Source organism: Haloferax mediterranei ATCC 33500 (assembly GCF_000306765.2).
In the GTDB taxonomy this organism is placed as follows: Archaea; Halobacteriota; Halobacteria; order Halobacteriales; family Haloferacaceae; genus Haloferax; species Haloferax mediterranei.
The window spans coordinates 334,562-444,750 of sequence record NC_017941.2; the positions used below are offsets into that span (position 1 = coordinate 334,562).

Genomic DNA, 110,189 nt, shown 5'->3' on the forward strand with positions numbered 1-110,189 from the left:
TCGACGACCTTCGACAGGTCGCGCACGAGGTCGACGGCGACATCGTCCAGAAGGGCGACGACCAGATTATCATCACGCCGTCCGGCGTCTCTGTCTCGCGCCGCAAACTCACCACCTAATTTTCCCCGTTCGCTGCGGGTGGGAGGCCCGCAACTTGCGGTTCGGATAGCCCGAACCGATGCCTATTCGGTCCCCTCGTCCCTAGAGTCGTCCGAATGAGCAAGGACCACATCGAGGTTCGTGGTGCCGAAGAGCACAACCTCAAGGACCTCGACGTCCGCATCCCTCGCGAGACGTTCACCGTCGTTACCGGCCTGTCGGGGTCGGGCAAGTCCTCCCTCGCGTTCGATACGGTTTACGCGGAGGGACAACGCCGCTACATCGAGTCGCTGTCGGCGTACGCACGGAACTTCCTCGGCCAGATGGACAAGCCGAAAGTTGAGGCCGTCGAGGGTCTCTCCCCCGCTATCTCCATCGACCAGAAAAACGGGGCGAACAATCCGCGGTCGACCGTCGGAACTGTCACGGAACTCCACGACTATCTCCGTCTCCTGTACGCCCGCGTCGGCACACAGTACGACCCCATCACGGGCGAGGAAGTCGGCGAGCAGTCCGCACAGGACATGGTCGACCAGATTCTCGAACTCCCCGAGGGAACCCGCGCGAAAATCGTCGCGCCGGTCGTCCGTGACCAGAAAGGCGAGTTCAAGGACCTCTTTTCGGACCTCGTCTCCGAGGGCTACGCCCGCGTCGAAGTCGACGGCGAGGAGTTCGACCTCTCCTTCGAGACGCCCGAACTCGACAAGAACTACGACCATACCATCGACGTGGTCGTCGACCGCGTGAAGGTCGCGCCCGACGCGCGCTCCCGCATCGCTGACTCCGTCGAAACCGCACTGGAGGAGGCAAACGGCGTCCTCAAACTCATCGTTCCGGACCCGCCGGAAGACCTCCCCTTCGCGTCCAACACGCGCTCGACGGGGTCGCTCGCGGGCGACGGCGACGACCGACTCGTCGTGGAGTTCTCCGAAGAACTCGGTAACCCGAACTCCTCGTTCCGATTTTCCGAAATCGAGACGCGCTCCTTTTCGTTCAACAGCCCCCACGGGGCCTGTCCGGAGTGTGAGGGTCTCGGCAAGGCGAAGGAAGTCGACCCCGACCTCGTCGTCACCGACCCGTCGAAACCGCTCAAGCACGTCTTCGAACCGTGGAGCTACAACCGGACCTATTATCGAAGACAACTCGACAACGTCGCCGACCACTTCGGCGTCAGCGTGAACACGCCGTTCGAGGACCTCGACGAAGAGATACAGGACGCCTTCCTCTTCGGAACGTCCGAAGACGTAGTCTTCGAGTGGACGACGAAAAACGGCACTCGACACAAAGAACACCCCTTCGAGGGCGTCGTCGGCAACCTCGAACGCCGCCACGTCGAGACGGACTCCGAGCGGACGCGCGACCACATCGAGGAGTTCATGGCCGTCACGACCTGCCCCGAGTGCAACGGGTCGCGCCTCAAAGAGCAGTCTCGCCACGTCCGCGTCGGCGGGACGACGCTTCCCGAAGTCAACCGCATGACCATCGCGGGCGCACTCGAACACTTCGAAGGCCTCGAAACCGACCTCTCGGAGCGCGAACGCACCATCGCACAGGAGATTCTCAAGGAGATTCGTGCCCGCCTCGGCTTCATGACCGAAGTCGGTCTGGAGTACCTGACGCTGGACCGCGAAGCCGCGACACTCTCCGGCGGCGAATCACAGCGTATCCGCCTCGCCACGCAGGTCGGGTCGGGTCTCGTCGGCGTCCTCTACGTCCTTGACGAGCCGTCTATCGGGCTTCACCAGCGCGACAACGACAAACTACTGAACACGCTCGAAGGCCTCCGCGACCTCGGAAACACGCTCATCGTCGTCGAACACGACGAGGAGACGATGCGCCGGGCCGACGAAATCATCGACATGGGTCCCGGCCCGGGCAAGCGCGGCGGCGAAGTCGTCGCACAGGGCGACTTCGACGACATCGTCGCGGCCGACAACTCCATCACGGCCGACTATCTCTCGGGCCGCAAAGACATCGACGTACCCGAAACCCGGCGCGAGGGAGACGGTGAACTCGTCGTCCGCGGCGCGCGACAGCACAACCTCAAGGACCTCGACGTGCCCATCCCGCTCGGGACGTTCACCGCCATCACCGGCGTTTCCGGGTCGGGCAAGTCCACCTTGATGCACGAAATCCTCTACAAGGGTCTCGCCCGCCGGATGAACGACAACACCTCCGTCGACCCCGGCGAGCACGACGCCATCGAGGGGTACGACCAAATCGAGACGGTGCGACTCATCGACCAGTCGCCCATCGGGCGCACTCCGCGGTCGAACCCCGCGACCTACACCGGCGTCTTCGACTACGTCCGCGAACTGTTCGCCCAGACGAAACTCTCCAAACAGCGCGGCTACGAGAAGGGTCGGTTCTCCTTCAACGTCAAAGGCGGCCGCTGTGAGGCCTGTAAGGGTCAGGGGAACGTCAAAATCGAGATGAACTTCCTCTCGGACGTGTACGTCCCCTGTGAGGAGTGTCACGGCGACCGGTACAACGCCGAAACGCTCGACGTTCGCTACAAGGGCAAGACCATCGCCGACGTGCTCCAGATGGAAGTGGACGAAGCCCTCGACTTCTTCGAGGCCAACTCGCAGATTCGCCGTCGCCTCCAACTGCTCCACGACGTCGGTCTCGGCTACATGCAACTCGGCCAGCCGTCGACCACGCTCTCCGGCGGGGAAGCCCAGCGCGTGAAACTCGCCGAAGAACTCGGCAAGAAGCAGACCGGCGACACGCTCTACCTGCTCGACGAACCGACGACGGGGCTTCACAAAGAAGACGAGCGGAAACTCATCGACGTGCTCCAGCGACTCGCGGACAACGGCAACACCGTCCTCGTGGTCGAGCACGAACTCGACCTCGTGAAGAACGCGGACAACATCATCGACCTCGGTCCCGAAGGCGGCGACGGCGGCGGGACCATCGTCGCCAGCGGCACGCCCGAAGCAGTCGCCCGGAACCCCGATTCCCACACCGGCCGGTACCTCCGCGACTATCTCCCAGACGTGGACAAAGAAGGGCCACGCTCCGACCGCCGCAAGCCCGCGAAGGTTCCGAACGACGACTGAACTCCGCACGCTCACATTCCGCTCGTGAATCTCGTTTTGATACTCACCGTCGCCGATACCACCAGTAGCTGACGCCCGCGAGTACGAGTATCGAGACACCTGCGGGAAGCATTGGGAACGTCGCTGTCGGTTCCACCACGTCGACGGCGACCTGTTGGGTTCCGGTCGAGAGTTGTCGCCCGGCGTCGTCCTCGTAGCTCACGTCTACGCCGACGACCTGCGTTTTCGCTACTGCGTCTCCACTGACTTCGAGGTCGAAGACGACGAGTCTCGTCTCGCCCGCTTCCAGTCGTGGGATGAAGGCGACGGCGTCCTCGCTGGAGAGCGGCTCTTCCGCAACGAGGCGAACCGTCACGTCGGTTTTCGGCGTGTCCTCGGTGTTCGTCACCGCGAGGACGAGCCGTCCGGAAGCGTCCACTTCGAACGTCGCGTTTTGCGGTTCGACCGCGACGGCGGGGTCACGCGTGCTCACCGACGCGAGTACGTCGGTCCGGTCGACCGCTCGCATTTCATTGCCCGGCGACCGGTATTCGACGGCGAACGGGAGGCGGTGTACGCCGGGTGTCGACCCCTCGGAAAGTCCGATTGCATATTCGAACTCGGTGGATTCGCCCGGTTCAAGCGTCCCGACGGCGACTTCTGGGTCGGTCGGCGTCAGTGCCGTGCCCTCGGATTCGAGGCGAAGCACCACGTCACGCGCTTCCGCTTCACCCACATTTTCGATGGTCCCGGTGACGCGTCCGACGCCGCCGGCTCTGAGGGTGCTCTCGGTGACGGTGACGGCGAATGCCGGACCAGCACCGGGGTCGAGTCCAGCGACGAGCGACTCGGTCTTCCGGTTGCCGCCGGGATTACGGAAGTTCACAGTCACATCTAGCGAGTATGGGCGGTCGAGGGCGTCGTCGGCGACGCGGGTTCTGAAGCTCACACGCTTTGTTTCTCCCGGTTCCCACGCGCCAACGTAGGCTTCTGCTGTGGACGCGCCAGCACCGAAGGTCACCTCGGAGTCGGTCGACTGGACGCCGACTGTCGTATCTCTCGCGGTCGAATCGCCCACGTTCACGAGTTCGAGCGTCAGCGTTCCGGTGTCACCGACGGCGACGGTAGAGTCGACATCTTCGAGTTCGAAAGCGGCACCGCGGGTCGGTCGCACTCCGGCAACCAGTTGCCGCGAGGTTCGTTCTTGGCCGTTTCCGTCGCGGTAGGTCACGGCGAGGTTGACCGCGTAGTTCCGCACGATGGCATCGTCGGCGACGCGGGTACGGAACTCGACGAACTCGGTCTCGCCCGAATTCCACTCACCAACGTAGCTCTCCGCAGCGGTGCCGCCGTTCCCGAAGGTCACCTCGGAGTCTGCTGAGGTGATAGTCACGGTGGCCTCGTGGGCATCGACAGGCCCGACGTTCTCTATCTCGACGGTGACCGTTCCGCTGTCGCCAACCGCGAGGTCGGTGTCTACGTCCTGAATCTCGAATGCGGGCCGCCGTTCCACGACGACCGTAAGGGCCCGCGTGACGTTTCTGGTCTGGTGTGTGGTTTGGACTGTCTCGCCGTCGATGGTCACCGACGAGGTGTATTCGTAGGAGAACTCGACCGGAATCTCGTAGGTTCCGGGCGGTGCCTCCTCTGCGACGCGGAGTCGAAGCGACGCCGGCTCAGAGACGCCTTCAGGAACGGTCCCGACCGGGACCTCGCCACTCACGACGGTAATCGGTCCCTTCGACTTGCCACGGAACGTCAGCGCGCGCGCCGTCTGGACGAGTGCTTCGTACTCCTCGGGACCGTCGTCCGTGACGGTTCCCGAGTTCACGACGAACACGTCGATGGTATTCTCACTCCCCGGCGCGAGCCGGTTTTCCGGTGCGATAATAGAGAGGCCGGGGCTTCCGGCGACACGAGTTTCGGCCCCGACGGTGCCAGTTGCTCCAGCAAGGACAGACAGGGCGATGAATATGGCGAGGACTCCCGCGCTCGCTCGCCGTCCGCGTCGAACCATGATTGTGCCGACCGGCGGGATAGAACCGTCGTTCAGACACGTCAAATACGCTCGTGACGCTATTAACAGCAACTCTACGCTCTCACGAAGCAGAACGTCGCACAAGGAATAGGTTCGCGGCAGACCTACGTAGGACTATGTCCGTCCCCGCCATCGACATCGACGGCCTCACCAAGTTCTACGGGGATGTCCGCGGCGTCGAGGACCTCAGCCTCTCGGTTCCCGAGGGCGAACTGTTCGGGTTTCTGGGTCCCAACGGCGCGGGAAAATCGACGACGATTCGACTTCTTCTCGGATTGCTCAAACCGACCGACGGAACCGCGAGTATCCTCGGGACCCCGGTTGACGACCGGGCGGGCTTCCTCAACGTGCTCGAACACGTCGGTCACATTCCTAGTGACCCGCAGTTCTACGACGAGGTTTCCGGGCGAAAGACGCTCGATTACTTCGCGCGCCTCTCCGGCGACACTCGGCGCGACAAACTCCTCGACCGCTTTCCGGTCCCACTCGACCGCCCGGTCCGCGCGTACTCGCGGGGGAATCGTCAGAAACTCGCCATCGTGCAGGCGTTCATGCACGAACCGCGGATGGTCATCATGGACGAACCGACCGCCGGGTTGGACCCACTCGTCCAACAGGAGTTCTACGACTTCCTCCATGAGGAGCGCAGTCGCGGCGTGACGGTGTTTTTCTCCACCCACATTCTCAGCGAAGTCCGACAGGTCTGCGATCAGGTCGCCATCATTCGGGAGGGGAAACTCGCCGCCGTCGAACACATCGACGACCTCCTCGAACGAAGCGGGAAGGTTGTCACGCTCCAGTCGACGGAGCCGATCGACCTCACGGATTTCGAATTTGACGAGACCATCGACGCCCGTCTCGAACCCGATGGGTCGCTCCGACTCGTCATCTCGGGGAACTACGACGCTCTCGTAGACGCCCTCGACGACTACCGCGTCGATGACCTCGAAGTCCGCGAGACGGCCATCGAAGACGTGTTCATGCACTTCTACGATACCGAGGAAGACAGCGAGGCGGGCGGCGACACCGCACCCGAGGAGTCTGGAGCGGGTCCCGATGCGTGAACTCGACATCGCATCGTTCGAGTTCTCGCGGCGGCGACGCGGTATCGTCATCGTCAGCGCGCTGCTCGTCGCGACGGTCGGGCTCACCATCGCGGTCTTTCCGTCGTTCGGGCAGTCGGATATCGACTTCACCGAACTACTAGAGTCGTATCCGGAGGAATTTCGGACGGCCTTCGTCGGGAGCGTCACGGACCTCTCTTCTCTGGAGGGATATCTCGTCGTCGAACTCTACCAACTCGTCTGGTTGCTCATCGTCGGGAGCTACTTCGCCTACGCGGCGGGGTCGCTCATCGCGGGCGAGGTCGAGCGCCAGTCGGCTGAACTCGTCCTCGTTCGCCCGGTCTCGCGCACCCGGTTCGTCGTGGGAAAGTTCCTCGCGATGCTTCCCGCAGTCGCATTCGTCGATTTCGTCGTCTTCGCGGCCGTCGTCTTCGGTGCTGGCCTCATCGACGAGGAGATTCACCTCACCCAACTCCTCATGGTCCACGGGGTCGGTGGTCTCTACCTCGTCGCGTGCGTCGCCATCGGTCTCCTCGCTTCGGCGTTCTTCCAGCGGGTTCGCCGGGCGCAAGGGACCGCCATCGGCGTCGTCTTCGGGTCGTTTCTCCTCGACTCGTTGACGCTCGATACCGATTACGAGTTCCTCGGGTCGCTCTCGCTCACCCGCTACATCGACCCGGGCGAACTCCTCGTCGCCGGTGACGTAGATTGGGGTGGCGTCGCTATCCTTCTCACTGCGACGTGCGTGCTCGTGGTCCTCGCGGCCGAGGTGTTCGAACGCCACGACTTGTCGTAGCCGGGGTCGAACCGGTTCGTAAACAGATGTGTCGCCTCGCCCCCGACCTTTTACTCTGCAGACACGTATCCTCTCCATGCATCTCTACGCAGCAGCAAATGGTGCGGTCCTCTCGGTCACCGGGACCCTAGATAACCCGCAAACCAACTCGCTGGACGACCTGCAGACCACTCGACGTCTCGACGAACACCGTATCGAGTGCATCGCCGCCGACCCACGAGAACCGCATCGGGCCTTCTGCGGCACCTTCGATGCAGGACTATTCCGGACGAGAGACGGTGGTGATACGTGGCACTCAGTGGGGGAAGACACCGTTCTGGAGTCGGTGACGAGCCTCGCTATCTCCCCCACCGACCCCGACGTGGTCTACACCGGAAGCGAACCATCGGCTGTGTTCAGGTCGGTTGACGGGGGTGAGACGTGGACTGAACTTCCTCCACTCTCGGACCTCGAATCATCGTCAATGTGGGCGTTCCCGCCGCGGCCACACACCCACCATGCGCGTTGGATCGAAATGGACCCGACGGACCCCGATAGGCTCTTCGTTGCAATCGAAGCGGGCGCGCTCGTCCGGTCGCTTGATGGCGGCGAGACGTGGCAGGACCGCGTGCCGTCGAGTAAGCGAGACGTTCACTCGATGACGACACATCCCGACAAGCCGGGACACGTCTGGGTTGCCGCGGGCGACGGCTACGCCGAGAGTAACGATGGCGGGAAAACGTGGACGACGCCGACAGAAGGACTCGGCCATGGCTACTGCTGGAGCGTCGTCGTCGACTCGGGGGACCCCGATTCGGCCCTCGTGACTGCCGCGAGCAGCGCGATGCGCGCCCACTCGGTCGAGACTGCTGAGACCTTCCTCTACCGCCGCCACGACGACGAGCCGTGGGAACGCCTCGACGAGACTGGCCTTCCGACCGGCACCGGCGTCACGCGCGCCGTCTTGGCTGCCGGACAGGCCGCGGGCGAGTGTTACGCCGTGAACGACCGCGGCCTCTACCGAACGACCGATTTCGGCGATTCGTGGAGCCGACTCGATATTCCGTGGCCGGGGGAGCGACAGACTGCGTCGGGACTTGCGGTTGTCGAGTAGGCCAGATGTGGTCGATTGCCGAGTCGGTTCGTTCGCCGTCCGAAGCGAGAAGATTCATGAGTCGTCGCGCCAACGCCCGATTATGTACGATTTCGCCGTCGTCGGCGTCGGTCCCGCCGGTGCGCGGTTCGCTCGCCGCGCGGCCGAGGCGGGTTACGACGTGCTCGCACTGGAGAAAGGCGAGGTCGGGACGCCCCTCGCGTGCTCCGGCCACGTTAGCACCGATATCTGGGACTACGTCCCCGACGAGGCGCGTGACCACCTCTTTCAGAATCGCATCTACGGGGCCGACTTCCACGTCGGCGGCCCGAACTCGAAGGCCTACCCGTTCTACAAACAGTCCGAAGTCTCGAACGTCATCGACCGCGTCGAACTCGACCGGACGCTCGCCGACTGCGCCCGCGAGGCCGGTGCGGACGTTCGTGAGGGCTACACCGTCACCGCAATCGACGAACTCGATGACCGGGTTCGGCTGACAGTCAGCGTGGCCGGCGAGGCCGGGACCGTCTCCTTCGAGGCGAAGATGGTCGCGGGTTGTGACGGCCCGACCTCTCGGGTCCGCCGGTCGCTCGACCTTCCCGAACCGACAGAGACGCTCCACGGCGTCCTCGCCTTCGACCCCGAACCGGACGATGGCGACTTCGTTGACGTTCACCTCACGGTCCCGCGCTTTTTCGCGTGGCGCATCCCGCGCGGTGATGCGGGCGTCGAGTACGGTCTCGCCGCTCCGCCGGGTGCGGAAGTCAACGAGATGTTCGACGTGCTCACGAACACCTACGACGTGGAGACGGAGCACTTCTGTTCCGGCGCAATTCCTATCGGCCCTCCGGACCGAACGACGACCCGACGGGCGTTCCTCATCGGCGACGCCGCCGCACAGACAAAGCCCTTTACCGGCGGCGGCATCCTCTATGGGATGACGTCCGCGGACCACGCAGCCGCGGTCATCGACCCCGACGACCCGGAGACACTCGCCGACTACGAGGAGGCGTGGCGCGACACGCTCTCCAGAGAGATTCGACTCGGCCACCTCGTGCGCAAGTGCTACTCGTTCCCCGAGTGGCTCCAGCACGTCGGACTCCGGGGGCTGTCGGGTGAAATCGGCGTTCACATGGACAAACCGAGTTCGTTCTTCTCGCGTGAACACCTGAAGAAGTTGTTCTGAGGACGAGACGGGGGCGTTTCCCCTCGTCGGTTCCTATTCCTCCGATTCCAGATACGCCGGAATCCGCGCCGAGCGGGCGCTCCCCTCGACAAACGGCAGCGTCGCGCGAGTCACTGGAACCTGCTCACCATCGACGACGACTGCGAGTTCGTCGGTGTCGAGGTCGTAACCGACGAGCGCGAACCCGATGGTCGACCCGACGACCGGGGCGTCGACGGCACGAGTGACGGTCCCGACCGAGTCGCCGTCGGCGAGCACGTCAGCCCCCGTTTCTGGGAGCACACCCTCCGGGAGCGAACCAGTTCCCGCTTCCGGACGTTCGTCGGCGCGGAAGCCGACGAGACGGCGCGAGGGCTGGCCGCGGTTTTCGACCTTCGAGACGACCTCTTGGCCGACGAAACAGCCCTTATCGAAGTCGATTGCGTGACGGAGACCGACGACGTTCGGCACGTTTCCGCGCAGTTCCGTCTCGAAAAGTGGCGTTCCGGCCTCAGCGGTGAGACTGTCCCACGTCTGGTAGCCGAGAGGAATCGCCGGGTTGCCGTAGAGCAGCAGCGCCTCGAACACGTCTTCGGCATCCTGTGCCCGGCAGATGAGGTCGTAGCCCTCCTCACCGGTGGGGTTGTCGGAGGCGACGACAGTCACACCGAGTTCACCGCCGATAGAGCCGCGGACGAAGGACAATTCGGGTTCGGGCGCACCCGCGCCGGAGAGGATGCTCGCGACTTTCTCGGTCGACTGCGGGCCGTGGACGCCGAAGACGCCGAACTCGTCGGAGGCGTCGCGGATGCGGACGCGCTGGAGGAACGTCTTCGAGCGCCATTCCTCGACGAGCGGCTCCGCGCGGTCCCGCGGCGTAAAGAGCAGCAGTCGCTCGCCGGCGTTGTAGATGTACAACTCTGTCTCGATTCGGCCGTCAGGGTCGAGCAGAAGCGCGTAGACGCCCTCTCCATCTTCTGCCGGAACGGTGTTCGTCACGGCGTTGTCGACGTACTCGATTCGGTCTTCGCCCTCGACGACGACGACGCCGTAGCCGTGTTCGATGACCCCGACACCGTTGCGGACGGCGCGATGTGTCCGCTCGGGACGACCGTAGTTGCTTACGACTTCGACTCCGCCGCGCGTCTCGAACGTCGCACCGTGGGCCTCGTGAATATCGGCGACGAGTGTCATTACTCCCCGTTTTGATTTCAGCGCGTAAAACCCTCCCACTCGCGGTCGAGACACCCGGTTTCGCGCGGGCGTCTCGCGAGTGGTGTCGAACCCGGCTCAGAGTGTTACAGTCCGAGTCGGCCGCGGAGTCGGTCGAACAGCGACTCATCGTCTTCGATGTCTTCGCTGGGGTCCGGAACGACGCGCTCGTCCGGGTGGATGAGCACCCGCGTTTGTGACTCTTCGACCACGATGAGGTTCTCTCCTTTGAGCGCCGACAGCGCCTCTTCGATGGTGTCGATGTCGGCGTCGACGGCAGCCCGGAGTTCGAATACCGTCATTCCCTCGTCGTGGCGGTCGACGAGCGCGTCGAGCACCGCGACCTCGATGTCGCGGCGATTCCGAAACTCCCGCCTCGCTCTCATAGCCGACATATCGTTCGCCTCCTGTTTACCTGTACCGACCGTCTGACGGGCGTCCGACAGGCAGGGGGTACCTTTTTGTTCCCGAATCCCGGAATCCTCGCGTAATGGGACTTACTTGCCGTCTTCTCGGGCACTCCTACGGAGATTCCGAGACGGAACGGGAGCGCGAGGAACGCGGCGACGAGGTGGTCGTGTCGATTCGAGAACTACAAGTCTGCACGCGGTGCGGACAAGAACAGGTAATCAGCGAGAACAAGGAGGTGACCGCTATTCGGACCCCCGAAGAACTCGGGATGACGGAAGGTGAAGCCGAAACAGCGGCAGCGGGATTCGAACCTGCAAACCCGATGCCGGGCACTGACGAGGCCGACAGCCCGGATATCGAGACAGCGCCGGACCCGGAGACGGAGACCGGAGCAGGAGCGGGTACCGAAGCAGAAGCCGAAGTACAGTCGACGGGGGACCACCCGACAGCCGACGAGACGCCCGACGCTGAGGAGGCGGACGCCGTCGACGCGCCGCCGGTCACCGACGACGCCATCATCCTCGGCGAGGACGAGGAAGAGTCGGTCCAGCGCGACCGGACGCAGTGGCCCGACGAGGTCGACGAGGTCGAAACCGACGACCCGATGCCCGAGACGCCCGTTGAGGGCGACGACGCAGAGTTCATCGACGCGGACGCCGAAGTGGACGAGACCGACGCAGCACCTGAACAGACCCGCAAGCGCGGCGCGTGGCCGGACCCGCCGGGCGAAGACGAAGGATGGGACGCGGAACCGGACGACGGCGAGCCTGTCTCCGTCTCTTTCGGCGGCGGTCTGGCGCCGGAGGGCAACGGGTCCACAGCACCCGAGTCGAACGGCCAGTACATCGACGCCGAAAGCGAAGACGACTTCGTCCGCGCTGACGAGACGAACGTCGCGAGCGAAGCGCCCGACGAAGCAATCGAGTACTACTGCCCGAACTGCGGGCATGCTCGCGGCGCGTCAGCCTCATCGATGCGCGCGGGCGACATCTGCCCCGAGTGTAAAAAAGGGTACATCGCAGAGCGGGAATCCTGACCGCGCCACGCCGTCGCAGGCGTTGCAGAGTCACGAAACAGGTAAACCATCCCCTGTCGAAAAGGCGTCCATGAAGGAGTACAAGATGCGTCGTGGGGAGACGCTCGAAGAACGAATCCCCGACATGGAAGCGACCGTCGAGGACTACTTCGGTTCGATTACGGGAACTGAAGAGTACAAAGGAAGCGAACTGTACGTCATCGACGAACCCGAAAACCCCGTGTTCAAGCGCGTCGTCGCCGGGGCCGTCGAGTACAGCGGAAAGAAGGACAAACTCGCAGTCAACTTCGAAGAAGCTGACCCGGCGGATCTGGCTCCTGAGGACCTCGAAGCCGCTGGCGAAGCCGTCAGCGCGAAAAACGACTTCCTGCTCGAAGCGACGGGTCGCGATGCGAAGTCGCGCCGCAACTCGATGAAACGCGCAGTCGAAGACGACTCACCTGACTTCTGAGTCACCTGTAGCGCGATTCGGTTTTCTTGCAGGCTGTTCTCTGAGTAGCCACACCACCGATTCGAATGGGATGACTGATTCGGACCTGTTTGCCAGCTATCGGATGACGCCCTCTACCCAGCGGAAACTACATGATGCTACCATTCGACACACCGCCTGTGAGCGACTGCAAACCGTAGCAAGACGAATTTTTATTTCGAATTTGAGTAAAAACTCCCGGCACGGTTAAGTGATGCCGGTTCGAACCCTGTGGTATGGCTATCGAAACTATCTTGCTCGCCGTTGGCGCGAGCGATGCGGACCGACTCGACAGACTCGCCGAAGAGAGTATCGACGTTGCGGGCCCGACCGGTGCGACGGTCGTCATCGGTCACGTCTTCACGAAAGCGGAGTACAACGACGCGCTCGACAACCTCGACTTCGACGTTACTGCCGAGGAAGTCTCGGGAGATGACGTCGCGCGGCGACACGCGACCGTCCGCGACCTCGTCCGTCGATTCGACGACGCAGGCGTCAGCTACGAGATTCGCGGTCCAGTCGGCGACCACGGTGAGAAACTCATCGAACTCGCAGGCGAAGTCGACGCTGACCGGCTCATCGTCGGTGGTCGAAAGCGCTCACCAGCCGGTAAGGCTGTTTTCGGGAGTCTCGCACAGGAAGTCATGCTCAAATCTCCGTGCCCCGTCACGTTCGTCCGCGCGGACACGAAATAGACACCGTCTAAATGTTCTCTCGCGGGTAGCGATATCCCTTCGTCCGTTGTTACCGGATTCACGGTTGTCCATAGGCCATTCTACCCCACATCTCCAGCGAATCCTATCGAATAGGTAACTAATAATCTGTTACCAACTCACGAGTAAATCTGTGTAAAATCCCGCTTAGTTAAGTGGAGGGCGCATCCCTATGGGAATAATGGCGTACTACGTGGGCGTCGACCTGGGGGCGACAAACGTCCGTTCGGTGGTTGCCGACGACGAGGGAACAGTCCTCGGGCAGTCCCGTGATAGAACTCCACGCGGGCCGACAGGTATCGCAGTTACCGAGGCAGTGCTCGGCGTCGTCCGTGAGGCATGTGACGAAGCGGGTATCGACCCGAGCGAGGCAGTTGCCGCCGGTATCGGCGCGATTGGTCCGCTCGACTTGGCTGAGGGTGCAGTCGAGAACCCGGCGAACCTCCCGGACACCATCGACCGGATTCCGTTGACCGGTCCGATTTCGGTGCTCCTCGATACGGACGAAGTGTACCTCCACAACGACACCAACGCCGGCGTCATCGGCGAGCGGTTCCACTCGGACCGGAACCCCGACGATATGGTGTATCTCACTATCTCCTCCGGTATCGGTGCGGGTGTCTGTGTGGACGGGCACATCATCGATGGGTGGGACGGCAACGCCGGTGAAGTCGGTCACATGACGCTCGACCCCCATGGCTTCATGACGTGTGGGTGTGGTCACGACGGACACTGGGAGGGCTACTGTTCGGGGAACAACATCCCGAAATACGCCCGCGAACTTCACGAAGAAGACCCCGTCGAAACCGCGTTGCCGGTAGAAAACCCGACGTTCTCCGCAGTGGACGTGTTCGAACACGCTGGCAAGGACGACTTCGCCGACCACGTCATCAGCCAACTGGGCCACTGGAACGCGATGGGCGTCGCCAATATCGTTCACGCGTACGCCCCGCTTATCATCTACGTCGGCGGCGCAGTCGCACTCAACAACCCCGACTTGGTGTTGGACCCAATCCGAGAACAGATGAGCAACATGGTTATGTCGAACATTCCTGAGATTCAACTCACGACGCTCGGCGACGAAGTGGTCGTCGAGGGTGCACTCGCAAGTGCGATGACCGCTGGGACCGGAGACCGCTCACGGCTGTAAGGCCGTGAGAACGCAACGGTCGCAGCGTTGGTGGGACCGGAGACCGTTCGCGGTTGTAAGGCCGTGAGAACGCAACGGTCGCAGCGTTGGTGGGACCGGAGACCGTTCGCGGTTGTAAGGCCGTGAGAACGCAACGGTCGCAGCGTTGGTGGGACCGGAGACCGTTCGCGGTTGTAAGGCCGTGAGAACGCAACAGTTGTAGCGTTGGTGGAATTGGCGACCAGTCTCGAATCTGATGCTTACGAATGCTTCCGGTGAGAGCATTGCCGAGGCTAGGAACTACTTACGACTACGGCATTCGCGTAGTGATTCCCTTAGCCGCCGACTGGTCGGTCAAAATCCACCACTTAGTTATCTAATCTGATATTCGGTGGCGCAGTCTTATAACCTCCCTCGAAAAATGCGATGATGTGCACCCGACGACGCCGAACAACTCGGCGCGCCGGTCGGCGTTTCCCCGTTCCCGCCGAACCACATGGTGCACGGGCGTTCCACCGGAAGCCTAGAACGGGACGGTCGGCATCCCCACCACCACTGCCGACCATTCGACGCCGATGGGGCCACCCACACCCACCCACCCACCCACACCCCTCGGCGTCGTTCCAATTCTCAGTGACTCTACAGCCCAGCAAGTATGCCCCTGTCCTGACAGTCGCCGTCCTATTTTTCCCCTCAGGCCCCAGAGACTAGCTGTGGACCGCCGCCAGTTCCTTCACGTGACCGGTGCGGCCCTCCTCGCAGGCGTCACCGGCACGTCTCACACCGCAGTCGCCCATCCCGGCCCGTTCGAACCGCTCGGCCGCATCGATATCGACGGCGCGAAGGAAGCCGTCCTCTCGCCCGACGGGAAAACGGCCTTCGTCGCCGCAACGACCGGCTACGTGATAGTCGACATCTCGACTCCCGACCGGCCGCGCATCATCGCCGAGCGGCGCAACCTGCTTGCAGACCGCGACGATGGTCCGCTGCGTGGCATCTTCGACGTGAAACTGGACGACGACACACTCCTCGTCGTCGGTCCGGCGAACCCGCTTCCGGGTGCGCCAACTGGCGTCCTCGTTGTCGATGTCTCCGACCCACACGCTCCCGAGAAACACGGCTTCTACGAGACGGAATTCCCCATCCACAACTGCTTCGCTGCCGACGGACGAGCGTATCTCACCGCCAACGACGGCGACGAAAACCCGCTTGTCGTCCTCGACATCGAGACCGGTGACGAACTCGGTCGCTGGTCCGTCGTCTCGGCGGACGAGCGCTGGGCCACCGTTCCATCGGGGGTTCGGGCCGTCCACGACGTGTGGGTCCAAGACGAGATTGCGCACATCGCACTCTGGGACGCTGGTACGTGGCTTGTCGACCTTTCGGACCCCGATGACCCCTCGGTACTCGGGTCTGTCTCACCTGGTGACCCAGACACGATTGCGGACCTTCCGATTCGCCAGCGCCAACTTGCGGGCCGAACACCGCCCGGAAACCATCATTACGTCGCAACCGACGATTCCGGCGACCTGCTCGGCGTCGGCATCGAGTCGTGGGGCGTCGAAATCGAACGTGACGACGAGACGACGGACCTCGTCGGCGGGCCGAGCGGAGTCGAACTCTGGGATATCTCCGACCCGTCGAATCCGACGCGACTATCGACAATCGACCCCCCGACCAGCCCGGACCCGACGTTCGGCGGCGTCTGGACCACCGCACACAACTTCGATTTCCACGACGGCCACCTCTACACTTCGTGGTACCGTGGTGGTGTGAAGCTCCACGACGTATCGGACCCGACCGACCCGGTGGAACTCGCGTGGTGGCGCGACCCCACTCGTGCGAGTTTCTGGACCGCGCAGTACGCCTACCCCTTCGCCGACGAGGGCGTCTTCGCCGCGTCGAGTTGGGGCGGCCGAGACGGGTTGGGTGCGCTCTACACGTTTCCCGACCACGCCGGCGAGCAACGCGACCCACCGCCGCTCGGTGCTGAACCGTCGACTAACTCATCACACAACACACACAACTCCGCGGGGACGGCGACTTTCGGAGCAGAATCGACGCCGACGGCATCGGCGACCGAGACAACTCCGACATCCACTACGACCGACGCGACGGGGTTCGGGCTTGGCGTTGGAACCGCCGCGCTCGTGGCTGCTAGCTGGTGGTCTCGGCATCGTCGCCGTAGTGAGTGACGTGGTGCGTCGACCGACCACACGAATCTATCACGAACAACCGGGACAGCCTTTCTCTCGTCTGTTCGTGAGTGGTGAGAACCGTTTCATTCTCATACGTGGGCTACGAAGCTTCTGAACATGAGCGACGAGTCGGAGAGTCTCAAAGAGCGCGTCGAGACGTGGATGGTCGGCCAGATGCCCATCATCCAGATGCACGGCGGCAACAGCGTCGTGCGCAAGGCCGATGCCGAGTCCGGGGAGGTCGTCGTCGAACTCGGCGGTGCCTGCGCCGGATGCGGCATCTCCAACATCACCGCCCAGAACATTCAGTCGGACCTCATCATGACGTTCGACGAGATAACGGACGTACAGGTCAAAGTCCCCAGTTCGGGCGACCACGGGAGCAGTACCGTCGAAGGCGGTCGCGGCGGGGAACTGCAGTACGGCGACGAAGGCCCTGGACATTTCTAACCACCTTTTTTAACAGGGTCCTCGGCGACTTCATCGCCTCGAACCCTGCCAAAAAATCTGGACCACCGCCAGAAGTCGTCGACTTCTGGCTGTTCAGCCAGAACGTACCGTGTTCTGGCGACAAAAATCCGAACCTCGCTTCGCTCGGTTTGGTTCAGAGTCAGACCGCGGTAGTTACATGAGTTCACCGATGAGCCGCGGTAATTCGTCGAGATTGTCGATTTCGCAATCCGATTCTCGTTCAGGTCCCCGCGATATGGGCGACTCTCTCGATACGTGAACGGTCGTCATGCCGACTTCTGCGGCCCACATATCCTCGTCTAGTCGGTCTCCAACCATGACGCAGTCCGTCCCGTCGAGTCCGGTTTCGTCTAAGAAAATTTCGAACGGTTCGACGGTCGACTTCTCCGCTTGAATCGCCGTCGAATACAGCACTACGTCGAACTTGTCCGCGATATCAGCGGACCCAAGGCGGGTCTCGGTCATCATCCGATTCCCGTTCGAGATGACCCCTGTGACGAAGCCCTGACGGCGACAGAATCGAAGTACGGATTCGGCGTGCTCGTCCAGATGCTGGTGTTGCAAGCGCGTCTCCCAGAACAGTCGGTCTAAGGACGCTTTCTCCTCCACCGAGACGTCTTCCCCCCACACGTCGAAAAAGACCTCCGAGAACGTCCCGAAGTGGAACCGGCGATAGTCTCTGTGGTACTGCTCTGCGAACCGAGCGCTGGCGTCCCTCAAAATCGACTCGAACGCCGACGCTTCGAGTTCGTATCCACTCTCACACAGGCATTCGTACAGGGCCGCCGTCGCCTTCGAAACGTCGTTCTCTCCGTGAAATAACGTCCCACCCAAATCGAATGCCACAGCGTCAACCATTCGTTGGGAAGCACATCCTCACCCCGTGAAATCACTTCGTATTGACAGACGAGGCGATGTTATCCCGACAGCGCCGACTCCAGACTCGACGCCACCGACCGCGCTTTCTCCGCGAGTTCCGCCGAGATATGTCCGGCTTCGACCGCCTCTTCTAACTCGTCGTCGTCGACACGCTCGACGGTACCGTCGGCGTGTTTCACCACGTCGACGTGGAGGTCGGTGTAGCGAATCCGGTCCGGGAAGCACTCCACCGGAGTACAGATGTTGACGTAAGTCCCCTTCACCCCGCCTTCCGAACTTCGGTAGACGGTTGGGTACCACCAGCGTCCTTCGCGGAACTTCGTTATCGCCACGTCGCCCGACTCGCGGTCGACGCCGAGGGCGTCGTAGGTTCCGCCGCCGGTCATCTGGCGGCGGAGTTCGAGGGTTCCTTCGGGGTCGTATTCCGAAACCTCTCCGGAGCCGAGAGTGATGAGTCGGCCGTCGGGCTTCCCGTGGCCGATTTCCACGTCGTCGCCCTCGCGTGGGCCGAACTGCGCAGTAACCACGCCGAACGGGAATTCGCCGTCGCCGACCGATGCGCAGAGTGCTTCGGCGAGGTCGACACCCGCGGAGGCCTTCGGCGACGCGGCCTTCGTCCGGTGATGGCCGGGCATCGTCGTCTCGACGGCTCGACGATGCTTGTCGAGTTCGAAACGGGTCTCGCGGCCGAACCAGACCCAGTTCGTCGCCGTCGGTGCGGCGACCGTGCGGGGTGCATCGACCGGTTCGTCGAGAGCTGCGTCGAGTTCGCTGGCGACCTCGGCGGCCCGGTCGAGCGCGTCGTCGAGCGCGCTCATGTCGGCATCGACGGCGTCTCTGTGCCAGCGGATTCCCCACCCCTCCGGCGGGTCACCGCCGAGCAGGTCGGTCATCCCGGCGAGTTCGCGGGCCGCGGCTTCGTCTCGCGTGTCGACGCGGACGCCATCCGTATCCGGGTCGAGCGTGGCGAGACCGGCGATAGCGCGGATGTCGCCCGTCAGTTCTGCGCGACGACTCGCCCACGGCGGAGCCGACTCGGAAATCTGGACACGGACCTCGTCGCCGACCTCGACACGGCCGTCGAAGTCGCCGTAGGAAAGATACCCTTCCGTCTCGCCGAGGTCGCAGATGGCACCGCCGCCGAGCGTCTCGGTTACGCGGGCGTCGAACACCGCACCGGTCGGGGCCGGGTCGTCCCACGCGAAGGTGTCGATGCCGAGGTCGCACAACTGCTCGGTAGCGGTGGCGACTGCGTCGGGCGTTCCCATCGCGCCGACACCCTGTCGGTTTCGCGTGGTTTCGACCGACACGTCGTGGTCCGTAGACTCGAACTCGGTGTCGAACCGCTCTCGAATCGGCGCGGAGGCCTGGACTATGTTGTGGCCGGCGTCGAGGAACAACCGAGTCAGCGCCGTGGTGTAGATGCCCCGAACGCGGACCTTCATAGGTCGTCTGGGTCGTGAGCGAACTTCACGCGCCCTTCGACGGTCGGTCCGAGCGTGAGTTCGACTACGTCCTCCGAGAGGATGCGTCCGCCCTCGATGGGGACGCCCCACGAATCGAACTTGAGGTAGCCACGGAGTTCAGCCCCGTGCGTGTAGGTGTCGACGTGGTCGACGGTGTGTTCCTGTACGTCGCTGGCGCTGTGGGCCATCTCCATGTCGGAGTAGAACGTGCCGCCGTCGCCGAAGAACTGTTCGATGCTTTCGGCATCCGATTCGACTGCGTCACTCACGAGGTCCGACGCGGCCCGGAGGTCGTCGGTATCGAGGCCGACCTCGCGGAGCGCCGCCTGTTCGCGGGGGTCGAAGTGCATATCCGCCCTTTGGGTTGAAGGTTTTAACTTCGCTCGGTCGGGCGCGGCGTCGCCTCAGGGCGAAGCTATTACCCAAATGAATCCCTCTTTTTCACCTAATGGAAGGGAGACAGGACCCGGTCGAACGCGCCGCCGACGGGGAGACGGACCTCTATGATATCGCAACGTGGGAGGAGCGAACCTCTGTCGATGGCCTCGTGGTGGCGTTCCACTGGCTGTTGCACGTCTCGTCTCGCGCCGTTATCGTACTCACAGCGTTCACTATCCTCGCCTTAATCGGTGGCCTCTCCGCCATTACCGACCCGCAGGTTGGGTTTCTCACGCTGCTTTCGGCCCTCCCGGCGCTCGGGCTCGCGGGGTACGTCTACTACACTGATGTGACGGATAACGAGCCGCTGTGGTTACTCGTGGTGACGTTCCTCCTCGGCGTCCTCACGGCGACGTTCGCGGCCGTCCTCAACTCGCTTTTGAGCAACGCTGGCCAGCAGATTGCGAGCGAACTCTCGCTGTCGGTCGGCTTCATCGGCTCCGTCATCTTCTTCTATCTCGTCGTCGGCCCGGTCGAGGAGGTCGTAAAACTGCTCGCAGTCAGGCTCTACGCCTACTCGCATGACAGTTTCAACGCCGTCATCGACGGAGCGGTCTACGGTGCGATGGCAGGACTCGGGTTTGCGACCATCGAGAACGCGCTGTACATCACGCGTAACCTCCAAGCCTCCGGACTCGACCTCGGTGTCACAAGCGGCGTCGGAATCATCGGTGCTGGCGGGACGATTACGGCGGTTCGCGCACTCGCCGGTCCGGGCCACGTCATCTACTCGGCCATCGCTGGCTACTACCTCGGCCTCGCCAAATTCAACCGAGAGAACGCCGGCCCAATCGTCATCAAGGGACTGCTCCTCGCGGCGCTCGTCCACGCGACGTACAACTCTACGGTCGGTCTCGGCGCAACCGCCGTCTCGGCGATAACGGGACTCGGCGAACTTCCGTCGTTCCTCGTGTACGTCATCATCTACGACGGCGTCTTCGGTCTCTACCTTATCGGGAAACTCCACCGCTACAGTAACGCGTACCACGACGCCCACGACAACGGCCCGAGTGCAGCGGCGTTCACGTCAGAGCGGACGGAGTTCGAAGACTGAACCGCGAAAACGTCGTTAGTCGACGATTTTCGAGTAGCCGTCTACTCGACCAGTAACCGCTCTGTGTACCCCTCGAGCATCGACTCGACGTACTTCGCTATCACGTCGACTTCGACGTGAATCGGGTCGCCAACGTCCTTCTCGGAGAGCGTCGTCAGGTCGTAGGTTGTTGGGATGATAGCTACAGTAAAGGAGTCCTCGCGCCGGTCGGCCACGGTGAGGCTGATGCCGTCGAGACAGACGGACCCCTTTTGAACGACGTAGTTCGACAGCGACTCGGGGAGGTCGAACTCGAAGAACCAGTCGTCACCGACTCGTTCGACGTTCGTGACCGTCGTCGTCCCGTCGACGTGGCCCTGAACGATGTGCCCATCGAACCGGTCGTCGGCCGCAAGTGCGCGTTCGAGGTTGACTCGGTCGCCCTCCGAAACCTCGCCGAGGTACGTCTTCTCGACGGTTTCTGTGGCGAGGAAGACTTCGAACCAGTCGTCGCCGAACTCCTCGACGGTCAGACAGACGCCGGAGACGGCAATGGACTGGCCGTGATGGAGGTCGTCGAACGCGAGGTCGGTCCGGATGCGGAGGCGGCGACCACCCTCGGTGTCAGTTACGCCGACGATTTCGCCCGAGCCTTCCACAATGCCTGTGAACATACTGACTGCTTTGGGAGGTGAGACTTAACCATTCTCATTTCTGTTTTCTATCACGTTTCTGTGATGGATGCCGTTTGTTTCGCAGTCCGCGTTTTCTGTCCGGGAGGAATGTGCCATGCTAACTCGACCATACAATTTTACTCTTATCGGTCGCAGTCCCCGTATGACCGTTCTCTCACGGCTCCGAAGCAGTTTCGTGACTGGGCTAATCCTCGTCTCGCCCCTCGCCGTGACCGTGTTCGTCCTCCAGTTCACGTTCAACCGTATCACCACGACGCTACGGCCACTCGTTCGACAGGTCACGCCGTTTCTCGCCACGGTGCTCAACTACTCGGGAGATATCGTCCTAATCTCGCAGGTGCTGTCGGCGTTCATCATCGCGATAGCTATCTCACTCATTGGATACCTCGCGTCGATAAGCCTCGGCCAGCGACTCTTCGGTAGTTTCGAACGCGGTGTCAAACTCCTCCCGCTCGTCCGCACCATCTACTTCGGCGTCCGGCAAGTTTCGGAGTCGCTTACCGAACCGACCGCGGGCTACGACCGGGTCGTCCTCGTCGAGTACCCGCGAGAGGGGGTCTATTCGATTGGGTTCGTCACCAACGAGGCACCGTCGCCGGTGGTGAATGCGCTCGAAACGGACCTCTACACGGTGTTTCTTCCCCACAGTCCGAACCCGACCGCTGGCGCGCTCATCATGGTCTCGGACGACGAAATCCGCGAACTCGACATGCCGGTCCGCCGTGGACTGCGTCTGCTCGTCACTACGGGATTGAGCATCGACGACCCCGAGACGCTCCCATCGGGTCCGGCAGCCTACTCGCCGTCGAACTCGGACGGCAGAGACGGTTCACACTCGGATAGCAGAGACGGTTCGAACTTAGACAGCACGAGCGAGACCTCTTCTGAACAAACACAGGCTGAATGAAGTCAGATTCCCCACAGGAGGACGATGCCGACCGTCGTCACCACCGTCAGCAGTAATTGCAGCGGCGCACCGACGCGGAGGTAGTCGGTAAAGCGGTATCCGCCGGGTCCGTAGACCATGAGATTCGTCTGGTAGCCGATGGGAGTCATAAACGCGGTGCTCCCGCCGAACGTGACGGCGATGGCAAAGCCGAATGGGTCCGCGCCGAGCCTGAACGCCGTGTCGATGGCGACGGGTACAACGAGCACGACGCTCGCGACGGGCGTGATGACGTTCGCCAAAAGCCCCGTGAGCAAGTAGAACGCGGCGAGAATGGCGACCGCGGGGAGGTACGCCGTGGCGATGCCGAGGAAGTCGGCGATGAGCGTGACCCCACCGGTCAATTGGAGTGCGCGACCGAGCGGAATCACCCCGGCGAGGAGGAAGATAACGTTCCAACTCACCGCTTCGTAGGCCTCACTCGTCGAGAGACATCCCGTCGAGACCATCGCCGCGACGCCACCGAGCGCGGCAATCGCGATGGGAACGACGCCGAGTGCTGCCAGTCCGATGACCGCCGCGACGATGGCAAACGCCCGACCTGTCGTCGGTGACAGCCCTCCGTTTTGTTCCATCACTTTCTCAGACACCTCGCTCGTCACGACGAAATCACTGCTCTCGCGAAGGTATCGTGCCGCCTCGTTCGTCGTCTGGAGGAGCAGTGAGTCACCGGTGCGGAGTTCGACATCCCGAAAGTGTTTGCGAATGAGGTCGCCACCGCGCCGGCGCACGGCAAGCACCGTCGCGTCGTATCGCTCGCGGAGGCGCGCTTCCCCGATAGTTTCGCCGATGAGTCCTGATTCCCGCGGGACGACCAGTTCGACGAGCGTCACGCGTTCGGGGTGGTCGAGTTCGGCATCGGTCACGGATGCCCGCGGAAGAAATCGGAGGTCGGCGAGGGTACAGAATCGACGAATCGTCGCGGGGTCGCCGCGGACGGTGAGAATATCCCGTGCCGTCACCTCCCGGTCGGAGTCGGCGGCGATGAAGTGTTCGCCGCCGCGGAGCACGTCGAGGACGTCGACGTTGAGGTCGCGGTGGGTGTCGTCGGCGACTTCCCTCACGGGCGCGCCGACAAGCGGGGACCGAGACGGGACCAGCACCCGGGCGAGAAACGGCTCGACGCCGTAGTTCGCCGTTCTGTTACCCGGTTCGATTCGCTCGGGAAGGAGCCGCGGGGCGACGGTCAAGAGATACACGGAACCGACGACGAACACGAGCGCACCAAGGGGCGTAAAAACGAACATCGAAAACGGCGGGTTCCCGGTCGTGACGGCGTACGCCTCACTGGCGACGAGGTTCGTTGCAGTGCCGATGAGCGTCAGCGTCCCGCCGAGCATCGAGGCGTACGAAAGCGGTATGAGCAGTTTCGACGGCGACACCTGCGCTTGGTCGGCGAGGTCGGAGACCATCGGGATGAACACCGCCACGACCGGCGTGTTGTTGACGATGCCCGCGATTGGCCCGGTTAGCCCGACGACCGCACCGAGTAATCTGTTCTCGTTGCCATGGGTGAACTGCGAGATCGCATCACCGAGCAGTCGAATCGCCCCCGTCTGCCGAACCCCCTCGCTGAGGGCGAACATCGAGAGAATCGTAATCGTCGCCGTGCTCGAAAAGCCCGAAAGGCCGGTCTGGAGGTCGACTCGCGTCCACGGTTCGAGAACGACGAGCGCCACGATAACGCCGATGGCGGTCATATCCGGCGGTACCACTTCGGTCATGAAGAGGACCATCGTCACGACCACAAGTGCGAACACCACGAGCATCCCGGCCGTGACGGCGACCATGTACGTTATCGACCCGGAGACGGCTTAATGGTGTCTCGGATGAGATTAGCGAGAGCTAACAAGAGGCTCGATTAACTCGGGCCGCGACGTTTTTGTCCGCACGTAGACTATCGGCGTTCGATGGGACTCGGAATCTTGGACATGGTCGGTCTCGGTGCGACCCTCATCTTCGCCCTGCCCGTCGGCATCTTCGGGCTGAACCTCCTCACCGACGGCCAGACGGTCTTCGGCGGCGGGATGGTGTTCCTGGCCGTACTCATGGTCGCACTCCCGCAGTACCTCACCATGCCGCAGGACCTTCCAGCGATTGCCGCCGAAAAGGTCGTTGGCGGCGTCGCGAAGGACCCGGACGACGAGAAGTAGGGACGACGAGCAGTAGTCTCGATTTCGGACGTGAGGTGACGCAGGTCGTCACCACCGACTCGGGTCGAGACCGGTCGGCGCGTCGACGAGCATCCGTGGGCCGTCTTCTTCGACGACGAGCACGTCCGTTAGTTCGACGTGACCGTGTTCCGAGTGTGTGACCGCAGCGCGGACCCTGAGAACGTTTCCGGCAGCGAGTTCTCTATCACCGTCGAGCGGCGGGTCTTCCCGTGCCGAGAGACCGATGCCGCCGCCAACGTCTCGTGTCACTTCCTCGTCCATCGAGAACCCGAACGCGGCCGTCTCCGCGCGAATCTCGCTTCCGAGGAATCCGGCACTCGCACCGGGGTCGGCTTCGACGAGCGTGACGTCGCGGGCGGCGTCGCAAGCGACGTGCGCCCGGCGCTCCCACCCGCCGTCGGGGTCGACGACGAAGGTTCGCGCGAGCGCCCCGCGATACCCGGCGGAGCCTCGCGGAGCCACCGAGACGACGATTGGCTCGTCGGCGACGAGTTCGACTGCTGACCCGCGTCCGGCACGGCCATCGCGTTCGTCGCTGTCGCCGTCGTCGCTGTCGCCGTCGTCGCCGTCAGTGCTTTCCCCACGTCCGTCGCTTCCACCGCGGTTTCCGGCGCGAACCGTCGTCGCACCCGCGGCATCGACGCCCTCGATTGCGAGTATCGCGTTCACCTGTCGGCGAAGTCGTTCTGTCGACAGCGGCGCGCCGTCCCAGACGAGCACGTCGTCGGAACCGGTCTCGTCACTCTCGGCAGACACAATCGATTTGGCGAGTATCTCGGCGGCGCGGCCGATACCCCGCTTGGCGGCTCGTTGCGTCGATTCGATGGCCTCGCGTTCGTCTTCGTCTTTCACCGCGCGTGCATCTCGAAGCACTGTCGTCGAGGCGAGGTCGTAGCCCGCCGATTCGAGATGGAGCGCGGCATCGTACGGAATGGTTTGTGACGCGAGGACAGTTCCTTCGGCCGCGTGTTCGCCGAGAACGGCCGCCGCGGCTTTTCCGGCGGGTCTGTCGTCGACACGGACGGAGACCGCATCGTCGAGTTCGGGACGGTCGACAGTCGACGGAACGCGAAGATGTGTCTCGCCGGGGATGCGAACGAACACGAAGTCGGTGTCGAGCCTGCGGCCGGTGAGGTAGCGACCCGTCGGGCCGTCACCGCGACAGACGGCGACGAAGCCGACGGCATCGCGTTCGCTGATGGCCGCATCGATAGCGGCACCGCCTCGGGAATCGGACGGCACGGGTGGATTACGCCTCGGGTTCGGGTGCGGGCGGTTCTTGTGCCTCGTCGACGAGTTCCTGGGCGTCTCCCTCGCGAATCTCGTTGTGCAGGAGGACGCTGATAGGCAGCGTCGGTGCGCCGCTGACGAGGTTTTCGAGGAGGATGAGGCGCTCGCGTGCGCGAGACATGCCGACGTAGAAAACACGGCGTTCGTTGTCGGTCACGAGCGGAACAGGACTCGTCGTCGCGGTGAACTCCTCGATACCGCGGGCTTCGAGTTCTTCGTCGGAGACGGACGCGGCCATCTGCTCGACGACCTTCTCGGTCAGGTCGGTCGCCATGAATACGTGGTCAGCTTCGCGACCCTTCGCGGAGTGGATGGTACCGACGCGGACGCGGTTCGGGTCCATCTCCTGATACTCGCCGGTGAAGTACGCGTCGATGGATTTTCGCTGGAAGCTCGTCACCTTGCGGACCATGTCGCTCGCGGAGGTTCCGTCGGGGGCAAACGGTGCGAAGTTCTTGATTTCCTTCGGCGTGAACTCGATGTTCGTGATGTCCTCGACACCTTCGGACTCTTGGCGCTCGTCGATGGCGTCGAACAGGTCGTCGCGGTCGTTCGTACCGAACGCGGAGTCCTGCAGCATGTCGGCGAGGCGACGTGCCTCCAATCCGTCGACCGGTTCCTCGGCCTCCATAGCTTCGACAGCGCGGACGTACTGGGTGAGGCGGTCGGTCCACATGCGCTGGTCGGTAAGCGTCGAGAAGGGGATGCCCGACGGGAGGAACTCATCGATGAACTGGAACATCTGGTAGCGAGCGCGGAACAGGACCATGACGGTTCCTTCGTCCTGTTCGACGGTGTACCGGACGTTCCGGGCGAGTTCGAGCATCGAGGGACTCTCGACGGCTTCGACTGCGCCACCTTCCTTGCGGGGTTTGAGGTCCTTCTCTTGGCGCTTGTCGATGTGCCGAATCTCGTGGTTGACGACGTTGAGAACGTTCGACGGAAGTCGATAGGAGTTCGGGAGTACTTCGTCTTCGTCGCGTTGCGCGTCGAGAAGTAGGTTCGGGTCTGCACCCTGCCACGCGTAGACGACCTGGTCGTCGTCGCCCGCGATGAGGACACCCCTCATGTGGGGTTTCCACTCCTCGTACACGTCGTACTGGAGTGTGGTGATGTCCTGGAACTCGTCGATAACGAGGTAGTCGACGTTCGGGACGAGCGCGCGCTGCTTGACCCGTTCAAGCATGTCCGCGAAGCCGACGAGGTCGTTTTCGCCCTTGTAGGAGCGCCACGCCCGGATTGCTTCCGGAATGTCGATGCGGTCGTCGTCGGACGGCCACGTCGGCGTGTATTTGTTTCCTTCCTGCGCGTTGGGGTCTACCTCCGGCGGGAGACGAACCTCTTCGACGTTCCACTGGAAGGGTACGTCGTACCAGTCGGCTACGTCGCGGCGGGTGCGCTGGAGCCACTGACTCGTTGCAATAACTTTGTTGCCGATGGTGGTCGACCGGGCGGTCCGACGGCCGGCACCGCCGTACTCGTCTTCGAACTCGATACCGTACTCCTCGCAGAACTCCTTTTTGGCCTTCTCGCCAACGACGTCGTTGCGCGAGAGACTCAGTAGTTCGTACGCCTTCGCGTGCATCGTGGAGACGTTCCCCTTCAGCGAACGCGGGTTGATATCGAGTCGTTCGGCGAGTCGCTCACGGACCTCGGCCGCTGCGGCCCGGGTGTACGAGACGACGAGAATGTCGCGGATGGTGACGCCGTCTTGTTCGAGAATTGCCTCGACCTTGTCGAGCAAGGCCGTGGTCTTCCCGCTACCCGGTCCTCCGAACAGGCGGGTGACGGTCACGTCGGAATCGCTCATTGTACACGTTCACGGTCTTATCTGTGATAAGCGACGTGCTTCGGACGAGGGCGAACGCGCCCGGTGTGGAATATCTCGCCGGGCGTTCGCAGACGCATCACCAAACAGGATTTGGGAGCGTCGAGAACAGGTGCTGTGGCTTGGTCAGTTCGGACGCGTTAGACCTCCGGCACCCACCCACACACGGAGCAGGTTGCCGCGCCCATGTCGTGCAACGCCCCACAATCGGGGCACTGCAATTTGTTATAGGATCGGTCCCAGCGTACCGGTTCTATCTCGTGACCGCGGTCGGTCAAGAACTGGTCGAACAAGTCGTCACTGGGTGCTGAGGCCATACACGACATGATATGGCATACCACTATTTAGTTCCTGCGACGAGACTGATTCTCCGGGAATCGGCGTGATAGCGTCTCTCGACGCCCTACAGGTCGTAGAGTTCGCCGTACTTCGATTCGACGTAGTCGATGAACTCGTCTGCGGTGAAGTCGTCGCCGGTCGCCCGCTTTACGAGGTCGTTGGTCTCGTAGCGGCGGCCGTGCTGGTGGATGTTCTCGCGAAGCCACTCACGCAGGTCGTCGAACTCGCCGTCGGCGATTTTCTCGTCGAGGTTCTCGATATCCTCCTCCGCGGCGGCGAACAGTTGAGCAGCCATGATGGACCCGAGCGAGTACGTCGGGAAGTATCCGAAGTTACCGTAGGCCCAGTGGATGTCCTGCAGACAGCCTTCCGAGTCGGTCTCCGGGCGGATACCGAGGTACGATTCGTATTTGTCGTTCCACGCTTCCGGCACGTCCTCGACCGAGAGGTCGCCCGAGACGAGTTCGCGTTCGAGTTCGAACCGGATGACGATATGCAGGTGGTAGGTCAGTTCGTCGGCCTCGACGCGGATGAGGTTGTCCTCGTACACCTGATTCGCCGCCTCGTAGGCGTCTTCGACCGTCGCGTCGGTCTCGGGGAAGTGCTCCTCGAACGTCGGCAGGAAGTGCTGCCAGAAGGCGCGGGAGCGTCCGACGTGGTTTTCCCAGAGGCGCGACTGCGATTCGTGGACCGAAAGGTCGCGGTCCTCACCGAGGGGCGTCGCGTAGTGTTCGTCCGGCAGGCCGAGCGTGTAGAGCGCGTGGCCGAACTCGTGGATGGTCGAAAACAGCGACCCGAGCGGGTCCGACTCGTCGTAGCGAGTGGTCACGCGGGCGTCGAACTGCGTCCCCGACGAGAACGGGTGCGGCGCGGTGTCGAGACGGCCGCGCTCCCACGGGTACCCGAGCGTCGTGAGCGCGTCGCGGGCGAGTTCTTCCTGTTTTCCGGCCGGGAACTCGCCTTCGAAGGCGTCGACGGCGAGTTCTTCGTCGGACTCGCGGATATCCTCGATCATCGAGACGAGGACTTCGCGCACTTCGGCGAGAATCTCTTCGGCCTGTTCGAGCGGCAGGCAGGGTTCGTAGTCCTCGAAGAGCACCTCGTAGGGGTCGCGGTCGGGGTCGATGTGTTCTGCGTACTTGCGCTTCAGTTCGACGTGTTTCTCTAGATACGGCGCGAACGTCTCGAAATCGTCTTCGGCTTTTGCCTCCTTCCACGCTGTAATCGCTTCGGAAGACGTCGCCGAAATCTCCTCGACGAGGTCGTTCGGGACGCGAACGGCGCGTTCGTAATCACGGCGAATCTCACGGAGTACGTCGGCCTGCTCGTCTGTCGGGTCGTCGGCCTCCGCTGCTTCGAGGAGTTCGCCGAACTCCTCGTCGGTCATGAGTTCGTGACTAAGCGCGGAGAGCGTGGACATCTGCTGGGAGCGCGCGGGCGTCCCCTCGTCGGGCATGATGACCTGCTGGTCCCACGACAGCAGGCCGCCCGCCTTCTCGACGTTGGCGATTCGTTTGTACTTCGTGAGCAGTCGCTCGTACGCCGATTTCGCTTCGGTGGAGGATTGTGCCATGTCGTGTCTGGTCGGGCTCGGGGCGTATTAAATCGAAGGAGACGGCTATTCGGGTTGGGTTTCTTACTATTATCAGCAGTCGTTGCGTGTGGTTTCGGTGTTGCACACGTTTTCGTCGACGTTGTAGCGGTTCACAACATCCCGAAAGCCCCCGCGTCCGCGACTCGGTGGACTCGCTGTGGTCCTCGGTGCTCGCTTCGCTCGCACCTGCGGTCCTTGCATCGTCCGCCTTCGTCCCGGACGCGGCCCCTTTCAGTCCCTCCCTGTGAGCTGTCCAGCTGTCGCCGCCCGTGGGTAGTCAAATAATCGCCGCTCGTGTATTGGTCGGTCGTCGTCGCCGAAGTGTTCTCCGACGCCACTCACCACCCTTCCACAAGCGCCCGGTACGTCTCGTAACACCGCCCCAGTACGTCCAACGACACGCTCTCGTCTTTCGTGTGCGCCTCGCCGGGTTCCGAGGGGCCGTAGACGACGCAGGTCGTCCCCTCCTGCGCCAACCACCCGGCGTCGGTGGCGTGGGGCTTCGTCACCTGCTGTGGGTCCTCGTCGCCGCGCGCTTCGTGAACCTGACGGGCCGCGTCGAGGACGTGGTCGGCGAACTCGGCGTCGTCACACGCCATCGGGGGCAAGTCCTGTTCGACGACCCACTCCACGCCTTCGACGGATTCGACTTCAGAGAAGTCGGCGTATCCGCCGGGGACGGTTCGTTCGTCGATGGTGATTTCGCAGCGGTCCGGAATGACGTTCCACGCGCTTCCGCCGTCGATTCCGGTCACTGTGGCGCTCCCCGAGACGGCGTGTCCGAGAACTTCGGCAGCAGGAACGCTCAGGTCGCGGACCACGTCGACGGCGTCGCAGGCACGGTAGACGGCGTTTTCGCCCTGTTCGGGTTCGCTTGCGTGGCAGGCGGTGCCGGTTGCGACGAGCGTACTCGCCCGACGGCCGCGGTGGGCGACGGCCACGTCGGTTCGGTCCGCACCGGAGTAGTTCGTCGAGCCTTCGGCGACGACGGCGTAGTCGAGTTCGAGACCGCTGTCGAGGGCCGCACGGACACCCGTGCCGCCGACTTCCTCGCCGACGAACGAGGCGAAGACGACTTCGCTCGTGGCCGAATCGACGGCGTCTCGGAACGCGAGCATCGCCGCAGCGACGGCTCCTTTCATGTCCGCTGCGCCGCGGCCGTAGAGGCGACCGTCGCGTCTCTCGACTACATAATCACCGGTGTCTCTTACTTGCCGGTCGGCTGGCGGCACCACGTCGTGATGGCCGACGAGTGCGAGCGACTCACCGACGCCCGAGTTCGTTCGGGCGACGACGTTCCCATTCTCATCTCTGATTACGCTTGAATCCGTCTCGTCGCGGAGCCACGTCTCGATAAAATCGCCAACGGCCGTCTCGTCTTGATGGCTCGGAACTGAGACGAGGTCCGACGTGAGGGCAGTAAGTTCGTCCATGCTACCTCATCGCGCGGTTGACAGAAAAGCGTACGGCGCCCCGACGGAGCACGGTAAATTATCAATATGTGAGAACGGGTAAATCGACTTATTACATATCATCGGAACGTCAGTCTATGGCCCTCATTTCGGCGTACGAACGGATACTGTGGGGGACGATGGACGTCCTCAGGGTATCTGATTCGGTCGAACGAAAAGTCGTCGCGGCGGTCGGTATTCAGTTCACGGTCTCGCTCGCGCAGGCAGCGCTGCCGTGGATTGCAACCGGTACGACGCGACTCGTACTCACTGGGCTACTGTTGACGGGAGCAACGCTCGCCTTCGTCAACACGGTTCTCATCACCCGCAAAGATATCGTCTCACCAATCGAAGCGATTTCGTCGTCCGCGGCCGGCGTCGCCGCGGGTGACCTGTCGGCGAACCCTCCACACGTCGACGGGAAAGACGAAGTCGCCGCCCTCGCCGACGACTTCGGAGCGATGCACGAACACGTCTGTATCGTCGCCTCACAAGCGAGCGCGCTGGCCGACCAGCAGTTCGACGACCCGGCGCTCGACGAAGATTTACCGGGCGAGTTCGGTGACGCTCTCGACCGGATGCACCGCAATCTCGCAGACTACACGCGCAACCTCCAGCACCTCGTCGAGGCCTTTGCCGAAGCGACTTCGCGCGCCCAGTCGGGCGACCTCACGGCGACCATCGACACGGCCAACTGGGGGGTCGACGACGACCGCTACGAGGCGGTCGCGGAGACCTACAACGACCTCGTCTACACGCTTTCGACGACTATCGGCGAGGTGCAGTCGTTCGCACAGGAGGTCTCGCAGATGAGCGCCACCGCACAGAACCACGTCGAGCGAGCGAACGCTGCGAGCGAGGAAGTCGCCGCCTCGGTCACCGAGATTTCCGACGGGGCGACCACACAGACGGACCACCTTCAGACGGTCGCCGACGAACTCAACACGCTCTCGGCGACGGTTGAGGAGATTGCCGCCTCCGCCGACGAGGTCGCCGAGACCGCCGAGACGGCCTCCGAGCGCGGTGAGGCCGGTCGAGACGCTGCGACCACGGCGATGAAGGAGTTAGACGCTGTCGAAGCACGCATCGACCACACCGCCGACGCGGTGGCCGAACTCGCCGAGGGTATCGAGGAAATCGACGAAATCGCCGCGTTCATCGACCACGTCGGGTCACAGACCGACTTACTCGCTATCAATGCCGCAATCGAGGCGGCTCATGCCGGCGAGGCGGGCGACGGCTTCGGCGTCGTCGCGGAGGAGGTCAAGTCGCTCGCCGAGGAGACTCGCGACTCGGCCGACGAGGTTTCGGCACTCATCGCGGATATTACTGACCACTCCGAGGAGACGCTCACGGACGTCCGGGAGATGAACAAGCAGGTCTCCGACAGCCTCGAAACCGTCAGTGAGGCAATCGGCGAGTTCGAAACCATCGTGGACATGGTCACCGACATCGACGCCAGCGTGGCCGAGATGAGCGCCGCGACCGACCAACAGGCTCAGTCTGCACAGGATATCGCAACCCGCGTCGACGACGTGGCGAACATCTCCGAGGAGACGGCCGGACAGTCCCAGACGGTCGTCGAAACGGCGAACGAACAGTCCGAATCTATCGGGGACCTCGCAGAGCAGGCGGCTATTCTCTCGTCGCGGGCGGCGGACCTCGATGGACTCGTCGGCTCGTTCGAGGTTGTCGAGGAGACGCAATCTGCCGCTTCGCCTGCGGACGACTGACTGACCCACGAGTACGCGCCTGTCCGGCGATTACTCACCTACTTTATCTATATCCTTATCCGTCCCCCGCTCAAAATCTCGCGCATGAAGATAGTGCCGGACACGAGCGCGGTCATTGACGGTCGCGTGTCCGAGCGAGTCGACGACGGCACCTACGAGGGTGCCGACGTTCTCGTCCCCGAAGCAGTCGTCAGCGAACTCGAATCGCAGGCCAACGACGGCCGCGACACGGGGTGGGAAGGGCTCTCCGAGCTTCAACGCCTCGCAGAACTCGCCGACGACGGCGTCATCGACCTCCAGTACGTCGGTCGTCGTCCGAGTACTGGCGAGACGAAGGGTGCCCACGAGGGCGACATCGACGCGCTCATCCGCGACATCGCCACGGACCGCTCGGCGACGCTGCTGACGAGCGACGTGGTACAGGCTGAAGTTGCGAAGGCGAAGGGACTGAGTGTCGAGTTCGTCGAAGCCGAGGTCCGCGGTTCTGGCGGGCTTATCATCGAGCGGTTCTTCGACGACGATACCATGTCGGTCCACCTCAAGACCGACACCAAGCCGAAGGCCAAACGCGGTGCCATCGGCGAGATGCACTACCAGACCATCGCCGACGAGGTGACCGACGAGGCGACGATGAAAGAGTGGGCAGACGACATCGTCAACTCCGCTCGCGCGTCGCCCGACGGATTCATCGAACTCTCCGAACCGGGGATGGATATCGTCCAGTTCCGCGATTACCGTATCGCCGTCGCCCGCCCGCCGTTCGCCGACGGAATCGAAATCACGGCCGTTCGTCCCATCGTCAAGACCGAACTCGACGACTACGAGTTCGCCGACGAACTCCGCGACCGACTCGCCGAGCGCCAGCGCGGCGTCCTCATCTCCGGGTCGCCCGGTGCCGGGAAGTCTACCTTCGCGCAGGCTGTCGCCGAGTTCCTCAACGACAACGACTACGCGGTCAAGACGATGGAGAAACCGCGCGACCTGCAGGTTGGCTCCGACATCACCCAGTACACCGCACTCGGCGGCGATATGGCGAAGACGGCCGACTCGCTGCTTCTCGTCCGTCCCGACTACACCATCTACGACGAGGTCAGAAAGACCGAGGACTTCTCGGTTTTCTCCGACATGCGTCTCGCCGGCGTCGGCATGGTCGGCGTCGTCCACGCAACCCGCGCCATCGATGCGCTCCAGCGCCTCGTCGGCCGTGTCGAACTCGGCATGATTCCGCAGGTGGTCGACACCGTCGTCTACATCGAAGACGGTGAGGTCCACACGGTCTACGACGTGAGCACCGAAGTGAAGGTGCCCGAGGGTCTCTTCGCGGAGGACCTCGCGCGTCCGGTCATCCAGATTCGGGACTTCGAAACCGGCCGCCCGCAGTACGAGATTTACACGTTCAACCGGCAGGTCGTCACGGTCCCGCTGGGCGAGAAGGACGACGAGAAGGAAAGCGGCGTCTCTCGCCTCGCAAAGCAGGAAATCGAGCGGGAGATTCGCTCTATCGCCCGCGGACACGTCGAAGTCGACCTCAAGGGCCAGAACCGCGCGGTCGTCTACGTCGAAGAAGACGACATCTCCTACGTTATCGGCAAGGGCGGCGGCCGAATTTCGGACGTCGAGGACCGCCTCGGCATCGATATCGACGTCCGGACGCACGACGAGAAACCCTCGGGTAACGAGTCGGCAGCGAGCGGTCAATCCGCAGCAGGCGGCGCATCGGGCGGCGGTCAGGCTGACGAGGCCATCGTCGTCACGCCGGAGGTCACCTCTCGCCACGTCGTCATCCGGATGGACGGCCACGTCGGCGAGACGGTCGAAGTCCGTGCCGATAACCAGTACCTGTTTACGGCGACTGTCAGCCGCGGCGGGGGACATTCAGGTTTCTCGCGGCAGCGCCATCGCTGAGGAACTCGAGAACGCAATCGACAAGAAACAACAGATTTCAGTCGTTCCGGCCTGACAGCGGGGACAACCACTCGTCGGCCGATTTCGACTACTTCGGCACGTCGCAACTGGTTTCTCGTGATACCGACTGCGAAGTGTGGGTGTGATTCTGGTTATTCAGCGCAGCAGGCTTTTTCCTTTCCGCCGTCTGCTTTCGCCTGCGCTTGCTTCGGTGCGAGGTCGGTTAGCTGATAGAGATTCTGACGAGCGTCGGCGAAGTAGACATCCTCGTCGACGATGCCGATTCCTTCCAGTCGTTCGAGTGCGTAGCGAACAGTTCGGGCCGAGAGCATCGATTCCTGCACGATGCCCTTCTGGGTGAGCGGACCGTTGTATTCGAGTACCTTGAAAACAAGCTTCGCACTCGGTGGGAGGTCGTCGAGACTCTCCTCTTCTGTTCCAGTCATCGTTACGAATCGAAACGCGCAACCAGCATAAACCTTGTTGGCCGGGATTGGCCGACAACGCTTTATCGCCGGATGCGACGGAAGGAACGAACGCCTTTTGATGCCGGATACCGGACGAGGACACATGGCCACGGAAACGCAGACCGGTCTCTCCAGTCATATTCGTGGAGTGACGGTCACGACACTCGCCTGCCTCTCCGGCATCGCCGCAGCGGTGCTTTCCGGGGTTCTGGTGGGGACGACCGCCGAGGCCGCGACCAATCAGTTGGCCGTGGGTATTCTCGGTGCGTTCGTTCTCGCACAGTTCCCGGTGCTCCGCGTCATCGGTGTCGATGTCAACGGGTTCGGGGCGAAGGACTACATCTACGTCGTGTTCATGACCTTCGCGCTCTGGTTCATCTCGTTCGCCATCCTGCTGACCTCAGGTGTTCAGCTCTAACAATGGCTGACGATAGTATCGCCGTCGTCGACTTGGACCGGTGTTCCCCGGACCGCTGTAGCTACGAGTGCTCGAACTTCTGTCCGCCCAACCGGACGGGCAAAGAGTGCATCACGCTTCGCGGCGAGGACGCCGAACAGGGCGGTCCCGACCAGGTCCGCATCTCCGAGGAAATCTGTCTCGGTGAGACCTGTGGTATCTGTGTCGAGAAGTGTCCCTTCGACGCTATCGAAATCATCAACCTCCCGTCCGAACTGGACGAGGACCCGACCCATCGGTACGGCGAGAACGCCTTCTCGCTGTACGGACTGCCCGTCCCCGAATCGGGGTCTGTCACGGGTATCCTCGGCCCGAACGGTATCGGGAAGACGACCGCCGTCCGCGCCCTCGCCGGCGAGATGGTGCCGAACCTCGGCAACTACGACGACGAACCGTCGTGGGAGGCCGTCCTCGACCGCTTCCGCGGTACCGAACTCCAGAATTACGTCGAGCAAGTCCGCGACGGCGAGGTCACCATCGCCCGCAAGCCGCAGTACGTCGACCAGATTCCCAAGCAGTTCGACGGGAAAGCCCGCGAACTCTTGGAGGCGACCGACGAACGCGGCGCGCTCGATTCTTACATCGACCGCCTCGACATCGGCCCGGTCGTCGACAACCACATCGACACGCTCTCCGGCGGGGAACTCCAGCGCGTCGCGCTCGCAGCGACCCTCGCCCGCGACCGCGACTTCTACTTCCTCGACGAGATTTCGCCGTACCTCGACATCGGCCAGCGCGTCACTGCGGCGCGTCTCATCCGAGAACTCGCCGAGGATGAAGACCGCGCAGTGCTCGTGGTCGAACACGACCTCGCCATCCTCGACCTCCTCGCCGACACGCTCCACGTCGCGTACGGTGAACCCGGCGCGTACGGTGTCGTCACGGACCCCAAATCGGTCCGGAACGGCATCAACGAGTATCTGAAAGGATACCTCACGAACGAGAACATGCGTATCCGCCCGGAGGCAATCACCTTCGAGGAACACGCGCCGCGCGAGACCACGAAGGCCGAACCCCTCATCGAGTACCCCGAACTGAGCAAGTCCTACGGCGACGGAGAGTTCTCCCTCGACGTCGATTCGGGGACCATCTACAACGGCGAAGTCCTCGGTATCGTCGGCCCGAACGGGATTGGTAAATCCACGCTCGCTCAACTGTTCACGGGCGACCTGACGCCCGACATGGGCGAACTCGACTTCGCGCTCGACATCTCGTACAAGCCGCAGTACATCGAAATCGACCAGCCGATGCGCGTGGACGCCTTCCTGTCGTCCATCACCGACCAGTTCGGCTCGTCGTACTGGAACACGGAAATTGCGAACCCGTTGCAACTCAACCGCATCATGGAGCGCAACCTCACCGACCTCTCCGGCGGTGAGCGCCAGCGCGTCGCTATCGCCGCGTGTCTCTCGCAGAACGCCGACCTCTACCTGCTCGACGAACCGTCGGCCCACCTCGACGTCGAACAGCGCGTGCAGGCCACGTCGGCCATTCGCCGCTACGCCGAGAACCACGACGCGACGGTCATGGTCATCGACCACGACATCTACATGATGGACCTGCTGGCGGACCGCCTGATGGTCTTCGACGGCGAACCGTCTATCGAGGGGCACGCTTCGAAGCCACAGGAGATGCGAAACGGCATGAACGACTTCCTGTCGGACCTCGACATCACGTTCCGCCGCGACGAGCGCACTTCGCGCCCGCGCATCAACAAGCCCGAATCACAACTCGACCGCGAGCAGAAGCGCTCCGGCGAGTACTACTACGCCGAATAGTCGGACTCGTCGTCCGCGATGCGGACGACCCAGCGTTTCCGTTTTCCGGTCCACCGCTCTCGTCAGTTACGTTCACAGACACCTCTTCGTCAGTTACGTCCCCGACGGCCATCGCGTCGGTCACACCCGTGTCACTGGCATGCCTTTGGCGCTCACGCACCAAGGGTCGGTCATGACTGACACCGCTACCGAGACGCCGGCACTCACGGATGCGACTCACCCCGGCCGGGTCGCACTCCGTGTCGGGTCACTTGACCGCGTTGTCCCGTTTTACCGGGACGTGGTTGGCCTCGCAGTCGAACGCTATGGGTCCCGCGCCGTGCTCTCGGCCGGAAACACACCCCTTGTCGTCCTGAACGAAGCTCCGGACGCACCGCCCCGCGCCGGAGACCAGGCCGGGTTGTTCCACCTCGCTATCCGTGTTCCCGACCGGGGTGCACTCGGCGATGTACTCGACCGCATCCGCGACGGTGCGACCCTCTCGGGTGCGTCAGACCACCTCGTGAGCGAGGCGCTCTACCTCCGCGACCCCGAAGGCAACGGGGTCGAAATCTACCGCGACCGTCCGCGCGAGGAGTGGCCGACGAAAGACGACGGCCGCGTGAAGATGGACACGCTTCCGCTCGACCTCGATTCGGTGCTGGCGGACGCACACGGCGACGACCGTGCTCCCGTCGGAACCGACCTCGGACACGTCCACCTCGAAGTAACCGACCTTGGCCGCGCCCTCGACTTCTACGTCGATGCGCTCGGGATGAACCTCCGCGATGACGGGTACCCGAATGCCGCGTTCGTCGCTGCCGGCGGATACCACCACCACGTCGGCTTGAACCGGTGGAACGACCGGCGCGCACCCGCGGGTGAGAGTCACGGTATCCAGTGGTTCGAAGTCGTCGTTCCCGACGCCGAGACACTCACCGCGGTCCGCGATTCGTTGGAAGAACACGGGTACGCAGTCGAGGGTGACGGCGACTCGCTTTCCGTCTCTGACCCGGACGGGATTGGTGTCCGCGTGGCACTCGAACCGTAATCCGTCGTTATCACGGAAGGAACCATTTTGTCACTGGTCCACCAAGTGTGTGGCATGATACCTGATGGCTCAGGTGATCGCCGGAACGGCCTCAAACTCCGAAGCCCGGCGTTTGACAAGGGGAGTTCGATTCCCCGGAAATACGGCTACACGAACCAGAACGTAAGTCCTCCGCTCCAAATCAGCGGCGTCCCGTCGGATACAGCGTCACTGGCGCTCGTGATGGACGACCCCGACGCGGTGAAGCCGGCGGGGAAGGTGTGGGACCACTGGGTCGTCTGGAATATCGACCCCGAGACTACCGACATCGCCGAGGGAGAGTCACCAACGGGTGCGACCGAAGGGAAAAACAGCTACGGTGAACGCGGATACGGCGGTCCCAACCCGCCGGACGGAGAACACACCTACCGGTTCCTCCTGTACGCGCTCGATACCACGCTTGACCTCAGCGCGGGTGCGACGAAAGCGGACCTGAAGACGGCGATTTCGGGGCACGTGCTCGCCGAGACGCAGTTGACCGGAACGTACGCGCCGTGAGTCGGTCGCACGAGCGAGCACGAACTATTCGACTCGTTCGACGACCGCGCTCTCACCTTCGTCTCGCACATCGACCTCGTAGCCGAAGGCTCGAATCACGTCGAGATTCGTCCGGACGTGTTCGGTTACTTCGGGAATCCGAACGCGTCCACCCACGAGGGCGACCCAGACGAGCAGTTGGTCGGCCATATGATGGTCGACGGGTGCGTCGCCGCGGTACCAGTCGAGAAACGATTCGGCCGCTTTTTCTCCGACCGCCTCGGCCGGGACGCCGCGTTCGCCGTAAGCGTCAAAGCCAGCTACGATGTCGCCAGACCGCGCAACGACGACCACTGCCGTTCCGGGTGACGTACTTTCGACGGCGGAGACGGACGACCGAACCGGGGCTTCGATGTCCGCCCCGGCCAGTGCGTCTCGGACGCCTTCGACCTGCCGCTCCCCGACAGATGCGTCGGAAAGTGCCTCGCTGGCGACCGAGTAGACGTGTATCTCATCGAGTTGCGGGCAGTGGAGCAGGTCCAGCGACTTCGGCTTCGCCGGGTTAATTCGAACGGCGAGTTTGCCGCCGCCAGCAGGGTAGAACCCGCGTCGAGAGACGTTCACATCGAAGTCGACGCCGAACGTCGAACACAGCGGACGCTTCACGTGTCGAAGGTAGTCCGTCGGCGGCGACCACCGAACGTCGGTCCCGCCGGTGACAGTGAGAGAAAGTGGGTCGTCGAGTGCGACAGCGACGGGCAGCAGTGTCTCACAGACGAGCGTCGTACTCCCCGCAGTTCCGACCGACGCTTCGACCGGGTCGGCGCGAATCCCGTCGGGCGAAAATTGGAGCCTCGAAGACCCCTCGTATTCCCCGTCAACGTCGGCGTTGGCGACGGAACCGGCGACAGAGACGCACGCGACGTGTTGTGGCCTGAGTCCGGGTGTCGAGCGATTCCCACGGATGTTGTCCATCTCGAACGACTCGCCAGTGACGAGCGAGAGCGAAAGCGCCGTTCGGAGCAGTTGGCCGCCGCCTGCGGCACCGTCGAGCCGGTGCATTCAGCGGACGACGGTAACCGGACAGGGTGAGCGTTCGACCAACTCCTTGGCGACGCTGCCGACGAGACCTTCGTACTGTTTCGAGAGGCCGCGATGGCCGACGAAGATTCCGTCAGCGTCCACGTCGTCGACGTAGGATGGAAGCGCCTCGACGGGGTCGCCGTAGAGGAGTTCAGTGGTCGTCTCGACGCCCGCCTCGGTGGCGTGCGCTTCGGCCTCTTCGAGAACGCTTCCGGCCCGCGTTTCGGCGTCTTCGAGACTTTCGGCGACGATTCGGTCGCCGGTGCCTGCGACACCCACAACTGGCTCTTCGCCCCCTTCGACGAGGACGCGCGGTTCGACCGAATGGACGATTGTGACCGCCGCACCTTGCGGTTCGGCCATGGTGAGCGCGTAGTCGAGCGCCCGGTCTGCGGCCTCGGACCCGTCTACTGCAACGACGAAGTGCATGTTCGAATACACGTGCTCCGACGAGAAAAAGGGGGGAGGAAGCTATCGTGCCCGGAGAATTAGTGGACGAGTCGACTGCAGGTCCCACAGAGGTTCTCTTCTTTTACGTCCACTTCGCGGACGGTCGGTGAGAACGACATGACGCACTTGTTGTTGTCGCAGTGTTCGAGACCGAGGGTGTGTCCAATTTCGTGGACGACCTCTTTGCGGATTCGGTCCGAGAGAACCTCTTCGGCGGGCTTGTTCGTGATGCCGCCATCAGTAGAGGTCTGTAGGCGGTGCGTGGAGATGACAGAACCATTACCATTGAGATAGGCGAGACCGAAGACGTAGTTTCGGCGACGGTAGTAGAGGTCCTTCGCCGTGATGCCGATGTTTTTCTCGCCGCGACCGACGCGACTCGCGAGTTCGATAAACTGCTCTGCACGGTACTGATTCCGGCTTCTATCGAACGCACCTTCCGGAATTGCCTGGTTCGACTGTACGGTCACATCACAATCGTAGACGGACCGAAGCCCGGCAGAGGCCTCCCGCTTCACCGAAGCAGAAATATCCCCGATAGGCACGATATCGACAAGCATGCGAGGGATTAAGCGGGGGCGCGCCATAAATATCCCGACGTGAGAGACTCGTTGCGTGACGCTCTCGTAACACGATTGATGGGTTACGAGCGGGTGGTCGAAGTCGGCATCGGACGCAAACCAGCAGTGGCGGCCGAACTCGCCGAACACGGCGTCGAAGTCGTCGCCGTCGACGTTCACGACTTCCCCGTCCCTGAGGACGTCCAATTCGTCCACGACGACGTGTTTGCCCGTGTAGATTCGAGCGAACCCGGCCCCTACGAAGCTGTGGACGCTATTTATGCGCTCAATATCCCCGTCGAGTTGCACCGACCGACCGCCCGTATCGCCCGCCGCGTCGGTGCCGACTTCCTCTTTACGACGCTCGGGTACGACGAACCGTCGATTCCCGTCTCCCGCGAGTCACTGCCCGGTGATACTTTGTTCGTCGCCGACGACAGCGCACGGGATCGAGGTCGGGGTCGGGGTCTCGACCGTAGCCAAGAGTAAGGCACTTCCCTTCTCGTTACACGGTTCCAGTATGCACGCGGACGTTGTCGTTCTCGATATCGACGGAGTGCTCGTGGATGTCGCCGACTCCTACCGGCGCGCCATCGTCGAGTCGGTGGAGCGACACTACGGCACGACCATCTCCCGAGACGACGTTCAACTGTTCAAGGACGCCGGCGGGTTCAACAACGACTGGGAACTGACCTACGCGGCGGCCCTGTACGTACTCACGGCCCGCGAGACGGGCCACTCGCTCGCCGAGTTCACCGACGAAATCGCCACCCGCGGCGGCGGCCTCGACGCTGCGGAGGCTGTCGTCGAATCGGCTCTCGACGACCCTTCTGTCGTCTTCGACGAGTGGGACACCGAAGCGCTCCGAGAGACGTTTCAGGCGCTCTACCTTGGCGGGGACCTCTACCGTGACCTCGAAGGCGGTGAGCCACCATTCGAGGCGTCCGGCTACATCCACGACGAGCCCGTGATTCTCCGCCAAGAGACGCTGAACGCCTTCGGCGACCGGGAAATCGGCGTCGTCACCGGTCGTCCCTCGGCCGAGGCCGATATTGCGCTCGACCGCGTCGACCTCGATGTGGACGATGACCACCGATTCACGATGGACGACTGGGAGGAAGGAAAGCCCCACCCGGCCGCCCTCGTGACTGTCGCCGAACGACTCGGCGCGGAGTCAGTCGTCTTCGTCGGCGACACCCTCGACGACGTAAAGACGGCGCTGAACGCCGACGCAGCAGACCCCGAACGCGTCTACTACGGCGTCGGCGTTCTCTCCGGCGGTCTGAGCGGCGACGAGGGACGACAGAAGTTCTCCGAAATCGGCGCGTCGGCGGTCGTCGAGGACGTAAACGAGGTTCCGGGACTTCTCGACTGATGAGGTTGCTCTGATGGCTTACTTGATGGAGGACTACTGATGGGCCACTTCCGCGCGTTCCTCGTCACACTCCTCGCGCTCGACGCCGTCGTGTTCGTCGTCGGGTCGTTCCTGCTCCCGCCGGACCCGTTCACGCAACTGCTGATGGTCGGTCCGGCGCTGTTGTTGGCACCGGCCGTCGCGTGGTGGCTCGTCTACCGCGACGGCTTCGCTCGGGTGCAGGGACTCATCGAACCTGACGAGTGAATTTCAGAAACGAGGCAGAACCCACCGGTCGCGCAACCCTTTACTTTGCCTCGGTTCGCACGTGTGTGTATGCGAATTGCACTCCTCGGTGGGACTGGCGACATTGGTGAGGGACTCGCCCTTCGTTGGGCCTACCACACGGACCACGAGGTCATCATCGGGTCGCGTGACCCCGACAAGGCGCGAGCGAAGGCAGACGAGTACGAAACTGAACTCTCCAGTCGCGGCCTCGACGTGAAGGTAAACGGCTTCACGAACGCGATGGCTGCCGACCGCGCCACAGTGGTCGTCCTCGCTGTACCACCGTACCACGTTTCTGACACCATCGAGGCCGTCTCCGACTCACTTTCCGAAGACGACGTACTTGTCACGCCCGCAACGGGTATCAAGCGCGAGGAAGACGGGTTCCACTACCATCCACCGAAAGCCGGTAGTGTGACGGCGCTCGTCGCCGATGCGGTCCCCGACAACGTGCCTGTCGTCGGCGCATTCCACAACCTCGCGGCCGGCCGCCTCGCCGACCTCGACGCCGACCTCGGTATCGACACGCTCCTCGTCGCCGACGACCCCGACGCGAAAGAGACGGTTCGACTCCTTGCCGAAGGTATCGAGGGTCTCCGCGCGCTCGACGGCGGTGGTCTCGCCAATGCCGCAGAAATCGAGGCGCTCACGCCGCTTCTCATCAACATCGCACAGCACAACGACGGGCTTCACGACCTCGGCGTTCGGTTCCGGTAGCTGCCGTTTTACCCCTGCTGTCGCCGCCTGCGGTCTCTACTGCCACGGCCAACTGCGCGGCCACCGCGGTCGACCGTTCAGAACCGACTTTTCAATTCTTCGCGCAGGTCGTCGAGCGATGCGTCTTTCATCGACAGGAGGACGAGGAGGTGATAGACGAGGTCCGAACTCTCGTAGAGGAGTTCCTCTCGGTCGTCGTCTTTTGCCGCGAGGATGGTTTCTGTCATCTCCTCGCCGAGCTTTTCGAGCACGTAATTTTCGCCTTTCTCGTGGGTAAAAAGCGTCGTCGTATAGGAATCCTCGGGAAGGTCTGCCTTCCGGGACTCGATGGTCGAAAAGAGTTCATCGAGAACCTCGTCGGTTGGGGTGTCCGCGTCCATGGTCGCACGACGGGCGGGGGCGGAAAAAGACCCTCTGGTTCCGGTAGCCCTCACTCGGACCGACAGTCGTGGATATGCCGCCTCAGGCTTCGACTTCGACTTCCAATTCGTCGAAGAAGGCGAGGTCGTGGATGCGACTGTCGGCAGTCAGTTCGGGGTGGAACGAGGTACCGACGACGGGTCCGTCGCGAACTGCGACCGGGTTGCCGTCCCACTCGGCGAGGACTTCTACGTCGTCGTCTCCCTCGTCGATGAGGGGTGCGCGGATGAACACCGCGGGGAACGGCGAGTCGAGACCCGCCACGTCGAGCGGTGCTTCGAAACTGTCGACCTGTCGGCCGAAGGCGTTGCGGTCGACGGTCACGTCGAGAATGTCGAGCGTCTGCACGCGGTCGTCTTTCGCGTCTTGAGAGGCAACGATAAGACCGGCGCAGGTTGCGAGGACGGGCTTTTCGGCCGCGACGTGGGCCTGAATTTCTCCGTCGATTCCCTCTCGTTCGAGGAGTCGGGAGATGGTCGTCGATTCGCCGCCCGGCATCAGGAGAACGTCGCAGTCGGGAACGAGTCCGGCGCTTCGAATTTCGACGATATCCGCATCGACGCCGTGAGCATCGGCGGCCCGCTCGATGGCGTCGGCGTGTTCAGTGACATCGCCCTGAACGGCGATGACACCGGCGCGTAGCGTATCCATAGACGTGTCTCGGGAACGCGAGGACAAAAAGCGTCCGTTCGTTCGTCGGCGGTTCGTGGGGCGACGTATCGGTTAGAACGCGAGCGCGTTCAGCACCAGAATACCGATGCCGAACAGTGCTCCCGTGGCGACGACAGTCTTCGGGTCGACTCGAATCGCGTTACGGTCCTCCGCGTCGAAATAGCGGACGAGACCCGCGCTCGACATCAGACCACCGCTGTTCTGGCCCTTGCTCATGTCCCACCGTCTGTTCGTCCACCGCCTAAACGTTTCGGCTCGGAAGCGTCACTCGTCCACATTCGAGGACTGAAACCGGCAGTCGACCGGGCATGAGTAATCCTTATGCGCGGGGGCAGGCAAGTTGCGCCGGGATACGATGACTGTTCGACTCTTGGACTTTTACGCGGACTGGTGCGGCCCTTGCAAGACGCAGGACCCGATTCTCGACGACCTCGAAGGCGACTACGAGGATGTCGAGTTCGTCAAGGTTGACGTCGACGAAGAGCAAGACGTGGCTAACCAGTATCAGGTGCGCTCGCTTCCAACCCTCATCGTCGAGAACGACGACGGTATCGTCGACCGTTTTGTGGGTGTAACTCAGCGTGACGACCTCGAGTCGGCCCTGAGCGAAGCCGGCGCGTAACCGAACCAAACGCGCGTAAGCGCAGGCAGCGCGCGAGCGCCAACCGCGTTTTTGACGCTCCAATTCGACCGTGAGCGCCGGCGGTACGTCTCGCAAACGTTATACGACCGGCCGAGGGACTCGTATGCATGGCTAGTGACGCTGCGACGAAGCGGACGCTCGAGAAGCAGATTTGTATGCGCTGCAACGCACGAAACCCCAAAAAAGCGAAGCAGTGCCGCAAGTGCGGCTACAAGCACCTTCGTCCGAAGTCGAAGGAACGCCGCGCCGCATAAGACTGTCTGCTTTCTCTTACGACTCTCTCCGGTACAACACGAAGAGCACTGCAATCAGTGCGAGTTGTACCACTTTGTCGACGACGCCGCCGATACTAATGATATCGGGCCAATTGAACACCACGTAGAGGACGATTTGCCCGGCCGTAAACGGGATGCCGAGCAGAATCACCCACGTACGAAGGGTCTTGTCACCGCGGAGAACACCGATAATCCCGCCTGCGAATCCCGCTGCGGCCCCGACGAAGGCGATACCGAGCGGGTTTGTGGGGTCTGAAGACAGCGTGCCCACGCCGAGTCCGAGGTGAATTACCCCGGTTATCGCCGCGAGGACGACGCCGATGTAGTGCAGTTGCGTCAGTTCCGCCTGTTCGGTCTGTTTGGGTGTCGTTGCCGTCTGTTCTGTTGTGGTTGACATATCATGTCACCGGATATTTGGGTTCGCGTCGTTCAGCTCGTTCGAGTGCGCGCTCGATTACGTCGTGGATGGTATCGCCGCCTGTTCCGCGTTTGAACACGTCGCCGTGTCCAGCGTACATCGTCTCGACCGTCGTCGGGAGTCTGTCGCGGAGCGTCCGGAGGCTGGAGATAACTCGCTCGCGCGACTGTCCCGGCAAGTCGGTCTTTCCGAAACTGCCGTCGTCGAACGCGTTGTCGTTGTACACTACCACGTCACCGGAGAAAAGCGACCGCCCGCTCACGAGTGAGACGTGGTCGTCGGCGTGTCCCGGCGTGTAGATGACCTCGAACGTCTCGTCACCCATCACGATTTCGTCGCCGTCTTCGAGTTCGTGGGTTCGAAGCGGATGGTCACCGAAAGCGTACACGTCCGGCTCGAATCGCTCGACGACGGCGTCTAACTCGCCGATGTGGTCCGCGTGCTGGTGGGTGAGAACGACGGCGTCGAGGTCGTCTGTGTGTTCTGCGACGGCGGTCTCGACACCTGCCATCGTCCCGGCATCGACGAGGACGGTTCGGTCGCCGAGGACGAGGTACGCATTGCAGGTGAAGACCTCGGCGTCGGCGGTGACAGGGATGACTTCCATACGCCTGCGTACGTGCTCAACCGAAAAAAGTCGGTGGGAAGAGGGCGCTAATTCCCGTTATGGGGGAGGGTAACGACTCGCGAAACCTGGAATTCGTTCGACAAACCATTTTTCAAGCTCGGTCGTGTACAACTGAATGTATGGGATTTGGGAGCTACGACGAGTCCGAACAAGGAGACCAGAACGTCGACTTCGACGAGGAAGACGGCGTAACGACGAGCGAAGAGAATCACGAGGGTAAGGTCGACTTCGAAATCGGCGCATCGAACGACGAACTGCTCGACCGGCTACAGGAGATCAAGGACAATTGAAACCGGGGACTCGCGCGCTGGGGGTCGCCGAGTCGTACCCCGGAACAGCGCGCGTGCCCACAGTAGACCACACTGACGACGCTGATTTTTCGACAGACCCGTCTGAAGCCGGAGATAGCGACGCACGCCCGGAGAGCGTGCTCTGCGGCGCTGTCGTTCGTGCCGACCGCGTGGTCGATGGTCTCGCCTTCGAGACGTGTACCGTCGGCGGCGATGACGCCACCGACGCCATCGACTCGCTGTACTCGTCGCTCGGTCGCGAGGACGTCCGATACCTCCTCGTCTCCGGTATCGCCCCGGCGTGGTTCAACCTCGTCGACGTGAATCGCCTCGCTTCCGACCTCGACCGTCCGGTACTTTCGGTCTCGTTCGAAGACAGTGAGGGCCTCGAAACCGCGCTCTCGACGCACTTCTCGGGCGATGCACTGGACCGACGCCTCCAAATCTATCGGGACGCCCCACCCCGGACCGCCGTCGAAGTGAACGACGAACGAGTGTTCGTGCGCGCCGCCGGATGCGACGAAGCCGAAGCGAAGCAGGTAGTCCGGGCGTTCACACCGACCGGCGGGCGTCCCGAACCACTTCGAGTGGCGCGGATGGCCGCCCGCGCGGGGCGACAGTTCGTTGGGGATTAAGCCGTCGCCCTCCTCGACACGAACATGGAACACATGGAGGGCCTCTGCGTGACCGACTGCGAGCGGTGTCCCGAACTCGTAGACTCGCGGAGTCGCATCGTCAACGGGGTCGGTCCCGAGGACGCCGACCTGCTCTTCCTCGGCGAAGCGCCGGGTGCGAAAGAAGACGAAGGCGGCGAACCGTTCGTCGGCCGCTCCGGGTCCGTACTGGACGACGCGCTCCGCGAGGCCGGACTCGCCCGCGCCGACGTTCGAATCACGAACTGCATCCGCTGCCGTCCGCCGGAAAACCGTGACCCGAGGAGTGAAGAACTGTCGAACTGCCGGGGCTATCTCGCCCGCGAGTTCGAACTCGTCGACCCCGAACTCATCGTCACACTCGGGAAGGTCCCCTCACAGCACCTTCTCGACCGGGGAGTCGCCATCACGAACGAATCTGGGTCGGTCTTGGACGCTCGCGTCGGCGACGATTCGTACCGCGTCCTGCTGTCTGTGCACCCTGCGGCGACGCTCTACGACCGCAGTCAACGCGAGGGCTTCTTCGAGACTATCTCGCGCGCGGCCGACCTCTCCGGTCTCTCCGAGTCGAACAACGGACAGGCGAGCCTCGGCGACTTCTAAGGACTAAGGGCGACGTGTGGCCGCTCGACTGGCCACGTCACTTCGAGTTGCCCGTCCCGAGCCACTTCCCGGTGTCCGCGAGGTCGGCGAGTACGTCGACGATGCCCTTGGACTCCGACTCGCCCGGACGGAGGCGCGCGCGGAGGCGCGAGGACGTGAGTTCGACCGAGAGGACGATAACGATAATCATCGCGATACCGGCGGCCGCCTGGTCGTACGCGAGGAGGCTGAGTCTGCCCTTCACGTACTGTCCGATGCCGCCAGCACCGACGACGCCGAGCGAGACGGCGATGCGGACGTTTATTTCGAGGATGTAGAGTGTCCACGCGACGAACGACGAGGACACCTGACTCAGCATACCGAAGACGACGGTCTGCGAGGATGCTGCCCCAGTCGAAGAGATGGCTTCGATGGGGCCGTCGGACACCTCTTCGAGTTCGTCGGTGAACAGGCGTCCGAGGTTACCGACGGTGTCGGTTCCGATAGCCAGCATCGCCCCGACGGGGGTGATACCTACGAGCGGGATATAGATGAGCACCCACACGAGCGCCGGCACGGCGCGGATGACGGACATCGTGCCACGGAAGAGGAAGTTAAACGGGAACGGCGTCACGCGCTCGGACCCGAGTACACCGAAGACGAGGGCGAGCGGGAAGCCGATGACCGTTCCGGTGAACCCGATGACGATGGTCGCGACTGCACCGCCGACGATGCTCAGCCCTTGGTCGCGGTTGAACACGGCGTCGAGGAGCGATGCGGGGTTGAGGAGGCTCTCGAAGAGGGCGGCGAACCCGTGTAGGCCGTTTTCGATGGCGAAGAGCGTGAAGTAGTGGAAGTCCGGCGAAAGGAACTCGGCGACGTTGTGCAGAAACTGCGGGAGTTGACGGTAGATTTGGGCGACGGTGAATCCGAGATACGTCATGCCGAGACCCGTCATCGCCAAGAGCGCGACGACCCCGACAAAGATGAGTGCTCGTCGGATGAACTGCGCGCGCTCGATGGTCGTGAGCGCGTCTTGGATGTGTCGCGGTGCCGACGTTCTCTCGCCGCCATCGGCACGGAGGTCGTCGTTCATCCCATCGCCGCCGCCGTCGGCGCGGAGGTCGTCGTTCATCCCATCGCCTCCACCATGCCGGCTTCGCTGTCTTCGTAGTAGATGTCGTCGACGACATCCATCGTCAGGTCGTCTCGCTGGCCGTCAAAGACGACTTCGCCGTCTCGCAGGCCGATATAGCGCTCGCCGAATTCGCGGGCGAGATTGACCTGGTGAAGACTCGCGATAGTCGTCAGGTTTCGCTCGTGGGCGGCCGTCTTCATGTAGCCCATGACCTCCTCGGCAGCCTTCGGGTCGAGACTCGCAACTGGTTCGTCGGCGAGCAGGAGGTTCGGTTGCTGGACCAGTGCGCGGGCGATACCGACGCGTTGTTTCTGACCTCCGGACATCGACCCGGCACGCTGCCGCGCTTCGTCGAGGAGACCGACCGTGTCGAGCGCTTCGAGTGCGGCTAGTTTGTCTTCTTCACCGTACTGCGAAGTGAGGCTCTCGGCGAGCGAGACACGCGAGAGGGCACCGGTGAGGGCGTTGCGGTAGGCGCTCATCGTCTCGACGAGGTAGTGCATCTGGAAGACCATCCCGACGTCCGACCGGTGGCCAGTGACGGCCCGGTCGTTGATGTGGACCGTTCCTTCCGTCGGCTGGGTGAGACCGTTCAGGATTCGAAGGAGTGTCGACTTCCCCGCTCCGGAGGGTCCGAGGAGGACGACGAACTCCCCTTCGGGTATCTCGAAGGAGATGTTCTCTAAGGCGACCGTGTCGCCGAACCGCTTCGTGACGTTCTGTACCGAAACTGCGGGCATTGATTTGTTGTCTGAAATATTGTAGTTGGTTGTCCCGACCTGCGGCGCTTCGAAGAGGCGTTCAGCCCTGGTTCAGGAGGTCGGTCGAGAGTTCGAGTTCGTTGGCGACTTTGATGACCGGTTCGTACGTTTTGAGGTCCGCCGTGCGGACGTCGTCGAACCAGAGGTCGTCGTCGGTGTCGCTCTCACCATCTGCACCATAGTACACCTTCTCTGGGGCGGCCTGTAGGGCGTTGATGACGTCGTTTTTCCCCTCTTCGGAGAGGTTCGGGCTGACCACCATCGGCGCGCGGGGGATTCCCTCGTACGTCTTCACGTACTTGTACCCGTCGGCGAGTTCGCCGTCGTCAGCTTGGGTGATGAACTTCCCGACACCAGCGGCGGCGACCTGGTCGTTTTCCAGAGCGGCGAACGCCTCGGCGTGGCCCGACCACGTACCGGTGAAGTCCGCGCCGGAGTCGCTGACCGGTGCCTCACCGATGCTGAGGCCCGCCTTCTGCAGCATGTACAGCGGGTACAGCGACCCGGAGGCGGAGGTCATGTCGGCGAAGCCAACCTTCTCGCCTTCGAGGTCGGACAGCGAGTCGATGCCGGAGTCTTTCTTCGTCACGATGACGCTCGTGTAGTCCCACGAGCCGTAGGCGTGACGCTGGAGGGCGATATTCGCCTTGTCGGCTTTCACACCGAGAGCGGCGGCGAAGGGACCGGTCTCCGCGATGTCGGCCGTCCCCGACCCGAGACCCTGAAGGACCGCGGAGTAGTCGGCGGCGTACTTCAGAGAGACCGTCGTGCCGGTCTGTTCTTGGAGGTGGTCCGCATACGGCTTGTACTGCGACCGCATGTAGTCTTGCGGCTCGGACGGCGACATCATGAAGTTGATTTCACCGTTCCCGTAGGATTGCTCGCCGAAGCTGCCGATACATCCACTGACACCTGTGATACCGAGTGCACCGACCGCACCGGTCTTTTTGAGTAAATTGCGTCGGGAATACATGTGGGCTGAGAAGAAACTATGATAGGTCGGGATTAAACTTTCATATTTTTTATCATATAACTAAATAGATATAAATTGCTATTGCGTACTCCGTGAGTAAACATAGAACAATCGACCAATTTTCGCACATCTACGATGGTCGCCGCGACGGAAACTCACTTGCCCCCTGCTCTCTCACGTAAGTGTATGAGCACGACACAGGCCACAGCGGAGACCCTCGCCGACGTGGTGATGGTCGACTACGGGCTTGGGAACCTCCGGAGCGCCAGACGCGGTCTCGAACGCGCCGGTGCGAACGTCGTCGTCTCCGACGACCCGACCGACTTCGAAGACGCGGACGGTATCGTTCTCCCCGGCGTCGGCGCATTCTCGGAAGGAATGGACAACGCGGGACCGTTCCGCGAACCGCTCGCCGAGGCCGCAGCAGCCGGCACGCCGATATTCGGTATCTGCCTCGGGATGCAGATGCTTCTCACCTCTTCTGAGGAGGCGGACCACGCGGGCGAGGGCGAAGTCGAAGGCCTCGATTTCATCCCCGGTCGAAACGTCCGCTTCGACGAGGGCCAGAAGGTGCCCCACATGGGCTGGAACGAACTGCACGCCCAGCGCGACCACCCAATCGTCGAAGGTGTTGATGGTGAGTACGCCTACTTCGTCCACTCGTACTACGCCGACCCCGACGACGAGAACGCCGTCGTCGCCACGACCGATTACGGCGTCGAGTTCCCTGCAATCGTCGCCAACGAGGAGGGGACCGTCTTCGGCACGCAGTTCCACCCCGAGAAATCCGGCGAGACCGGTCTCACTATTCTCCGCAACTTCGTCGAGTTCTGCGCGAACCAGTAGGCCGAATCTGCCACCCCCGACGGCCTTTTGTCGGTACTGCGTCAAGGGGGGTTTATGCAGGCAGTCACGCTCGGCCCGGCGGGCACCTATTCGCATCGCGCCGCCCGCGCGGTCGCCGACGACGTCGCCTTCCGAGAATCGGTTACGTCCATCGTCAAAGCAGTCGCCGATGGGTCGTTCGAGCGAGGTGTCGTCCCTATCGAGAACAGTATCGAAGGCAGCGTCTCCGAGAGTCTCGACGCCGTGGCCGACTCCGACGTGAGCGTCGTCCAAGAAATCGTCACGCCAATTCGCCACGCGCTCTTGGCGCAAAGCGAGGACTTCGACACCGTCGCCAGCCATTCGCAGGCGCTCGCGCAGTGTCGAACCTATCTAGACGAGAACTACCCCGACGTAAAACTCGAAGCGGTCGCCAGCACCGCCCGCGGCGTCGAGCGCGCCCGCGACGACCCGTCGGTCGCAGGTATCGGCCACCCGGACAACAGTGGCGACGACCTCCAGATTATCGCCGCGGACATCCAGGACCGCTCGTCGAACGCGACCCGGTTCCTCGTCGTCGCGCCCGCCTCGGCCCGGTCCGACGCCGGTGGTAAGAGTTCCCTCGTCGTCTACCCGAACGCGAACTACCCCGGTCTCCTCCTCGAACTGCTCGAAGCGTTCGCCGAACGCGACATCAACCTCTCGCGTATCGAGTCGCGCCCGAGCGGCAACCGTCTCGGCGACTACCTCTTCCACATCGACGCCGACGCCGGGCTCTACGAAGAACGGATGCAGGAGGCGCTCGACGAAGTCGAGGGCATCGCCCGCAATGGCTGGGTCCGCGTCCTCGGGTCGTACGACACGCGGCACGTGTTGTACTGAGTGCTGGAACGTTTCCCCCACCGCGTGCTAGAGCGGTCCACACTGGACTGAGAACACCCTCAATGTGTGAGGACAGGCACATCTTTCTTTGTCGTCGCTGACGTAGGTTGACCCGTATGCAGCGAAACCCATTCGACGAGATAGAAGACCTGTTCGACCGGATGGGCCGGTCGTTCGAAGAGTCCGGACTCGCTCGTTTCCAAGACATCTCGCTCGATGTCGTCGACCACGACGACGAGATCGAGGTCATCGCCGACCTTCCCGGATTCGAGAAGGACGACCTGGATGTGAGCGTTCAGGGTCGACAACTCACCATCGCCGCCGAACACGAGGAGTCGTCCGATGTCGACACCGAGCAGTACGTCCGGCGGGAACGGAGCCACAGGTCCGTCTCCCGGTCGCTCACACTTCCCACAGACGTACTTCGCGAAGAGATAACCGCGGCGTACCAAAACGGCGTCCTCACCGTCACGCTCCCCAAGGCGGAACCGGGAGCCGACTCGACCGAAATCGACATCGAGTGAGCGGCTTATATCTCGATTATTGGGGTTCAAAGCACCGTACCGTGCGAATTGCTATTCTGGTTCTGGAAATCGTTATCTCCTCAGACGGCGTCTTTACCTCTCGGTGAAACACCGATGATGCCACGCACGAACCCATTCGACGACTTCGAAGAACTGTTCGAACGAATGTCCCGACAGTTCGACGAGATGGGCCGCCAGTTCGACCGCTCTGGTATGCTGCCCTCGACCCGGATGCACGAGATGGCGGTCGACATTGCCGACCACGACGACGAACTCGTCGTCTCCGTTGACCTTCCGGGCTACGAAAAAGAGGACATCTCGCTGTCCGTCGCTAACCGTACGCTGACCATCGACGCGAAGCGCGAACTGACGGACGAGCACGCAGACAGCGAGTACCTCCACCGCGAACGTCGCCACGAGTCCACTCACCGAACGATTCGCCTCCCCGAAGAAGTCGATGCAGAGAACACGTCAGCGACCTACCGAAACGGCGTGCTCACCGTGATGCTTCCCAAACTCGACGCCGACCCCGACGATTCCCGCCGCATCGACATCAAGTGACGAGGTCTCTTGGTCTCGTGGTGGTCTCTTTTAACACATCGCGTTCGAGACGATTCGACTGGACGACGCCAACACCAGTTCGGGACACAGCAACGACCCTCGCGTACCGTGTGGCGTACCACGGTGTGGCAATATCTGCCGCAATCAGACAGACCGAGAAGTCGAGTATAGGAGTTATTTTAGGCCGGGGTACCACTACCACGACTATGGACTACGACCCGCAGGAACTGGAAGCGCGTTGGCGGGAGCGCTGGTCCGAGACCGGCCGATACGAGGCCGACCCGGACGCAGACGCCGACGACGCCACGTTCGTGACGGTGCCTTATCCGTACCCCAGCGGCGGGATGCACATCGGGCACGCGCGAACGTACACCGTTCCAGACGTGTACGCTCGGTACCGACGACAGCAGGGCGACAACGTGCTTTTCCCCATCGCGTGGCACGTGACCGGCACGCCGATTATCGGTGCCGTCGAGCGCCTCAAGAAGCGAGAAGAAAAGCAACTGTCCGTCCTGACCGAAACCTACAACGTCTCCGAAGACACGCTCCCGGACCTTGAGACGCCCATGGGTTGGGCGCGCTACTTCATCGAGGAGCACTACAAACAGGGGATGCAGTCGCTCGGTCTCTCTATCGACTGGCGACGCGAGTTCACGACGAACAACGAGCGCTACTCGAAGTTCATCGAGTGGCAGTACCGGACGCTCCGCGAGCGCGGCCGACTGGAGAAAGGGCTGCACCCCGTCAAGTTCTGTACGAACGAAGAGCAACCGGTCACGACGCACGACCTGCTCGAAGGCGAGAACGCGGAGTTCCAGGAGTACACGCTGGTCCGCTTCGGCTGGGAACGCGGCGACGACGAGGTCGTCGTCCCGATGGCCACGCTGCGCCCCGAGACGGTCCACGGCGTGACGAACGCCTACATCGACCCCGAAGCGACCTACGTGGTCGCCGAAGTCGACGGCGAACCGTGGTTCGTCTCCGAGTACGCGGCCGCGAAACTGGAATATCAGGCCCGCGACGTGGACATTCTGGAGACGGTCGAAGGAGCTGAACTTGTCGGCCAGTCGGTCGAGAACCCCGTCACCGGCGACGACGTGCTGGTCCTTCCGGCCGGATTCGTCGATGCCGACAACGCAACGGGCGTCGTCATGTCCGTCCCGGCTCACAGCCCCGACGACTACGTGGCGCTCCAAGAGGCGAAAGCCGACACCGACTACCTCGAATCGTTCGGCATCGACCCCGCCGACGTGGCGGACATCGAGCCGATTCCGATTCTCGACATCGACTCCGAGGACGACGAGTACGGCGAAATTCCCGCGCAGTCGGCCGTCGAGAGCAAGGGAATCGAGTCGTCCGACGACCCGGCCCTCGAAAAGGCGACGAAGGACCTCTACAACAAGGAGTTCCACGCCGGTCGCCTGAAAGCGTTCTACGGCGACTACGCTGGCGAACTCGTCGAGGACGTCCGCGACGACTTCAAGGCCGACGGCGTCGACGCCGGCCAGTTCGACGTGATGCAGGAGTTCTCCGAGGAAGTCGTCTGCCGCTGTGGCGGCGATGTCGTCGTCTCCGAGCAGGACACGTGGTTCCTCTCGTACGACGACGAGGACTGGAAAGAACTCACCCACGACGTGGCCGACGGGCTGGACGCCATCCCCGAGAACACCCGCGACGAGTACCACCACACCATCGACTGGCTGAATGGTTGGCCGTGTATCCGGAACTACGGGCTCGGAACCCGCCTGCCGTGGGACGACCAGTTCGTCATCGAGCCGCTTTCGGACTCGACTATCTACATGGCGTACTACACCATCGCCCACCGCCTGCAGGACATCCCGGTCGAAGACCTCACGCAGGACTTCTTCGACACGCTGTTCTACGGTCCCGACGCGGCCGACGAGGTGGACGAGCGCGCCCTCGACCTGCGCGAAGAGTGGAACTACTGGTACCCGGTCGACTACCGGTTCTCCGGCAACGACCTCATCACGAACCACCTGACGTTCTACCAGTTCCACCACGGCGAACTGTTCGACGAACCGCAGTGGCCACAGGGTATCGTCATCATGGGCATGGGCCTGCTCGAAGGCCAGAAGATGTCCTCTTCGAAGGGCCACGTCGTCCTCCCCGGTGAGGCTATCGGCGAGTACGGTGCGGACACCGTTCGTTTCTTCCTGCTCAACTCCGCAGAACCGTGGCAGGACTACGACTGGCGCGACGACCTCGTCGGGTCGGTCTACGACCAACTCGAACGCTTCTGGAACCGTGCGCAAGAGATTATCGCCGACCCCGGTCCGGACGAACAGCCCGAACTGGAGACGGTCGACCGATGGCTGCTCTCGAAGCTACAGGACACCGTCCGCGACGTGACCACGGCGATGGACGAGTCCGAGACGCGCTCTGCCAGTCAGGCCGCCTTCTACAACTTCGAGGAGGACCTGCGCTGGTACCGCCGCCGGACGGACCTCGACCGGCCTGCTGCGAAGTGGACGCTCCGGAACGTCCTCGAAACACGCCTGCGCCTGCTCGCGCCCTTTATCCCGTTCATGACGAACGAACTCCACGAGCAGTTGACCGGAACCCCGGCCGAGGACGCACCGTGGCCGGAACCGGACGACGCCTTCGACGACGAGACGGTCGAACTCGAAGAACAGCAGGTCGAGCGCCTGACCGAGGACGTTCGCGACATCATCGACGTGACCGAGTCGGACCCAGACACCATCCGCGTCTACGTCGCCGCCGACTGGAAGCGCGACGTGTTCGAGACGGTCGTCGAAAACGGCGACAACGTCGGTGCCATCATGGGGCAGGTCATGCAGAACCCCGACCTGCGCGAGAAGGGCAACGCCGTCAACGACCTCGTCCAAGACCTCGTGAGCCAGACTCGCGGACAGGACGAGCCGACGCTCCGCGCCCAACTCGAACTGGACGAAGTGGCGACGTACGAACGCGCCGCAGACTTCCTCGCCCGCGAATTCGACGCCGACGTGGAGGTTTTCGCCGAGGACGACTCGGACATCGTCGACCCGGCCGACCGCGCCTCGAAGGCGATTCCGTTCCGCCCCGCAGTCCACCTCGAATAGCCGGACAGCGGGCGGATTTTTGTTGTCGCTTCTAATTTTCACTGCTGATACGAAGCGGTTCAGATAGTGTGAACCCACCACCAATGGCTCTTATAGCGAACTCTCCCCTAGACTTACAGTATCATGCACGATAATTAATGTATGTTGTGTGCGGACTGCGAGGTCGAGATGTACCGGATTGACGACGAAAAGCAGACCGACCTGGAAGACAGACGACTCTACGAGTGTCCCGATTGCGGCGGGACGAAAGAGCGAGCGAAGTACCGACACCGGTGAGTTCGGACGGAAACGAGTCGGCGGTCACCTTATCCTCGTAGCGAACCTACAGTTCGCCATGAGCGAAGACGACTCATTATCCCTCTCGCAGAAGGCGTACCGTAGCGTTACGCCGGAGACCAGCATGCACCCGAACATCGAGATGGACTCCATCGGGTGGACGATGTTTCTCATCCTCGTCGTCCTCATGCTCCCGCTTTTACCCTTCCTCATCATCGTCTACGCGCTGTCGAAGGGATTCGACTATTTCGCGGGACAGCGCGGCTCAGAGATGTGAAAAAATAGAATGAATGCCAGACTCGGGGTGTACGGTGTCCTTACTCGTCGGCGAGGCCGAGGAGGTCGAATTCGTACCCGTTGTCGTTTTCGTTTGCGTGTTCGTAGGCGACGTGCGCGGCCGCAACGTCCTGAATCGCGAGACCGGTCGAGTCGAAGACGCTGATACCATCTTCGTCCGTGCGGCCGTCGAGTTCGCCGAGGACGATGTCGCCGATTGCGCCGTAGATGTCGTCGTCGCCGAGGACGCCCTCGTGGTACGGGACGTTGATTTCGCCGGAGTGGGTCGTCTGCGCGTGGTCGTCGATAACGAGTTTTGCGTCGAGCAGAACCTCGTCGGCGAGTTCGTGCTTGCCTTCGGCGTCGGCACCCATCGCGTTGATGTGGGTGTGCTCGCCGACGGCGTCGCGCGGGACGATGGGCGATTCGACGGGCGTCACGGTCGAGAGAACGTCACATCCGGCGGCCTCTTCGATGGAACCGGCGCGGATGTCGAAGTCGTCTTCGAAGGCGTCGATGAAGTCGGCGACGCGCTCTTCGTCGAGGTCGGAGATGATGACTTCCTCGATGTCGCGGACTTCACTGATGGCGCGAAGTTGCGTGTACGACTGGACACCGGCACCGATGATACCCATCGAGGAGGCGTCCTCGACGGCGAGGTGGTCGGTAGCGACGGCGGCGGCCGCACCCGTACGGAGCATCGTCAGTTCCGTTCCGTCAAGAAGCGCAAGCGGGAATGCCGTCTCGGGGTCGGAGTAGATCATCGTGCCCATGACGGTCGGCAGGTCGAACTTCTCGCCGTTGTCGGGGTGGACGTTGACCCACTTGATGCCTGCTGCGTCCCAGTCACCCGCGTCGAGGTAGGCGGGCATCGACCGGAAGTCGCCGTTGTACTGCGGCAGGTCGATGTAGGACTTCGGCGGCATCTGGGCGTCTCCAGACTCGTAGGCCGCAAAAGCGTCTTCGATAGCCGAGATGAGTTCCGGCATCTGGACGTTCTCGTGAACGTCGTCTTTGTTCAGTAGCAGCGTCTTGCGCATGGGGATACGTTCCCGTACCTCCTACTTAGTTCGTTCTATTTCTGGATGCAAGTCTAAGTCTTTGTTAGAAAGTGAGAGAATTCTCCAACTTGTCGAGAGTGTGACTTATTAACATGGTTAACTGCTGTCGGATTGGGGGACGACTCCAATCGATAGCTCTCGCTCGGTTTCGGCGGTTCGCAGGTAGCACGAAAACGAGGTGTTTCGCTTACTGACGTAGCTCGACACGTCGATTTGTTGCGTCGCAGTCTCTTCGGCTCCCGCCTCGATTGGGAGTGTGAACTCGTGAGACGAGTACATTCCCGTCATGTTGAGACAACCTCGAAAGACGCCATCGACGGACGAGGTGTTTCGAGCCGTAATCGTCAACTCGGCGACCTCATTCTCGGGAACCTGTTTCGGCCCTTCGAACGAGACGAGTTCGAACGTGGGGCGGGGGCCAGCGATTCGCTCGGTGGCTTCGGCAGGAAGCGACCACTCGGTGGTCGAACCCCCATGTTCGAACTGTAGGGTGAGTTCAGATGCGGACTCGTACTCTACTGGAACGGTGAAGGCAAGTCATCCGATTTCTCCCGAATCCGGTGGGTATGCGTTGTGGGCCATCCTATCGTCCGGGTAGATGTTGTAGAGAGGAGCGTCACCAACTTGCTCTCGCGGCGCGAACTTCTCATCAGCGGCGACGAGTCTGAACGACTCGCTTGCAGGGCGTGCTCCCGACTCCGCGCGAACGGAGACGCTTACGAACACGACCCACTCGCTGTCCAATTGTTCGATTGCACCCCAATCGACGTTGGCGATGTGGAAAAACGACGCCTGCGGATGCGCCCGTCTCGGGGTGACAGTCACGTCGCCGACGGTCGCTTCTTCACCGAACGACAGCGGTTCGGGTGCCTCGAAGCCGCTTCTTCTGAGACATCCGGACAGTCCAAACACCGACCCAAGACCGCCGCCGATTCCGGCGAGATAATCGCGTCTGGAGGGCATAGCTGCGGCTACTCGGCAGGCCGGAATATGTTTTCTGTCCGAAAAATAAGCGGTCTGTCGCGCGGTGCAGGTGTCGGTGTGGACGTGGATTGGGCTGTTACTGGCCTATCTTCACATCGCGCCGCCCATGCCGCCCATGCCACCCATGCCGCCAGCGGGTGCGCCGCCTTCGTCGTCGTCGCCGCCGGTGGAGAGGTCACCAGCAGCGATGATGTCGTCAATCTTGAGGACGAGGTTCGCGGCTTCGGAGGCGGAGGCAACAGCCTGCTCTTTCGCGTGGGCCGTCTCGACGACGCCAGCGTCGAAGGCGTCTTCGACTTCACCCGTGAAGACGTTCAGGCCAGCGCGGACCTGCCCTTCTTCGTGGGCTGCGCGGAGGTCGACGAGCGTGTCGATGGAGTCGAGACCGGCGTTCTCGGCGAGAACGCGGGGGACGAGTTCGAGTGCGTCCGCAAACGCCTCGACGGCGAGCTGCTCGCGGCCAGAGACGGAGTCCGCGTAGTTGCGGAGACGCGAGGCGAGTTCGACTTCGATGGCACCGCCACCGGCGAGGACGCGGCCGTCGGCGACCGTCGAGGCGACGACATCGAGGGCGTCCTGCACACCGCGTTCGAGTTCGTCGACGACGTGGTCGGTCGAACCGCGGAGGAGGAGCGTGACGCCGTGGACATCTTCGCCGATGCCTTCGACGTAGAACAGTTCGTCGTCGCCGTCGCGGCGGATGGAGGCCCGACCGAGGGCGGCGTCCTCGATGGAGTCGAGGTCCGAGACGATGGCCGCGCCCGTGATGTTCTTGAGGAACTTGATGTCGGACTTCTTCGTGCGGCGGACCGCGAGGATACCCTTCTTCGCGAGGAAGTGCTGGGCGAGGTCGTCGATGCCCTTCTGGCAGAAGACGACGTCAGCACCGGAGTCGACAATCTGGTCGACCTTCTCCTTCAGCTGCGCTTCTTCCTGGTCGAGGAACTTCTGGAGCTGGTCGGGGCTTTCGATGGAGACGTTCGTGTCGATGTCCGTTTCTTCGACCTCGACAGGCTCGTTGAGGAGGAGCACGTCGGCCTCGTCGAACTGGACCGGCATGTCGTCGTGGACGGGGTCCTTGTCGATGACAGCGCCGGTGAGAAGTTCGGATTCGGACGCGGAGCGACCGGTCTGCGTCTCGAGGGAGATGTTTTCGAGGTCGACAACGTGGGAGCCGTCGTGCGCTTCGACGGTGACCTGCTTGACGGCGCGGACGATGAGGTCCGCGAGAAGCTCCTTGTTGAGCTCGGAGCTCTTGCCCGTCATCGAGGTTTCGGCGACCTTCTTCAGGAGGTCCTCGTCGTCGGGTTCGACCTGCTCTGCGATGTCGTCGACTTCCTCGCGGGCCTTTTCGGAGGCGAGGTTGAAGCCGCGGATGATTGCCGTCGGGTGGATATCCTGTTCGAGGAGGTCCTCTGCGTTCTTCAGGAGTTCACCCGCGATAGCGACCGCGGTCGTCGTTCCGTCGCCAGCTTCGTCTTCCTGCGTCTCGGCGACTTCGACGATCATTTCGGCCGTCGGGTTGTCGATGTCCATCTCCTTGAGGATGGTGACGCCGTCGTTCGTGATGGTCACGTCGCCCATCGAATCGACGAGCATCTTGTCCATCCCTTTCGGACCGAGTGTGGAACGTACTGCCTCGGCGACTGCGCGTGCGGCACGGATGTTGTACGCCTGCGCGTCGCGATCTTTGACGCGCTGCGCGTCCTCACCCATGATGATCATCGGCTGACCCTGTTGCATTCGCTGGCTCATAGACACCCGCTGATTGTTTGTGATTCTATATAAACATTGTGCTGGTGGCGCAAATGGCAGATTCGTGCGACCAGGCTCAATTCGCACGCAATCAAGTGACTGAGCTAACCTCTGTGTGGTTTCGAACCTTATTTTGGTATGCTATTGCACACCGCGATTGGGGTTGTTTCGACCTGTTTTATATACTATTCGGGAGTCGGTTCTTTCCAGTGGACTGTCACTGTTCCGATGGCAAAGGCGTCGTTGCCCGAGTCATCACGGACAATTCGAATCGTGTTCGTCCCCTCGACGAGACTCGCACCCGTGATAGTATCGACCCAGTATTGCCAGCCGTCTCCCGGTGGAATGTCGAACCCGGAGAGCGACTCGCCGTTTATTCGAATTTCGTGGCCATACTCGCTCACGTCGAACGCCTGGATTCCTAGATACGGGTCGTGTGGTTCGTCGGTTGGGACGTCGAACTCGAATGCGGCGGTCTCGTCGCCGGCGTCGTCGGCCCAGTCGAGGTTCAGCGTCTCGGTAGCGGGATGGAGATGCGACCCGATGAATACGGTCGCGTAGTTCGCGCGGTGTGGCACGCTCTGGGGTTTCGATGCTGTCGATAAAAATTCGCGTGGTCGAGTAGTTACTGCCGCCCGCGGGGTCAGTCGTCTTCGGGAAGTTCGTCTGCGAGGAACTCACCAGAAGTATCGTCGAGCGTCGGCTCGTCGTCTTCTTCGTCTAACACCTCTAACTCTTGTCTGTATAGCCGCCTCGTGAGTTGGGTCCGTTTGTTGAGGCCCTTCTTCTCGCGGCCAGATTTGGTGTCAGGCATTGTCAGTCGTGGTATTGCTTCCCATAGGGATGAATGTTTTGTCCGGAATGTTGATACAGGCACTGCCACAGGGTGGGAACCCCAGCGGGGGGTGCGAAACAGTTGGGGTGGCAGTCACACCGCAGTAGTACGTTCGACGGGGCGGGAATAGGTCCCGCCGAAGGTTCCCGACCGTGGAAAACCAAGGGGTGGAGTTAGGTTTCTGGGGTGCGTATAAGGACGGCTTCGGCGGGCGTTTTGGTTGCCGCTCTGTTACTGGAGCCGCGATTTGTGGCTTGGAGAAGTGTTTGGAGAAGATTTGAACGCTGAGAGAGGTCCGCGACTCACGTACTCACGCTCACTTCGTTCGCGTGAACCTCGGCGCTCGCTGTCGCTCGCTCCCTGGTTCAAACCCCCTCAGTCGGCGCATGACCGAACTCGCCGTCCGCAGCGCGACGAGACGCGCTGCTATGTGAGTTGAGTTCGGAAGAAGCGCCAGGAGAGGGATTTGAACCCCCGATCCCAGAGGGAACACGCTTTCCAGGCGTGCGCCTTACCGCTCGGCCATCCTGGCTTACAACGCAACGTTCCCGCCTGGATAATTTAAGCCCTTCCTTTCCGTTCGATTCGCGGTTCGATGACGTATGTCATGGCCGCGACGGCGACGCCGGCAACGACCGCCACCGCGGCGACCGCCCCAACCGACGCTTCGATACCGAGTCCGAGGAGGGCCGCACCCTGTGCAAGGACGCCGATGAGGAGGAAACTCACGGCACCCCACGCGAGCGCGGACCGACCCCGAGGACTCACTCCTCCGGAACGACGGCGATAGCTTCGATTTCGACGCCGACGCCCTTCGGAAGGTTTCCGGCTTCGACGGCCGAACGGGCCGGCGGCTCGTCGTCGAAGTACGTCGCGTACGTCTCGTTCATCTCGTCGAAGTCGTCGATATCGTTGAGGAAGACGGTCGTCTTCATCACGTCGCCCGCGTCCGCGCCGGCCTCGTCGAGGATGGCCATCACGTTGTCGAGGGACTGCTTGGTCTGCGTGGCGATGTCCTCGTCGTCGAGGAGTTCGCCCTCCGGCGTCATGGGAATCTGTCCCGCCGTGATGAGGAGCGAACCGTTGGTCGTTGCCTGACTGTACGCACCGACTGCGGCCGGCGCTTCGTCTGTCTCGATGACGCGCTTCATACGCGGCACGTTTCGCCACGACATGATAAATTACGCGGGAACGTCCGAGCGGTCGTCGACTTTAGATAGACTTCCCGGATAGCCCAATACCCGTCGTAAACACGCCTGAAGTGAGGAGTAACCCCATTCCGAGGGCGGTGACAACGTCGCCTTCACGAAGCGCGACGCCGGCGACGACGACACTCAGTGCGACCAAGAAGAGGCCGAGGAGCGTGAGTGGGTTCGTGAACGATTCGAGGGTGGGTTCGGTGGAAGGGAGTGTGACCATGGTTGATGTGTGCCTGTAGGGTTGGTTGGTAGCGTGTATGTGTGCCTGTAGGGTTGGTTGGTAGCGTGTATGTGTGCCTGTAGGGTTGGTTGATGGAGTGTGAGCGATTCTATGTGCGTTCAGGAGTACGATTCACCCGTTTCGATGGGACCTCTGAAGGTCGAATACAGGATGCCGAAGTAGGAGAACACGAGCGGCAACAACAGCGCAGCCGCGATGCTCATAATGTTCAGCGGGAGTATCGAGATAATCGCGTCCGAGACGGTCAACCCGACTGCAGGGTCGGCCATCGGGAACATGAGCACCGCCACGAGCGCGACGAACGCGAACACGAGGACGGGAACGGTCCCGAACGCGAGCGTGTACCGCTCTTCTCGGAGCGTAACGAGGTACCCGCCAGCCGAGACGAGCGTGATAACGACGAGTGCCAGTGGAATCGGCGCGATGACGCCGAGGTCCGGACGCAAGACGACGAGGTAGCCGAGAGTGACGACAACGAGCGCAAGGTAGGCGGCCATCGCTTTCGGGCCGTATTCGACCACGTCGCGCTGGAGTGCGCCGCGCGTCTTCATTCCGAGGAAGCCGACGCCCGCGACGATGGTGAGTGCGACGACCGCGAGACCGACGACGACGCCCGGCAGCGACACTAACGAGCTGATTCCGAGAAGCCAGTGCGCGGCGAACACACCGATGAAGAACGGCGCGCTCACGCTGCCGACGACGAAGGACCGGCCCCACCACGTCTGCCACGCCTCGTCGTGGCGCTGTTCGTACATCTCGGGAGCGAGTCCGCGGAGGATGAGCGCCCCGAGGATGGCGAACATGAGCAGATAGTGACGACTGAAGAGGTTGGCGTACACGGCCGGAAACGCGGCGAAAAGCGCCCCGCCGAAGACGACGAGCCACACCTCGTTACCGTCCCAGAACGGTCCGATAGCGGCCAAGAGCGTCTCGCGTTCGTCTTCGTCGTCGCGGGTCGCAAACAGCGCCCCGACGCCGAAGTCGAAGCCGTCGAGGAACAGAAACATCCCGAGGATGAAAAACACCAGACCGAACCATAGCTCTTCGAGCGGAAGGCCGAAAAGCGGGTCGGTGGCGAACGCGCCGTAGTCAGTCATCGCCGCTCACCCCCGACGGTGTCGCAGTCTCGGTGGGACTGGTCCCATCGACAGATGGCGGTCCCTCGCGGATGATGCGCCGGATGACGTAGGTGTACAGTCCGAGCAGGCCGGTGTACACGAAGACGAACCCGACGAGCGTGAGGGTCGCCTCGAAGCCGGTCAGTCCCGGTGAGACGCCGTCTTGGGTCTTCAATACACCTTGAATGACCCACGGCTGGCGGCCGACCTCGGTGACGATCCAGCCGACTTCGACGGCGAAGATACCGAGGAGCGACGAGCCGACGAACGCCTTGTGCAACAGGTCGTCGTCGTACAACTCGTCGGTCCACCAGCGATACGCCGCCCAGAAGGCGAGCAGGATGAACCAGAAGCCGGCGGCGACCATGAGACGGAACGACCAGAAGACGATGGCGACCGGCGGAGCCTCCGTCTCGAATTCGTTCAAGCCGGTAATCTCGGCCTGCGGATTGCCGCCGCTGGCCAACCACGACGCGCCGCCGGGAATACCGATACCAAGCAGTTCCTTAGCGCGCGGGTCGGTGATGTGTTCGAGGCTGGTCGGGACGGCGAAGAGGTACTCCGGAACGTAGCTGTCTGTCTCCCAGACGGCCTCCATGGCGGCGAACTTCTGCGGTTGTGTCTCGTAGACGTGGCGACCGTAGGCGTCGCCGTGAATCGCTTGGAACGGCGCGGTCACGAGGAGCACGACGAGCGCGATTTTCAGCGTCTTCCGCCAGAATCGCGCGCTCTGTTGGTTGTCCTCTGCGTCGATGCCGCGCTGCCAGATGTGGTACGCTGCGACGCCGGCCATGAACAGCGCGACCGAGAGGACCGCGGCGTTCTGCATGTGGACGAACATCCACGGGAACCGCGGGTTAGCGTAGGCCGCGATGGGGTCGACGAGCGAGATGACGAGTTGGTCGCTCTCGCGCACGAGTTCGAATCCGCGGGGAGTCTGCATCCACGAGTTGGCGACGAGAATCCAGACCGCAGAAAGCCACGTTCCGAGACCGACGGCGACGGCCGAAACCATGTAGAGGGCGTCCGAGACCTTCTCGCGGCCGAAGACGAACACCCCGAGGAACGTCGCTTCCAGCATGAACGCCATCATCCCTTCGGTAGCCAGCGGGCCGCCGAACAACTCGCCCGCGGCGGTCGAAAACGCGGCGAAGTTCGTCCCGAACTCGAATTCGAGAACGATTCCGGTCACCGTCCCGACGACGAAGGAGATGGCGAAAATCTTCGTCCAGAACCGCCTGAGCTGTTCGTACACCGGGTCGTCAGTGCGAATATCCTTCCACGTGAAGTAGATGAGGAAGGGTGCGAGACCCATGCTCATCACGGGGAAGATGATGTGGACGATAGTGGTGAGCGCGAACTGCAGCCGACTGGCGATGACTGGGTCGAGCATAGTTGGGGGTGGGTGGACCGCGGGGCGGACTACCGGCTGGCAATAGGGTGCCCGTAAAAATACCTCTGTATGCAGGGGGTGTTAATGCAGTCGTGCTTCCCAGAATCTGAAAATCATCGTAGAAGGCTTGAGGCTGGCGAATTTTACATAATCGAACAGCAAAGAAGGGTGTCAGGACGACGACCGATTGGCGAAGTTAGTCGAGTACTTCGACTTCGTATCCCTCGTCGCGAAGAGCGGAGAGAAGCTCTTCAACGTGCTCGGACCCGCGCATTTCGAGGTCGAGTTCGACTTCGGTCGCGTTCAGTGCAATCTTTCTGGAGGTGCGGTCGTGGCGGACCGCGTAGATGTTCGCCTTCTTCTCGGCGATGATTTCGATGAGTTGTTCGAGCGACCCGGGGCGGTCCTTGAGTTCGGTCCGAACCTTGAGATACCGTCCGGTCTCGACGAGACCGCGCATCAGCACGGTCGTCAGCGTGTTCATGTCGATGTTCCCGCCGGACAGCGTCGGGACGATGACCTCGTCGGCTTCGTAGTCGAATTTCTCGAAGACGAGTGCGGCAAGCGCCACGGCACCTGCGCCCTCGACGAGCGTCTTCGAGCGTTCGAGGAGGTACGTGAGCGCGACCGCGATTTCCTCGTCGGAGACGGTGACGACCTCGTCGACGTGCTCTTGGATGACCTCGAACGTCTTGCCCCCGATTTGACGGACTGCGATACCGTCCGCGATGGTGTCGGCTTCGTCGAGCGTCTGAATCGACCCTTTGTCGAGCGAGTCGGCGGCACTCGACGCCTCTTCGGCCTGCACGCCGATGACACGCACGTCCGGGTGTTGTTCCTTGATGGCCGTTGCGATACCGGAGATGAGACCGCCGCCGCCGATGGGGACAACGACCGTGTCGAGGTCGGGACAGTCTTCGAGGATTTCGAGTCCGATGGTCCCCTGTCCGGCCATCACGTACTCGTCGTCGAAGGCGTGGACGTACGTTCGTCCTTCTTCCTCCTCGATTTCGTGAGCCTTCGCTTGGGCCTCGTCGTAGTCGGTACCGTGGAGAACGACGTTACCGCCGTACCGCTCCGTGGCTTTCACCTTCGAGATTGGCGCGTGCTCGGGCATCACGATTTTCGAATCGACGCCCGCGCGCGTCGCCGCGAGTGCGACCCCCTGTGCATGGTTTCCAGCGCTTGCGGTCACCACACCTGCGTCCTTTTCTTCCTCGGAAAGCGTCGTGATGCGGTTCGTCGCACCGCGAATCTTGAACGACCCCGTCCGCTGTGAGTTTTCGAGTTTGAGGTGCACTTCGGCACCTGTGATGTCGGAAAATGTGTGGGAGTACTCAAGAGATGTCCACCGAGCAACAGTTTCGACGCGTTCGCGAGCGGCGTGAATATCGGCGAGAGAGAGCATGGTCGGAAATCGATGGGGTTGGTGTTTAATCGTTCGGGATTTGCTTGCTTCGGTCTCGTGATGTCACTCCGCACAGTCTCCATCGGGGTGGCTCTCGTGACGACGTTGGCGACAGAGCGCAACCGCTGTCGACGTAGGAAAGGGGGAAAGGGGGAATGCACGCGTGTGACGTGCATGTTGTCTACTGACCTGTGAGTATATAAACGTCCCCCACCCGGAGTGAAAGTAAAATCGCAAGACGGCGGCGACATGAGGAATGCGTCTGACGCTCGTCATTCGTATGTCGTCCCCATCACGTCGGCGACGCACGATGCGATACCCACCGCGATGTGTGGGTGGTGCTGTCGTAGTCGAGATGCGGACGTCAGAGCCGTACAACACCTCCGACACTCGAACTCCGCGTCGGACAAAGCAACCGAGAGAGAACCCATAACCGTCCAAAGACGACGACTCGCGGAGTGTCAGGTACTGGACGCGCCGCTCTTCAGTAGTACCTGAAAAAGAGTCCGTGCCCCGTTGTCCAGCCTTGTTACCGCTCGTCGAGCGTCGGGAAGTCGAGGTCTTTGTCCCCGGTGTACCGAGCGCGCGGGCGGATGAGCCGGTTGTCGTCGTACTGTTCGAGGATGTGCGCAATCCATCCGCCGCTACGCGAGACGGCGAAGATGGGTGTGTAAAGGTCGATGGGGATATCCATCTGGTAGTACGTCGATGCGGAGTAGAAGTCCACGTTCGGTGCGAGACCCTTCTCCTCGCTGATGTACTCCTCGATTGCGACCGACATCTCGTACCACTTCATGTCGCCTGCGGCCTCGCCGAGTGCCTCGGACTTCTGGCCGAGAATCTTCGCGCGGGGGTCCTTGACGTTGTAGACGCGGTGGCCGAATCCGGCGACGCGCTCGCCGCGGTCGAGTGCGTCTTCGACCCAGTCGACGGGGTCCATGTCGCTGTCGTCGACATCCTTGAGCATCCGCATGACGTTCGCGTTCGCGCCGCCGTGAAGCGACCCGGAGAGCGTCCCGATTGCGGACGTGACCGCGCTGTACATGTCCGAGAGGGTGGACGACGTGACCATCGCGGAGAACGTCGACGCGTTTAGTCCGTGGTCGGCGTGTAGCACGAGCGCCATGTCGAACGTCTCCGCCAGCACCTCGTTCGGCTCTTCGCCGTTGAGCATGTAGAGGAAATTCGCGGCGTGATTCAGGTCGTCGTTCGGCGCGACGTAGTCGTCACCGCGCCGGAACCGAGCGTAGGCCGCGAGCACCGACGGCATCTTCGCCGTGATGCGCTTTGCTTTCTCGAGGTTGACCTCGCGGTCGGTCACGTCCTCGAAGTCGGCGTTTTCGTCGTACGCCGACATCGCGGAAACGAGCGTTCGAAGCGCAGCCATCGGCGATTCGTCCTGTTCGGCGAGTTCGCGTGCCACGTCGAGGATTCCGTCGCCGATGTCGCGGTGGGCTGCCAGTTCGTCGGAGAACTCGTCGAGTTGCGTACGATTCGGAAGTTCGCCGTGCCACAGGAGGTACAACACTTCCTCGTAGCTCGCATCGCGAGCGAGGTCTTCGATATCGTAGCCCCGATAGATAAGTTGTCCCGCGTCGCCGTCGATGAAGCTCAGTTCCGATTCGGTGACCAGCACACCTTCCAGCCCCCGCTTCAGTTCGCCTGACATACCCAAAGGGTTGCTTACCATATCAAAAAAGCGTTATCGTTTTACCCCATATGTTATCGACCGTCATACACATACCATAGTAGCGCTGTCTGGCGATTTTGAACATCCACCGAGCCTAAACCACTGTTCGACAATTGTCGTCATTTCGATCCACTTATACCAGACCGCGGTTGCGACCCGTTCGTGTTCATCCGCATTCGTTCGCAATTTGTCCGTGTTCGTCCGCTGTTTGTCCGTGTTCGTCCGCGGTTTGTCCGTGCTCGCCCGTAGTTTTGCGCGTTCAACCCACCCGCGGGGTCATATAGCTGGGAACCGTAGCACAATTGAGAGACGGTGGCACCGATATTCCTGACAAACCTTTTGCCCTCACGTCGTGAAGGCGGGCGCATGAATCCGGAGGACATCGAGTACGAGCCCGTCAGCGTGAAGGCGGTCCTCGCCGAGATGAAAGACACTGCGGAGTTACTCATCGACCTCTCGTACTCGTCGGTCCTCCACGCGAACGACGAACTCGCGGCCGAGGTGCTCGACCTCGAAGAGCGGATGGACATCCTGCAACTGCAGGCGCGTATGAGCCTGATGATGGCCGCGCGCAGCCCCGAAGACGCCGAAGAACTCGCACCCGTCCTCGGGGTCGTCGGCGCGGCGGAGAAGATTTCCGACGCCGCGGGCGACATCGCGAAGGTCGTCATCGAGGATATCGGTCTTCCCGACGCCATCCGCGCCGCACTTCCGGAGGCCGTCGAGACGACGATTCGCTGCGAACTCACCGACGATTCACCCTACGCGGCACGAACTCTCGGCGATATCAACATGGAAACCGAGACGGGCGTCCGCGTCGTTGCCATCCACCGCGCTGGCGAGTGGGTGACGAACCCTGACTTCGAGACGACCCTCCATGCGGGCGACGTACTCCTCCTCCGCGGACGCGACGAAGGTCTCCAAACCGTTCACGAGGCCGCGACTGGTATCCAATACAACCCTCCTGACGTGGCAGAGCCGACGATAGAAGACCTCGAACGCGCCGTCGACACCATCGTCCTGATGAAGGACATGAGCGAACTCGCCGTCGACCTCGCCTATGGCGCGGTCCTGTTCGACAGTGAGGGCGTCGCCGAGGAGGTAGAAGAACTCGAAGCGGAGGTTGACGCGCTCAAGTCACGGTTCGAAGCGTGGACGCTCCGCGCGGCGAGCCGCGTCGAAGACCCCGTTTCGCTCCGCGGTCTCGTCCAACTCGCGAGCGCGACGGAGATAATAAGCGACGCCGCTCTCGAAATCGCCGAGGGCGTCCTCCGCGGCATCGACGCACACCCCGTCGTCGCCGCCGCCGTCAAGGAATCAGACGAAGTCATCATCCGCCTGCGAGTCGCCCCCCAGAGCACCCTCGCGGAGGCGACGCTCGGCGACCGTCGCGTCAAGACCGAAACCGGGATGCGAGTCATCGCAGTCCGCCGCGCTGGCGGCCGACGGTGGGTCGTCTCTCCGGGGTCGGAAACACGTCTCCACGGCGGCGACCTCATCATCGCCAAGGGAACGCGCGCCGGGGCCGAACGGCTGGGCGAACTCCTCGGTGACGAACGTGAGTTCGACGAGTAACCTACGAGATTGCGTCTGAACTGCCGAATTAGACCGTCCGACTCAGTCGATACGCCGAGATGAGCGTCAGCACCGTCGCGACGAGGAGCGCGGTCGCAGATGCGAGGACGAACGCGAGGATGAGGAACCAGCCTTCCGGACCGAGAACGGGGTACTCGCGGGTTCCGGCAAACGGACCGAACAGTTCGAGGACCCGAAAGAGGTAGGCAGTAGCGGCCAACGCGAGGCCTGCGAGCGCACCGATAGCGGCGTTTCGCGGCACGTCGAGTGCCTGTACGAGTCCCCCCGCCGGCGGTCGCTCGGGAACGTCGTCTGTCACAACCGCCAGTTACGACCGCGAGACCAAAGCGGCACCGCTTTTTCCCACCGAGTATTGCCGGACCGAACCCCTAAAGGGAAATGGCTCCGAGTTTCGCGTTATGATTACCTTGGGAACGGCGAGCGCGGCCCCCGGGGAGATGGACATTGGCCGCCTCGAGGTGGGTGAGTCCCGCGACGGCGGGACTGTCGGCCTGCCCGTCGCCGTCATCAACGGTGCGTCTCCCGGAAAGACGCTCTATATGCAGGCCGCCTCGGACGGTGACGAACTCAACGGCGTCGGTGTCATCCAGCGCGTCGTTCCGCAGCTCGACCCCGCCGATATTTCCGGCACGATTCTCATCGTCGGCATCGTCAACTACCACGCCTTCCAGGTGGCACAGCACCGAAACCCCATCGACGACACGAAGATGAACCGTGCGTACCCGGGCGACGAACGCGGGACATCCTCGGAGCGAATCGCCGCCGCGACGTTCGACGCCGCCCGGCGAGCGGACCTCATCTTGGACCTCCACCAGGGGTCGACGAGCCAGATGATAAACGAGGTTCGCGTCCGCTGTGGTCGCCACCACCGGATGCACGCGAAGTGCCTCCGACTCGCCAAGACCTTCGGGTGCGGCTACGTGCTCGACCAGAAGGGACCGGACGGCCAACTCGCCCGCGCCGGCCCGGACGCCGGGATTCCGACCATCGACCCCGAACTCGGCGGGTGCGTCGGCTGGGACGAAGAGAGCATCCAGAAGGGCGTCCAAGGCGTTCACAACGTCCTCCGCGGCTACGGCTTCGTCGACGGCGACGTCGAACTCGAAGCCCAGACCCGCGCCCGGGGCTTCGACCAGTACGGGTCGCCCGTCGGCGGTCTCGTCCGGTTCAAGCGCGACCTCGGCGAGCGAGTTTCGACCGGGGACGTGGTCTTCGAAGTGACTGACGTGTTCGGCTCGCTCAAAGCCCGCGTCACCGCCGACCACGACGGTATCTTCTGGCGCGCTCGCCGACTCCCGCAGGTCGCCTCCGGCGAATACGTCTGTTCTGTCGGTATCGACCTCGATACGTACTGAAGTCCATCATGACTGCCCCCTCTCAATTCCCATCCCGAACACTATGACCGCCCCCTCCAATCTTCCGTCCCGGCTTCGACTCGCGTGTGATTCGTGCGGTTCGACCTTCGATGAGTGGCGCTGGCGGTGTTCCTGCGGCGCACCGCTCGACTTCGATTCTACCCCGACCCCCACGTCTCCGACGCCCGACGACGCCGACCTCGACTACCGTCGCGGTCTCTGGGCGTTCGACGACTTTCTCCCGCCGACTCCACAGGCCACTCTCGGCGAGGGGATGACTCCGCTCGTGGACGCCTCGGAGTGGGAAGCCTCGTTCAAACTGGAGTACGTCTTCCCCACCGGGTCGTTCAAGGACCGCGGCGCGACGACGACTCTCTCCGTCGCGTCGGAACTCGGCGTCGAGCGAATCGTCGAAGATTCCTCGGGCAATGCGGGGGCCGCCATCGCAACCTACGCCGCCCGCGCCGGTATCGACGCGGAGATTTACGTTCCCGCGTCGGTCAAGCCCGCAAAAGTCCGTGCCATCGAACGCGCCGGGGCGAAGCCGGTTCGAATCGAAGGTACTCGACAGGACGTAACCGACGCCTGCGTCGAGGCAGTCGAAGAGGGCAATGCGTGGTATGCAAGTCACGCGTGGAACCCGGCATTCTTCGCGGGGACGGCAACTGTCGCCTACGAAATCGCCGCCCAGCGGGACTGGACAGCACCCGACGCTGTCGTCACGCCACTGGGCCACGGGACGCTCTTTCTCGGGGCGTATCGCGGCTTCCGCGACCTCTACGAGGCCGGCTGGATTGACCGGATTCCCGAACTATACGGCGCGCAGGCCGCAGGATACTCCCCTATTGCCGACGCTCGGCACCACACGACCACCGAGACGAACGACGTGGCCGACGGCATCCAGATTCGGAACCCCGTCCGCGAAACGGAGATTCACGAGGCGCTCGACGAGACGGGCGGCGACGCAATCGCGCTCTCGGCCGATGCGGTCGAAGACGAACTCGACAGACTCCACCGTCACGGATTCTACACCGAACCGACGTGCGCCGTCGCACCCGCGGCGCTCCGCGAACTCCGACTGTCGGGCGTCCTCACCATGGACGACGACGTGGTTGTGCCGCTGACGGGGAGCGGACTCAAGTCTTAACGTTCGAACTCACGTCTCGACGTCGACAAATACCGTTCTAAAATTCGGAACTACTCGCTACGCGCGGGTCTCGCCCGCGGTCTCGGTTTCAGCCTGTACCTTGCAGGTGTTGATGCCGAGTGCCTTGTTCATCGGACACTTTTGCGTCACGGCGGTCGCCGCGAGCACTGCACCGACGAGCAGCGCCGCACCCGCGACGACGAGTCCGAGCGTGCCTGTCATTGCCGGTACGACTCCCGCGAGGGCCGCAGCACCGACGATGATGAGCACCGGTCCGAGGATGGCGCGTACGATACGGTCGTAGCCGCCAACGTTCATTTCCATGGTTGATTCACCATGTATGTCTATGACACGCACGGGTAAATCAGTTACAGGACATTCTCAGCAGTGAGGAGCCGTGAGTGTCGAGGTACCGGATGTGTTGATGGGCAGTTATTTTCCTCCGCCAGTGCTATCGTTGGTATGTCCCGTCTCGCGTTCCTCCTCCCCAACGAAGACGACGTACTCGGCCGGTTTCTCGCCCTCACGCTCGTCGTCTATCTCGTCACGACCGGATTCGAAGACGTCGCTGTGCTGTTTTCCGCGATGGTCATCGCGCTCGCCATCTGGACTGTCGCGGTTACGATTCAGGGGTTCAAGTACGGCTACCTCGAAGGAAAAGTCTGACCGAGCCAGCGCACTCGACGACGTTCAGCGACGCGCTTCCCAGTCAATCCAGTCTTGTTCCCACCCGTGCCCGGCGTGCCAGCTGCGGCCCTCGTACTCGGGGTCTTCACGGCGCGTCCGATTTCGGACGATGCTGCCGGTCTGTTCACCATCGACGAGCAAGGGCTTGAACGTGAGTGGGCCGAATGTCTCCGCCACCTCACCGTCTTCGATAGCGACGAGCGTCTGCTCACCGACACCTTTCGGCATGACCAGTCGGCCGCCGTCGGCGAGTTGTGAGAGAAGCCGCCGTGGTGGCCTGACCGCCGAGGCTTCGACGAGAATGCGGTCGAACGGTGCGTAGTCAGATAGCCCCTCCGCACCGTCTCGGCAGTCCACGAGAACGCCTTCGTAGCCCGCCCGCTGGAGGTTTTCGCGGGCTTCGTAGACCAGCTTCCGCGTGATGTCCACCGCGTGAACGCGGGAGTCGCCGACGATTTCGGCGAGGACGGCGGCTGTGTACCCGACGCCCGCACCGACGACGAGCACGTTGTCGTCCGGTTCGGGGTCGAGCGCAGAGAGCAGGCGGGCGACTGTCGTCGGCGCGAGGATGGTCGTATTCGTCTCGCGGTGTTCGGTCGGGCGGTTCTGATACGGCGAGTCGGTGACGAACTCGTGGCGCGGGACACTGCGCATCGCGAGGCCAACAGCCTCGGGGAGCGGGCCGAGCGAGTGCTCCAACCCGTCGACCATGTCTTCGCGCAGCACCGAGTAGTCCATAGTTAAACTCCGGGTTCGGCACTAATCAACCGCACGTTCGGCGACGACCGCCTGCAAGCCCGTCCCGGGCACGTCTCGAACCGTTTGGCGGTCGAATCCGGCAGATTCCACCCACGAACGAACCGCCGACTCGCCGTACAGGTCGCCGCAGCCAGTGGCGAGTGAGTCGACGGCGCGTCGGGTCGTCGCTGCGGTCGAACACCGCCCGTGAAGCGTGTCGACGAAGACGGCCACGGTGCCGGGTTCGAGAGCATCGTACGCGCCCGCGACAAGCGATTCAGCCTCCGCAGGGTCGCGTCCCGCGAACGCGTCGCCGACGAACACGAGGTCGAACCCGGAGACCGGCGGCTCCCTCGGGTCGCCTGCGACGAGTTCGACACCGGCGCGCGAGAGGAGCGGCCGGACGACCTCGACCGTCTCGGGGTCGTCTAGAAACGTTACGTCGTGGCCGCGAGCGAGGAACTCGCGGGCGAAGGCCCCCGACGCGCCCGCGAGGTCGAGGACGCGGGTCGCATTGGATGCCTCGCGGACCGCGGCAGTCACGCACGCCCGGACGACCGACTCGTCGGTGGCGTCGTGTGCGCCAAGTCGGTTTCGAAGCCAGTCGTCGGGGAACGCTGGCGGCTCGCCGGTCGCCATCGCCTCCGGCAACTCGGTGTACAACGAGAACGAGTCGAGTACGTGCGGGAGGCGACCGATAGAGCGAACGTCGCGCTTGGCGAGAAAGCCGAGGGCGCGATTCGTGATTTCGTACTCGTCGTCGACGCGCTTGATGAAGCCCATCGAGGCTAGCGCTTCGACGGTGATGCGGGCCGCACGCGGTTCGATACCGGCGATATCGGCAACGGTCTCGGCAGTTCCGGCACTGGTCGTGAGTGCGTCGATGACGCCGCTCTCGCGGGCAGCCCAGAGTAACGCAAGCGATTCGACCGACGACTGTGACCGGTCGCGGGTAGGCATGGTCGCACCGACGGGGTGCAAAAAGAAAGGTCGTTTCGTGTTGGTGAGTGGTGCTGTACTCGATTTACCAAGCGGACCACGCCGACGAGGTCTGGTCGCGGGCGTAGACGCGCTTTGCATCCTTCGCGTACACCATATCGCCGGGGTGGTCGAGTTTACCGTGGCGGTATTCGGGGGCGTCCGAGCGGACGACGAGACCTTCGATTTCCACTTCTTCGTCGCCGAAGGACTCCGTCTCGCCGACGACGAACTCGTAGTCGCCGGGGACGTTGACGGTGACGCTCCGGGTCTCCTCACGCTTGCCATCCTTCGGATGGATGGTGACGTTCACGCCGACGTTGTCGACCACGCGGGTCCAGACGGTCTTTGTGTCTTTCACCATCGCTTCCTCGGCGCGCTCTTCGGCACTGACTTCGATGCCCGTGATGCGGACGAGTTGAATCGCCTCGGCTGTGTCGACGATGAACTCCTCGCCGAGGGCGATGGTCGCTTCGGCGGGGGCGGAGACGTCCGTCGAGACGGACGACCCGTCCTGCGAGACGACGACGTTCATGTCGATTTCGTCGGGGAGTTCGACTTTCTCTTTGTGGACTTGGCCACATTCGGTACACCGGACGGTCGAGTGACCGCCGGGCTTCAGCACCTCGTGAACGGTGGGTTCGTCGGGCGAACACGACGGACAGGAGAGGGGGACGCGTTCGCCGGCGTCGGGTAGGCTCATAGCAGTCGTTAGCCCATCAGGCCGTAAAAAGCCGCCTTTCTCCTCGTGCGCGTGGGAGTCGGTGGCGGGGTTCGGTGTTGGATCGAGTCCGTTCCGTTTTTGTATTGGATATTCGACGTGTTTGATATGCCCTCCCCGACTCGCCGTCAGTTTCTCGCCGCGCTCGGGTCGGTCGGTGTTGTATCGACCGCCGGGTGCGTGTCTGTAGACCGACCCTCTCACGAGGGGCGGTGGCCGCGCGAGCCAAACACCTACGTTACCGACACCGACGGGCCGGGATGGAATACAGAGATCGCGTGGTCCAGTGAAACACGCGGTGGGCCCTCTCCGACGATGCCTGTTGTTGCCGACGGAAGCGTCTACCACCTCGATTCACGTACGGCTAACCACGAACATTCCGGCGGGACGTGGCTCGCCGAATTCGACGCAGGGAACGGGGAGAAGCGGTGGGAGACACGACTGTGGGAAACGGACGAATATTACTACTTCTATCATCTGGGGCCGCCAGTTCTCGATGGAGATCGACTATTTGCTCAGACTCACGGCGGTGTCAAGGCCATCTCGACGGATGGAGAAATCCTCTGGACGTTTCGAAATTTCGGTACGGGCCACCTCGCCCCCGACAGCACACCACCCATCGTCACCGACGAACTCGTCGTCGTGGGGTCGTATGGCACGTGGAGAAAAGCGGTTCCGGAGCAACTGTACGCTCTCGACCGTGAATCCGGCGACGTGGTGTGGTCACACGAGTTCGGGATGAACGACCACTTTTGGCAACTGACGCGAAACGGAGATACGTTCTTCGCCCCGTTGTCCGCCGAAAACAGCCGCCTTTTGGAACTCGATATCTCGACCGGAGAAACGATTCGACAGTACAGCGTGTCGCCGGTATCGTCTGTGACACTCACCGAGAACCTAGTCATCACACCGGTTCGGCGTGGTCCCCGGACGTTCGCTCTTGTCGCGTTCGCACGAGACACGACCGAAATTCAGTGGCAAAACGACGCCGACGTGTTCGAAGCGGAAATCGTCGTGAACGGCGACCGATTCTATCACTCACACGTCGGCGAACTCACGGCCCGACGAACTGATACCGGGGAGGTACTGTGGCAGGTTGGCGGTCCCAGCGAAGATATCGTAATCAATGCCGATTCGACGCCGGTCATCGCAGGTGATTCCCTCTATATTGCCGCCAGCCGGTTCCTTGGCGAGCGGAAAGGGTACGGGAGGATTATCCTCGTCCTCGACCCCGAAACAGGGTCAGAACGCGGTCATCTCGTCCCGTGGCCCGATACAAATTCGTGGTTCTCAACACCTGCCATCGTAGATGGTGCGATGTATCTCGACAGCAGACATGGACTCGTCTGCCTCGAAGACTGCGCCGCTGACGCGTTCGGCCACTGTCTCCTCGGGTAACCGAGATGAGACGCTTTTCACCTCGCGCGACCAAGTTCTCTGCCGTGTCCAGCACGACCCGTCGTCAGTTTCTCGCAACCCTCGGAGCCGCTGGTCTCGTATCCACTGCCGGGTGCGTGAGCTACGACCGACCCACCTACGAAGGAACGTGGTCGCGGCGCGGCTACGACGACGCCCAAACCGGCTCCTCACCGGCGACTGGACCGACTGGGGACCTCTACGTCTCGTGGCGCGCCGACGTGTTCGAGGGCTACCCGCCGACATCGCCAGTCGTCGCCGACGAAACAGTCTATCATCTCCACACCCGCGGCGGGCGCGACACGCAACACGATACTGTCGTCTCCGCGTTCGACGCGGCGACCGGCGAGGAACGGTGGCAAACGACCGTTTCGACGACCGACTTCGACAAGCACGCGTATCATCACGACTCCCTCGTCGTCACCCGAACGCGCAGCGTTCCGGCTTCCCGTCGAGCTGGGCTCGACGATGCCGTCTCCGACGACTGCATCTACGCCCGGACCTTCGAGGGGATTCACGCGCTTTCGACCGACGGAGAACTGTTGTGGACGCATCCCGTTCCGACGACAGGGGAACCGCATCCACTCGCTGCACCGCCTATCGTCTCCGGCGGACTGGTCGTGACGGCAACCTACGGGGAGCGAACTCCACCGGCGGCGGTCGTCGCCGTGGACGCCGAAACCGGCGACATCGTGTGGCGGGCGGGCTTCGACGACCGCCGGATACCGTGGACGCTCTCGGCCGCCGACGGAACGGTCTACGTGCCGTTTTTCGACGGTGACTCCGGACTGGTCGTACTCGACCTCGAAACGGGGGTCGAAGACTGGGCGGTCTCGCTCCCCGTCGACGGCCCTGTAACGGTTTCGGGCGACACACTGCTCGTCCCGCTCCGCGAGGACGAAACTGAATCTATCGCTGCCGTGGACCGAAACACCCGCGAGATACGCTGGCAAAAATCTGTGGGCCGACGAACCGATTCAGGAGTCGCCGTCGCCGACGATCTCGTCTACTACTGTACAAACGCCATGCTCACGGCTCGTAGACTCGACACCGGAGAGCTCGCCTGGTCGTTCGGGCCGGAACCGCACGTTTCGTTCAGTTGGACACCAGTCGTCGCGGGCACGACGGTCTACGCGCTCGCCGAACCGCCGAGTGAGGACTCGTCGGACGACGGCTCGCCGCCGTATTACCTCTACGCGCTCGATACGGCCAACGGGGAGGTCCGCGGGCGGGCACCGGCGTTGGAGCACGGGATGGCGTCTTCGCTCGCGGTCGTCGATGGGGCAGTCTACCTCGCAGGGCGCGACGAATTGCGGTGCTACGAATCCTGCGCGTTCTCGGTCCGTGGTCGGTGTCTCGTCGAGTGAGTCAGAAACAGCGCGGCGGTCCGCGACCTACGGCTGCGGCAGTTCGATTTCCTCGCCGTCGGCGTAGACCGTCGGGTCGCGGATGATGCCGTCGAGGTGGAGCGGCGCGTCGGTGTCGCCGCCGATGCCCGCGTCGTCGCCGATGGCGATGTGGACCGTTCCGGCGGCCTTCTCGTCGAGGAGGACGGAGCCGACGAGGTCGGTCACGCCGACGTTGGTTCCGATACCGATTTCGGCGAGGTTGTAGGCGTCTCGGCCGACTTCCTCGGCCGCGGCTTCGACCTGCTCGCGGATGTCGTCGTCCGAAATCTCGGTGACGTAGCCGTCTTCGACCTCGAAACGGAGGTCCTGACCCTCATCGAGGAGTTCGTGGGGCATCATCGTTCCGTCGACCACGTAGGTTCCGGTCGCGGATTCGGGGCTGAGGAAGATTTCACCTGCCGGGAGGTTGGAGAACGAGCCGGATTCAGCAATCGCGCCGGTGTCGGCGAGCCACTCGCGGTCGCCGCGGACGAACGTGATATCCGTTCCTTTCTCGGTGGTGACGCGCACCTCGTCGGCGTCGCCGACGGCCTCCAGCATCGCTTTACTGTGGTCGTAAATGGTGTCGTAGTCGGCGTCCAGACCGGTGACGAACACCTCTTCGGTGATGCCGGGCAGCGTGGCCCCGCGAGCGCCCGCGTCGCAGGCGTTACCGCGGGCGCGAGTGTGACTCAGACTCTTCGTCGTCGGTGCGAGGAAGGCGTCACAGTATTCCATGGCGGCAGCGACCGGTTCGGGCGGCTCTTCGCCGTGCTGGTTCCCCGGTTGGTAGCGGATGATGGATGCGTCGTCTGTCACTTCGCTTGCGACCTCGTAGAGGGCTTCGCCGATACGCTCGCGCTTGTCGTCGGTGACGACGAGGAGCGATTCGTCGGCTTGTAAGTCGAGACACTGATGGACCGCCGTCTCGCTGGCGGCGCGGAGGTCGGAGTCGTCGGCTGTCATGTGGGTCCTTGCGACACCCGTCGGGTTAGGCGTTCCCATCTGTACGCCCCCGCTCGATTTCACGTCGTATAGACGGGGCTACGTCGCCGCTTTTGACTTCACTCGCTTTGGAGGTAATCCAGCGACTCACTCGCTCTAGAGTTAATTTCTACCAATTAACCATCGAAATAACTATGGTCGCCTATGGCTGTTTTTCATTCATGATACGAGTGGGTGTCAACGGCTACGGTACGATCGGAAAGCGCGTCGCAGACGCAGTCGAGGCGCAACCCGATATGGAACTCATCGGCGTAGCCAAGACGCAACCCAACTTCGAAGCACACACCGCGGTCGAACGCGGGTACCCGATGTACGCCGCCATCCCAGAACGTTCTCCATTGTTCGCCGAAGCCGGCATCGACATCGCTGGCGAAGTGGACGAACTCGTTGCCGAGGCGGACGTCATCGTGGACTGTACGCCGTCCGGTATCGGCGCGCAAAACCGCGAACTGTACGAAACACACCACACACCCGCTATCTTCCAGGGTGGCGAGGACTCCGACGTGGCGGACGTGAGCTTCAACGCGCGGTCGAACTTCGATGCGGCCCGCGACGCCGACTACGTCCGTGTCGTCTCGTGTAACACGACCGGTCTCTCGCGCATCATCGCGCCGCTCGAAGAGGAGTACGGCGTCGATAAGGTACGTGCGACGCTCGTTCGTCGTGGCGGCGACCCGGGACAGAACTCTCGCGGACCGATAAACGACATTCTCCCGAACCCGATCAAAGTTCCGTCCCACCACGGTCCCGACGTGAAGACCATTTTCCCCGACCTCGAAATCGATACGCTCGGACTGAAAGTCCCGGCGACGCTGATGCACGTGCACGCGCTCAACGTCACGCTCGAAGACGACGTGACCGGCGCACACGTCCGCCAACTGCTCGAAGGCGAGGACCGCGTCTACGTCATTCCGGAAGGCCTCGGCATCGACGGCGCGGGGAAGCTCAAGGACTTCGCACTCGACGCGGGTCGCCCGCGCGGCGACATGTGGGAGAACTGCGTCTGGGGCGAATCCATCGGCGTCAACGGCCGCGACCTCTACCTGTTCCAGGCCATCCACCAGGAGTCCGACGTGATTCCGGAGAACATCGACGCCATCCGCGCGATGTTCGACACCGAAGACAAACGGGACAGCATGGAACTCACGGACCGCACGCTCGGCGTCGGCATCTCCGGCGACCCTTCTGGGTTCTCTGAGCAGGCGCGCGCGGAGTTCGCCGACGACTAATCGGCGAATCGCCTGTTCAGTTTCTCGGTTCCTTCACCAACCTCTTTTCACCCTCGTTCGACCGCTCCCACTCGATTCGTTTTCCACCCGTCCGTTCTTCCGCTCTCAGGCGTCGCCTCCGAGTCGCTCGAACGACACGCTACCCGTCCCGAGGTCGACGACGGCGACGTGGAACGAGTCGTCGGCACCGGAAATGGGCAGACCGCCGGGATTGATGTGTGTCGTGCCGTCGCGGTCTTCGACGACCCGATCGTGGGTGTGCCCGCGGAGCACGTAGTCGTAGTTCCCCGAATCGAGAAGCGCCTCGACCAGTTTCGCTTCGGTTCCGTGGTAGACGGCTATCTCCTCGCCGTCGAGCGTCAGGTGCGCGAAGTCGTCGTGGTACGTCCCGAACGACTCGACCACGTTACGAAGTTTCCACTCCCCGTCGTTGTTGCCGCGAATCGCGTGGAAGTCGAAGTCCGAATCGAACGGAGTCGCCGAGAATGGAGAGACGATGTCGCCACAGTGGACGACCACCTCCACGGCTTCGGCTTCGAAGTGCGAGACGGCGGCTTCGACGTAGTTGAGGTTGTCGTGCGTATCGGAGACGACGCCGAGTTTCATGCACTCTGATTTGGTAACCCCAGTCATCAAATTGGGTGATATTTATCACCCGGTCGTATTCTCTACCTCACATGACGTTCGGCGCGCGCAGATTCGAGAGGTGGCTGTGGGTCTGTCTTTATCCGAAGCACAGGCGTCGTCCTCCTCGTTCAAGGGGCCGCCAGCGTCTTCGCAGAAAAACGTCCGAGTAAGTCCGCTCGGTCCTACTTCAGCACTTCCACACCCGCCAGCGGCGCACCCGTCAAGGCGCGGATGTAGGCACCGCCCGCGATGGAGACGTGGCCGAAGTCGGCCTCGTCCATGCCGTACATCTCGATGGCGCGGGAGGTGTCGCCGCCGCCGACGACGGAGAAGCAATCGGTTTCGGAGATGGCGCGGAGGACGCCGACGGTACCGACCGAAAAGCGCTCGTCTTCGAACAGACCGAGTGCGCCCTTCACGAAGACTGCCTCGGAATCGCGGATGATGGGGTCGTACGTCTCGACCGTCTCGCTGCCGACGTCGAGGTACGCGCGGTCCTTCTCGTCGATGTCGGAAACGGCGATTTCGGCGCGCTCGTCGTTGTCATCCTCGTAGGCGAGGTCGACGGCGAGTTTGATTTGGTCGCCGCGTTCGTCGAGCAGCGATTCGATGGTGTCGCGGTTGGCCTCCCACTGGTCGTCGAAGAAGTCCATGCCGTCGAGGTCGAAGCCGACCTCGTGACCGGCGGCGCGGAGGAACAGTTCGCCCGCGATGCCGCCGAGCAGGAACTGGTCGACCTTGTCGCCGAGGTTGTTCATCACGTTGATGACGTCGGTCGCTTTCGTCCCCCCGACGACCATCGTGACTTGGCCGTCGAACTCGCGTGTCGCAATCGAGGAGTTCGCCTCGTATTCGGTCTGCATCACGCGTCCCGCGTAGGCGGGCAGTTCGAGAGCAAATCCGACGAGAGAAGCGTGCGAGCGGTGGGCCGCGGAGTACGCATCGTTGATGTACGCGTCGAAATAGGGAGCGAGCGTCTGGACGAACTCGGTGTCGGCTTTGACTTCCGGGTCCTCCTCGGGGAGTTCCTCGTCGCACATGCGGGTGTTTTCGAGGAGGAGAACCTCACCGGCGGACAGTGACTCGATGGCGTCGATAGCTTCATCGCCGTAGGTGTCGGCAACGAACTGCACGTCGTGGTCGACGTGCTTCGCGAGGATTGCGGCGTGCTGTTCGAGAGAAACGAAGTCGTCGCCGCCGGGACGTCCCTGATGGGCCATCAGGACGACACGGTGGCCCGCGTCGGCGAGTTCGCGGACTGTCTCCGCGTGGCGGTCGAAGCGTCGGTTGTCCTGTACCTCGTCGTCTTCGACGGGCGAGTTGAGGTCGAGTCGGACGAGAACGCGCTGTTCCGGGTTGAGGTCGTCGAGGGTCTTGAACATCGGGTGGAAGAACGTGGAGTGGTTACTTAGTGGTGGGTAGGTCAGGCCGAGAGGGCGGTCGATTAGAGTGAGAGATTACTGATGCGTGACGAAGTGTGCGACGTCGAGCATCCGGTTGGAGAATCCGTACTCGTTGTCGTACCACGTCAGAATCTTGTAGAGACCGCCGTCGTTGACCTGGTTCGTCGTGTTGAGGTCGACGGTGCTGGAGAAGGGAAGCTGGAGAATGTCACGCGACGTGACTTCGTCGTCCGTGTAGCCGAGGACACCGGCGAGCGGGCCGGAGTCGGCAGCGGCGCGGAAGGCATCGTTGATTTCTTCGACCGAAGGCGTCTCGTCGAGTTGGACGACGAGTTCCGTGAGCGACCCGTTCGGGACGGGGACGCGAATCGCCATGCCGTCGAGCTTGCCGTCGAGCTGGGGAAGAATCTCGGTGGCTGCCTGTGCGGCACCGGTCGTCGTCGGGACGATGTTCTCGGCAGCGGAGCGACCGCGACGCTGCTTCGCGTGGGGGCTGTCGATGAGGTTCTGGCTGCCCGTGTAGGCGTGGACGGTCGTCAGAAGACCGTTCTCGATGCCGAACTCCTCGTCGAGCACCTTTGCGACCGGTGTGACGGAGTTCGTCGTACAGGAGGCGTTGGAGATGATATCTTCGCCGTCGTACTCGTCGTGGTTGACACCGTAGACGATCTGCTTGACCGGCTCGTCGCCCTTCGGCGGTGCGGAGATGACGACCTTGTCCGCGCCTGCGTCGAGGTGCGCCGAGGCATCTTTCTTCGTACGGAAGATGCCCGTACATTCGAGTGCCACGTCGACGTCGAGGTCTCCCCACGGCAGTTCTGCGGGGGACTGGACGTTGTAGAGACCCACCGAGGTGCCGCCGATAGTCAGGGAGTCGCCGTCGCGTTCGACACCGTCGAGACGGCCCATGACGGAATCGTACTTCGCGAGGTACGCCATGTCGTCGAAGTCCATGACGTCGTTGATGGCGACCAGTTCAACCTTCGGATTGTCGAGGACGGCACGGAAGATGTTCCGGCCGATTCGGCCGAAGCCGTTGAGTGCCACCCGCACCACGTCCGATTCATCCACGTTCTCGCCCGCGCTGAGGTAGGATTTTTCACTCATGTTCGAGTAGTTTCCAGGTATATATCCCAGACGCAAGAGTATACCTGTTTCGGTAAATCCGACTGAATCGAACGTTACCTTTCATATACGATCATAACTTGCTCAGAAACAATCGCTATCACTCAAAATCGGACGGTATTTGCTACGCGTGAAGCGATATCGTGAGTACAATATGTGCCATCCGAGGTCCTTGTTACCAAGGTTGTCGCGGGCAGAAAGGCTTTAACCTCCGATTTCATAGCGGCCCCCATGGTGAGAGACGACCGCGACGACCCGTTCGACAACATCTTCGATGAAATCGAACGGATGATGAACGACATGACTGGAGGAGACGCTGGCTTTGCCTCCGAAACCCACATTGACGTGTATGATGAGGGTACCTCGCTCCGACTCGTCGCGGACCTCCCAGGCGTCGACAAAGACGCTATCGACCTCAAGTGCGACGGTGAAACACTGACTATCAGCGCCGCTGGTGACCGCCGCGAGTACGACGAACGCGTCCGCCTCCCGGCACGCGTCGACGAACACTCCGCATCGGCCACCTTCAACAACGGCGTCCTACAGGTTACGTTCGACCGCGCTGAGGACTCCGCCGCTATCGACGTCGAGTAATCGGCGACTGACGCGGCAGACTACGACTTCTTTGCGACCCGCTCGATGAGCGCCGCCAGTCGGTCGAAAAAGCCGTCGTCGTACTTCGCGCCGTCGTCGATAGTCGGCCGGGCGTTCGTCTCCGAGACGACGACCCGCCCGTCAGATTCGAGCAAGTCGACGCCGAGATAGCGGATGTCCAACTCCGCTGCGACCACCTCGGCGAGGGCCCGGTGTCGCTTCGGGAGGTCCACGCCGACTGCCTCCGCACCGCGGTGGACGTTGTGTTTCCACCGCCCGTCAGCACGTGCACTGTCGGAGAGACGGCGCTCGACTGCGCCGACGACTTGCCCGTCGAGGACCATCACTCGGTAGTCGCTGGCGTTCGGAAGCCACTCCTGAACGAGGTAGGATTTGTCGCCGGTCGCTCGGTAGTCGTGGACGAGGTTCAGGTGGTCGACAAGCCCGGACAGCGAGTCGGGGTCGTGCGCCTTTGCGATACCCGCCCCCCGTGTCGTCGAGTTCGGCTTGAGGACGACGGGAAAGTCGAGCCCCGCCGCTTCGATGGTTTCGACGAGTTCCGATTCATCCGCTGGATTCGAGACGTAGACGCTCTTCGGGACCGGGATATCCGATTGCTTGAGTGCCGCGATAACACCCGCTTTGTTCCGCGACGTGAGAATATCCTCGCGCGTGTTCACCCACGGAATGTCGTGCCTGGCGGTGACGACACCACCTTCCATCTCCCGCGTGGGATAGACAAACCCCACGTCGAACGACTCGGTTGGTGGCGTCGAGAGGTCGAGTGCGAACCGCTTGGCCCGGAGATGGCCGACTTCGATACCGCGCTCGGCGAGCGGGTCGCGCATTCGCTCGAACGTCTCGCTGCTGGTTGTCACCGCCAAGCGGAGCATACGCTACGAGGAGGAGTCCCGCGTGAAAAGTTGGTGGGTTCGTGGCGACCCGTGTGATGCGAAATTACGCAACGAGCAGTTCTTCGCCGCGTTCAGCGAACGCGCCGAAAAGTCACCGTGCGAAATTACGCAACGAGCAGTTCTTCGCCGCGTTCGACGACAATGCGGCACGGCGGCGACATCTTGTTGTACGCACGGCGGAAGGCGTCCTTCGCGATTTCGGCGTCTTCGACGTCGCAGTAGATGGTGAAGACCGTCTCACCCTTGGGGATGCGAGCAGCGGTCCCAACGACCTTCCCGAACGACTGGCGCATTCCGTCAGAAACACGGTCTGCACCGGCACCGGTTGCCTGCTTGTTCTCGCGGATGACGTGGTGCGGGAACTTGCGCAGGATCATCTTGTACTGCTTTTCGCCCGCGTTCTTGAGCATCAGACGGTTGGCCGAGAGACGTGCAGATTCGAGCGAACCGTGGCGAATCTGAACATCCTCTTCGACCTCCAGACTGATCTCGACAGGGTAGTCCTCGGGGTCCGCCTGCAGGTCGCCCATGTTGTGCTGTGCAATCTTCGAACCAGGGATACCCGTGATGTACTCACGTCGGGTGTATGCCGGGTTCTTGATCTCCCGGTACATAGAGGCGGGTTTGTCTGACATGGTTACTTGTGAAACCGAAGGGTCAGGCGGGCTAAAAACGCTTCGAAGCTTCATTCGGCCATCCGGTCGTGTGAGCCTCTCACACGTCGGTTCGTCCCTTTACTGTGCTGAGCCCGCTGACGCCTCGCCGCGACCGCCGGTCTCGACTACTTACTCGTCGTCTGCTCGCTCGCCTTTCGTTTCCTGTTCGTTGCCTCTTTCCTCGTCCTCGACGGGGGGTTCACCCGTCTCAGGATCGAGTGCGACGAACTCCAACCCTTCGCGGTCGAGGAGGTCGGTGGCCCGGTCGGTGACGGAGGGAGCGACGAGAACACCACGAACTGGTTCGTTATCGCCGAACTCCCGCCGGACGGCGTCCACGTACCGGCGGAGTTGACTCGCTGCCGAGGGGCCGACCCTACGGCGTTTCAACTCCACGACGACGGGGACTCCTTCGGCATCTTCACCGAAGATGTCGAGCGCACCGGCGTCGCTCTGTCGCTCAGTTTCGAGGGGTTCGAAGCCAGCTTCGAGAATCGACGGGTCCGAGAGGATATGCTGTCGCAGGTCCTCTTCGCTTCCGACGAGTTCGAGGTCGCTTCGGTCGTTTACGGCGTACGCCGAACACTGTTCGACGCGCTCGAAGAACACGTCGAGCCGTTCATCCGGACTCGACCGCGTGCTCCGAACGCGGAGTCGGCCGTCGCGCACGCCTGCAGAGTGCGTACACCCCGGTGGCTGCCAGTTCACTGGCGTCCGCTTTTCGTCCGTGTGGACGAGGATGGACCCGTCCGGCTTCAGAACGACCAGTCGGTCGCCGGGGCCGAGCTCGCTCGTCGCGCGGCCGTCGTAGTCCACTGTACACCGGCCGAACACGGTGACCATATCGCCGCGTTCGAATGCCGATTCGAGGTGAACGAGCGCGTCGCGGTGCGTCGGTCGATGGAGTGTGTTCACCGTCATCCAGGTGTTGCACCGCGATTCGTGGTCGGCGGGGATAAGCCCCGCGTCGTGGTCGGGTGGACTCAGTTCGTTGTCACGGTGAGTCTCGGTTCGCTGGTCACGCATGCGTCTGCGCGCTCGCGGGCGTTTACCCGCCGGAGATGAAACTCATCACCGGGTGGTTTCGCGAAGAGCGTGGTCTCGCCATCGAGACGCTGTCGGGGGTGTACTTAAACCACCCCGGATAGCGCGGGACTGGATACCTCCGGATAACAGTCGTCAATAGAAGTATGAACACGACGTCGACACTCATTGCCCGCGGGGGATCAGCTTCCGACTCGCACAGACAGGACCGCACCGACTCGTCTGCTGTTCTCTCCGTCCTCAGCGACGACGACAGCCGTCGTATTCTCGCCGCCTGTGACGAAGCCCCTCGAACTGCACAGGAGTGCGCGGACGTGTGTGATGTTCCGCTGTCGACCGTCTACCGGAAGCTCGACCAACTCACCGAGGCGTCGCTCCTCGATGAACGTCGGCGGATTCAACTGGCGAGCCACCACCCACGGGAGTTCGAGACCAATTTCGACACGCTCTCGTTTTCGTTTGCTGACGCGGGCGTTGCGGTTGATTTCCGAAATGTTGCAACTGACGGCGGTAAAGACGCCGAGGAGCGGCGGGCGTGATGTCGTCCCCGTCTTCGACGCAGGACCTTGGTGACCTGTTCGTCTCTCTTACGGGTCAGACGACGCTAACCGAACACCGAGACGCGACGAGTTCCGTCGTCGAACTTCGCCCGGAAGACACCGAACTGATGGCGGATGTCGCGTCTACAGTCCGAGAGACGGGGATGGAAGATACACTTGCACATCCAGAGGTAGACTGATGGGTGCACCGAGGGCCGACGAATACGAGTTTACGTGCACCCAGTGCGGCGAGCGATTCGAAGTCAACGATTCGATGCGCGATGCGCTCCTTGAGCGTGGCTGTCCAATCTGCGGTTCTGCCACTTCGGAAAACGAATTCGCTACGCTCTCTCCGTGACGATTCTCTCTGTTTCCTGTTTTCTCATCCGGCTTCGGTCACTGTCTTCCCGCCGCTCGGGAAACAGTAGGCTACATATACGTGTGTCTCCCGTACTACGAACAAGATGAGCGACAGCGCGGACTACACTTTCGTCTGCCCGGAGTGTGCCGAGTCCATGCTGGTCAACGATTCGATGCGCGATGCGCTTCTCGATAATGGATGTGTCATCTGTAGCGCCTCGCTCACCCAAGATGCGTTCTCTCACGCCTGAGTGACCAGCCACATTCGGCACGCTCATGTTCTCTCCCTAACCAGTTGTGGCTCTTCTCGGTCCGAGAAGTAACAGTAATTACGTCCGGCACAAGTCTGCATGTACGAACCGATGTCTCTGGACCAACAGACAGAACTCTCGCCCGACGAGATACATGAGGTCTTGACCCGTCACGAGACGGGTGTCCTCTCGCTTGCGAAGGCAGACGAGCCTTACGCAATCCCTATATCCTACGGATACAACGCCGAAAGCGGTTGTTTCTATCTCCGACTCGTCTCGACACCCGAGAGCGAAAAACGCCAATTTCTCACCTCCTCGCCCCGTGCTCGACTCGTCGTGCACGAAGCGGATGGCCAACTCTATCGGAGCATCATCGCCGAGGGGACGCTCGAACGGGTCGACCCGGACGAGTTGACAGTCGAGCGCATCGTCCAGTACGGGGAGGCCAAACGACCGCTGTTCGAAATCTGGGGGGAGACCAAACGCGACCTCGATATCCAACTGTTCGAACTCGAACCTGACAGTCTAGGCGGCCGAGAGATAGAACTCGACCCCGAGGAGTCCGACGCGTGACGCCTCGGACCACCTCAGTCACCGCCGAGACACGCCACATCAACGCGTAGTCCAATGCCCACTGGGATTCGTGCGACTGTCGAGTTCGACACGCCGTCCGTCTGTCCCATCGCCTCGATTGCACACTCGACAGACTCCGCCGTCGACACCGTCTCGAGAAGTGTTGTGGCGAACCCCGACTCAGTGAGTGTCTCCGAATTCGTCGTCGAGGTCGAGGAACTCCCCGACGAAACGACGCTCGACCCGATTTTCTCCTACGGGACGAAGCATCTCTACCGGTTTTCCCACGAGGAGAGCACGGGCTGTCCGTGTGAGTGTCTCGGCGAGTTCGGATGCCCAGTCGACCGGTACTTTGCACACCGTGGAACGCTCACGCTCGTGTTTCACGCGGCCGACTACGAACAACTCCAGAACGTTATCGGCGAACTCCGCGACCGATTCCCCGGAACCGATATCAAGCGACTCGTTCGGTCACCGACCGGTGACGCCCCCGGAGACAGTATCTTCGTCGACCGCGGGAAACTCACGACCCGCCAACTCGAAGTTATCCAGACCGCCTACGAGATGGGATACTTCGAACGCCCCAGAGGCGCAAACGCGACCGAGGTCGCGGCCACCCTCGACATCAATCAATCTACATTTTCAGAACATCTCGCGGCCGCGTTGACGAAACTACTCGGCGACATCCTCGAAGAGAGTTAGGCGGCGCTCGCTCGCCGATTCTCGGGGGGAGTATATAAACGTCCCACGCTATCGTGGTTATCAGTTAGTTCCCCTTGCGTGATTCTACTGGAGTATGAGTCAGGCTTCAGTTCCTCTCTCCGCTCGTTCTCACACTCGCTCGTCGCCCGCGGAACAGGTCGTCGACGACCAGGCGGCTATCGACACGCTCTTCGACGTTCTCGACGATGCCGACTCCCGGTGTATTCTCGATGCGACCGACGGCGTGGCGCTGTCGGCAAGCGAAATCGCAGAGACGTGCGACCTCCCGCTTTCGACGACCTACCGGAAACTCGACCAACTCGCCGACGCCGATCTCCTCTCGAAGGGACTGCGTATCTCGCGCTCGGGAAAGCACACCGCCGAGTACGAACGCGCCATTGACGACATCACGGTCTCCGTCACGTCGTCCGGGTTGGAGGTTCGCGTTACTTACCGTGATGTTAGTGATTCTGAGTCTATCGTTGCCTGAATTGGCTGTCGTTGGGTTGTCGGCTGTGTTCTAACGCGGACCCTCCGCTTATTGTCTCGTGTAGTGCCACCGCCGTCTCCTGCTTTTGGCTCACTTCCAGTCGATGTCGGGGTAGTCGACTCGGGCGGAGTTATTTATGTCGTCTGTGCGACCTGAACCTCATGCCAGTCAATTGGTCCCGACGGTCTCTTCTCACTACTCTCGGTGCAGTCGGTCTTACAGGGCTTCCCGGCTGTTCCGAGCTGCAGGCGAGTGCGCGCGGCGCGACCGATATCGTCCTTCACAACGAAGCGACGAACACCCGCACAATCGACGTCCTCGTGACCGAGCGAAGCACGGACTCGACGAAGGTCGACACCACCATCGAACTGGAGCCGAACAAAAGACAGACGATCAACAATAAAGTAATCATGGAGGCGGATTACGACGTTGAAATTACGTTCTCCGACCCGTCTTTCGACGACTCCCCGTATACAGAATCGTACGAGTGGAACGACGCGGGGCAGCCACTCCACGTTATCGTCCACGACCAGATCGTTTTCGCGGTGCAGGTCGGGTAACGGCCGCTTCAAATACCGGCTGTTTGGTTTTTGGCAGCGGTGCAGTTTGTGAGTGTGGCGGCCTCGGGTTTGGACATGGTGCGGTCGTCTTCGGGTTTGGATCAGCGCAGTCATCCCGGATTTGAACCACGTCAAGACGGTCGCCTCGCTTCGCTCGGCGCTGCGACTTGTCTGGTTCAGAATCCGGTCGGGTCGCACGTACAGAACCCGCCACGCTTGCTACGCTCGGTGGTCGGGTTCAGAGAAGTGCCGCCTCCCGGATTTGAACCGGGGACAGCTCGATCTTCAGTCGAGTGCTCTCCCAGTCTGAGCTAAGGCGGCGCAACTCGACAGATGCACAGGGACACAAAAACCATTTCGAAATCCCGCGCTACGAATCGGCGTACTCGGGTTGTTCCCACCCCGTCACATCGCTCGGGATGAGTTCGCCGTTGACGTGCCATTCCCTCGGTCGGAACGTGATTCCGATGAGCGTTGCGTAGAACCCGGCAACGAAGGCGACGACGATGTTTCCGGGGATGGTCCCGACTCCAGCGCTGGTGACGAATGTCGTGCTATCCGTGTAGGCGGTCAGTTGGATGACCCACGCGGCGAGCATCACGAGGAACAGCGGGAGATACACCCGCCGAAGACGATGGGCCAAGGCCTCCTCGAACGGTATCTTCATGTTCGGTTTGCGGTAGTCCTCACCGAGTTTCTGCCGCCAGTCCTCGTCGACGACACCTCCCTCGGGGTCGAGCGCGTACGCGAACACGTTCTGCTGGAACATCCGCACCCGAGAGCGCCAGATATCGTACGCGCGGAATCGCCGCGCCTCGATAGCGAGGAAGATACACAGCGTCACTACCCCAAGGAGGATGATGTAATGGGGATGCGTTTGTGCGGAAAACGACCACGTCAGGATACCCGCCATCAACGTAATCGCCCAGTTGCTCGTACGGTCCAGTCGCTCGCGCCACGACTTCATGCGGTGGATTTCTCCACGGTAGAGGTGTGCAAACGACGAACCGGGACCCATCGTCTCGTCGAACACGCCCGCTCCGATATGTGAATCGAGCGGGCCTCCCGACGACTCACGCTCCCCGTCGTCAGACATTGTTGTTCATCTGATGCACAACTGCGGAGAGATAAGAGCCTTCTGGGTTCGAGGGGTTCCTGATGTTGACGGGCTCTACCTCTCGCGGCGGCCGCAGGTGTGAACCGACGCGTCGCTCAGGAGGTGTAAAAAATTCTCAGAAATCGGTTCGTCTGTGTTCGCGAATTACAGGCGCGTGACGTTCGTCGCGCGCGGGCCCTTAGGGGCCTGTTCGATGTCGAACTCCACTTCCTGTCCCTCTTCGAGGTCCGGACCGCCAACATCTTCCATGTGGAAGAACACGTCGTCGTCCGCGTCGTCAGTAGAGATGAAACCGTAACCGCCGGTGTCGTTGAAGAAGTCAACCTTACCTTTCGCCATTGCCTTTGTATAACGTCCCCACGGACGGTTAATCCTTCCGAATGCGTGTCAATGACTCACAAATTTCTGGAACAACTCGCTGCGACGCAGTCGCTCACGAGGGTGAAAAACGGAAGAAAATTCGTCAGTCTGTGAAGTTACAGCGGATGAACGGAAACCTGCTTAGAGGCGGGTGACGTTCGTCGCGCGCGGGCCCTTGGGGGCCTGTTCGATGTCGAATTCGATTTCCTGACCCTCTTCGAGGTCCGGGCCGCCAACATCTTCCATGTGGAAGAACACGTCGTCGTCCGCGTCGTCAGTAGAGATGAAACCGTAACCGCCAGTGTCGTTGAAGAAGTCAACCTTACCTTTCGCCATTGCCTTTGAATCCAACGACCTCATGCGCATAAGTCTTCTGAAGATGGCGTCAGGGGTGTGCGGATGAACCCTTCGAGGTGCCCAGTCAAGTCGGCTTTTGTACGGGCTTACACCTCGAAAAGTGGCAATCTATAGATAGATTTTTGTCACACTGAATGGACAAATACCCAATCAATGCAAACCCTCCTCGTTACAGTCGATTCGCTGCGTGCGGACCATCTCGCACAGTATGGTTACGAGCGAGACACGATGCCCGCAGTGGACCGATTGGCCGAGGCGGGCACAGTGTTCGAACACGCGTTTTCGAACGGTCCGTACACGCGCATCTCGATTCCGTCGTTCCAGACCTCGCACCATCTGGCATACGAAGCAATGGACGAGTTCCCGACGATTGCATCGATACTCTCCGCGGAAGGAGAGACCAAGACAGCAGTCGTAGGAACACAGACCGGAATCGGACTCGTCGATGGTGACTTTCGATTCGGTGAGACGATTGACCTCGGTCGAGATTCGTACCACGAGAAGGCAACCAGCGAACGGACGCTTCTCGAAGAGCTTCGACACCAAATCAACCGTCCGGCGACGAAGATTAGTAAACTCCTCCAACAGCGCGGAAGCGAACGCCTCTACAATGCGTTACGGAAGCCGTACAACGCCCTGTTCAAAGACGGCGGATTCCAGTATCTGGGCTACACAAGCGCCGAACAAGTGACCGATCAGGCGCTATCGTGGCTCGATTCGAACGCCGAGTCGGATTTCTTCCTTTGGATTCACTATATGGAGGCTCACCGTCCCTATGGTGTCCACGATGACGACCCAGCGTATCTCGATGCACCGCTCGGTGAGGACCGAATCAAGGCGTTGATGAAGAAAGCCGGGTTGCAACCGGCGGATGTCACCGAACAGGAGCGACAGTTGTTGGTCGACCTCTACGACTCCGACGTCCGATACTGTTCGCGACACCTCGACCGACTATTCGATGGACTCGAAGACCTCGGTCTCTGGGACGAGTGCAACGTCCTGTTTTCGAGTGACCACGGCGAGGAATTCCGCGAACACGGGGCCTTCTTTCATCGGAATTACCCGTACGACGAACTCACTCACGTGCCGCTTATCGTGAAGACACCGACGGTCGATGCTCCTGAGCGAATCTCGGAGACGAGAGAACTCCTCGACCTCGCGCCGACGATTACGTCGTTCCACCTCTCAGATTCGATTGACCCCGAATTCGAGGGGACACATCTCTTCGAGGGTGACGACCGGACGGTGTTTTCGCTGGGGCAACCCAACGAGATCGCTCCCGCGGTCGCCGTCCGCACCGACGAATGGAGACTCATCGCGAGCAAGGCAGGAGATCAACTCTACGACATTCGGACCGACCCAGACGAACAACGGAACGTTATCGACGACAACCCGGCAGTCGCTGCGGAACTCCGCGACCGCATTCCCGAGCATCTCGTAACGCGCGAGGTCAACCCCCCTCGGGCACCGAAAGACGACGTGGACCGCGAGCAACTGGAAGCACTCGGCTACATGGAGCTTCGGGACTGAAGGTCACTTCACGCTTGCACCGCAGACTTCCGAAAACAGAGTGAGACCGGTTACTTGCGCGTCTTCCGCGGGAATCTGGGAACAGCGACTGGTTAGGCCCTAGTCTATCGATACGGTCGTTCTGGTCGACGACTTAGTCGTCATCGTCGTCATCAGTATCGCTCTCGTCGCCGTCGTCCTCCCTTCGTCCCCGTGCTTTTCCTTGTCCCTTGCCACGCCTCTGTCCCCGTGCGTTTCCTCGTCCTCGTCGCGGTTGTGAATCGTCGTCGTTGTCTTCGTCGTCCTCGTCGTTGTCTTCGTCGTCTTCCCTGTCTTTGTCGTCACGGTCGTCTTTCTCCTCCTCGCGCTCGCCTTTTTCTTCGTCTCGCTTTTCTTGCCATTCGTCACGCTTGTCCTGCCACTCGTCTCGCTTTTCTTTTGCCTCTTTGCGTGCTTCGTCGCGGGCTTCCTTCCAGTCGTCTTCTCCGTTGTCGCGTTTTTCTTGCCACTCGTCGCGCTTTTCTTTCCGCTCTTTGCGTGCCTCGTCGCGGTCCTTTTTCCACTCCGGCTTCTCCTTCTTTTTGCCCTTGTCGTCGTTGTCGTTATCTCTCTCGCCTTTTCTTTTCTCGGAGTCTTTCGAGCCATCCCCGTCTTCTCCATCTTTCGGATCTTCGGGCGTCGCTGGTGACTCCGGACTCTCCGGGGAGTCCAAGTCTTCGACGATTTCACAGGTAATCGTCACTGTCTCGTGGAGGTTCAGAGACTGTCGCGTCAGTGAATCCCACTCGCCGGAGAGGACGTGCCATGTGGTGACCTCTCCAGAGTAGTACTGCCCGTAGAGCGTTGCATCAGTGTTGTACGCCGGGTGGATGGTAATCTCGAACTCACCGGAGAGGTAGCCGAGAACGCCGCCGTCTGTTCGACCTCCCCGCCACGTCCAGTCGATGACGTGGTCGCTGCCGCTCACGTTCCACCGGTCGTAGTTCGAGTCAGCCGGTTCACCATCCGGATAGGTGTACAGGTCGTCTTTCACGAGCCAGTCCGCATCGGTGGGTACGCCAGTGAGCCGCCACGTGACAGACCCACCGTCACCGGACCCGCCGTGGAGCGCGACGAGACTGAGCCCATCCGGCCCGTCGTAGAGAAACAGCACCGTCGACGGTTCTTCCAGCAGGTATCCCAGACCGAGCGATTCGTAGTATGGCCCTTCCCCGGGGTCCGTCGCCCCATTGTCGCCACTATACCAGTCCGGAATCCGGAGGTCGTAGAGTTCCTTCACGGGCGTGTCACCCGCGAGCAGGCCGATTTCGAATTCACGGTCGCCCTGTTTCACACGGTATTCCCGGTGTGTTCCTGTCTTTGTGTGCGTTGCTCCGGCCTGGCTACCGAGCATACTCGCGAGGAGAACCCCGCCAGTCAACTTGAGCGCAGACCGTCTGTGTAACGGCCAAGTGCTGCGTTGGTCTGAGGTTCTTTTCATTAGTCCAAATTAGCAAATTAGACGTATTGTTATGTGTAGCTTACAAAATTTCAGAGATGAATCTATCTCATTAAGCAGTTTGAGAATCCCCGGCAACATCGAAGCGAGTTACAGTTGCTGAGACCGCTGGCAAAATCAATGGCGAGTCGTCTTCGGTATACACTGGACTCATCCCGAAATCGGGGTACTTCTCGCCGCCGAGTTACTTTGGTGACGTGACACGGATTCAGTTGCCGTGTTTCGCTACTATCCTCCGAGAAATGTGACCCCAGAGACGCGATTCCTCCCGTTCTGGCACAGCCTTCCGTTGGTGGCATGGTCTCTTCTTACTGGTACGGCTATCGCACTTCTGTAGAGGTGAGCGGTCAGCTCGAACACTTCCATACTCCGTGGATAGGCAGTCACACCAGCGTCTGCAACAGTGTCCAAAAGCAGTAGTATCGGATTAAGGACGGCTCGCTATGGTTATCAGACAATTATTGATTATCGGCTACTGCAAATACGGTAATACCGGGTCGGTATCGATGGGTCTCGACGCCAAGCTCCGATGAAAGGGCTTCGGCCGATTGTAAACGTGTCAGAGAAGCACACCCCGTCGTAATCACGGTTGGTCAACTCTGTTATGGCGCTTCCCCATCATTTTAATACAATTGTACTAACTAACTCAGCTAGTTCGTATTCTAAATTCAATTAAGGTCTAACGCGGCGGTACTACAATACTTACAATGACTATGTACGGTCTGGGTTCTCGTAATGATTCAGCACCGTCGAATCACGCGAACAGAGTGCGGACCCTGTCGTTTCTCGTCAGACCAGACGAGTAGAACGAGAGCTTCGCGTAGCTACCAGCGGGGCTTTAGATGACTATGTCTGTCGAGAAAGTAGCGGACTGGGCAGCTGAGTCAGTCGGGCCCTCCGAACCGACGGAAGAATTGACACAGGAAACTGTCTTCGAGACACTCAGCTCGGAGCGCCGCCGCCACGTGTTACACTATCTCTTTCAACAGGAACAGCCGGTCACACTCAAAGAACTCTCGACGCAGATCGCTGCGTGGGAGAACAACACGAAATGCGACTTGGTAACATACAAGGAGCGGATGCGCGTATACACTGCGCTCAGGCAAGCACATCTGCCGAAGATGGTGGACAACAACGTCGTCATATTCGACGAGAAACGGGGAGTAATCGAACCCACAGACGACGCATCAGCGCTCGAAGTGTATCTCGACATCGTCCCACACAATTCGATTTCCTGGAGCAAGTACTACGCCGGTCTCGGGGTATTCAGTCACGGGTTCGTGTTCGCGAACTGGATTGGACTGCCTCCGTTCAGCCTCATCCCCAGTCTGGGGTGTGCTGTCATCGTTACACTTCTGTTCAGCGTTTCTGCCCTCGTCCACGCTGCCAGCGACCGCGAGATGCGCCTCGGTCGGGAGGGCCAACCCCCAGCCTGAAAGGTGACTCAGATGAAAGTTCCTTCGAAACAAACGCTGTTCAACACCCTCTGTGTCGTGGTACTGCTCGCACTCGTCCTCCCGTTTGCCGTTACGGCTGTCCCCCAACTCGTCGGTGCGGATCAGAGCTACACCGTGTTGACGGGCAGTATGCAACCGGCGATTAGTTCGGGAGACGTCATCATCGTACGCGACGTGCCAGCGTCGACTATCGAAACCGGCGATGTCATCACCTACGAATTAGATTCCGGCCGGAGTGACGTCCAGCGACAGACCCACCGTGTCGTCGAGGTCGTCGAACGGGAAGACGGCCGGTACTTTCGGACAAAAGGGGACGCTAACGAGGACCCAGACCAGCGACTCGTCTCCGCTGACACAGTCGTCGGGCGCGTGATGATGACTATCCCGTACGCTGGGCACGTGACGCTATTCGCAAACACGACGACAGGTATCGTCGTCCTCATCCTCGTTCCGACAGTGCTTCTCATCGGTTCCGAGGTTTGGATGCTTATCAGTGCCGTCCGGAAGAGCCGGGGCGGTGAACGATGACGCTGGCACCCTCTCCGAGGACAATACTTCTGGTGCTTGCCGCCATCGTCGTGTTCACCGCGTCGTTCGCGGGTGGATGGACGTTGGCTGGTTTCATCGACACTGAGGAACTCGACGCACAACTCGGCGCAGGGTCGTTCGATGTGCAACTCTCAGAGGTTGGCCCGGCGACGGCAGACAGCACTACCGACCAGAACGATGCTACCAATGTTGAGGATACTTGGGATGACTATTCCCACCCCACGAACGCCACTGGTGAGGTTACCAATACGCTGCAACTCGGACTCACCGAAGCGTCGTCCACCGCCAGCTACGTGAATCTCAACGTCTCGTACCACCAGAACGACACCGAATCCGAGTCGACGAACGACGGCAATGCGACGGCAAAGACGCTCGAAGTCGTTCGGTTCGAGTACAACGGGACGGACCTCACTGGGTCACGGATAACTGATACGAACGGGAACGGCATTGTCGACCTCCACGACGCCTCCAAGGCCGACCTCGACGGGCTAGACGGCTTCACACCGGCTGACTCAACTAATCTCACTATCGCGCTCCGTGGCAACACGAGCTACCACAGCAGCGTTGACAGCGGGGACGGACTCGACTACACCGTAACCGTCCAAGCGGGGGTCAACGACTCTTGGCGCGATGTGAGCGTCTCGAGAAACAATACGATACAGTACGCGGAGTAATCCTATTCACCGGTACGCAGTTTTAATCTCCCGTTTCACTCCGAACCTGGAGCGAGACAAGGGACTACCCCCCACGTTAATAGTTCAATTATCAATGAATTCTAACACCTTTGTATTACTCCCCACAGGATTGTTTAACCACTCTTTGGCTCTCCTCGGTCGAATCATACTCGTACATTCTCTGTCAAATACTGGAGACTAAGTATATTTAAAATTTAAAGACAGGAATATCAGAATATGTCTAATATAAGACTTAACGGCTAGCATATGAAAATATTCCACTAATATAGTGGATAATTGGATGGATTTATGTCCCGTTAATCCGCGTAATAGAACCACATAGTAAATGAGCCTGATAGATAATACGCTAACCAGACGGAGAATCCTCCAGGGTATCGGTGTCGGGGTTTCCGGGCCGTTGATTTCGAATGAAGCAATAGCAAAAAAACCCGCAGACGGTTCGGCCGAACGGCACATCATCGGAACGAAATCCAAACGTGGTAAGCGTGCAGCGCGAGGGCGCGCGAAGGAGGTCGTCAACGAATTGGACTTCGGCGACATCGGGCAGGCGGTCGTCGGCCGGTTCCCGCCGGAGGCGCTTGACGCACTGCGGAACCACGCGGGCGTTCGATATGTCGAACCCGATGGACAAGTTGAGGCCATCGGCGAGTCGCTCCCGTGGGGCGTCGACCGCATCGACGCGGACGTCGCCCACTCTAATGGGGAGACGGGCCAAGGAGCCGACATCGCTATCATCGACTCCGGAATAGACAGCGACCACCCCGACCTGCAAGCGAACCTCGGGACGGGGTACGCAGTCGAAACCTGCTCAGGCTGTGACGAACCGTGGGACGACGACAACAGCCACGGGACACATTGTGCGGGTATCGCTGGCGCTGTTGACAACACTGAGGGTGTCGTCGGAGGTAGCACCGAGGCGACGCTCCACGCAGTCAAGGTAATTGGTGACGACGGCTACGCGAGTGTCTCCGGACTCGCCGACGGAATCCAGTGGACTGCCGACCAAGGGTACGACGTCGGCAGCATGAGTCTCGGCGCGTCCGACAGCTACTCGACACTTCAGGACGCCTGCCAGTACGCCTACGACAAGGGCGTCTTGCTGGTGGCCGCGGCCGGTAACGACGGATGTAGTGGCTGCGTCCGGTATCCTGCGGCGTACTCGACAGTCGTCGCTGTCAGCGCGACGAACAGCGACGACTCGATCGCCTCGTACTCCTCGACCGGCGACGAGGTCGAACTCGCCGCACCCGGCACCTACATCTACTCGACGGTTCCCGGCGGCTACAGCACTAAGTCGGGTACGTCGATGGCCTGCCCGCACGTCTCGGGCGTAGGTGGACTGGTGATGGCTCACGGTCACTCGAACACGAAAGCGCGGCAGATACTCCAGGATACCGCCGAAGACATCGGGCTGTCGAGCGACGCGCAGGGTTACGGCCTCGTCGATGCCGAGGCGGCTGCCAACGCCGCGTCTGATGGCGGTGGCGGGGGCGATACGAACGTCGCCGTCTCGACCGACGGCGCCAGCAGTGTCGGAGAGACCTCTGTCACGTTTAACGGCAGCCTAACCGACCTCGGTGGGGCGTCTTCCGCCGACTGCTACTTCGAGTACCGCGAGACCGGAACGAGTACGTGGTCGACGACGAGCACCCAGACGCTCTCCTCGACAGGCACGTTCAGTCAATCCGTCTCCGGACTCGAGGACGGCGTCGACTACGAGTATCGGGCGGTTGCGGACGCCAGCGACGGCGACACCGACACCGGGAGTTCGGTGACGTTCACCACGACCGACGACCCGCCCGCAGTCACGACGGACTCGCCGACCAACGTCGCGGACTCCTCGGCGACGCTCAATGGTAGCCTCACCGACCTCGGCAACGCGTCGTCGGCCGACTGCTACTTCGAGTATCGCGAAAGTGGAACGAGTTCGTGGTCGACCACAAGCGTTCAGACGCTCTCCTCGACGGGTTCGTTCAGTCAGGACATCTCCGGCCTCTCCACGGGCACCGACTACGAGTTCCGGGCGATTACTGACGCCAGCGACGGTGACACTGACACCGGAAGTTCGGTCTCGTTCACCACCTCGACTAGCGACACGAGCGTCGCCGTCGCCACCGACCAGGAGTCGAGCGTCGGCACCTCTTCGGTCACGCTCAACGGTGACCTGACCGACCTCGGCGGAGCATCCTCGGCGGACTGTGCCTTCAAGTACCGCGAGAGCGGGACCAGCACGTGGACGGAGACGAGCGCGCAGACGCTCTCTTCGACCGGTTCGTACAGTGAGTCGATTTCGGGACTCTCCAGCGGTACCGACTACGAATTCTGCGCCGTCGCGGACGCCAGCGACGGCGACACCGACACCGGGAGCACGATCACGTTTACGACCGACAGTAGCTCGGGCGGTAACGCCCCGGCTATCGACAGCTACAGCGTGACTGAGGCTGGCTCGCCGAACCCACACGCCGAAATCACGGCCAAGTGGAGCGTCTCCGACGCTGACGGTGACCTTGACTCGGTTCTCGTCGAGGTGTTCGACTCCTCCGGTAGCCTCGTCGACTCTGCGCGGACGAGCGTGAGCGGTGGAAGCGCATCCGGCACTGACAAGTTCAAGTTCAAGCACGTCGGCAAAGCCACGTACGACCTCACCCTGACCGTCACCGACGCGAGCGGCTACAGCGCCACGCAGACGAAGCAGGTCAGTTCCTAACCCGTCCCGCCGAGCATCACCGGGACATTCTTTGTCGCCGTCTCGCCTGCTCAGGGGTTCTCGGAGGTAACCAGCATTTTTTGAGATTGAATGTGCAACCCGGAGCGGCCGCTCTCCGTGGTAGGCTACGTAATCGAGAATGGGCAGAGTTTCGCGGGCAGAAGGACCCACTGGCGGAGTCGAACCGCCGTGGTGACCGTCAGACCGGTGTGGGTCGAACGGAAGAGGTTGGTTAGAGAGCGGTTCTTGAGTTAGAACGGGTTGGTCGGCGTCTCACCAGTGTGGTGGCGGCACTGCTCGGCGACAAACTCTTTTTGGAAGTGGAAGGAGTCAGTCTGCACCACGTTGATGTCGATGTTGTCGACGCTTCCAAGCTGGAATCGACGGACGATTTCGTCGGCCAGCGTGATGTTTCCGTCACCGTCAACGTCCACGACATCAACCGTGGTTCCGTCAGCACGCGTGACAGTCTCCCGGTCGGAGGGGAGCTGCGTGAAGCCCTGCCCGGCCGTGCCACCGCGGTCGTTGGAGTCGTCCACGAGTTCCTGCGGGAGGAACCACTCGTAGGCGATGCAGGCGTCGTCGATACACAGCGGAATTTCCTGTGGCGGAAGTTCCCCATTGCCGTCAGCATCCTCGGACAGACAGAAGCTCATGTTACTGATTTCGGCGGGCTTGCCATTCGGGTTTTCTGCCGTGTAGAGGATGCTCTGGTCACCGGAGAGGCCAGAGCCAAGGGCGTCGTCGAACACGTTGCTATCGCCAACGTCGTTGTAGTCCACGTCGACATCGAGGTCTGCGGTTGTCGTCCCGGCGTCCGCTCCGATGTAGGCGCTTGCGCCCTGTGCACCGCCTTTGAGGATGACCGCACGGACGGGATTAGTGCTCGTAAATTGGATACCGACTGCGCCACCTTCCGCTGCACTTGGGTCCGTCGTGGGAAGCCCATTGGAATCGAGTCCGATACCGAGGACATCGATAGTGCCACCGTCAATGTGCGGGTAGTTCTTCGTCTTACCCACACCCGGAATATCCTCGATTCGCATCTCGTCACTGTTGTCACCGTCTTCATCGAGGTCGTGGGCGGGCTCGAAGGTAATCCCCGCTTCGGCGAAGGTCGTGCCGTCCACCTCGATGTCGTTAAGGTTGTGACACTGCGGGTTCCCGCTCACGGTGAACTTCTGATTGCTGTCGAGGGTGATCGTACCGTTAGTGCTATCGACGGTTCCCGAAAGACTGATCGACTGGAACGGATTCAGCAGGAAGCCGTCGCGCATTTCCTCGATAAGTCCCCTGAACGAACCCTGGTAGAGGACAACTTCGTCCTCGTCTAACTGGTTATTACAGTTCGCATCGTCCCAGAGTTGGACCCACATGTAGTCGTCCAGTTCGCCGAACTCCCAGACACCTGAGCCGGTGTCCTGGGGCATTTCGGGTTCGATAATGGTGTTCTCGGCGTCGGCGGTAGCACGGTCGTCGTCAGGGTGGTAATCCACTCTAGCCCAGACGAACGCGGGGTTGTCACAGACGTGGAGACTAACGGTACATTCACCCTCGTCGAGGGGCTTGATGTCCAAGAGGTCGACTTGCATCCCCTGGAAGCCGTCGACGAAGCCTGGTTCGTACGTATCATCGACAGTCGGCGAACCGAAGACGTCGACGTCGCCGAAATCACTGTTGGGGAATAACGAGCGAAGGTCGGTTGGGTCGTTCCCCGCATCTTGGATTGCACAGGGGTCCACCGACGTCGTGAGCTCAGCCCATTGCTGTGCGGAAACAGCGGGGTCATTAGCGAAGTCGTTGTCGTCGTCGTCCACGCGGTAGTCGGGCGCTTGCCCGACCACGAACGTCATATCGTCTCCATCGACTGGGACTGCCTCGCCATTCGTGTAGTCGCCATCCCGGAGCGGGTCGTCCGGATTCAGCTCGAACCGTTCCCACGGTTTGTACGTGGCACGGTAGTCCAGCATGAGGTCCATCTTCCCGGCTTCGAGCCAGCCGACTTTCTCTTCCACGTCACTAAAGCCGGCAATCGTACCGGCTCCGCCAAGTGCGGCGGCACCACCGATGACGCCGAGGCTTCCGAGCACCCGTCGTCTCGATAATTTGATGTTGTCTTCGTTTGGCATGGTTGTCTTGTCCCCCAGTCACCCAACGGAACAACGACACGCGTCCGTTGCGTGAGTGACACCGAACCCGCCCGCTTCGGACGGGTTGGGCCACCGGGGATGTGGCCGAACGTACAACGAAATCACTCATATCTATAGAGTCGCTGATATTTGATATACAGACCCTCAGATACCGATATACTGCGAGTATCGGTTGCTATAGCTCGCCTCAGAAACCACGTGTATTCGTCTATGTCGACTAAACGGGCAATTACCACACCAGTGACTTTCTGTCACTACATCGCGTTCAGTCAGCGGATACGACGGAGGTCTGAACAGATATGCCCCCGTTTTCTCTCTATTCGACGACTTACGTCGTCAGTACCAGTAACCTAATGGCAAGACCTTCTCCGTTGGCGGGCCATGCCGTTCGATCACTTTTGGAAGGACTCAGCCTCCACTTCGTAGTGCTGGTGCTCTTCTCGGTATCGGTAGCTGAGCCCGAGTCAAAAATAGCGACGCCAGAAGGTGTTACGTGATCTTGTGTCGAGCCGAGGAACTGAGGCCGCCTCCCGGATTTGAACGTGGTGAGACTCCGTCTCACCTGCTCACGCTCACTCTGTTCGCGTGAACCTCACTCGCTCACTACGTTCGCTCCCTGGTTCAGAATCCGGTCGGGTCGCATTCTGGATTTCAACGCGACTCGCTTCGCTCGTCGGTTAGAAATCACAGAAATGCCGCCTCCCGGATTTGAACCGGGGACAGCTCGATCTTCAGTCGAGTGCTCTCCCAGTCTGAGCTAAGGCGGCTCGCACTCTTCCGAAGCCGGAGCGAAGGAAAAAGACTTTCGAATCGCCCGTCGGCGCTGGGTCAACGCCGTCGCCCCTCGGTTGCACTCGCACGCGTTCGTTCAGCCCGCTCTCGAACTCCCTTCAGCATCTTTCGCTCCATAGCGAACTGAACTGGCTCGATGATAAGTCGGTTCACCACGCGCTCTCGAAGTGTCTCGGAGCGCCCGCGGAACCTCACGATGAGCCTCGTCGTGTTCGGGGTGACTTCGTGCAACGCGAACGTCCACACCGCTGGGCTTTCGCCCGTCTCCCACCCCGGCGCGCTCAAAGTGAGGCTCCGCCCTGGGTCGACCAGCGCGACGTGGAACGACGGCGCATTCGCCCCCGGTGGACCGAGTCGAACCTCGTCACCCACATCGAGGTGCTGGTACTCCGACAAGATGCGGTCCGCATTGTCAATCCCCAAGCCGAAGAGGTTCTCCAGTCGCTCGTAACTGTAGAACCCGCCGCGGCCCTGCCCTAACTGTACCAGCCACGGCCAGACAGCCCGCGCTGGTGCTCCAATGGTAATCGCCCGTGTCGACGACGTGTCGTAGTCGCTGACGAAGTCGTCACCCGGTAGTGGTCCCGCTGCTTCGTCGTTGGTCGTCCCCCAGCGTCTGTGCCACGGCCGAATCGCGAGATAGTACGTACTAGCGATTCCTAGCCCCGCAAGACCGAGTGCCCGGATAATTCGTCTCGTGCCCATGTGCCCTCACTGCTTGCGTAATCTTTGTCTGGGGGCGAGATAACGCTACCCCCATCGTCCCTCCCTGTGGACGACGACGTACCAGAGCACGCCACCGAGCATCGCCCCGAGGACGTTCGCACCCATATCCATCACACTGAACGTTCGGTACGGAAGGCCGGCCTGCACGAATTCGATACACAGGCCGTAGAGTCCGGCGACCGCGATTGCACCTCCGACTTCGCGAAGCCGTATCGCACGCACCGCGAACGCGAGAGCGAACCCAAGCCCCGCGTAGCCGACCGCGTGGAGCCACTTGTCGAGTCCAACGAGTCCCAGTGGTCCGATGGGTGAGAGTCCCCCCGCTGGTGTCGAAATCACCGATGCGATGAGGACGACGGCTACGTAGGCGAAGACCGCGAGAGTTCGTTGTGGGTGGGTCCGGAGTTTGTCGAGGTGGCTCACTACAGGGGAGTGGGTTCGTATTTGGGTAAAAGGGTTTGTGTGATGTTTGGGTGTTTTAGGGCTCGGGCGGATTCGAACCAGAGCAAGACTCACTTCGTTCGTCTTGCAGGGTTCGATTCCTTCCTCGTTCACGAGTTCGTGCTCGCTCGCACAGAAGTGGGCTCAGGCGGATTCGAACCTCAGTCGCAGCGAAGTTGCTCCCTGATTCGAATCGCCCTCGATACACAGATTTGTGACTCACCGTTTGGTTCGTCACAAAATCTGATGGGCTCGGGCGGATTCGAACCACGCCGACTTCGCTCGGCTTCCCTCGCTCGTCGTCAGGTTCCACCCGCCCTCACAGATATTTCTCGACTCACTTCGTTCGTCGCAGAAACATGGGCTCGGGCGGATTCGAACCACCGACCTCAGCCTTGTAAAGGCCGCGTCATAACCAACTAGACCACGAGCCCGTATTCCAATTGAACCGTGTCGTGCTCATAACGGTTTTTGTTTCGTCCGGCCCCCGGAACCCTTAGACGGACGGCGACCCTCCATGTCGAGTGATGCCCTCCCGCGCACGGACTGCCCTCTTCGTCGCCGCCGTTCTCGTCACCGTTGGTAGCGTGGTCTATCTCACGAATCCAGCGCTTATCCCCGGTACAGCCTCGGAGTACGAGCGGACCACACTCACCGTGGTCGACACCGAAACGGGCGAAACGCTCACTACTGTCGACGCCCGCGTCGCCGACACCTATCCCAAGCGCTACATCGGATTGAGCGAGGCCGAATCCCTCGGGGCGAACGAGGGAATGTGGTTCATCCACGATAACACGGGGACCTACGCCTACGCGATGCGCGATATGGACTTCCCGCTGGATATCATCTTCGTCGCTGAAAACGGGACTATCACGCGGATTCACCACGCCGAAACCGAACCCGAGGCGACGAGCGAGGCGGACCTGACCCGCTACCGCGGCACCGGGAAGTACGTCCTCGAAGTCCCCTACGGCTACACGAACCGAACCGAAATCGACGTGGGCGACCGCATCGTCGCCGACTGAAACCGAGAGGGGCCGGTTCCAGATGTTTTTGACGTTATGTTCACGATTAGCGTCTTTTTCCGACACATAACTTTACGAAGCTGTCACTTTTCATGCCATAGGCCCATGGCACGACGAACCACCCGTCGGGGAGCGCTCAGAAGTCTCGGGAGTGCCACGTTTCTCGGGTCAGTGATGGGCACCCTCTCGGAGGATTCACAGTCCGTCACGGGGCATGTAAGGATTACCGAACCCGGTCGGTATCACCTCACTGAAGATATTGACTGTTTAGAAATCGTCGCCGACAGAGTCCGCGTCGATGGACGCAGACATACAGTGAGGGGGCTAACGACGATTTTGGGAAGCAGCGTCTCGATTACGAACCTCGCGATGGGAGATGGTGTTCGGATACTCGACGCACGACACGTGTCTATCGACGACTCTCGAATCGATGTACGGCTCGTCCGGCAACCTGAAGCAGATACACTCCTCTCTATCGAAAATAGCCGTCAGTGCGTGGTGACCGACACCGTATTACACTCGACCAACCGTACGGGGGTCGAACTAACCAATTCAGAGAAGAACACGTTTAGATCGTGTACGATGACCAGTTCAGTTGTCGTCTCGCTCACGAACTCGCACAAAAACAGATTCGTCGATTGCGAACTCTTGAGTGAAGATCGGGTAGTTGTCCTGACAAATAGTGACCTAAACCGATTCAAATCGAACGTTCTTGACTCCGATGCGCCTGCCTTTACGCTGGTCAATAGCGAACTGAATCGGTTTGTGGAGAACGAGATCGATATACTGGTCGCTGGGTTCGTTCTCCGGAGGAGTGGCCGTAATCTCGTTCTCAAGAACGTTGTCGATGGGGACCTGGGAGCTCGTGGCGCGATATTAGAGGACTCCGACAGGAACCGAATCGAACGCAATGATTTCTGTGCGCTCCTGGTGCCGCCGCCGTTCGAGCCACTCGTTGTCGTCTCTCCTGACTCGACTGGAAATGTCATTCGAAACGTCGAGTGTGAGGCTAACACGAAGTCCGAAACACCACCGTCACACCCACAGTCGGATGACAAGCACTGTACGCTCCCCGAAGAGTGAACAGTAGCCGACCGAGTGGCGATGATTCGAACTCTTTGCGAGACCGGTAGAACGAAAGTTCCGAATGTCCTCAACCCGACCACCGACACATGGGAGAACGGATTTCGGAACTTGCTGAACTTCAGGGGTGGCATGCGGAAGATTTCGCCGCACGAGTCCATTACCGCGGGGCGGACGACGCGTACAGTATCGAGTACTACGAACCGTCCGATTGCGTCCTCTACTGGAAGGTAAAAGGCGACGGTGAGCTAGCAGTCCCTGTCAGCAGAGAGGCGGTCCCGAATCCACTTCGTGAGCGTATCCGACAGGACCTTACTGAGGCAGGTATCGAACCAGATGTTGAGGGACGCGTGCTCTGAAACCGCGGTTGTTTAGGCCGTACTTCGCGCACGAACTAAACCAATACCGGCGGAGAACACACTCCACCCGAGCACTTTACTTTGTTCGTCCCCTGAAACGATGTCGTGCCTCCTGAGACAGATGACGACCCGTTCGAAGATCAGAAGGAACGGGTCGACAACCCGATGCGGCGGTTGTTCTCCGAGTACGGTCGTGAGAACATACTCCAGTTCCTCGTCGGTGTCCTCGCGAGTATCGCTGCACGAGTACTAGACCTGCTTCCACCGGTCATTCTAGGCCTCGCTATCGACGCGATTATTCGCCAGGAGAAGTCCTTCGCGGCTGGATTCCCCGTACTCCCCGAGGCGTGGATTGCGCCGTTCGTGCCCGCGACGCGAAGCGGCCAGTTCTTCCTCGCCGTCGGCATTATCGTGTTCAGTTTCACCGCCGGTGCCGTCTTCCACTGGCTTCGAAACTGGGGCTGGAACTCCTACGCCCAGCGTATCCAACACGCCGTCCGGACCGACACCTACGACCGGATGCAACTGCTCAATATGGACTTCTTCGCCGACAAACAGACCGGCGAGATGATGTCCATTCTCTCGAACGACGTGAACCGCCTCGAACGGTTCCTCAACGACGGGATGAACGCCTTCTTCCGGCTTTCCGTCATGGTCCTCGCCATCGCGGTCGTCCTGCTTTCGTACAACTGGCAGTTGGCGCTGGTCGCGCTGCTTCCGGTTCCGCTTATCGCCCTGTTCACGTGGAAGTTCGTGAATATCATCCAGCCGAAGTACGCCGATGTGCGCTCCTCTGTCGGCAAACTCAACTCCCGACTGGAGAACAACCTCGGCGGTATTCAGGTCATCAAGACGTTCAACGCCGAGTCTCACGAATCCGACCGCGTCGACGACGTTTCGATGGACTACTTCGACGCCAACTGGGGGGCCATCAACACCCGTATCAAGTTCTTCCCCGCACTCCGTATCCTCGCGGGTATTGGTTTCTCGCTCACGTTCATTGTGGGCGGCCTGTGGGTCATCAACGGTGCAGGCCCTGGTCCGTTCACCGGCGACCTCGAAGTCGGTGAGTTCGTCACCTTCATCCTGCTTACCCAGCAGTTCGTCTGGCCGCTCGCCCAGTTCGGCCAAATTATCAATATGTACCAGCGCGCCCACGCTTCCAGCGCACGAATCTTCGGGTTGATGGACGAACCCGCTCGCCTCGCCGAACAGCCAGATGCTCCCGACCTCGTCGTCTCCGAGGGCCGCGTCGAGTACGACAACGTCACCTTCGGCTACGACGACGGCGAGACCATCGTCGAAGACATCTCCTTCGAGGTTGGCGGCGGTGAGACCCTCGCGCTCGTCGGCCCGACCGGCGCCGGGAAATCGACGATTCTCAAACTTCTGATGCGGATGTACGACACCGACGAGGGAAGCGTCAGCATCGACGGACAGGACGTGCGCGACGTGACGCTCTCCAGTCTCCGCGAGTCCATCGCCTACGTCAGCCAGGAGACGTTCCTGTTCTACGGAACCGTGCGGGACAACATTACTTACGGTACCTTCGACGCCGACGACGAAGACGTGATTGCGGCCGCGAAAGCCGCCGAGGCCCACGACTTCATCTCGAACCTCCCGGAGGGGTACGACACCAAGGTCGGCGAGCGCGGCGTGAAACTCTCCGGTGGCCAGCGCCAGCGCGTCTCTATCGCGCGAGCCATCCTCAAAGACCCCGATATCCTCGTCCTCGACGAAGCGACCTCGGACGTGGACACCGAGACCGAGATGCTCATCCAGCGCTCCCTCGACGAACTCACCGCCGACCGAACGACGTTCAGTATCGCCCACCGACTCTCGACCATCAAGGACGCCGAGCAAATCGTCGTCCTCGAAGACGGGCGCATCGTCGAGCGCGGCACGCACGACGACCTCTTGGCCGACGACGGTCTCTACGCCCACCTCTGGGGCGTCCAAGCCGGAGAAATCGACCAACTCCCGGACGAGTTCGTCGAGCGCGCCGCCCGCCGACAGGCCGAAGTCGACGCCAGCAACGACTGACGACGGTCAACTGGTGACTGACGACGGCTAACCGACGACCCTGACGCGAAGGCCGCCCGAAGACCGCCCACCACTAAGGCGACTCCCGTCTTTCTCCCGCCATGCGACTTTCCGAGGCCACCTGGACCGAGGTCGCCGACCTCGACACCGACCTCGCACTCTTACCGGTCGGGAGCACCGAACAACACGGCCCGCACGCGCCGCTCGGAACGGACTTCCTCAACGCCGAATCCGTCGCCGAAGCGGGCGCGGCGGCGTTCGACGGCGACGT

Annotated in this window: 119 protein-coding genes, 4 tRNA genes and 1 pseudogene (2 of these 124 running past the window's edge); 63 read left to right on the forward strand and 61 right to left on the reverse strand. The window is 61.6% G+C overall.

Annotation, left to right across the window (positions count from 1 at the left end; all coding sequences use genetic code 11):
- Together HFX_RS01735 and uvrA are read left to right on the forward strand one after the other, a co-directional pair.
- A protein-coding gene (locus tag HFX_RS01735; protein ID WP_004058128.1) for a cell division protein SepF crosses the window boundary here: on the forward strand, positions 1–119 show its final stretch. It extends 238 nt beyond the left edge of the window; 119 of the gene's 357 nt are visible here — the last part of the coding sequence; its start codon lies beyond the left edge, outside the window; it ends in the stop codon at positions 117–119.
- 96 nt (positions 120–215) lie between these two features.
- Positions 216–3,164, forward strand: a complete 2,949-nt coding sequence (gene uvrA / locus HFX_RS01740) for an excinuclease ABC subunit UvrA (protein ID WP_004058126.1) — start codon at positions 216–218, stop codon at positions 3,162–3,164.
- 43 nt (positions 3,165–3,207) lie between these two features.
- Here the strand turns inward: uvrA and HFX_RS01745 are convergent, their stop codons facing one another.
- Complete coding sequence (locus HFX_RS01745) at positions 3,208–5,160, reverse strand: COG1361 S-layer family protein (RefSeq protein WP_004058125.1); 1,953 nt, start codon at positions 5,158–5,160, stop codon at positions 3,208–3,210.
- A gap of 137 nt (positions 5,161–5,297) precedes the next feature.
- Between HFX_RS01745 and HFX_RS01750 the strand changes: the two genes are divergently transcribed.
- The 4 genes from HFX_RS01750 to HFX_RS01765 all read left to right on the forward strand — a co-directional run bounded on the left by HFX_RS01750 (position 5,298) and on the right by HFX_RS01765 (position 9,299).
- Entirely contained in the window at positions 5,298–6,245 is a 948-nt protein-coding gene (locus HFX_RS01750; protein ID WP_004058122.1) for an ABC transporter ATP-binding protein, read from the forward strand.
- Positions 6,238–7,041: an ABC transporter permease subunit gene (locus HFX_RS01755; protein WP_004058120.1), complete on the forward strand. Its 804-nt coding sequence runs from the start codon at positions 6,238–6,240 to the stop codon at positions 7,039–7,041. Before HFX_RS01750 ends, HFX_RS01755 begins: the two co-directional genes overlap by 8 nt.
- Positions 7,042–7,117: 76 nt before the next feature.
- Positions 7,118–8,134: a WD40/YVTN/BNR-like repeat-containing protein gene (locus HFX_RS01760; protein ID WP_004058118.1), complete on the forward strand. Its 1,017-nt coding sequence runs from the start codon at positions 7,118–7,120 to the stop codon at positions 8,132–8,134.
- An 82-nt stretch (positions 8,135–8,216) separates the two neighbouring features.
- Complete coding sequence (locus HFX_RS01765) at positions 8,217–9,299, forward strand: geranylgeranyl reductase family protein (RefSeq protein WP_004058116.1); 1,083 nt, start codon at positions 8,217–8,219, stop codon at positions 9,297–9,299.
- A gap of 33 nt (positions 9,300–9,332) precedes the next feature.
- Here HFX_RS01765 and ygfZ read toward each other — a convergent pair whose 3' ends face one another.
- Positions 9,333–10,472: a CAF17-like 4Fe-4S cluster assembly/insertion protein YgfZ gene (gene ygfZ, locus HFX_RS01770; protein WP_004058115.1), complete on the reverse strand. Its 1,140-nt coding sequence runs from the start codon at positions 10,470–10,472 to the stop codon at positions 9,333–9,335.
- 104 nt (positions 10,473–10,576) lie between these two features.
- The gene (locus HFX_RS01775) at positions 10,577–10,876 is read right to left on the reverse strand and encodes a DUF6432 family protein (RefSeq protein WP_049917444.1); all 300 of its coding nucleotides are present in this window, start codon (positions 10,874–10,876) and stop codon (positions 10,577–10,579) included.
- A 104-nt stretch (positions 10,877–10,980) separates the two neighbouring features.
- Here HFX_RS01775 and HFX_RS01780 point away from each other — a divergent pair, with 104 nt between their 5' ends.
- The 6 genes from HFX_RS01780 to HFX_RS01805 all read left to right on the forward strand — a co-directional run bounded on the left by HFX_RS01780 (position 10,981) and on the right by HFX_RS01805 (position 16,896).
- Complete coding sequence (locus tag HFX_RS01780; protein WP_004058113.1) at positions 10,981–11,937, forward strand: DUF7093 family protein; 957 nt, start codon at positions 10,981–10,983, stop codon at positions 11,935–11,937.
- 70 nt (positions 11,938–12,007) lie between these two features.
- Complete coding sequence (locus HFX_RS01785; protein ID WP_004058112.1) at positions 12,008–12,388, forward strand: DUF5611 family protein; 381 nt, start codon at positions 12,008–12,010, stop codon at positions 12,386–12,388.
- Positions 12,389–12,642: 254 nt separating this feature from the next.
- Positions 12,643–13,101 carry a universal stress protein gene (locus tag HFX_RS01790; protein ID WP_004058110.1) on the forward strand — a complete coding sequence of 153 codons (459 nt, stop codon included), beginning with the start codon at positions 12,643–12,645 and terminating at the stop codon, positions 13,099–13,101.
- Between the two features lie 199 nt (positions 13,102–13,300).
- On the forward strand, positions 13,301–14,269 hold the full coding sequence (locus HFX_RS01795; RefSeq protein WP_004058109.1) for an ROK family protein: 969 nt from the start codon (positions 13,301–13,303) through the stop codon (positions 14,267–14,269).
- Positions 14,270–14,961: 692 nt separating this feature from the next.
- Positions 14,962–16,443 carry an LVIVD repeat-containing protein gene (locus tag HFX_RS01800; protein ID WP_004058107.1) on the forward strand — a complete coding sequence of 494 codons (1,482 nt, stop codon included), beginning with the start codon at positions 14,962–14,964 and terminating at the stop codon, positions 16,441–16,443.
- Positions 16,444–16,563: 120 nt separating this feature from the next.
- Positions 16,564–16,896 carry a NifU family protein gene (locus HFX_RS01805; RefSeq protein ID WP_004058105.1) on the forward strand — a complete coding sequence of 111 codons (333 nt, stop codon included), beginning with the start codon at positions 16,564–16,566 and terminating at the stop codon, positions 16,894–16,896.
- A 174-nt stretch (positions 16,897–17,070) separates the two neighbouring features.
- On the opposite strand, the gene HFX_RS01810 is transcribed toward HFX_RS01805, so the two are convergent.
- The 3 genes from HFX_RS01810 to HFX_RS01820 are packed head-to-tail and all read right to left on the reverse strand — an operon-like array spanning position 17,071 to position 19,612.
- Positions 17,071–17,775, reverse strand: coding sequence for an HAD family hydrolase (locus tag HFX_RS01810; protein ID WP_004058103.1), 705 nt, complete (start codon positions 17,773–17,775; stop codon positions 17,071–17,073).
- Positions 17,776–17,834: 59 nt separating this feature from the next.
- A complete protein-coding gene (locus HFX_RS01815) occupies positions 17,835–19,241 on the reverse strand; it encodes a DUF402 domain-containing protein (protein WP_004058101.1) in 1,407 nt (468 codons plus the stop codon).
- Complete coding sequence (locus HFX_RS01820; RefSeq protein WP_004058099.1) at positions 19,238–19,612, reverse strand: DUF7532 family protein; 375 nt, start codon at positions 19,610–19,612, stop codon at positions 19,238–19,240. The genes HFX_RS01815 and HFX_RS01820 overlap by 4 nt, the downstream gene beginning before the upstream one ends.
- A 98-nt stretch (positions 19,613–19,710) precedes the next feature.
- Here HFX_RS01820 and HFX_RS01825 point away from each other — a divergent pair, with 98 nt between their 5' ends.
- The gene (locus HFX_RS01825; protein WP_004058098.1) at positions 19,711–20,754 is read left to right on the forward strand and encodes a PrsW family intramembrane metalloprotease; all 1,044 of its coding nucleotides are present in this window, start codon (positions 19,711–19,713) and stop codon (positions 20,752–20,754) included.
- A 41-nt stretch (positions 20,755–20,795) separates the two neighbouring features.
- Here HFX_RS01825 and HFX_RS01830 read toward each other — a convergent pair whose 3' ends face one another.
- The gene (locus HFX_RS01830) at positions 20,796–21,407 is read right to left on the reverse strand and encodes a riboflavin synthase (RefSeq protein ID WP_004058095.1); all 612 of its coding nucleotides are present in this window, start codon (positions 21,405–21,407) and stop codon (positions 20,796–20,798) included.
- A 163-nt stretch (positions 21,408–21,570) separates the two neighbouring features.
- On the opposite strand from HFX_RS01830, the gene HFX_RS01835 reads away from it, so the two are divergent.
- Positions 21,571–22,335, forward strand: a complete 765-nt coding sequence (locus HFX_RS01835; protein WP_004058093.1) for a DUF502 domain-containing protein — start codon at positions 21,571–21,573, stop codon at positions 22,333–22,335.
- A 2-nt stretch (positions 22,336–22,337) separates the two neighbouring features.
- On the opposite strand, the gene HFX_RS01840 is transcribed toward HFX_RS01835, so the two are convergent.
- Positions 22,338–24,164 carry an SLC13 family permease gene (locus HFX_RS01840; RefSeq protein ID WP_004058091.1) on the reverse strand — a complete coding sequence of 609 codons (1,827 nt, stop codon included), beginning with the start codon at positions 24,162–24,164 and terminating at the stop codon, positions 22,338–22,340.
- 120 nt (positions 24,165–24,284) lie between these two features.
- On the opposite strand from HFX_RS01840, the gene HFX_RS01845 reads away from it, so the two are divergent.
- Positions 24,285–24,527 (forward strand): DUF7533 family protein, encoded by a 243-nt coding sequence (locus HFX_RS01845; RefSeq protein WP_004058089.1) that lies wholly within the window; start codon positions 24,285–24,287, stop codon positions 24,525–24,527.
- A 48-nt stretch (positions 24,528–24,575) separates the two neighbouring features.
- Here HFX_RS01845 and HFX_RS01850 read toward each other — a convergent pair whose 3' ends face one another.
- The 5 genes from HFX_RS01850 to HFX_RS01865 all read right to left on the reverse strand — a co-directional run bounded on the left by HFX_RS01850 (position 24,576) and on the right by HFX_RS01865 (position 31,032).
- Entirely contained in the window at positions 24,576–25,790 is a 1,215-nt protein-coding gene (locus HFX_RS01850) for a M24 family metallopeptidase (RefSeq protein WP_004058086.1), read from the reverse strand.
- 7 nt (positions 25,791–25,797) lie between these two features.
- On the reverse strand, positions 25,798–27,648 hold the full coding sequence (locus HFX_RS01855) for a UvrD-helicase domain-containing protein (RefSeq protein WP_004058084.1): 1,851 nt from the start codon (positions 27,646–27,648) through the stop codon (positions 25,798–25,800).
- 158 nt (positions 27,649–27,806) lie between these two features.
- Positions 27,807–27,983 carry an HVO_0416 family zinc finger protein gene (locus HFX_RS20545; RefSeq protein ID WP_320051488.1) on the reverse strand — a complete coding sequence of 59 codons (177 nt, stop codon included), beginning with the start codon at positions 27,981–27,983 and terminating at the stop codon, positions 27,807–27,809.
- Between the two features lie 86 nt (positions 27,984–28,069).
- Positions 28,070–29,578 carry a carboxypeptidase M32 gene (locus tag HFX_RS01860; RefSeq protein ID WP_004058080.1) on the reverse strand — a complete coding sequence of 503 codons (1,509 nt, stop codon included), beginning with the start codon at positions 29,576–29,578 and terminating at the stop codon, positions 28,070–28,072.
- A 359-nt stretch (positions 29,579–29,937) separates the two neighbouring features.
- Positions 29,938–31,032 (reverse strand): M20 family metallopeptidase, encoded by a 1,095-nt coding sequence (locus HFX_RS01865; protein WP_004058072.1) that lies wholly within the window; start codon positions 31,030–31,032, stop codon positions 29,938–29,940.
- A 116-nt stretch (positions 31,033–31,148) separates the two neighbouring features.
- Here HFX_RS01865 and HFX_RS01870 point away from each other — a divergent pair, with 116 nt between their 5' ends.
- A complete protein-coding gene (locus tag HFX_RS01870) occupies positions 31,149–32,783 on the forward strand; it encodes a methyl-accepting chemotaxis protein (RefSeq protein WP_004058070.1) in 1,635 nt (544 codons plus the stop codon).
- A gap of 84 nt (positions 32,784–32,867) precedes the next feature.
- A pseudogene (locus HFX_RS01875) lies at positions 32,868–34,743 on the forward strand (ATPase, T2SS/T4P/T4SS family).
- A gap of 97 nt (positions 34,744–34,840) precedes the next feature.
- Here the strand turns inward: HFX_RS01875 and HFX_RS01880 are convergent.
- Positions 34,841–35,134, reverse strand: coding sequence for a MarR family transcriptional regulator (locus HFX_RS01880; RefSeq protein WP_004058066.1), 294 nt, complete (start codon positions 35,132–35,134; stop codon positions 34,841–34,843).
- A 124-nt stretch (positions 35,135–35,258) separates the two neighbouring features.
- Here HFX_RS01880 and HFX_RS01885 point away from each other — a divergent pair, with 124 nt between their 5' ends.
- The 4 genes from HFX_RS01885 to HFX_RS01900 all read left to right on the forward strand — a co-directional run bounded on the left by HFX_RS01885 (position 35,259) and on the right by HFX_RS01900 (position 38,957).
- Positions 35,259–35,573 (forward strand): EMC6-like membrane protein, encoded by a 315-nt coding sequence (locus HFX_RS01885; RefSeq protein WP_004058063.1) that lies wholly within the window; start codon positions 35,259–35,261, stop codon positions 35,571–35,573.
- Positions 35,574–35,575: 2 nt separating this feature from the next.
- Positions 35,576–37,390, forward strand: coding sequence for a ribosome biogenesis/translation initiation ATPase RLI (locus tag HFX_RS01890; RefSeq protein WP_004058061.1), 1,815 nt, complete (start codon positions 35,576–35,578; stop codon positions 37,388–37,390).
- A 172-nt stretch (positions 37,391–37,562) separates the two neighbouring features.
- Complete coding sequence (locus HFX_RS01895; protein ID WP_004058059.1) at positions 37,563–38,420, forward strand: VOC family protein; 858 nt, start codon at positions 37,563–37,565, stop codon at positions 38,418–38,420.
- A 54-nt stretch (positions 38,421–38,474) separates the two neighbouring features.
- Complete coding sequence (locus HFX_RS01900; RefSeq protein ID WP_004058057.1) at positions 38,475–38,957, forward strand: YbhB/YbcL family Raf kinase inhibitor-like protein; 483 nt, start codon at positions 38,475–38,477, stop codon at positions 38,955–38,957.
- Between the two features lie 24 nt (positions 38,958–38,981).
- Here HFX_RS01900 and rtcA read toward each other — a convergent pair whose 3' ends face one another.
- Genes rtcA through HFX_RS01915 form a run of 3 tightly spaced genes read right to left on the reverse strand, consistent with a single transcriptional unit; the run spans position 38,982 to position 41,029 of the window.
- A complete protein-coding gene (gene rtcA, locus HFX_RS01905) occupies positions 38,982–39,998 on the reverse strand; it encodes an RNA 3'-terminal phosphate cyclase (RefSeq protein ID WP_004058055.1) in 1,017 nt (338 codons plus the stop codon).
- Complete coding sequence (locus tag HFX_RS01910) at positions 39,999–40,448, reverse strand: universal stress protein (RefSeq protein WP_004058053.1); 450 nt, start codon at positions 40,446–40,448, stop codon at positions 39,999–40,001. It lies immediately after the preceding gene.
- Positions 40,449–40,507: 59 nt separating this feature from the next.
- Positions 40,508–41,029 (reverse strand): archaemetzincin family Zn-dependent metalloprotease, encoded by a 522-nt coding sequence (locus HFX_RS01915; protein ID WP_004058051.1) that lies wholly within the window; start codon positions 41,027–41,029, stop codon positions 40,508–40,510.
- A gap of 39 nt (positions 41,030–41,068) precedes the next feature.
- Here HFX_RS01915 and HFX_RS01920 point away from each other — a divergent pair, with 39 nt between their 5' ends.
- The 4 genes from HFX_RS01920 (at position 41,069) to npdG (ending at position 43,388) form a co-directional block, all read left to right on the forward strand.
- Positions 41,069–41,518 (forward strand): UPF0146 family protein, encoded by a 450-nt coding sequence (locus HFX_RS01920; RefSeq protein ID WP_269321957.1) that lies wholly within the window; start codon positions 41,069–41,071, stop codon positions 41,516–41,518.
- A gap of 31 nt (positions 41,519–41,549) precedes the next feature.
- Positions 41,550–42,404: a TIGR01548 family HAD-type hydrolase gene (locus HFX_RS01925; protein ID WP_004058046.1), complete on the forward strand. Its 855-nt coding sequence runs from the start codon at positions 41,550–41,552 to the stop codon at positions 42,402–42,404.
- 39 nt (positions 42,405–42,443) lie between these two features.
- Positions 42,444–42,650, forward strand: a complete 207-nt coding sequence (locus HFX_RS01930) for a DUF7534 family protein (RefSeq protein WP_004058045.1) — start codon at positions 42,444–42,446, stop codon at positions 42,648–42,650.
- Positions 42,651–42,719: 69 nt separating this feature from the next.
- Positions 42,720–43,388, forward strand: a complete 669-nt coding sequence (npdG, locus tag HFX_RS01935) for an NADPH-dependent F420 reductase (RefSeq protein WP_004058043.1) — start codon at positions 42,720–42,722, stop codon at positions 43,386–43,388.
- A gap of 77 nt (positions 43,389–43,465) precedes the next feature.
- Here npdG and hisE read toward each other — a convergent pair whose 3' ends face one another.
- The 3 genes from hisE to HFX_RS01950 all read right to left on the reverse strand — a co-directional run bounded on the left by hisE (position 43,466) and on the right by HFX_RS01950 (position 44,696).
- Positions 43,466–43,768, reverse strand: a complete 303-nt coding sequence (hisE, locus tag HFX_RS01940) for a phosphoribosyl-ATP diphosphatase (RefSeq protein WP_004058041.1) — start codon at positions 43,766–43,768, stop codon at positions 43,466–43,468.
- 82 nt (positions 43,769–43,850) lie between these two features.
- A complete protein-coding gene (gene pdxT / locus HFX_RS01945; RefSeq protein WP_004058039.1) occupies positions 43,851–44,459 on the reverse strand; it encodes a pyridoxal 5'-phosphate synthase glutaminase subunit PdxT in 609 nt (202 codons plus the stop codon).
- Positions 44,460–44,531: 72 nt separating this feature from the next.
- Positions 44,532–44,696: a preprotein translocase subunit Sec61beta gene (locus HFX_RS01950; protein ID WP_004058037.1), complete on the reverse strand. Its 165-nt coding sequence runs from the start codon at positions 44,694–44,696 to the stop codon at positions 44,532–44,534.
- Between the two features lie 139 nt (positions 44,697–44,835).
- On the opposite strand from HFX_RS01950, the gene trxA reads away from it, so the two are divergent.
- Both trxA and HFX_RS19050 read left to right on the forward strand, forming a co-directional pair.
- Positions 44,836–45,102, forward strand: a complete 267-nt coding sequence (gene trxA, locus HFX_RS01955) for a thioredoxin (RefSeq protein ID WP_004058035.1) — start codon at positions 44,836–44,838, stop codon at positions 45,100–45,102.
- A 128-nt stretch (positions 45,103–45,230) separates the two neighbouring features.
- Entirely contained in the window at positions 45,231–45,377 is a 147-nt protein-coding gene (locus HFX_RS19050; RefSeq protein WP_004058033.1) for a 50S ribosomal protein L40e, read from the forward strand.
- A 16-nt stretch (positions 45,378–45,393) separates the two neighbouring features.
- On the opposite strand, the gene HFX_RS01960 is transcribed toward HFX_RS19050, so the two are convergent.
- Together HFX_RS01960 and HFX_RS01965 are read right to left on the reverse strand one after the other, a co-directional pair.
- A complete protein-coding gene (locus tag HFX_RS01960) occupies positions 45,394–45,795 on the reverse strand; it encodes a DUF7475 family protein (protein ID WP_004058031.1) in 402 nt (133 codons plus the stop codon).
- A 1-nt stretch (position 45,796) separates the two neighbouring features.
- Positions 45,797–46,423, reverse strand: coding sequence for an MBL fold metallo-hydrolase (locus HFX_RS01965; RefSeq protein ID WP_004058028.1), 627 nt, complete (start codon positions 46,421–46,423; stop codon positions 45,797–45,799).
- Between the two features lie 140 nt (positions 46,424–46,563).
- Here HFX_RS01965 and HFX_RS01970 point away from each other — a divergent pair, with 140 nt between their 5' ends.
- From HFX_RS01970 to HFX_RS01980, 3 genes are read left to right on the forward strand one after another with little or no spacing between them, the layout of a single operon-like run.
- The gene (locus HFX_RS01970; protein ID WP_004058026.1) at positions 46,564–46,734 is read left to right on the forward strand and encodes a DUF5786 family protein; all 171 of its coding nucleotides are present in this window, start codon (positions 46,564–46,566) and stop codon (positions 46,732–46,734) included.
- Positions 46,731–47,369 (forward strand): endonuclease dU, encoded by a 639-nt coding sequence (locus tag HFX_RS01975; RefSeq protein WP_004058024.1) that lies wholly within the window; start codon positions 46,731–46,733, stop codon positions 47,367–47,369. Before HFX_RS01970 ends, HFX_RS01975 begins: the two co-directional genes overlap by 4 nt.
- Before the next feature lie 24 nt (positions 47,370–47,393).
- Positions 47,394–47,990 carry a uracil-DNA glycosylase gene (locus HFX_RS01980; protein WP_004058022.1) on the forward strand — a complete coding sequence of 199 codons (597 nt, stop codon included), beginning with the start codon at positions 47,394–47,396 and terminating at the stop codon, positions 47,988–47,990.
- Between the two features lie 37 nt (positions 47,991–48,027).
- Here HFX_RS01980 and HFX_RS01985 read toward each other — a convergent pair whose 3' ends face one another.
- The 3 genes from HFX_RS01985 to HFX_RS01995 form a co-directional block, all read right to left on the reverse strand.
- Positions 48,028–49,104 carry a PhnE/PtxC family ABC transporter permease gene (locus HFX_RS01985; protein WP_004058020.1) on the reverse strand — a complete coding sequence of 359 codons (1,077 nt, stop codon included), beginning with the start codon at positions 49,102–49,104 and terminating at the stop codon, positions 48,028–48,030.
- Positions 49,101–49,847: a phosphonate ABC transporter ATP-binding protein gene (locus HFX_RS01990; RefSeq protein ID WP_004058018.1), complete on the reverse strand. Its 747-nt coding sequence runs from the start codon at positions 49,845–49,847 to the stop codon at positions 49,101–49,103. Before HFX_RS01990 ends, HFX_RS01985 begins: the two co-directional genes overlap by 4 nt.
- Before the next feature lie 61 nt (positions 49,848–49,908).
- Entirely contained in the window at positions 49,909–50,841 is a 933-nt protein-coding gene (locus tag HFX_RS01995; RefSeq protein ID WP_004058016.1) for a phosphate/phosphite/phosphonate ABC transporter substrate-binding protein, read from the reverse strand.
- A gap of 186 nt (positions 50,842–51,027) precedes the next feature.
- Between HFX_RS01995 and hisH the strand changes: the two genes are divergently transcribed.
- The 7 genes from hisH to HFX_RS02025 all read left to right on the forward strand — a co-directional run bounded on the left by hisH (position 51,028) and on the right by HFX_RS02025 (position 57,269).
- Positions 51,028–51,687, forward strand: a complete 660-nt coding sequence (gene hisH, locus HFX_RS02000; protein ID WP_004058015.1) for an imidazole glycerol phosphate synthase subunit HisH — start codon at positions 51,028–51,030, stop codon at positions 51,685–51,687.
- Between the two features lie 54 nt (positions 51,688–51,741).
- Positions 51,742–52,548, forward strand: coding sequence for a prephenate dehydratase (gene pheA, locus HFX_RS02005; protein WP_004058013.1), 807 nt, complete (start codon positions 51,742–51,744; stop codon positions 52,546–52,548).
- A gap of 116 nt (positions 52,549–52,664) precedes the next feature.
- Positions 52,665–53,072 (forward strand): archaeal heat shock protein Hsp14, encoded by a 408-nt coding sequence (hsp14, locus tag HFX_RS02010; protein ID WP_004058011.1) that lies wholly within the window; start codon positions 52,665–52,667, stop codon positions 53,070–53,072.
- A gap of 114 nt (positions 53,073–53,186) precedes the next feature.
- Positions 53,187–53,633, forward strand: a complete 447-nt coding sequence (hsp14, locus tag HFX_RS02015; RefSeq protein ID WP_004058009.1) for an archaeal heat shock protein Hsp14 — start codon at positions 53,187–53,189, stop codon at positions 53,631–53,633.
- 206 nt (positions 53,634–53,839) lie between these two features.
- Positions 53,840–56,716, forward strand: coding sequence for a leucine--tRNA ligase (gene leuS, locus HFX_RS02020; RefSeq protein WP_004058008.1), 2,877 nt, complete (start codon positions 53,840–53,842; stop codon positions 56,714–56,716).
- A 141-nt stretch (positions 56,717–56,857) separates the two neighbouring features.
- Positions 56,858–56,992, forward strand: coding sequence for a hypothetical protein (locus tag HFX_RS20445; protein WP_274520017.1), 135 nt, complete (start codon positions 56,858–56,860; stop codon positions 56,990–56,992).
- Positions 56,993–57,050: 58 nt separating this feature from the next.
- Positions 57,051–57,269 (forward strand): DUF7535 family protein, encoded by a 219-nt coding sequence (locus tag HFX_RS02025; protein ID WP_014732106.1) that lies wholly within the window; start codon positions 57,051–57,053, stop codon positions 57,267–57,269.
- 40 nt (positions 57,270–57,309) lie between these two features.
- On the opposite strand, the gene HFX_RS02030 is transcribed toward HFX_RS02025, so the two are convergent.
- The 14 genes from HFX_RS02030 to citZ form a co-directional block, all read right to left on the reverse strand.
- Positions 57,310–58,308 (reverse strand): ornithine cyclodeaminase family protein, encoded by a 999-nt coding sequence (locus tag HFX_RS02030; RefSeq protein ID WP_004058003.1) that lies wholly within the window; start codon positions 58,306–58,308, stop codon positions 57,310–57,312.
- A 117-nt stretch (positions 58,309–58,425) separates the two neighbouring features.
- The gene (locus tag HFX_RS02035) at positions 58,426–58,617 is read right to left on the reverse strand and encodes a hypothetical protein (RefSeq protein ID WP_004058001.1); all 192 of its coding nucleotides are present in this window, start codon (positions 58,615–58,617) and stop codon (positions 58,426–58,428) included.
- Positions 58,618–58,866: 249 nt separating this feature from the next.
- Positions 58,867–59,292, reverse strand: coding sequence for a hypothetical protein (locus tag HFX_RS02045; RefSeq protein ID WP_004057999.1), 426 nt, complete (start codon positions 59,290–59,292; stop codon positions 58,867–58,869).
- 111 nt (positions 59,293–59,403) lie between these two features.
- Positions 59,404–61,038 carry a thermosome subunit beta gene (gene thsB, locus HFX_RS02050; RefSeq protein ID WP_004057997.1) on the reverse strand — a complete coding sequence of 545 codons (1,635 nt, stop codon included), beginning with the start codon at positions 61,036–61,038 and terminating at the stop codon, positions 59,404–59,406.
- Between the two features lie 215 nt (positions 61,039–61,253).
- A complete protein-coding gene (locus tag HFX_RS02055; protein WP_004057995.1) occupies positions 61,254–61,646 on the reverse strand; it encodes a DUF7383 domain-containing protein in 393 nt (130 codons plus the stop codon).
- 65 nt (positions 61,647–61,711) lie between these two features.
- Positions 61,712–61,882, reverse strand: coding sequence for a hypothetical protein (locus tag HFX_RS19930; RefSeq protein WP_004057993.1), 171 nt, complete (start codon positions 61,880–61,882; stop codon positions 61,712–61,714).
- 472 nt (positions 61,883–62,354) lie between these two features.
- A tRNA-Ser gene (locus HFX_RS02060) sits at positions 62,355–62,435 on the reverse strand.
- A 29-nt stretch (positions 62,436–62,464) separates the two neighbouring features.
- A complete protein-coding gene (locus HFX_RS02065) occupies positions 62,465–62,671 on the reverse strand; it encodes a hypothetical protein (protein ID WP_004057991.1) in 207 nt (68 codons plus the stop codon).
- Positions 62,668–63,054: a Rid family detoxifying hydrolase gene (locus HFX_RS02070; RefSeq protein ID WP_004057989.1), complete on the reverse strand. Its 387-nt coding sequence runs from the start codon at positions 63,052–63,054 to the stop codon at positions 62,668–62,670. Before HFX_RS02070 ends, HFX_RS02065 begins: the two co-directional genes overlap by 4 nt.
- A 61-nt stretch (positions 63,055–63,115) precedes the next feature.
- Complete coding sequence (locus tag HFX_RS02075; RefSeq protein WP_004057987.1) at positions 63,116–63,322, reverse strand: hypothetical protein; 207 nt, start codon at positions 63,320–63,322, stop codon at positions 63,116–63,118.
- Between the two features lie 119 nt (positions 63,323–63,441).
- A complete protein-coding gene (locus HFX_RS02080; protein WP_004057985.1) occupies positions 63,442–64,440 on the reverse strand; it encodes a cytochrome d ubiquinol oxidase subunit II in 999 nt (332 codons plus the stop codon).
- On the reverse strand, positions 64,433–65,854 hold the full coding sequence (locus HFX_RS02085; protein WP_004057983.1) for a cytochrome ubiquinol oxidase subunit I: 1,422 nt from the start codon (positions 65,852–65,854) through the stop codon (positions 64,433–64,435). Before HFX_RS02085 ends, HFX_RS02080 begins: the two co-directional genes overlap by 8 nt.
- A 196-nt stretch (positions 65,855–66,050) precedes the next feature.
- Positions 66,051–67,262, reverse strand: a complete 1,212-nt coding sequence (gene ilvA / locus HFX_RS02090) for a threonine ammonia-lyase (RefSeq protein ID WP_004057982.1) — start codon at positions 67,260–67,262, stop codon at positions 66,051–66,053.
- A 529-nt stretch (positions 67,263–67,791) separates the two neighbouring features.
- Positions 67,792–68,931 (reverse strand): citrate synthase, encoded by a 1,140-nt coding sequence (citZ, locus tag HFX_RS02095; protein WP_004057981.1) that lies wholly within the window; start codon positions 68,929–68,931, stop codon positions 67,792–67,794.
- Between the two features lie 387 nt (positions 68,932–69,318).
- Between citZ and HFX_RS02100 the strand changes: the two genes are divergently transcribed.
- Positions 69,319–70,527 (forward strand): potassium channel family protein, encoded by a 1,209-nt coding sequence (locus HFX_RS02100; RefSeq protein ID WP_004057980.1) that lies wholly within the window; start codon positions 69,319–69,321, stop codon positions 70,525–70,527.
- A 28-nt stretch (positions 70,528–70,555) separates the two neighbouring features.
- Here HFX_RS02100 and HFX_RS02105 read toward each other — a convergent pair whose 3' ends face one another.
- Entirely contained in the window at positions 70,556–70,846 is a 291-nt protein-coding gene (locus HFX_RS02105) for a DUF7536 family protein (protein ID WP_004057979.1), read from the reverse strand.
- Positions 70,847–70,946: 100 nt separating this feature from the next.
- Here HFX_RS02105 and HFX_RS02110 point away from each other — a divergent pair, with 100 nt between their 5' ends.
- Together HFX_RS02110 and HFX_RS02115 are read left to right on the forward strand one after the other, a co-directional pair.
- Positions 70,947–71,903, forward strand: coding sequence for a succinylglutamate desuccinylase/aspartoacylase family protein (locus HFX_RS02110; RefSeq protein WP_004057972.1), 957 nt, complete (start codon positions 70,947–70,949; stop codon positions 71,901–71,903).
- 43 nt (positions 71,904–71,946) lie between these two features.
- Positions 71,947–73,050, forward strand: coding sequence for a pyridoxal-phosphate dependent enzyme (locus HFX_RS02115; protein WP_004057971.1), 1,104 nt, complete (start codon positions 71,947–71,949; stop codon positions 73,048–73,050).
- 57 nt (positions 73,051–73,107) lie between these two features.
- Here the strand turns inward: HFX_RS02115 and HFX_RS02120 are convergent, their stop codons facing one another.
- Positions 73,108–73,374, reverse strand: coding sequence for a YgaP family membrane protein (locus HFX_RS02120; RefSeq protein ID WP_004057969.1), 267 nt, complete (start codon positions 73,372–73,374; stop codon positions 73,108–73,110).
- A 138-nt stretch (positions 73,375–73,512) separates the two neighbouring features.
- Between HFX_RS02120 and HFX_RS02125 the strand changes: the two genes are divergently transcribed.
- Positions 73,513–73,716, forward strand: coding sequence for a hypothetical protein (locus tag HFX_RS02125; RefSeq protein WP_004057967.1), 204 nt, complete (start codon positions 73,513–73,515; stop codon positions 73,714–73,716).
- Positions 73,717–73,740: 24 nt separating this feature from the next.
- Here HFX_RS02125 and HFX_RS02130 read toward each other — a convergent pair whose 3' ends face one another.
- From HFX_RS02130 to HFX_RS02140, 3 genes are all read right to left on the reverse strand, one after another.
- Positions 73,741–74,475, reverse strand: coding sequence for a protein-L-isoaspartate O-methyltransferase family protein (locus HFX_RS02130; protein ID WP_004057965.1), 735 nt, complete (start codon positions 74,473–74,475; stop codon positions 73,741–73,743).
- Positions 74,476–74,496: 21 nt separating this feature from the next.
- Positions 74,497–75,435: a class I SAM-dependent methyltransferase gene (locus tag HFX_RS02135; RefSeq protein WP_049917442.1), complete on the reverse strand. Its 939-nt coding sequence runs from the start codon at positions 75,433–75,435 to the stop codon at positions 74,497–74,499.
- A 64-nt stretch (positions 75,436–75,499) separates the two neighbouring features.
- Positions 75,500–76,156: an HVO_0476 family zinc finger protein gene (locus HFX_RS02140; RefSeq protein ID WP_004057955.1), complete on the reverse strand. Its 657-nt coding sequence runs from the start codon at positions 76,154–76,156 to the stop codon at positions 75,500–75,502.
- 126 nt (positions 76,157–76,282) lie between these two features.
- On the opposite strand from HFX_RS02140, the gene HFX_RS02145 reads away from it, so the two are divergent.
- Together HFX_RS02145 and HFX_RS02150 are read left to right on the forward strand one after the other, a co-directional pair.
- The gene (locus tag HFX_RS02145) at positions 76,283–77,572 is read left to right on the forward strand and encodes a PQQ-binding-like beta-propeller repeat protein (protein WP_004057953.1); all 1,290 of its coding nucleotides are present in this window, start codon (positions 76,283–76,285) and stop codon (positions 77,570–77,572) included.
- 44 nt (positions 77,573–77,616) lie between these two features.
- Positions 77,617–78,957: an outer membrane protein assembly factor BamB family protein gene (locus tag HFX_RS02150; protein ID WP_231512928.1), complete on the forward strand. Its 1,341-nt coding sequence runs from the start codon at positions 77,617–77,619 to the stop codon at positions 78,955–78,957.
- 27 nt (positions 78,958–78,984) lie between these two features.
- Here the strand turns inward: HFX_RS02150 and HFX_RS02155 are convergent, their stop codons facing one another.
- Positions 78,985–79,944 carry an aminopeptidase gene (locus HFX_RS02155; RefSeq protein ID WP_004057948.1) on the reverse strand — a complete coding sequence of 320 codons (960 nt, stop codon included), beginning with the start codon at positions 79,942–79,944 and terminating at the stop codon, positions 78,985–78,987.
- Positions 79,945–80,144: 200 nt separating this feature from the next.
- Here HFX_RS02155 and HFX_RS02160 point away from each other — a divergent pair, with 200 nt between their 5' ends.
- A complete protein-coding gene (locus HFX_RS02160) occupies positions 80,145–81,212 on the forward strand; it encodes a type II glyceraldehyde-3-phosphate dehydrogenase (protein WP_049917441.1) in 1,068 nt (355 codons plus the stop codon).
- Between the two features lie 105 nt (positions 81,213–81,317).
- Here HFX_RS02160 and HFX_RS02165 read toward each other — a convergent pair whose 3' ends face one another.
- From HFX_RS02165 to gap, 3 genes are all read right to left on the reverse strand, one after another.
- Positions 81,318–81,818 (reverse strand): metallophosphoesterase, encoded by a 501-nt coding sequence (locus HFX_RS02165; protein WP_004057945.1) that lies wholly within the window; start codon positions 81,816–81,818, stop codon positions 81,318–81,320.
- Positions 81,819–82,021: 203 nt separating this feature from the next.
- The gene (locus HFX_RS02170) at positions 82,022–83,221 is read right to left on the reverse strand and encodes a phosphoglycerate kinase (RefSeq protein ID WP_004057943.1); all 1,200 of its coding nucleotides are present in this window, start codon (positions 83,219–83,221) and stop codon (positions 82,022–82,024) included.
- Between the two features lie 75 nt (positions 83,222–83,296).
- A complete protein-coding gene (gene gap / locus HFX_RS02175; RefSeq protein WP_004057940.1) occupies positions 83,297–84,349 on the reverse strand; it encodes a type I glyceraldehyde-3-phosphate dehydrogenase in 1,053 nt (350 codons plus the stop codon).
- A 249-nt stretch (positions 84,350–84,598) separates the two neighbouring features.
- On the opposite strand from gap, the gene HFX_RS02180 reads away from it, so the two are divergent.
- The gene (locus tag HFX_RS02180; protein ID WP_004057938.1) at positions 84,599–84,961 is read left to right on the forward strand and encodes an Hsp20/alpha crystallin family protein; all 363 of its coding nucleotides are present in this window, start codon (positions 84,599–84,601) and stop codon (positions 84,959–84,961) included.
- Positions 84,962–84,981: 20 nt separating this feature from the next.
- Here the strand turns inward: HFX_RS02180 and HFX_RS02185 are convergent, their stop codons facing one another.
- From HFX_RS02185 to nucS, 3 genes are all read right to left on the reverse strand, one after another.
- On the reverse strand, positions 84,982–85,854 hold the full coding sequence (locus HFX_RS02185; protein ID WP_004057936.1) for an ATP-grasp domain-containing protein: 873 nt from the start codon (positions 85,852–85,854) through the stop codon (positions 84,982–84,984).
- Between the two features lie 125 nt (positions 85,855–85,979).
- On the reverse strand, positions 85,980–86,510 hold the full coding sequence (locus HFX_RS02190) for a 50S ribosomal protein L16 (protein WP_004057933.1): 531 nt from the start codon (positions 86,508–86,510) through the stop codon (positions 85,980–85,982).
- A 150-nt stretch (positions 86,511–86,660) separates the two neighbouring features.
- Positions 86,661–87,452, reverse strand: a complete 792-nt coding sequence (gene nucS, locus HFX_RS02195; RefSeq protein WP_179955370.1) for an endonuclease NucS — start codon at positions 87,450–87,452, stop codon at positions 86,661–86,663.
- A 269-nt stretch (positions 87,453–87,721) separates the two neighbouring features.
- Between nucS and HFX_RS02200 the strand changes: the two genes are divergently transcribed.
- The 8 genes from HFX_RS02200 to HFX_RS02230 all read left to right on the forward strand — a co-directional run bounded on the left by HFX_RS02200 (position 87,722) and on the right by HFX_RS02230 (position 91,050).
- Entirely contained in the window at positions 87,722–88,114 is a 393-nt protein-coding gene (locus tag HFX_RS02200) for a winged helix-turn-helix domain-containing protein (protein WP_004057927.1), read from the forward strand.
- Complete coding sequence (locus tag HFX_RS02205) at positions 88,114–88,314, forward strand: hypothetical protein (RefSeq protein WP_004057925.1); 201 nt, start codon at positions 88,114–88,116, stop codon at positions 88,312–88,314. The genes HFX_RS02200 and HFX_RS02205 overlap by 1 nt, the downstream gene beginning before the upstream one ends.
- A complete protein-coding gene (locus HFX_RS02210) occupies positions 88,314–88,472 on the forward strand; it encodes a DUF7560 family zinc ribbon protein (RefSeq protein ID WP_004057923.1) in 159 nt (52 codons plus the stop codon). The genes HFX_RS02205 and HFX_RS02210 overlap by 1 nt, the downstream gene beginning before the upstream one ends.
- 106 nt (positions 88,473–88,578) lie before the next feature.
- On the forward strand, positions 88,579–88,725 hold the full coding sequence (locus tag HFX_RS19935; protein WP_004057921.1) for a DUF7560 family zinc ribbon protein: 147 nt from the start codon (positions 88,579–88,581) through the stop codon (positions 88,723–88,725).
- Between the two features lie 111 nt (positions 88,726–88,836).
- Complete coding sequence (locus HFX_RS02215) at positions 88,837–89,298, forward strand: pyridoxamine 5'-phosphate oxidase family protein (RefSeq protein ID WP_049917464.1); 462 nt, start codon at positions 88,837–88,839, stop codon at positions 89,296–89,298.
- A 54-nt stretch (positions 89,299–89,352) separates the two neighbouring features.
- On the forward strand, positions 89,353–90,000 hold the full coding sequence (locus tag HFX_RS02220; protein WP_004057917.1) for a DNA-binding protein: 648 nt from the start codon (positions 89,353–89,355) through the stop codon (positions 89,998–90,000).
- A 94-nt stretch (positions 90,001–90,094) separates the two neighbouring features.
- Positions 90,095–90,490 carry a winged helix-turn-helix domain-containing protein gene (locus tag HFX_RS02225; RefSeq protein WP_004057916.1) on the forward strand — a complete coding sequence of 132 codons (396 nt, stop codon included), beginning with the start codon at positions 90,095–90,097 and terminating at the stop codon, positions 90,488–90,490.
- A 161-nt stretch (positions 90,491–90,651) separates the two neighbouring features.
- Complete coding sequence (locus tag HFX_RS02230; protein ID WP_004057913.1) at positions 90,652–91,050, forward strand: hypothetical protein; 399 nt, start codon at positions 90,652–90,654, stop codon at positions 91,048–91,050.
- A 247-nt stretch (positions 91,051–91,297) separates the two neighbouring features.
- Here HFX_RS02230 and HFX_RS02235 read toward each other — a convergent pair.
- The 4 genes from HFX_RS02235 to HFX_RS02250 all read right to left on the reverse strand — a co-directional run bounded on the left by HFX_RS02235 (position 91,298) and on the right by HFX_RS02250 (position 92,863).
- Positions 91,298–91,371 (reverse strand) — tRNA-Phe (locus tag HFX_RS02235).
- A 49-nt stretch (positions 91,372–91,420) separates the two neighbouring features.
- Positions 91,421–92,146 (reverse strand): DUF2270 domain-containing protein, encoded by a 726-nt coding sequence (locus tag HFX_RS02240; protein WP_004057911.1) that lies wholly within the window; start codon positions 92,144–92,146, stop codon positions 91,421–91,423.
- Positions 92,147–92,311: 165 nt separating this feature from the next.
- Positions 92,312–92,506: a cold-shock protein gene (locus HFX_RS02245; RefSeq protein ID WP_004057909.1), complete on the reverse strand. Its 195-nt coding sequence runs from the start codon at positions 92,504–92,506 to the stop codon at positions 92,312–92,314.
- Positions 92,507–92,668: 162 nt separating this feature from the next.
- On the reverse strand, positions 92,669–92,863 hold the full coding sequence (locus HFX_RS02250) for a cold-shock protein (RefSeq protein ID WP_004057907.1): 195 nt from the start codon (positions 92,861–92,863) through the stop codon (positions 92,669–92,671).
- Positions 92,864–93,037: 174 nt separating this feature from the next.
- Here HFX_RS02250 and HFX_RS02255 point away from each other — a divergent pair, with 174 nt between their 5' ends.
- The gene (locus HFX_RS02255; RefSeq protein WP_004057905.1) at positions 93,038–94,414 is read left to right on the forward strand and encodes a sulfatase; all 1,377 of its coding nucleotides are present in this window, start codon (positions 93,038–93,040) and stop codon (positions 94,412–94,414) included.
- A 133-nt stretch (positions 94,415–94,547) separates the two neighbouring features.
- Here HFX_RS02255 and HFX_RS02260 read toward each other — a convergent pair whose 3' ends face one another.
- Positions 94,548–95,726, reverse strand: coding sequence for a hypothetical protein (locus HFX_RS02260; RefSeq protein ID WP_014732116.1), 1,179 nt, complete (start codon positions 95,724–95,726; stop codon positions 94,548–94,550).
- Positions 95,727–96,733: 1,007 nt separating this feature from the next.
- On the opposite strand from HFX_RS02260, the gene HFX_RS02265 reads away from it, so the two are divergent.
- From HFX_RS02265 to HFX_RS02280, 4 genes are all read left to right on the forward strand, one after another.
- Positions 96,734–97,327, forward strand: coding sequence for a DUF7344 domain-containing protein (locus HFX_RS02265; protein ID WP_004057901.1), 594 nt, complete (start codon positions 96,734–96,736; stop codon positions 97,325–97,327).
- Between the two features lie 12 nt (positions 97,328–97,339).
- Positions 97,340–97,876, forward strand: coding sequence for a signal peptidase I (locus HFX_RS02270; RefSeq protein WP_004057899.1), 537 nt, complete (start codon positions 97,340–97,342; stop codon positions 97,874–97,876).
- Positions 97,877–97,908: 32 nt separating this feature from the next.
- Positions 97,909–98,571, forward strand: coding sequence for a hypothetical protein (locus HFX_RS02275; RefSeq protein WP_004057898.1), 663 nt, complete (start codon positions 97,909–97,911; stop codon positions 98,569–98,571).
- Between the two features lie 346 nt (positions 98,572–98,917).
- On the forward strand, positions 98,918–101,299 hold the full coding sequence (locus HFX_RS02280; protein WP_231512927.1) for a S8 family peptidase: 2,382 nt from the start codon (positions 98,918–98,920) through the stop codon (positions 101,297–101,299).
- 251 nt (positions 101,300–101,550) lie between these two features.
- Here the strand turns inward: HFX_RS02280 and HFX_RS02285 are convergent, their stop codons facing one another.
- The 5 genes from HFX_RS02285 to HFX_RS02305 form a co-directional block, all read right to left on the reverse strand.
- Positions 101,551–103,428, reverse strand: coding sequence for a hypothetical protein (locus tag HFX_RS02285; protein WP_014732118.1), 1,878 nt, complete (start codon positions 103,426–103,428; stop codon positions 101,551–101,553).
- 714 nt (positions 103,429–104,142) lie between these two features.
- A tRNA-Phe gene (locus HFX_RS02290) sits at positions 104,143–104,216 on the reverse strand.
- A gap of 61 nt (positions 104,217–104,277) precedes the next feature.
- Complete coding sequence (locus HFX_RS02295) at positions 104,278–104,946, reverse strand: hypothetical protein (protein ID WP_004057883.1); 669 nt, start codon at positions 104,944–104,946, stop codon at positions 104,278–104,280.
- A gap of 45 nt (positions 104,947–104,991) precedes the next feature.
- Positions 104,992–105,390, reverse strand: a complete 399-nt coding sequence (locus tag HFX_RS02300) for a VanZ family protein (protein ID WP_004057880.1) — start codon at positions 105,388–105,390, stop codon at positions 104,992–104,994.
- A 378-nt stretch (positions 105,391–105,768) separates the two neighbouring features.
- Positions 105,769–105,842: transfer RNA gene (locus HFX_RS02305), tRNA-Val, on the reverse strand.
- A gap of 93 nt (positions 105,843–105,935) precedes the next feature.
- On the opposite strand from HFX_RS02305, the gene HFX_RS02310 reads away from it, so the two are divergent.
- The 5 genes from HFX_RS02310 to HFX_RS02330 all read left to right on the forward strand — a co-directional run.
- Positions 105,936–106,433 carry a DUF192 domain-containing protein gene (locus HFX_RS02310; protein ID WP_004057878.1) on the forward strand — a complete coding sequence of 166 codons (498 nt, stop codon included), beginning with the start codon at positions 105,936–105,938 and terminating at the stop codon, positions 106,431–106,433.
- A gap of 369 nt (positions 106,434–106,802) precedes the next feature.
- Complete coding sequence (locus tag HFX_RS02315) at positions 106,803–107,516, forward strand: NosD domain-containing protein (protein WP_004057875.1); 714 nt, start codon at positions 106,803–106,805, stop codon at positions 107,514–107,516.
- A gap of 89 nt (positions 107,517–107,605) precedes the next feature.
- Positions 107,606–107,875, forward strand: coding sequence for a DUF7538 family protein (locus tag HFX_RS02320; RefSeq protein WP_004057873.1), 270 nt, complete (start codon positions 107,606–107,608; stop codon positions 107,873–107,875).
- Between the two features lie 105 nt (positions 107,876–107,980).
- On the forward strand, positions 107,981–109,918 hold the full coding sequence (locus HFX_RS02325) for an ABC transporter ATP-binding protein (protein ID WP_004057871.1): 1,938 nt from the start codon (positions 107,981–107,983) through the stop codon (positions 109,916–109,918).
- A 101-nt stretch (positions 109,919–110,019) separates the two neighbouring features.
- Positions 110,020–110,189 carry the beginning of a creatininase family protein gene (locus tag HFX_RS02330; RefSeq protein WP_004057866.1) on the forward strand. The gene runs 553 nt beyond the window's last position, so the window shows 170 of its 723 coding nt (coding positions 1–170); its start codon is at positions 110,020–110,022; its stop codon lies beyond the right edge, outside the window.

What these genes read in the sequence shown, in the direction of transcription:
- HFX_RS01860 (WP_004058080.1), bottom strand. Translation starts at nt 29,578, where the DNA reads ATGGCACAATCCTCCACCGAAGCGAAATCGGCGTACGAGCGACTGCTC.
- HFX_RS01745 (WP_004058125.1), bottom strand. Translation starts at nt 5,160, where the DNA reads ATGGTTCGACGCGGACGGCGAGCGAGCGCGGGAGTCCTCGCCATATTC.
- HFX_RS01985 (WP_004058020.1), bottom strand. Translation starts at nt 49,104, where the DNA reads ATGAACGACGACCTCCGCGCCGACGGCGGCGGCGATGGGATGAACGAC.
- HFX_RS01950 (WP_004058037.1), bottom strand. Translation starts at nt 44,696, where the DNA reads ATGAGCAAGGGCCAGAACAGCGGTGGTCTGATGTCGAGCGCGGGTCTC.
- HFX_RS01835 (WP_004058093.1), top strand. Translation starts at nt 21,571, where the DNA reads ATGACCGTTCTCTCACGGCTCCGAAGCAGTTTCGTGACTGGGCTAATC.
- HFX_RS01925 (WP_004058046.1), top strand. Translation starts at nt 41,550, where the DNA reads ATGCACGCGGACGTTGTCGTTCTCGATATCGACGGAGTGCTCGTGGAT.
- HFX_RS02270 (WP_004057899.1), top strand. Translation starts at nt 97,340, where the DNA reads ATGAAAGTTCCTTCGAAACAAACGCTGTTCAACACCCTCTGTGTCGTG.
- HFX_RS02155 (WP_004057948.1), bottom strand. Translation starts at nt 79,944, where the DNA reads ATGACAGCCGACGACTCCGACCTCCGCGCCGCCAGCGAGACGGCGGTC.
- HFX_RS02145 (WP_004057953.1), top strand. Translation starts at nt 76,283, where the DNA reads ATGCCCTCCCCGACTCGCCGTCAGTTTCTCGCCGCGCTCGGGTCGGTC.
- uvrA (WP_004058126.1), top strand. Translation starts at nt 216, where the DNA reads ATGAGCAAGGACCACATCGAGGTTCGTGGTGCCGAAGAGCACAACCTC.
- HFX_RS02035 (WP_004058001.1), bottom strand. Translation starts at nt 58,617, where the DNA reads ATGACGGGAATGTACTCGTCTCACGAGTTCACACTCCCAATCGAGGCG.
- HFX_RS02070 (WP_004057989.1), bottom strand. Translation starts at nt 63,054, where the DNA reads ATGAAGCGCGTCATCGAGACAGACGAAGCGCCGGCCGCAGTCGGTGCG.
- HFX_RS02180 (WP_004057938.1), top strand. Translation starts at nt 84,599, where the DNA reads ATGGTGAGAGACGACCGCGACGACCCGTTCGACAACATCTTCGATGAA.
- HFX_RS01880 (WP_004058066.1), bottom strand. Translation starts at nt 35,134, where the DNA reads ATGACTGGAACAGAAGAGGAGAGTCTCGACGACCTCCCACCGAGTGCG.
- HFX_RS01910 (WP_004058053.1), bottom strand. Translation starts at nt 40,448, where the DNA reads ATGCACTTCGTCGTTGCAGTAGACGGGTCCGAGGCCGCAGACCGGGCG.
- HFX_RS02185 (WP_004057936.1), bottom strand. Translation starts at nt 85,854, where the DNA reads ATGCTCCGCTTGGCGGTGACAACCAGCAGCGAGACGTTCGAGCGAATG.
- citZ (WP_004057981.1), bottom strand. Translation starts at nt 68,931, where the DNA reads ATGTCAGGCGAACTGAAGCGGGGGCTGGAAGGTGTGCTGGTCACCGAA.
- HFX_RS01970 (WP_004058026.1), top strand. Translation starts at nt 46,564, where the DNA reads ATGGGATTTGGGAGCTACGACGAGTCCGAACAAGGAGACCAGAACGTC.
- pdxT (WP_004058039.1), bottom strand. Translation starts at nt 44,459, where the DNA reads ATGGATACGCTACGCGCCGGTGTCATCGCCGTTCAGGGCGATGTCACT.
- HFX_RS19930 (WP_004057993.1), bottom strand. Translation starts at nt 61,882, where the DNA reads ATGCCTGACACCAAATCTGGCCGCGAGAAGAAGGGCCTCAACAAACGG.
- HFX_RS01750 (WP_004058122.1), top strand. Translation starts at nt 5,298, where the DNA reads ATGTCCGTCCCCGCCATCGACATCGACGGCCTCACCAAGTTCTACGGG.
- HFX_RS01825 (WP_004058098.1), top strand. Translation starts at nt 19,711, where the DNA reads ATGGAAGGGAGACAGGACCCGGTCGAACGCGCCGCCGACGGGGAGACG.
- hsp14 (WP_004058009.1), top strand. Translation starts at nt 53,187, where the DNA reads ATGATGCCACGCACGAACCCATTCGACGACTTCGAAGAACTGTTCGAA.
- HFX_RS02190 (WP_004057933.1), bottom strand. Translation starts at nt 86,510, where the DNA reads ATGTCAGACAAACCCGCCTCTATGTACCGGGAGATCAAGAACCCGGCA.
- HFX_RS01780 (WP_004058113.1), top strand. Translation starts at nt 10,981, where the DNA reads ATGGGACTTACTTGCCGTCTTCTCGGGCACTCCTACGGAGATTCCGAG.
- HFX_RS02075 (WP_004057987.1), bottom strand. Translation starts at nt 63,322, where the DNA reads ATGGTCACACTCCCTTCCACCGAACCCACCCTCGAATCGTTCACGAAC.
- HFX_RS02210 (WP_004057923.1), top strand. Translation starts at nt 88,314, where the DNA reads ATGGGTGCACCGAGGGCCGACGAATACGAGTTTACGTGCACCCAGTGC.
- hsp14 (WP_004058011.1), top strand. Translation starts at nt 52,665, where the DNA reads ATGCAGCGAAACCCATTCGACGAGATAGAAGACCTGTTCGACCGGATG.
- HFX_RS02295 (WP_004057883.1), bottom strand. Translation starts at nt 104,946, where the DNA reads ATGGGCACGAGACGAATTATCCGGGCACTCGGTCTTGCGGGGCTAGGA.
- HFX_RS01815 (WP_004058101.1), bottom strand. Translation starts at nt 19,241, where the DNA reads ATGAAGGTCCGCGTTCGGGGCATCTACACCACGGCGCTGACTCGGTTG.
- HFX_RS01885 (WP_004058063.1), top strand. Translation starts at nt 35,259, where the DNA reads ATGGCCACGGAAACGCAGACCGGTCTCTCCAGTCATATTCGTGGAGTG.
- HFX_RS02025 (WP_014732106.1), top strand. Translation starts at nt 57,051, where the DNA reads ATGAGCGAAGACGACTCATTATCCCTCTCGCAGAAGGCGTACCGTAGC.
- HFX_RS02135 (WP_049917442.1), bottom strand. Translation starts at nt 75,435, where the DNA reads ATGCCTACCCGCGACCGGTCACAGTCGTCGGTCGAATCGCTTGCGTTA.
- HFX_RS02255 (WP_004057905.1), top strand. Translation starts at nt 93,038, where the DNA reads ATGCAAACCCTCCTCGTTACAGTCGATTCGCTGCGTGCGGACCATCTC.
- nucS (WP_179955370.1), bottom strand. Translation starts at nt 87,452, where the DNA reads ATGACGGTGAACACACTCCATCGACCGACGCACCGCGACGCGCTCGTT.
- thsB (WP_004057997.1), bottom strand. Translation starts at nt 61,038, where the DNA reads ATGATCATCATGGGTGAGGACGCGCAGCGCGTCAAAGATCGCGACGCG.
- HFX_RS01895 (WP_004058059.1), top strand. Translation starts at nt 37,563, where the DNA reads ATGACTGACACCGCTACCGAGACGCCGGCACTCACGGATGCGACTCAC.
- HFX_RS01820 (WP_004058099.1), bottom strand. Translation starts at nt 19,612, where the DNA reads ATGCACTTCGACCCCCGCGAACAGGCGGCGCTCCGCGAGGTCGGCCTC.
- HFX_RS20545 (WP_320051488.1), bottom strand. Translation starts at nt 27,983, where the DNA reads ATGGCCTCAGCACCCAGTGACGACTTGTTCGACCAGTTCTTGACCGAC.
- HFX_RS02225 (WP_004057916.1), top strand. Translation starts at nt 90,095, where the DNA reads ATGAGTCAGGCTTCAGTTCCTCTCTCCGCTCGTTCTCACACTCGCTCG.
- HFX_RS01775 (WP_049917444.1), bottom strand. Translation starts at nt 10,876, where the DNA reads ATGAGAGCGAGGCGGGAGTTTCGGAATCGCCGCGACATCGAGGTCGCG.
- hisE (WP_004058041.1), bottom strand. Translation starts at nt 43,768, where the DNA reads ATGGACGCGGACACCCCAACCGACGAGGTTCTCGATGAACTCTTTTCG.
- HFX_RS01980 (WP_004058022.1), top strand. Translation starts at nt 47,394, where the DNA reads ATGGAACACATGGAGGGCCTCTGCGTGACCGACTGCGAGCGGTGTCCC.
- leuS (WP_004058008.1), top strand. Translation starts at nt 53,840, where the DNA reads ATGGACTACGACCCGCAGGAACTGGAAGCGCGTTGGCGGGAGCGCTGG.
- HFX_RS01855 (WP_004058084.1), bottom strand. Translation starts at nt 27,648, where the DNA reads ATGAGCGATTCCGACGTGACCGTCACCCGCCTGTTCGGAGGACCGGGT.
- pheA (WP_004058013.1), top strand. Translation starts at nt 51,742, where the DNA reads ATGCAGGCAGTCACGCTCGGCCCGGCGGGCACCTATTCGCATCGCGCC.
- HFX_RS02245 (WP_004057909.1), bottom strand. Translation starts at nt 92,506, where the DNA reads ATGGCGAAAGGTAAGGTTGACTTCTTCAACGACACCGGCGGTTACGGT.
- hisH (WP_004058015.1), top strand. Translation starts at nt 51,028, where the DNA reads ATGAGCACGACACAGGCCACAGCGGAGACCCTCGCCGACGTGGTGATG.
- HFX_RS02240 (WP_004057911.1), bottom strand. Translation starts at nt 92,146, where the DNA reads ATGTCTGACGACGGGGAGCGTGAGTCGTCGGGAGGCCCGCTCGATTCA.
- HFX_RS01990 (WP_004058018.1), bottom strand. Translation starts at nt 49,847, where the DNA reads ATGCCCGCAGTTTCGGTACAGAACGTCACGAAGCGGTTCGGCGACACG.
- HFX_RS01890 (WP_004058061.1), top strand. Translation starts at nt 35,576, where the DNA reads ATGGCTGACGATAGTATCGCCGTCGTCGACTTGGACCGGTGTTCCCCG.
- HFX_RS02125 (WP_004057967.1), top strand. Translation starts at nt 73,513, where the DNA reads ATGTCCCGTCTCGCGTTCCTCCTCCCCAACGAAGACGACGTACTCGGC.
- HFX_RS19935 (WP_004057921.1), top strand. Translation starts at nt 88,579, where the DNA reads ATGAGCGACAGCGCGGACTACACTTTCGTCTGCCCGGAGTGTGCCGAG.
- HFX_RS02115 (WP_004057971.1), top strand. Translation starts at nt 71,947, where the DNA reads ATGACCGCCCCCTCCAATCTTCCGTCCCGGCTTCGACTCGCGTGTGAT.
- npdG (WP_004058043.1), top strand. Translation starts at nt 42,720, where the DNA reads ATGCGAATTGCACTCCTCGGTGGGACTGGCGACATTGGTGAGGGACTC.
- HFX_RS01795 (WP_004058109.1), top strand. Translation starts at nt 13,301, where the DNA reads ATGGCGTACTACGTGGGCGTCGACCTGGGGGCGACAAACGTCCGTTCG.
- HFX_RS02030 (WP_004058003.1), bottom strand. Translation starts at nt 58,308, where the DNA reads ATGCGCAAGACGCTGCTACTGAACAAAGACGACGTTCACGAGAACGTC.
- HFX_RS01755 (WP_004058120.1), top strand. Translation starts at nt 6,238, where the DNA reads ATGCGTGAACTCGACATCGCATCGTTCGAGTTCTCGCGGCGGCGACGC.
- HFX_RS02110 (WP_004057972.1), top strand. Translation starts at nt 70,947, where the DNA reads ATGATTACCTTGGGAACGGCGAGCGCGGCCCCCGGGGAGATGGACATT.
- HFX_RS01965 (WP_004058028.1), bottom strand. Translation starts at nt 46,423, where the DNA reads ATGGAAGTCATCCCTGTCACCGCCGACGCCGAGGTCTTCACCTGCAAT.
- HFX_RS01810 (WP_004058103.1), bottom strand. Translation starts at nt 17,775, where the DNA reads ATGGTTGACGCTGTGGCATTCGATTTGGGTGGGACGTTATTTCACGGA.
- HFX_RS20445 (WP_274520017.1), top strand. Translation starts at nt 56,858, where the DNA reads ATGTTGTGTGCGGACTGCGAGGTCGAGATGTACCGGATTGACGACGAA.
- HFX_RS02265 (WP_004057901.1), top strand. Translation starts at nt 96,734, where the DNA reads ATGACTATGTCTGTCGAGAAAGTAGCGGACTGGGCAGCTGAGTCAGTC.
- HFX_RS19050 (WP_004058033.1), top strand. Translation starts at nt 45,231, where the DNA reads ATGGCTAGTGACGCTGCGACGAAGCGGACGCTCGAGAAGCAGATTTGT.
- HFX_RS01790 (WP_004058110.1), top strand. Translation starts at nt 12,643, where the DNA reads ATGGCTATCGAAACTATCTTGCTCGCCGTTGGCGCGAGCGATGCGGAC.
- HFX_RS01830 (WP_004058095.1), bottom strand. Translation starts at nt 21,407, where the DNA reads ATGTTCACAGGCATTGTGGAAGGCTCGGGCGAAATCGTCGGCGTAACT.
- HFX_RS02170 (WP_004057943.1), bottom strand. Translation starts at nt 83,221, where the DNA reads ATGTTCAAGACCCTCGACGACCTCAACCCGGAACAGCGCGTTCTCGTC.
- HFX_RS02120 (WP_004057969.1), bottom strand. Translation starts at nt 73,374, where the DNA reads ATGGAAATGAACGTTGGCGGCTACGACCGTATCGTACGCGCCATCCTC.
- gap (WP_004057940.1), bottom strand. Translation starts at nt 84,349, where the DNA reads ATGAGTGAAAAATCCTACCTCAGCGCGGGCGAGAACGTGGATGAATCG.
- HFX_RS01900 (WP_004058057.1), top strand. Translation starts at nt 38,475, where the DNA reads ATGATACCTGATGGCTCAGGTGATCGCCGGAACGGCCTCAAACTCCGA.
- HFX_RS02140 (WP_004057955.1), bottom strand. Translation starts at nt 76,156, where the DNA reads ATGAGCCTACCCGACGCCGGCGAACGCGTCCCCCTCTCCTGTCCGTCG.
- rtcA (WP_004058055.1), bottom strand. Translation starts at nt 39,998, where the DNA reads ATGCACCGGCTCGACGGTGCCGCAGGCGGCGGCCAACTGCTCCGAACG.
- HFX_RS02285 (WP_014732118.1), bottom strand. Translation starts at nt 103,428, where the DNA reads ATGCCAAACGAAGACAACATCAAATTATCGAGACGACGGGTGCTCGGA.
- HFX_RS02200 (WP_004057927.1), top strand. Translation starts at nt 87,722, where the DNA reads ATGAACACGACGTCGACACTCATTGCCCGCGGGGGATCAGCTTCCGAC.
- trxA (WP_004058035.1), top strand. Translation starts at nt 44,836, where the DNA reads ATGACTGTTCGACTCTTGGACTTTTACGCGGACTGGTGCGGCCCTTGC.
- HFX_RS02280 (WP_231512927.1), top strand. Translation starts at nt 98,918, where the DNA reads ATGAGCCTGATAGATAATACGCTAACCAGACGGAGAATCCTCCAGGGT.
- HFX_RS02310 (WP_004057878.1), top strand. Translation starts at nt 105,936, where the DNA reads ATGCCCTCCCGCGCACGGACTGCCCTCTTCGTCGCCGCCGTTCTCGTC.
- HFX_RS02085 (WP_004057983.1), bottom strand. Translation starts at nt 65,854, where the DNA reads ATGCTCGACCCAGTCATCGCCAGTCGGCTGCAGTTCGCGCTCACCACT.
- HFX_RS02230 (WP_004057913.1), top strand. Translation starts at nt 90,652, where the DNA reads ATGCCAGTCAATTGGTCCCGACGGTCTCTTCTCACTACTCTCGGTGCA.
- HFX_RS01765 (WP_004058116.1), top strand. Translation starts at nt 8,217, where the DNA reads ATGTACGATTTCGCCGTCGTCGGCGTCGGTCCCGCCGGTGCGCGGTTC.
- HFX_RS01870 (WP_004058070.1), top strand. Translation starts at nt 31,149, where the DNA reads ATGGCCCTCATTTCGGCGTACGAACGGATACTGTGGGGGACGATGGAC.
- HFX_RS02080 (WP_004057985.1), bottom strand. Translation starts at nt 64,440, where the DNA reads ATGACTGACTACGGCGCGTTCGCCACCGACCCGCTTTTCGGCCTTCCG.
- HFX_RS02100 (WP_004057980.1), top strand. Translation starts at nt 69,319, where the DNA reads ATGAATCCGGAGGACATCGAGTACGAGCCCGTCAGCGTGAAGGCGGTC.
- ygfZ (WP_004058115.1), bottom strand. Translation starts at nt 10,472, where the DNA reads ATGACACTCGTCGCCGATATTCACGAGGCCCACGGTGCGACGTTCGAG.
- HFX_RS01785 (WP_004058112.1), top strand. Translation starts at nt 12,008, where the DNA reads ATGAAGGAGTACAAGATGCGTCGTGGGGAGACGCTCGAAGAACGAATC.
- HFX_RS02045 (WP_004057999.1), bottom strand. Translation starts at nt 59,292, where the DNA reads ATGCCCTCCAGACGCGATTATCTCGCCGGAATCGGCGGCGGTCTTGGG.
- HFX_RS01840 (WP_004058091.1), bottom strand. Translation starts at nt 24,164, where the DNA reads ATGGTCGCCGTCACGGCCGGGATGCTCGTGGTGTTCGCACTTGTGGTC.
- HFX_RS02130 (WP_004057965.1), bottom strand. Translation starts at nt 74,475, where the DNA reads ATGGACTACTCGGTGCTGCGCGAAGACATGGTCGACGGGTTGGAGCAC.
- HFX_RS02220 (WP_004057917.1), top strand. Translation starts at nt 89,353, where the DNA reads ATGCCCACTGGGATTCGTGCGACTGTCGAGTTCGACACGCCGTCCGTC.
- HFX_RS02205 (WP_004057925.1), top strand. Translation starts at nt 88,114, where the DNA reads ATGTCGTCCCCGTCTTCGACGCAGGACCTTGGTGACCTGTTCGTCTCT.
- HFX_RS02320 (WP_004057873.1), top strand. Translation starts at nt 107,606, where the DNA reads ATGGGAGAACGGATTTCGGAACTTGCTGAACTTCAGGGGTGGCATGCG.
- HFX_RS01865 (WP_004058072.1), bottom strand. Translation starts at nt 31,032, where the DNA reads ATGGACGAACTTACTGCCCTCACGTCGGACCTCGTCTCAGTTCCGAGC.
- HFX_RS02165 (WP_004057945.1), bottom strand. Translation starts at nt 81,818, where the DNA reads ATGAAACTCGGCGTCGTCTCCGATACGCACGACAACCTCAACTACGTC.
- HFX_RS02215 (WP_049917464.1), top strand. Translation starts at nt 88,837, where the DNA reads ATGTCTCTGGACCAACAGACAGAACTCTCGCCCGACGAGATACATGAG.
- ilvA (WP_004057982.1), bottom strand. Translation starts at nt 67,262, where the DNA reads ATGCTCTCTCTCGCCGATATTCACGCCGCTCGCGAACGCGTCGAAACT.
- HFX_RS01960 (WP_004058031.1), bottom strand. Translation starts at nt 45,795, where the DNA reads ATGTCAACCACAACAGAACAGACGGCAACGACACCCAAACAGACCGAA.
- HFX_RS01760 (WP_004058118.1), top strand. Translation starts at nt 7,118, where the DNA reads ATGCATCTCTACGCAGCAGCAAATGGTGCGGTCCTCTCGGTCACCGGG.
- HFX_RS02315 (WP_004057875.1), top strand. Translation starts at nt 106,803, where the DNA reads ATGGGAGATGGTGTTCGGATACTCGACGCACGACACGTGTCTATCGAC.
- HFX_RS01930 (WP_004058045.1), top strand. Translation starts at nt 42,444, where the DNA reads ATGGGCCACTTCCGCGCGTTCCTCGTCACACTCCTCGCGCTCGACGCC.
- HFX_RS01915 (WP_004058051.1), bottom strand. Translation starts at nt 41,029, where the DNA reads ATGCTTGTCGATATCGTGCCTATCGGGGATATTTCTGCTTCGGTGAAG.
- HFX_RS02250 (WP_004057907.1), bottom strand. Translation starts at nt 92,863, where the DNA reads ATGGCGAAAGGTAAGGTTGACTTCTTCAACGACACTGGCGGTTACGGT.
- HFX_RS01845 (WP_004058089.1), top strand. Translation starts at nt 24,285, where the DNA reads ATGGGACTCGGAATCTTGGACATGGTCGGTCTCGGTGCGACCCTCATC.
- HFX_RS01995 (WP_004058016.1), bottom strand. Translation starts at nt 50,841, where the DNA reads ATGTATTCCCGACGCAATTTACTCAAAAAGACCGGTGCGGTCGGTGCA.
- HFX_RS02160 (WP_049917441.1), top strand. Translation starts at nt 80,145, where the DNA reads ATGATACGAGTGGGTGTCAACGGCTACGGTACGATCGGAAAGCGCGTC.
- HFX_RS01805 (WP_004058105.1), top strand. Translation starts at nt 16,564, where the DNA reads ATGAGCGACGAGTCGGAGAGTCTCAAAGAGCGCGTCGAGACGTGGATG.